Source organism: Paenibacillus rhizoryzae (genome assembly GCF_059686995.1).
Genome location: NZ_JCAALT010000009.1, coordinates 1 through 115,343 on the forward strand (window position 1 = coordinate 1; position 115,343 = coordinate 115,343).

A 115,343-nucleotide genomic window follows, 5' to 3' on the forward strand; every position below is an offset into this window, starting at 1 on the left:
AGCGTTCGTCCTGAGCCAGGATCAAACTCTCCATAAAAGTGGTAAGCCCGAAGGCTTGGCCATTTTTAAGAATTCGCTTGTTAGCTCATTCAAAAAACTAGCTTTGCGAAATGTTCATTTCGCGATTTATGACCATTTGACTGGTCGCTCATTGTTCAGTTTTCAAGGAACAAATAATTCGTGTTTTGTGCGCCCATGTCTCAGCGGCGACTTGATTAATATATCACATTCGGTCGTTTAATTGCAAGCACTTTTTTTAATTTGTTTTTGCAACTCATGTTCCGTCGTGTGACGCGAGATCTAATTTAACATATCCGCGACTCCTTGGTCAAGTGCTCTTTAACATTTCAGGCTTACTAATGTTATCCACCTATAACAAGGTCATTTGCAGACCCAAGATTAATGCAATCCCCGGGATACCGAGCAATACGGTGGTCCCGATCGTCATCGGATTCAACGGCACTTCCATTCCTGAGATCAGTCCCGAATAATTGAGGACATACAGGGTCAAAGCTGCCGCAATCAGATGTAAAGAAAATCGCCTTACCCACTGCAGTGGCAATCGATGCCTCAGCATAACTATAAGTAAGAGCAAGGAAGATACAATTAGACTAACCAGCCAAATGATTTTCATCCACTTACACCTCCCTTTAGACTGGACCATTCTACAGGCAACCGCTTCGCTTTTCTTATTAGCATTTCATAACGTTTCTCCGCAGCGCCTATTGCAAATATGGCGTAGTCAATTTGATCTTTGCCGAGCGCATTGTCGAAATACCGATACGCATTATCCCACTCTTGTTTCGCTGTCTTAATCTCCGCGTAAAGCTCCACCTGTTCATCCTGCTCGCTCTTCTTATGCTTAAGTGCAGCAGCCTGTTTCTTCGTACGCAGCCACTTCGTCCACATTGCATTCACTCCTCGCTCATTTTTGTTTCGCTTACAGCTCGCAATTGGCACGGCATATAGTTGAAATGTATGAGAGAGAAAGAGAATTAGAACAAGCTTTCCTTAGTACACCATTCGGCTCAAACAAGGTGAATCGACTAACGCCTTCCTTTTAGCGTCGCAGCGCGTTTCATTCCGGAACAAATAAGCTTAGTAGAAGATCAAACTTATACCAAGCTTATTTTCAACAAAAAGCCCCGCGAGAGGAATCTCTCACGGGGCTTGTCTTCAATTATGATTATCCTAATTCTCTGCGGCCTTCAAGCGCCTTGGACAAGGTAACCTCATCGGCATATTCCAAATCGCCCCCGACTGGGAGCCCATGCGCAATACGGGTTACTTTGATACCAAACGGTTTGACGAGCCGCGATAAGTACATCGCCGTTGCTTCGCCTTCAATATTGGGATTCGTTGCGAGAATCATCTCTTGTACACGTTCGTCGCTCAGTCGTCTCAATAATTCAGCAATGCGAATCTCGTCAGGGCCAATTCCCTCCATCGGCGATATCGCTCCTTGGAGGACATGGTATTGTCCCTGAAACTCCTTGGTGCGCTCCATCGCAACCAAATCCCGCGACTCCTGAACGACGCAGATAACGGAATTGTCTCTGCTCTTGTCCTGGCAAATCCGGCAAGGATCGGTATCGGTAATGTTGCAGCATACGGAGCAATAATGCAGGTTACGCTTGACGCTAACAAGCGACTTCGCGAAATCTATAACGTCGTCTTCCTTCATTTTCAACACGTGAAAAGCCAGTCTGGCCGCCGTCTTCGGACCGATGCCCGGCAATCGGCTGAAGGCATCAATAAGTTTGGCTATCGGTTCGGGATAATACAAGGCGCAGCTCCTCTACTCGTTTGGAACGTTTCAAGGTGAAACGGCTGTCGCCTTGGTGACGCAGCGCGTTTCAATCCGGAGAATTCTAAGCTCATTTATACATGTGAACCTATAGATTCTTAGAATTTAGAATAGGCCCGGGATCTTCATGCCGCCCGTAAATTTGCCCATATCTTTGTTTGCCAGTTCATCTGCTTTAGTCAGTGCATCGTTAACCGCCGTCAGGACAAGGTCTTGCAGCATTTCGATATCATCCGGATCAACAGCTTCCGGTTTGATAATGATGCTTTGGACATTCTTATGGCCGTTTACTTGTACAGTAACGACACCGCCGCCTGCAGAACCTTCGATTAGCTTTGTTCCAAGCTCCTCTTGTGCCTTAAGCATTTGCTCTTGCATTTTCTTAACTTGCTTCATCATCTGGTTCATGTTGTTCATCGTGAAAGTCACTCCTCAATTATAGTTAGATTCGTAATCGCATTGCATGACATCACTTGTCTTCAATAACGACAAGATCTTCGCCAAACAGCTTAACAGCCTCTTCAACCCACTCCGGTTCCGAAGGCGCCGCACCCGCTTCATCTTGCTGAAGCATGAGCAGCTCTCCTGCGGGTGCAGGTCCGTTCTCGGTTGCCGTTTGCCATTCTTTCAGCATGACGGTAGCCAGACGAATCGGCCGATTGAACGCTTCATGCAGCGCCCGTTCGATAACCTCACGATTGGCAGGCTTCTCTGTCGTTTCCCGGTGAATGGAGTTCTTGAACGCAACAAGGATTGTATTATCAGCAGCCGAGACGGGATCGCCATTCACGAACCACGCATGTGTCGAAATATTATTCCCTTTCACACGCTGCAAAATGTCGCTCCATCTCATGCGTACCTGCCCTGTCGCCTGGCTCTCCGCCGCGGCAAGGAATGGATCCAGCTTAACGCGGGCTATCGAGCTTGTGCCCCCGCCGGCTGCGCCGCTCTTCGCACCGAAGTTCGAAGAACCTCGCGAACCGCGCTGCGCCCCTCCGGCCTGATCGCCGCTTGGCGCTGCGCCGGCATCCGCGCGCACGCCGCTGGCGACAAGCTGTTCAATCTTGCGCTCCAGTGCATCGATACGCTGCTGCAGACGCTGTACCTCTCCGGAAGAAGCGCCGCCCGCCGCGGAGTCTCCTGTGGCAACAGACGCCGAAGAGGCAGCCTGTGCACCGCCGGCCTCTTGCATGGTGCAGATTTTCATAAGTGCGATCTCAAATATCGTTTGGGGCAGTGCAGCATGCTTGATCTCAAGCTGATAGCCGTTAAGTACGTCTATCATACGAAACAGCAGCTCTGCGCTAAACGCTTCGGCTACCTCACGGTATTTGGCCTGATCAACGATCCGCTCTGTCGCGGCTTTCCCTTGCGGAGCGAGCTTCAACACAAGCAGGTCCCTGAAATAGTATATTAAATTCTCCAGACACTTATCTGCACTCTTGCCGGCCTGCATCAGCCCTTCTACCAGAGGCATTACTGCCCCGGCATCACGGGCTCTGATTGCATCCGCCAGTTGTTCGAACTGCTCGGCAGCTAGTCCACCGGTTACATCCACGGCGTCGTTCAGCGTAATGCGTTCGCCGCTGTAGGCCGACACCTGCTCGAGTAAGCTGATCGCGTCCCGCATCCCGCCATCCGACAGTCTCGCAATATAAGCGAGCGCATCATCTTCAGCATGAATGCCTTCTTCCGTGCAAATTTGACGGAGACGTTCTGTCTGCTCCGGCAAAGAGACTTGACGGAAATCAAAGCGCTGACAGCGCGAAATAATCGTAGCCGGCAGCTTATGAGGTTCCGTCGTTGCCAAGATGAAGATCACATGAGCCGGCGGCTCTTCGAGTGTCTTGAGCAGGGCGTTGAATGCTTCGGTCGTCAGCATGTGCACTTCATCGATGATATACACTTTGAAGCGCACTTCAGAAGGCGCATAGCGAACCTTGTCCCGAATATCCCTGATTTCGTCTATACCGCGGTTAGATGCCGCATCGATCTCCACAACATCCATAATCGTTCCGGCTGTAATTCCCCGGCACGCATCGCAGACGTTGCACGGTTCGGTGGTCGGTCCACGTTCACAATTGATGGCTTTGGCCAAGACTTTAGCCGCGGTTGTTTTTCCCGTTCCTCTGGGACCGTTAAATAAATAGGCATGGGATACACGATCTTCGCGTATCGCATTCTGCAAAGTTTGAATGATATGCTGCTGGCCGACCATGTCCTGGAACGTCTGCGGACGCCAGGCACGATATAAGGCGATATGTGACATACGTTCCGTTCCTTTCGGCTGCTTTCGTTCGCGGGGCAATAACGCCCGGTTCTTCTATTATACACGATGCCGCCAGCCAAAAAAACCGTTCCCCTGCACGTTTCTTCCTTCCCCTTAACAGAAAACGTACAAATCGAGGTTTAACAAGGGAGCACGACCTGCAGAAGTGCCCCTGACTGTCTGGCCGCCGCTGTGACGCTTCCGCCGAAGTCATGCAAAATTCGCTGGCAAACCGAGAGGCCAAGACCGGTTCCGTTCTGTTTCGTCGTCACGAACGGATCGAATATTTTATCAATCAGATCAGCGGGTATGCCCGGTCCTGTATCTTCAATTTCAATAAGCAGCTGCGACTTCCTTCCTGCCCTTACAACGGAGCCCTTTACGGTGAGCGTACCGCCGGCAGACATCGCTTCTATGCCGTTCTTGCATAAGTTCAGAAACACCTGCTTCAGCATCTCGGCGTCTGCCAGCACCCGAGGAAGCTCAAGCTCCTCATCCCAAATCACGTTTACATTATAAAGCAGCGCCTCACTTGCTACGACAGGCATAATGTCGCGCAGCACCGATCCCACTTGTATGGAGCTAGTCATGACTTCTTTCGGCTTACTCAGCAAAAGAAACTCCCCCACAAGATGATTGATCCGGTCCAGCTCGTTCAACATAATGTCCGTGTATTCCTTTTCCTTATTCATTTCACGTTCGATCATCGTTTTGCGGAACATTTGCAGGAAGCCCCGAATCGCTGTTAGCGGATTGCGAATCTCGTGCGCAGCCCCCGCTGCGATTTGACCGATCATGGCGAGTCGGTCGCTACGCTGCACTTGCGTCTCGAGCGAACGCAAATTCGTGACATCCTTAAATATGATGTAGGCACCTTCCCGACCTTCCCCACAGCTGCGAAGCAATCCAACATCCATGAGCAGGTCGCTTCGCTTCTCGTCGTGGATCCAGGTGATCGGGTAGTTCCGAACCGGTTCCCCACTCTCCAGCGCCTGACAAATAAGTGCATATTCCTTCTCTGCGCTTGCGAAAAATGACGACAGCTGTTCATTTACTAGAGCTGACTTCGCAACGCCAAGCAATTGGCAAGCAAGGGGACTAATGTCGAAAATTTGCAGCGTCTCCGGATGAAGCAAGATTACGCCGATATGCTCGTCTTGCAGCATGGTTTCCCCGAACCGTTCAATGAGGCTGGCACCCTGCCCCACTTCTTGATTATATAACAAGAGCAAACAATGAATTCCCTGCTCTGTTTGTGCAATAATGGGCACGGTCGTTGCGTGCATCACAACCCCGCCGGCTTTTCGTATATGTATCGAAATGGATTCTCGAGTAGGAAGAAGCAGATGGTTCACAATCGCTTCTATTGATTGTTCAGGTTCAGAACGAAAGAGCTTGCTCTCCGCAACGCTGCGGAAAGCTGTATGGAGCAGATCCGATTCCGTATAGCCCGTTTCTTTCAGGAACTGCGTATTTACGTGGACCATGCGGGCGAACTCGTCCAACACAACAATCATTGTACCAGCGAACTGCGCACAATAATTCTCAAGCGCCTGCAGACTTAAGTGAACAATAGAAGCAGAAGGTATATCGTACATGCGTTATCCCCTTTACGTAGATCCAATCCGTCTCTATTCCTTTCGTCCACAAAAGTTGATAATCCTGCCAGAAAGTAAAAAAACATCCTTATCGACTCTTAACGAGTCAAACAAGGATGTCGTTTGTTGTTGTTAGGACCGTGCACCTAACTTCGATTGATGTGACATGGACGGCACTTTCACTCCCAGCTCTGGTCAAGCACTCCTCCGGCACATGAGCTAACCTGCTTATGGCTGCTTCCTTCCGGACCTGACCCGTTCACAAGCGCCCATTGCGGAGGACCCAACCGTCAACACTGTTCATGAACACCAGCCCCACATCAGCATAACCTCAGAAAAGGGATTCAACCTCGCTACAGCGGATTGCGAGCTACAGGGCACCGCTACCTCCCCGTCTAGCACGGCAAAAATAAGTATAGCTTGTTCTATCTCAAAGTGCAACCGCCTATTGGCTGGAAGTTGTCACTGGGTTGTCATGTGGGCTATTCTACTGCTACCCCGCCATTCGGACATGTACCTTATACCGCGGGAAATTGTCCCGTAATACCGCAAGTGCTTTTACCCGCAGCTTCTCTTTGTCTACGCCAGGTTTAGCCTTGACGTTTACGTACATTTCAGGTCCTTGAAACATAATGTTGGCACTTTCAACGCCATCGACCTTCTTCAGCTGCCGCTGCGCAAAATCCCCGTCGCTATCATAATTCAGGAATTGACCGTTGCGGTTGGGCAAATGCGGGTTGCTGTTGGAAAGCCCCAAGTAACCATCATGGCCATAGGAGTTCGAATTATAATTATTGGTGGCGTCTTTATTTCCTCCGCATGCGGATAACGAAATCGCAGTTATGAGTGTTAATGCGCTAAGCAGGACATGCTTCTTCCACATAAAAAAACCTCCCTTTAACCATTAGGATGGCTGCGGGAGGTTCTTGTATTCTGTTAATTTCCGGAAATCCCGGCCAATAAGGCTTAGATACCGTATTTCTTTTTGAATTTGTCGACGCGACCGCCGGCATCCAGGAACTTCTGCTTACCCGTGAAGAATGGGTGACAGTTGGAGCAAATCTCTACGCGCAGGTTCTGTTTGATCGAACCAGACTCGAAGCTATTGCCGCAAGCGCAAGTTACCGTCGTGACGTGGTATGTCGGATGAATACCTTGTTTCATCTCGTTCACCTCTTTCTGCCCTGAATCAACATGTGGATCCAGAGTGTATTGCATACATAAGAAGAGTATAGCATGGACGATCTAACGAAAGCAATGCTTTTGTGGGCGACCATATGCTTACCAAGGAAGCTCTATAATGGCTGCTTCGCAGGCGCCGGAGGCACGTGGGTGTAGGATCCGACCACAACATCAGGCAGTTCATCCGCGAAGATTTCCAACATTTGCTTCATGCCATAGATCTCTCCTTGCGGCTTCGGAATAAGCTCCAGATAGCTTTCCGGATCAATATTCAAATTCCGCATTTGGATGAGCTTGAGGCCCGTACGTTTGACGAAACCGAGCATCGCTTCGATTTCTTCCTCACGATCCGTAACGCCAGGGAAAATAAGATAGTTAATGGACGTGTAAACACCTTTATCTGTTGCATAGCGAAGCGATTTCTCGACATTCGCCAAATTGTAGCCGCGCGGCTTGTAGTACGCATTATAGTGATCATCGAGCGCACTAATGGTACTGACACGCATCAGATTAAGGCCGGCATCCACGATACCGCGGATGTGATCCGTCAGCCCCGCATTGGTGTTGATATTGATATAGCCCATCGAGGTCCGTTTGCGGACTTCGCGCATCGCATCAATAATAATTCTGGCTTGTGTCGACGGTTCGCCTTCACAGCCTTGTCCGAAGCTGATAATGGACTCCGGTGTAATGAGATGCTCCATCATCACGTCAACGATTTCTTCAACCGTTGGCTTAAAGTTCATGCGAGTTTGCGGAGCCACAAAGCCGCTATCGTCCGGTTGCTCCGAGATGCAGCCATAGCAGCCGGCATTGCAGGAGAAGGAAACTGGCACTGCACCTTCCCAGCGCTGAAGAAACGTATTGGATGCGGTTAAGCATTCATAGCCAAGCGCGCAATTCGACAGATGCTTGTAAAGCCGGTTCTCCGGATATTTGGCAAGCAGTCGCTCGACACCGACATTCAGTTCAGTCGTGTCGCAATTGAGTGGATTCCAGCGTTCCGGATCATCGCTTTTCTGCGCAGTTACATAGAAGCCGTCTTCCTTCCAAACAACAGCAGAATAACCGAAGAGCGGCAGCTTATGGGTCTTGTCACTCTTCATATAACCCGGGATGCAAAGACGAGTATAGCCCTGCGGCAAAAGTGCGCCAACCGCCTGCACGTTGCCCGGCAGCGGACGCATCTCACCAGACGCATTATGAATGCCGATCGGCCGCGTATGCGGCAAACCAACCATCGTTGCGCCCTCAGGAAGAGGAATGAGTTCATCCTCCATCAGCTCGACGATCATGTCGCCGCTGCGGCCAAGACCCGTCCAATCGGGATGATCGAACAAATTACCGTGTTCGTCTGCGTAAACGAGATTCATGGTGTACCTCCTAAAAGTTTTGCTTCAAGCATGTATGATGAAATGCCGCGTGAGCAAAACGACTTCCAATCTATGTTACAGGTGTCGTACGTGTTGACGGTCTTCTCGAAGCACTTGTTGCACTGCTGCTCGAGCCTGAGCTCGGTCTGCTGCTGCCCCCGCTTGTACCGGGTCTGTTTCTTGGCGCCGGTGGAGGCGTTACGGCAGAAGTATCGAGCGAGGCCAAGAACTCCTCGTTATCCTTCGTATCCGCGAGCTTCTTCAGGAAGCCATCCACAAACTCCATGGAATCGTTCATGTTCTTACGGATCGCCCATACTTTATCCAGCTGCTCTTTGGTTAAAAGCATCTCTTCGCGGCGTGTGCCCGAGCGCCGAATATCGAGTGCAGGGAAAATACGGCGTTCCGCAAGCTTGCGGTCCAGATGAAGCTCCATATTACCCGTACCTTTAAATTCTTCATAAATAATATCATCCATACGCGAGCCCGTCTCGATAAGCGCAGTTGCCAGAATCGTCAAGCTGCCGCCTTCCTCCACATTACGCGCCGAACCGAAAAACCTTTTCGGACGATGAAATGCCGCCGGGTCGATACCGCCGCTTAGCGTACGTCCCGATGCAGGAACAACCAAGTTATATGCACGAGCAAGACGCGTAATACTATCGAGCAAAATAACGACATCCTTCTTATGCTCTACAAGCCGCAAAGCACGCTCGAGCACCAATTCCGCTACTTTAATGTGGTTTTCAGGTAATTCATCGAACGTTGAAGCAACGACCTCTCCTTTTACCGAACGAGACATATCCGTTACTTCCTCCGGACGCTCATCGATAAGCAGTACAAATAATTCAATTTCCGGATTATTGGTGGAAATGCTGTTGGCAATTTCTTTAAGCAGCAATGTTTTCCCCGCTTTAGGAGGCGCTACGATAAGTCCGCGTTGGCCAAGGCCGACCGGTGCAAGCAAATCCATAATCCGAGTAGATAATTTAGGCTGGGCGGTTTCGAGAACTAGTTTCTTTTCGGGATAGAGAGGAGTAAGGGCTGGAAAATGAAGGCGTTCAGCAGCGTGTTCGGGGCTTTCTCCATTAACGGCATTTACTTGAAGTAATCCAAAAAAGCGTTCGTTTTCTTTGGGAGCTCGGCATTTGCCTGAAACTAAATCGCCTGTGCGGAGGTCAAACTTGCGGATTTGCGAGGCTGAGATGTAGATGTCCTCTGGACTTGGCAAGTAGTTAATCGGTCGTAGAAATCCGAAACCTTCCGGTAAAATCTCGAGAACACCCTGCATAAACATGAGTCCGCTCTGCTCTGCTTGCGCGCGCAGGATAGCAAAAATCAATTCTCTCTTCTTCAGCTGGCCATAGCCCTGTATTTGATGCTGTTTGGCCAGTTTATAAAGCTCTGTGAGCTTCATTACTTCAAGATCCGCGATCTGAAGTTCAGACATAGTATCACCACTTTTATCAAGGTTCAAGGTGAAACGGCATTCATCGTCCTTATGGCGGTGCAGCGCGCTTCACTCCGCAGAAACATAAGCTTAGTATAAAGTGAAACTTATACTCTCTTATTATCGTTCACAAAATAATTCCAAGCCTCATCCATCATTGCCGGAATCGGCCTACTCTATTCCAGAGGCCGATTCCTATAGCGGATTAGCTTCCAGCTATCCGCCTACTCTACTACTCGCGCCAAACGTCTGCGCCGAGCATCCGTAAATTCTCGACCAAATTGTCATATCCTCGGTCAATATATTCCACACCCGTGATCTCCGTAACGCCTTCACTCACCGTTAATGCCGCCACCACAAGCGCCGCGCCTGCACGCAAATCCGCTGCACGCACTTTCGCCGCATTCAGCGCACCGCCTTCGACAATCGCCGAACGGCCTTCTACCCGAATATTAGCGCCCATACGCGTTAATTCCGGGACATGCTTGAATCGATTGCTATAGACATAGTCACTTAGGATGCTTACTCCTGTCGTCTGTGTCAGCAGGCTGGTCATGGGGGATTGCAAATCCGTGGCAAAGCCGGGGTACACAAGGGCTTTCACATCAATTGCTTCATACTTCGGCTGTCCGACAATACGAATGGACTCGTCCATTTCATACACATGAACGCCCATCTCTTGCAGCTTAGCCGTTACCGCTTCCATATGCTTCGGAATGACATTATCAATTAATACGTCGCCGCGCGTTGCCGCTGCAGCAATCATGTACGTGCCTGCTTGAATTCGGTCAGGTATGATGGAGTGTCTGCAGCCATGAAGCCGCTCCACGCCTTCAATACGAATCGTTTCTGTTCCGGCGCCTTTGATCTTGGCACCCATCGCGCTAAGAAGCGTAGCTACATCTATGATTTCAGGCTCTTTTGCCGCGTTTTCGATAATGGTTGAGCCCTTGGCCCGGGAGGCCGCAAGCATGATATTAATCGTCGCCCCGACACTTACGACATCGAGGTAAATCTTCGCACCGCGCAATTCCTTCGCCACAATCCGTACGGAGCCGTGGTCATTGGTTACTTGCGCACCCAGCGCTTCAAAGCCTTTAATATGTTGATCGATTGGGCGAGGCTCGAAATTACAGCCGCCCGGCAAACCGATTGTCGCTTCGCCAAATCGGCCAAGCAGCGCACCCATCAAGTAATACGATGCACGAAGCAGCTTTACTTTTCCGTTGGGCATCGGAATGGATTGCATAGCAGAAGGATCAATAACGATGGAGTCCCCGCTCCAATGTACATGTCCGCCAAGCTCTTCTAGTATTTCACTGTATACGGCCACATCGCTAAGGTGAGGCAAATTATCAAGCGTGACCGTTGATTCTGCCAATATGGCGGCAGGTAGTAAGGCAACTGCGCTATTCTTCGCCCCGCTGATTTGCACGGTGCCGCGCAGCGGACGTCCGCCGCGGATCATTAATTTATCCATCAGTTCTTATTATCCTCCCATCCGGAAGAGAGCAACGAAACGAGCAGCCGCTATCCGGCGCATAACATAAACTTAAACCCTATATGCCACAAAGCAAGCGCTCCTTCTATCAAGAGATTTCTTGACGGACGGGAGCGCCTGCTTCTGATTCGCGCTAAACGCGGCTGTTCGATTCTATAGCTTTCGGAAGTTAAGCCTGGTTGCTGCTGCCGAACAACCGGATTTTCTCTTGAACGACTGCTTTCATTGCGGAACGAGCTGGTACCAAGTATTTACGCGGATCGTAAACCGATGCACTTGCGCCAAGCACTTCGCGGATCGCGTTCGTGCAAGCTACTTGGTTCTCTGTATTTACGTTGATTTTGCCTACGCCTGCAGCGATGGACAAACGAATTGCTTCGTCCGGTACGCCGGAACCGCCGTGCAATACAACCGGTACCGGAATGGCATCCGATACTTTTTGAATGATATCATAATGAATTTTCGGTTCGCCTTTGTACATACCGTGTGCTGTACCAACAGCAATCGCCAAGCAGTCAACACCAGTTTCTTCGTAGAAACGGATTGCTTCAGCCGGCTTAGCAAGCGATGCATCTTCTTCGTCAACGCTGATATCATCCTCAACGCCGCCGATTGTGCCAAGCTCGCCTTCAACGGATACGCCCATAGCGCGAGCCGCTTTAACAACTTGTTTAGTCAATTCGATATTTTCTTCTAGTCCGTAGTGGGAACCGTCAAACATAACGGAAGAGAATCCTGCACGGATACATTTCATCGCAACTTCAAAGCTGCTGCCGTGATCCAGGTGAAGTGCGATTGGCAAACCGGATTTCTTCGCTGCTGCTTCAGCAATAGCAACTGTGTACTCAATACCCATATATTTAAGGGCACCTTCGGATACACCAAAAATAAATGGCGAGTTCTCTTCCATAGCGGCTTCTGTGATCGCTTGCGCGAACTCCAGGTTGTTCATGTTGAACTGGCCGACCGCGAATTTGTTTGCTTTTGCCTTTGGCAGGAATTCATTCATCGAAACGAGTGGCATGGTTCTCTACTCCTCCTAGTGTTTTATGAAGCTTACCGCTTCATAAATTTGTCTTTGATATGCGACGCTTCGCAAAACCGCCTCAGCACGGATGCTGACAACCGGCATTGAAGACATGCGCTTATATAACGAAAACACGCTTCAAATATCGCACCAAATGATTATAACACAATCATGAATCGTTTGGTACAAGTCTTGGAAATCGAAGCCTTGTTCACCTGTTATTCGACAAAAAAAACAGCAGGATCCTTGTGCTTAGGATCCTACTGCATACCAGCCGCCCGCTTCTTCGCTGCGCAGCTGTAAGTTAACCGCCATTCGCATCTCATCGATATCGAACGGTTTGGTGAAATGCATAAGCGCGCCGTGATCAGTCGCTTCTTTAATCATGTCAAGCTCGCCATAGGCCGTCATCATGATGACTTTAATGTCTTTGTTGATCGCTTTGACATGCTTCAATATTTCCAATCCGTCCATACCCGGAATTTTCATATCAAGCAAAACAAGATCCGGTGCTTCGTTTCTCACGATCTCCAGTGCCAGCTTGCCGTTAGGCGCTTGGAAAGTAGTATAGCCCTCGCTGCTGAACACTTCCATCAGCAAAATGCGAATACCATTCTGATCATCGACAATTAAGACTTTCTTGTTTTCCAACTTGAAACCCTCCTATGAATGTACGACAACCATCGTCACGATTGGATTGGAATTCCATATTCGTTAATGATTTCGAGCCGTGTCATCCATATTCCTGCTTTTGCTGGAAAAAAACTTCAAATGATTATTTCTCCGCTCTCTCAAGCGCCGCTCTTACGAAACCGCGGAACAAAGGCTGCGGTCTGTTCGGACGGGAAGTAAACTCCGGATGGAACTGAACCGCTAGGAACCACGGGTGCCCCGGAAGCTCGACCATCTCAACCAGGCGGCCATCCGGGGATGTACCCGTAATGCGCAAACCTGCGGATTCGATCGTTTCGCGGTACTCATTGTTGAACTCGTAACGGTGACGGTGACGCTCGTAAACAAGCTCATCATCGTACTCGCGTGCGGACAAAGAGCCCGGCGTCAGCTTACAAGGATATAGTCCAAGGCGCATCGTGCCGCCCATGTCTTCAATGTCCTTCTGCTCCGGCAGCAGGTCAATAACCGGATATTGCGTAAGCGGGTTGATTTCGGAGCTGTTCGCATCCTTCAATCCCGAAACATTTCGCGCATATTCAATGACCGCTACTTGCATGCCCAAGCAAATACCGAAGAACGGCACTGCATTCTCGCGCGCATAACGAATCGCAATGATTTTACCTTCAATACCGCGATCGCCGAAGCCGCCCGGTACCAGGACGCCGTGCACACCGTGCAATTTATCAGCAACGTTCTGATCCGTTAATTCTTCTGCATTTACCCAGCGCACCTTCACATCCGCATCCGCGTCGAAGCCTGCGTGGCTAAGCGATTCCACAATACTCAAGTATGCATCATGAAGCGCAACGTACTTGCCGACAATCGCAATTTCGGTTGTACGGCTAAGCTGCTTCACGCGGCGAACCAGTGCTTCCCACTCCGTCATATCCGGAGGAGTAGTGGTCAGCTTCAAATGATTAACAACGATATCGTCGAGGCCTTGCTCGCGCAGATTCAGCGGCACTTCGTAAAGCGTCGATGCATCGCGGCATTCCACGACGGCATTGGCATCAATATCGCAGAACAGCGCGATTTTGCGTTTCAAATCGTCTGCCAGCTCATGCTCCGTACGACAAACGATCACATTCGGCTGAATTCCGATGCTTCTCAGTTCCTTCACGCTATGCTGTGTCGGCTTTGTCTTTACTTCGCCTGCCGCTTTAATGAACGGAATCAGCGTAACGTGGATGTACATCACGTTATCACGGCCGATATCGCTCTTAATTTGACGAATCGCTTCCAGGAACGGAAGGCTCTCGATATCGCCAACTGTACCGCCGATCTCCGTAATAACAACATCCGCGCCTGTTTCTTTGCCTGCACGGAATACGCGATCCTTGATCTCGTTCGTGATGTGGGGAATAACTTGAACCGTTCCGCCCAAATATTCACCGCGACGTTCTTTCGAAATAACGGTGGAGTAGATTTTGCCCGTTGTCACGTTGCTGTTCTTCGACAAATTGATGTCTATGAAACGCTCATAGTGACCCAAATCCAAATCCGTCTCGGCACCATCGTCCGTTACGAATACTTCACCGTGCTGGTATGGACTCATCGTTCCCGGGTCCACGTTGATGTACGGGTCGAACTTCTGGATCGTCACTTTAAGACCGCGATTCTTGAGCAAACGCCCAAGCGATGCGGCTGTGATCCCTTTGCCCAGCGATGATACGACACCGCCTGTTACAAAAATGTACTTAGTCACTGATGATACCCTCCACGCCTGTATGTTAAGTATAGGTTCTCCAATTTCCGAAGAAAAATGGTCATAAAAAAGAAAAAAGTGACACCCGTATAAACGGGGCACTTTCTGTTTTCGCTTATTGCGTGCATGTCCGAACTTGAAGCCCATGCAATAGTTTACTCTGCGCGGATACCCCATGTCAAGAGACTCTGGGGTCCCGCAGAATCGAACCTATTTCTCTTCTTCGTCTTCCTCATCGTCGAAGTCTTCCTCAGCATCTTCTTCGTCAGCCGCGCCGTCTGCGCCCTCAACGTCGTCAATGCCGTCCTCTTCAAGCTCTTCGTCGTCGATGACAACTTCCTCGTCAACTTCCGCTTCTTCTTCGGCTTCGTCGAAGAGTTCTTGATCCTCATCATAAGAATCGAAGTCATCCTCTTCCGCGGCGTAGGTTTCTTCTTCCTCGTCCGGATAGAGATCGTCGTCGTCCTCTTCATCATTGATGATACGCGAACGCTTCGCATTGCCGACCGGATCCTCATTCTTCTCTACCGGATACCAGCGTTTCAATCCCCACATATTGCTGCCAACGCACGCGAAACGTCCGTCGATATTAATTTCTGTATATACTTGCGCAATCACTTGGTTGATTTGATCTTGGGAAAAGCCCCGAACTTTTGCAATCTCCATCATTAGGTCGCGATAGTAAAACGGCGTATTGGCCGCTTTCAGCAATTCAAATGCCAAATCAACCATCGGCATTTCCTTGATGCGCTCAGGATCGATTTTCAAGACAATCTCGCTGCTCATTTCGGACACTTCCTCTCATGTCAAACTGCTTGAACGCTAGAAAACCGACTTCGCTGTCCTAAGCAGGTGAAATCGTTTTGTGCGTTAGCAATCCATTATCAAATTATAGTAAAACCTATTTCTTTGGAAAAAGCAAGCGTACCTGCTTACGAGAGCAAAAAGAAAAAGCGAAGGAGGCGCCTTCGCTTTGACTGTATCCTTCCGGATGAGGCGTTGCCGCTGTTTCCGGTTATAAGAGCCCGTTAATGACTCTTGGTCTATACTATGTGCCCGTACGGCGAATGACACGGTTTGCAGCCTAATTATGTGAAAAAAGGCAAGTTGCTCATACAGCTTGTTGCGCTCGTTCATACAATACTGCAGCATGATTCGCCATGGAGGGGAAGCCAACTTGGACAGATCCGCAGTTCTCCGCCTGCTGCACAGCGCATTAACTCTTACCACATCGGCCGCCAAGCGACGAATCGTCCGCTTCCGGCAAAAGAGCGACTATGAGCGCTTCCTTCAAGAATGGTCGAATGTCGACAAAACGGCGTCGAGCGCAGCCGATGCCATCCGCCATTTGCCATTCATCCAAGGCTTCTCTTTGCGCGTGCCCAATGATGTGCTTCGCTCTCTAACCCATGACGGAATTTGGATCGAGAATGACCCGCTCTTATCCGTGCATTCCTCCTCCATATATAAACCGGTGATCCGTGAGAAAGGCATTCCTTGGGGCGTGCAGGAAATTAAAGCACCGCTGGCTTGGAGCACAACCACCGGCCACCGCGTGAAAGTCGGCGTCATAGATACCGGCGTTGATTTCAGCCATCCGGATTTGAAGCAATCACTTGGCCGGGGCATCAACCTGCTCAATCGCGGGTCGCTTCCCCATGACGACAACGGACATGGCACCCATATTGCCGGCACGATCGCCGCAGCCAATCAGGTACATGGCATGATTGGCGTCGCTCCGCGTGCGACGGTCTACCCCGTGAAAGCGTTCGATCAGAATGGAAGCGCCTTTGTCTCTGATATCGTACTCGGCATTGACTGGTGCGTGCGCAATAATATGGACATCGTGAATATGAGCTTCGGCATGAAAACAAAGAGCAAGTCGCTGCTGACCGCAGTAACCAACGCTTACAACGCAGGCGTCATTATCGTCGCTTCCTCCGGAAACGACGGCAAACGAAAGTCGATCGACTATCCGGCGCGGTATCCGCAAACGATTGCCGTCGGCGCAACAAACCGGATGCGGCGAATCGCCCCGTTCAGCAACCGCGGATTGTATATCGACGTGTACGCGCCGGGCGACAAGATTCTCTCCTCTTGGCTGCGGGGCAAATACAACGAAATGAGCGGCACCTCGATGGCCACTTCACATGTGAGCGGCGCCATCGCCTTGCTTCTCGCGCATCGGCCCGGATTGTCGCCAAGCGACATTAAAGCTGTCGTCAAACGCTCCATGCTGCCTTTAAGGGGCACAAAAGCTCCCCGGATCACCGGAGAGCTCGATGTAATGCGAATGCTTCAGGCCGGGGACCGATAAGGTTCGCGGCCTTGATTGTTTGTAAGGCGGACTACATGCGCTCCGGCGCGGAAACACCGACCAAACGCAGAACGTTCGCGATCGCTGTGCGAGTCGCACCAAGCAGGGCGAAACGCGCTTGGGTTTGAGCAGCGTCTTCGGTAATAACGCGATCTGCGCGGTAGTAGCTGTGGAACAGCGACGCCAGCTCGTAAACGTAGCGAATCAAGCGATGCGGCGCGTATTGCGATGCGGCTTCCGCGATTTCCTGCGGCAGCTCGCCGATTTTGCGAAGAAGATCAAATTCATGTTCCGTTGTCAGCTGGCTCAGATCCACTTCCGCAAGCGGCAAGATCGCGATGCCTTGCTCCTCAGCCTGACGGAAAATGCTGCAGATCCGCGCATGCGCGTATTGCACATAGAATACCGGATTCTCGTTGGAAGTCGAGATCGCGAGATCCATATCAAAATCAAGATGGGAGTCCATAGAACGCATGGTGAAGAAGTAACGGATCGCGTCGATACCCACTTCCTCGCGCAGATCCTCCATCGTAACGGCTTTACCTGTCCGCTTGGACATCTTGACCTTCTCGCCGTTCTGGAACAAGCTCACCATCTGTGCGATGAGGACGACCAGCTTCTGCGGATCGTTGCCCAGCGCTTCCATCGCCGCTTTCACGCGCGGAATGTAGCCGTGGTGGTCAGCGCCCCAGATGTTAATCATTTTGTCGAAGCCGCGGCCGAATTTGTCGCGGTGGTAAGCGATGTCCGGCGTCAAATAGGTGTACGAGCCGTCATTTTTCACAAGCACGCGATTCTTGTCGTCTCCGTACGCCATCGTGTTCAGCCACGTTGCGCCGCCTTCTTCGAACACTTGGCCACGCTCGCGAAGCGCCGCCAGCGCCTGCTCGACTTGACCGGATTGATACAGCGAAGTTTCGCTGAACCATACGTCGAATTCCACGCGGAAGTCGCCGAGGTCGCGTTTGATCTTATTCAGTTCACGCTCCAAGCCGTAGTCACGGAAGAAGGTGAAACGTTCTTCGTCGGATAACGATAGCAGACGGTCGCCTTCGGAAGCTGCCAGTTCCTTCGCGAAACCGATAATATCTTCGCCGTGGTAGCCGTCTTCCGGCATTGCCGCATCTTGGCCAAGCGCTTGCTTGTAGCGTGCCTCAATGGAAAGCGCCAAGTTAGCAACCTGGTTGCCCGCATCATTAATGTAATATTCTCTAGTAACCTTGTACCCTGCAAAATCAAGCACATTACATAGTGCGTCGCCAACTGCCGCACCGCGAGCATGACCCAAATGCAGGCTGCCCGTCGGATTCGCGCTCACGAACTCCACTTGCACGGTTTCACCCGCTCCGGTATCAATCCGTCCGTAGTCGGCACCTTGCGCAAGCACTTGACCCACTACCGGATACAAGTAGCTGCGGTCCATCCGGAAGTTGATAAAGCCGGGACCGGCAATCTCTGCGCCTTGAATGGAAGCTTTCTTCGTGTCGAGGTTCGCGATAATCGCTTCTGCGATTTGGCGCGGGTTCTTCTTCGCAAGCTTCGTCAGCTGCATCGCCGCATTCGTTGCGAGATCGCCATGCGCCTTATCCTTCGGCACTTCCAGTACAAATACCGGAAGCTCTTCGCGGGCTGCCAGCCCTGCCGCTACGACCGCATCCGCGATCGCTTCTTTCACCTGCTCATGCAGCTTTACTATCACATTCGTTTCCATGTAATTCTTCAATCCCCCTGGTTCGCTTATCAATCTGTAAGGTAAAGCATTATCGATATAGGTAGGTCCTAGGTCAACGGCTCCTGCTCCTGCGCCTGCAGCCGAAGCCGGAACTCCCCTGTCGGTTCATCGTTAACAAGCAGCGTATAATGCCATTCGAGCAGCATAGGCAAATTCGGCTTCAACTGGCCATCGCCCGGTCCGGGCTTGGTCAAATCGCCAAACTGAACCCAAAGCAGCTTCGTCTCCGTCTCCAAATGAAAGGCGGCATGCGCCGATTCATAATGGCCGGTTCGCTTGGTGCCTGCGACAAACGTCTGCAGCGACTCCACATCGCCGCGGCGCGTCACACTCAGCTCGCCGTCGCGATAGCGAATGATCGTCCGCACGACGCTGTCGCCTTCACCTTCGCTGGTTTCCTCATAGCGGACAAATACGGATGAGCCTTTCCGAAACCACTCACCGTTAAACGTATTCTGTTCCACTTCCCCATCGATGTCGCTTCGCAGCGATATCGTTACATTCGCTCTGTCTGTCATGATCACGGTCTCCCGTCGCCTGAAATGCTTATGTCCTCACTATATACAGGAGCACCCCTAATTTCAATGCCTGCGCGTATCGACGCGCTTCTAGATCTGTGCCGGTGTCCGCAGTCCGAGCAAGGCCAGCCCCGAACGAAGCACGCCCGCAACCGCCGCAGTTAACAGCAGCTTCGCTTCCGTTTCCGCTAGATTCTCCGTTAGAATGCGCTCCTGATGATAGAATCGATTGAAGCGTTTGGCCGCATCCAGCAGGAAACGCGCCACAACCGCCGGCTCATTCTGGCGCAGTGCGCCGGCAATTGCCTCGGGATAGGCAGCCAGCAGCTTCATGCACTCCCATGCCGCCGCCCCTGAGAGATAGCTCCCCAGCTCACTGCCGGTAACGGCACCGGATAAGCTGCGCGACTCGGTTTCCGCCAGCGTCAGCCCCCCTTTGGCCAGCAGCTTGAACGCTCTTGCCGCCGTATATTGCACGTAAGGGCCGGTCTCTCCCTCGAAGCGAAGCGCCTCATCCAGCGAGAAATCCACCTCCAGCATCCGGTGGTGAAGCAAATCCCCGAATACGATCGCGCCAATCCCCACTGCCTCCGCGGTATCCTTCGCATCCTCCAGATCAGGATTCTTCTCTGCGATAATGGCCGCCGCCTTGGATACGGCTTCGTCCAGCACCTCATCCAGGAAGATGACCTGCCCTCTGCGCGTGGACATTTTGCGGCCTTCGAATTTCATCAGCCCAAATGCCAGATGGCGGCACTGGTCTGCCACTTCTTCCCCCATGCGCTTCAAGACGGAGAACACCTGCTGAAAATGCAGCTTCTGTTCCGCGCCTACCACATACAGCAGCAAATCCCCGCCCATCTCCTTCTTCCGATAGAGCGCCGTAGCCAGATCACGGGTAGGATAAATCGTCGTGCCATCCGACTTGAGGATAAGACACGGCGGCAATCCTTCCTCCTCTAAACGAACAACCTGTGCACCGTTACTTTCCTCAAGCAGCTGCAGCTCTTGCAGGCGTGATACGACGGCAGCCATTTTATCGTTATAGAAGCTCTCGCCGAGCGTATAGTCGAACTGCACGCCAAGACGCGCATACACACGGTCAAATTCCTCCATGCTGAAGGATACAAAATAACGCCACAACCGATGCGCTTCCTCATCGCCGTTCTCCAGCTTCCAGAACCAGTGGCGCGCCTTGTCTTCCAAGGTTGGGTCCTGCTCCGCTTCTTCATGGAACCGGACGTACAAACGCAAGCTCTCGCGAATCGGTTCTTCCTTGAGTTTGGCTTCGTCTCCCCAGCGCATGTACGCTTCCATCAGCTTGCCGAATTGCGTGCCCCAGTCGCCAATGTGGTTGACGGTTACAGCCTCGTAGCCGGAACTGCGGTACATTTGAGCGAGCGAGTTGCCGATCATCGTAGAACGCAGATGGCCGACGCCAAAAGGCTTGGCGATATTCGGAGAGGACATATCGATGATGACGCGCTGTCCCGTCCCGACCTGCGATTGCCCGAAATCCGCAAGCAGCAGAGGTGCGAGCAGCTTCGGTGCCCACGCTTCCCGTACGAGGAAGAGATTAAGGTATGGGCCTTTGGCTTCGCCGCGAATAGTCGGTGACGTGCCGGAATCGGCTCCGGCTCCGATTTGCTCCGCGAGCTCTGCAGCTATTGCCGCAGGCGCACGTTTCAGTTCACGCGACAGGGCAAAGCAAGGAAATGCGACATCGCCAAGCTCCGGGTTTGGCGGGAGCTCCAGCAGCGCCACGATGTCTTCATAGGCCAGCGATGGTATATGCGGCTGCAGCTGTGAGGCTGCCCACTGCAATAACAGGTTCATCATGTTCATCCTCCCCGAAATGTGGTCACAACCCTCTAGAGACAAATAAAACCCCCGTCTCTAATAAAGAGACGGAGGTTGATTTCCGCGGTACCACTCTTCTGGTTTCCAATATGGCTGCACAAACAACGAATAGCGGCGGCCATGCCGAAAACCTCTCAAGCACGATAACGGGGTGACCGGATTCATCTACTTACAGAGGCACACTCGCTTGATCAAGCTGCCCTGCCTGCATGTTCAATGGATCTACTCCCGGGTCCGCTTCCCTTACGCCGCTGCACCGGCTTTCACCAAGGATGATAAGTTGTGAGGCCAATAGGCCGCACCCACCGATTCATCCAACCCGGCTCGCTGCTAGCACCGATCTGCAAGGTACTGTCCCGTTCATCGTATGTAGCTGTTATAACTGACTGTATTTTCCCTATTATATGCAACCTCGCGAAAAAAGCAAGCCTCTTATGAAGGTTTGCCTACGTCTGTTCGAGCGGAATTAAATGCGGCAGCAAAATGCGCCAAGCTTCGATCCGATCTGCGGTCGTGCGCATGGCAGCCGTCGGGATCGGACTGGTCGAGGGCAGCTTGAGCAGCGTGATTGCGCTGAGCTCGGGCAAGCTCTTAAAATACTTCAGGAACGTGTCATACGACTTGCTCCCGTTACAAACAATGCTGTTAATCTCCGGATATTCCGCAAGCAAACCCGGAATATCGTTAGGCAGCTCCTCGCGAATGTTCACGTCGAGACTGCCCTCCCGCTGGCAGGAGGCAATCACATCCCAGAGCGCAATGCCACGAGCCTTGGCAAAAGCGAGCCGTTCCTCGTAATCCTCAGCGGGCGTTAGGCCGAACAAGCCATACACCACCGGCCATAGATGGTTGCGCGGATGTGCGTAATATTGATGCTTCGCCAGAGAAGCCGTTCCCGGCATGCTGCCAAGGACAAGCACCCGCGCACGAGCGCCGATCTCCGGCGGAAATGAATGTACTCTCATCACGCAGTCCCTCCCCTCTTCTCCATAGGAAACCAGAAAGAGACATTTTAATCAAGCCCCATCTAGAGCTGGGGCGATGCAGGCGGTGTTCCGGTCAATCGTTCGATTTTGCGACATATGTCGTGCTGCCACTCCGTATCGCCTGTCATCGAAGCCAGCAGCGAGAGATTGTACAAATTAGCAACTTGCCGGCAAATCATCGCATTCACCGCCAAGCAATGCTCAAAGTCCGCCAGCTCCTCCGCTGAGAGCGGCCTCTTGCTTCGAACCGTCCACAGCTCCGCGAGCCGCTCGTGAATTGGCAATAAGCTCATAACTTGCTCGCCCCCTCAATTGTTAGAATACTACTATTCATTATGACCAAAAAATGAAGCCCTAAGCCGGCGGGCATACGGTAGTACTCTAAACGAAGGTGCTTTCATGTTATTTTATAGCTGATTCCGACACTCGGAAACTTGACCGCCGAAATAGAAGAAGCCTGATTTAGTATGGGGAATAGAGCGGGTTCCGCTGTTTGAAGAACAAGACGGCACGTATTCCGCAACTCGTCCCCCCTACGCTAAGCCGCTCATTTATCTGGTCAACAAAAAAGGACGGGAGCGCTGCTCCCGTCCTTCGTTATTATTTAATAAAGCCAAGCAGCATTTCGCGAATGACTTTCGCCGCGACGATCTGTGTTTGTTCTGTAGGGTCGTAGGCCGGTGCAACCTCAACAAGGTCACAGCCCACAATGTTCACGCCGGAACGCGCAATCGCGTGTACCGCATCGATCAATTCCTTCGACGTGATGCCGCCGGCTTCCGCCGTACCCGTTCCCGGTGCTGCCGATGGATCCAGCACGTCGATGTCGATCGTCAGATAGACAGGACGGCCTTCAAGCTCAGGCAGTACTTTCTTCAAAGGCTCGAGCACTTCAAACGGGAAGAAATTGATGTTCTCGCGCGCAAACTGCCACTCTTCGCGGGAACCAGAACGGATACCGAATTGGTAAACGTTCTTGCCGCCGATTAGGCCGGCTGCTTTGCGAAGCGGCGTGGAGTGCGAAAGCGGTTCGCCTTCGTACGACTCCCGCAGATCCGCATGGGCATCAAAGTGAATGATCGCCATGTCCGGATACTTCTTGTACACCTCTTGGAAAATCGGCCACGATACGAGATGCTCGCCGCCAAGTCCTACGGGCATTTTGCCGTCGTCCAATACGCCGCGAACGAATTCACCGATCACTTCCAGCGAGCGAGCCGCGTTGCCGAAAGGCAGCAGCAAATCGCCTGCGTCGAAATATTCGATATCTTCCAGGCTGCGATCCAAGTACGGGCTGTACTCTTCCAGACCGATCGACACTTCGCGAATACGCTGTGGGCCGAAACGGGAGCCTGGGCGGAACGATACGGTAAAGTCCATCGGCATACCGTAAATAACGGCTTTGGACGTGTTATAGTCATCCGAGCTAAGGATAAACACATTGCCGGAATATTTTTGATCGAGTTTCATAGGTTGTGTTGGTCTCCTCTTACTTCACCAGGTCTTCCACAAATTTCGGCAGAACGAAAGCCGCTTTGTGCAGACGCGGGGAGTAATATTTGGTATCGATTTCCGGGATGCTGGACTCGTCCACTTCAAGCGGATCGTATTTCTTGCTTCCCATTGTGAATGTCCACAGGCCGCTTGGGTACGTTGGCACGTTTGCCCAGAATACGCGAACGATCGGGAACACTTCTTTCACATCGCGGTTTACGTTCGAGATGAGCTCAGGCGTAAACCAAGGGTTGTCCGTTTGCGCTACGAAAATACCGTCTTCCTTCAGTGCATCGTAGATCCCTTGGTAGAAGCCGCGCGTAAACAGGTTTACCGCAGGGCCAACCGGCTCCGTGGAGTCAACCATAACAACGTCGTACTCGTTCTTGTGATCATGGATGTGCATGAAGCCATCGTTCACGATTACTTCAACGCGAGGATCGTCCAGACCGCATGCGATTTGCGGAAGGTACTTCTTGGAGTACTCGATAACCTTGCCATCGATATCAACAAGAACAGCTTTCTCCACGTTCGGGTGTTTCAGGATTTCACGGATTACGCCGCCGTCGCCGCCGCCAACAACAAGCACTTTGCGCGGATTCGGGTGTGTGTATAGAACAGGGTGAGCAACCATTTCATGATAAACCCACTCGTCTTTATCCGTTGTCATAACCATGCCGTCCAGAACAAGCATCGTACCGAATTCTTCCGTCTCGATCATATCGAGCTGTTGGAATTCCGTTTGCTCGCTGACATAGGTTTCTTTGACTTTCATCGTAATCCCATAAGTCGGGGTCTGTTTCTCCGTGTACCACAATTCCATTGCTAAATCCCTACTTTCGTTTATGTAGTGGTGCTATTGATCATATGGTCCAATGTTTCAATCTGTATTATAAGTTAACGGGGGGAAAAAGCAACCTTTTGCCAGCTCCGCACAAAAATTTCATATTACGCAAACCCTCTTTCTGAATAGGGTGTCCCATTGTTTTCCATACTAGTTGGATAAAGCGGACTTTCTTTCGGTTAGGAGACTTGCAGATGAAAAGATGGTTGAAACCTATATTCAGGCAGGGCGGCGTTATGAAGCGCCGACTGCCTGTTTCTATTCAATTGGAAAAATGGATGCCGCTTCTGAAGCATGTCAAAAGGTGGCTGATTTACTCAGGTGCTGCGTTACTGTTGTTGTTCATCTGTGCCTTCGGCTTCCTTTTTTATTTGCGGGAACAGGCACTCCCCGCTTCGGAGATCAGCCAAACGTCGCAAATGCTCGACGCGCAGGGCCATATCATCGACACGTTTCATGCCGGCGAGAATCGCCAATCGGTGCCGTTGAAGCAAATTTCGCCCTATCTTGTAGAGGCGACGCTCGCCATCGAGGATCAGCGTTTCTACGATCATCTCGGCTTCGACATGAAAGGGATGGCCCGTGCGGCGGTCGTTAACGTTGAAAACATGTCTCGCAAGCAAGGAGCAAGCACGCTGACCCAGCAGCTCGCCCGCAACCTGTATTTGACGCATGAGCGTACCTGGTCGCGCAAGCTGAAGGAAGCGATGTATACGATTCAACTGGAGATGCATTACTCCAAGGATGAGATTTTGGCGATGTATTTGAACCAAATCTACTACGGCCACGGCGCCTATGGCGCTGAGGCTGCAGCGGAATTGTATTATGGGAAACACGCATCGGAGCTCACTTTAGCTGAGAGTGCGATGCTGGCGGGCATTCCGAAAGGCCCCAAATACTACTCCCCCTATATGGATATGAAAAATGCAAAGGACCGGCAGCGCACCATCCTGCAAACGATGGTGGACCAAGGGATTTTGCTGCAGCCGGATGCGGAAGCGGCTGGCGCTGAGCTGCTGCGGTTCGTGCCGCTTGGAACGAGCAAGCAGGCCGGGACCGCGCCTTACTTCCGCGACTACGTGCGGTATATGGCGGTCGATAAGCTTGGCATTGATGAGCGGACCATGAGCGAGGGCGGCATTCGCATCTATACGACGCTGGATCCCGATGCGCAGCGCGCGGCGGAAGAGGCGGTCGCGGCCGGTATCCCGGCGGATTCCGAGCAGCAGGCTGCGCTCGTCTCCGTCGATCCGCGTACCGGTTATATTAAGGCGATGGTTGGCGGTCGCGACTATAAGACCAACCAGTATAATCGAGTCTTCGCGAAGACGCGGCAGCCGGGTTCGTCTTTTAAGCCTATCTTGTATCTAACTGCCTTGCAGGAAGGCGTGCTAACGCCTGTTTCGCAGTTCAAAAGCACGCCGACGATTTTCACCTACGATGAAGGCCGCAAGACGTATTCACCTAGCAACTATAACAGCAAGTACGTGGGCGATTTCATTAATATGCGTCAGGCTATCGCGAGCTCCGATAACATCTACGCGGTCAATTCCATCATGACCGTCGGACCGGAGAAGGTCATTGCTATGGCCCGAAAGCTTGGCATAGAGAGCCCGATGAAGCCGGTGCCTTCCTTAGCGCTTGGCACGTTCCCGGTCAGCCCCTTCGAGATGGCATCCGCATTCAGCGCGTTCGCTAATGGGGGTATTCGCATGGAGCCAACGGCGATCTTGCGGATCGAGGACGCGAAAGGCGAAGTGCTATATGAAGCACAGCCTACTTCCTCCACCGTTGTAGATGCCGCGCATGCTTATGTGCTCACCAGCTTGATGGAGAGCGTATTCGAAACCGGCGGAACCGGCAACCGCGTGTCGGCGATGATCAAGCGCCCCGTCGCAGGCAAAACCGGTACTACCGCGACGGACGCTTGGCTGGTCGGCTATACGCCGGAGCTGGCAACGGCGGTATGGGTCGGCTACGACAAAGGCCGTAAGCTGACGCCCGTGGAAGCGCGCCGCGCCGCGCCGATCTTCGCCTCGTATACGGAAGCGGCGCTGTCCGCCATTCCGCCGAAGATCTTCCCGCTGCCGGATGGCGTCGTATCCGTCTACATCGACCCGCAGAGCGGCAAGCTCGCCGGGAAGTCCTGCCCGGACCGGCGGCTCGAATCGTTCGTCAGCGGCACTGAGCCGGTGGAAGTATGCGGCGTGCACGGCGAAGGCGATGCCTCCGCTTCGCCGGACGGCGGCGCGCAAGCCGAGCAAACGCGACACTGGTGGAAGCAGCTCAAGCGCTGGTGGTCGAATTAGCGGCGCAGCTGTCTCGGGCTAGGCGTGATTGAACCAGGTTTAATTGAAAAAGGGTTGCCTCATCATCCACGTTCTTGGATGATGCGAGGCAACCCTTTTCCTGTGTTGGAAGGTGATGTAGCTCTCCACGTGTGCTTCTTTGGATAAAAAATCTCAATTTCCCCCTATGTAGATCTCCTCATGAGCTTCATTGCACGAAAACTCGCATTTCACTCGCATGTAGACCTCTACGCACGCTTCATACCCAACTACCCCAAACGATGAGCGGTAACCTATACCTCTCATGAGCCAAACACGCCCATTTCCACGCAATGTTCGGTAACCCGTTCCTCTCTTCGAGCTAAATGGCCGTGTTTTATCCATTGTACGGTAACTGTTACCGCACAATGGGATGTCACCCGTCAGTAGAACGTGTGGCTCTGGGAGCTACTCTTATGCTACTTTCTGCGCTTCCCACCGATGTGTTGCACCGAGAACTACTCTTGTGCTACTTACGTTACTTTCCAATCAATGTGTGGCTCTGGAAGCTACTCTCATGCTTCTTTCTGCGCTTTCCCACAGGTGTATGGCCCTAGGAGCTACTCTTGAGTACCTTCGTCACTTTCCAACCAATGAGTGGCCCTGGAAGCTACTCTTATGCTACTTTCTTCGCTTTTCCACCGATGTATGACTCTGGGGGCTACTCTTTTACTATTCCTTGGTTTCCTCAATAGACTAAGCAAGACTGTGAGGCATAATGGGAATTGACACTTATTTTCCCGATTGGATAAGATAGCTGTGTAAGTGTTGTGGAAAATTGTGTAAGGGTTTATGTCTAGCTTCCCAACCATGGAGAGGATGTGTTCGCTGTTGTCAGGACTACTCGGCAATAAAGTCATTACGCAAATCGGCATACTCGTCAACGATATCGACAAAGTGAGTCAGGCTTATGCGGATTTTTTTGGGATTGAGAAGCCGCAAGCAATCATTACCGACACGCTGGATAAGGCGCAAACGGAGTTTAACGGTGCACCTACCGTTGCGCGCGCTAAGCTTGCTTTTATTGATATGGGCTCCTTGCAGCTTGAACTGATCGAACCGGACGAACATCCGAGCACGTGGCGAAATTATTTGGACGAGCATGGCGAAGGGCCTCATCATATCGCTTTTGAAATTGAAGGTATGAAGGAGAAAGTCATGCTGCTGGAGGGCAAAGGTTTCCCGCTTCAGCAGAAAGGCGAATATACAGGTGGGCGATATGCTTATATCGATACCATCCCAGCACTGAAGGTACTCGTGGAGCTGCTCGAGAACGATAAATAGGAGTGATCAGGGCACATGAATATACTACTAACCGGCGCAAGCCGCGGACTTGGCTTAGCGATTGCCGCCGAGGCACTTGAGCGTGGACATAACGTAATTGCCGGGGTTCGCGATGTGAGCGGCGATAAGCTGGCGACACTTAGCGCGACGTATGGGGACCGGCTCATTATAGCCGAACTCGATGTTGCCAGCGAAGAGAGCGTTGCTGGGCTCGCCTCTGCCTTGAAGCGCGAAGGCCGAACACTTGGCGCGATCATCAACAACGCAGCCATACTCAATGCACGTAATACGCAAATCGAAGAGCTCGATATGAACGATGTCGCGCAAGCATTCGAGGTTAATTTGTACGGGCCGATGCGGGTCGTGAAGCATTTTCTGCCCCTCCTTACAGAGGAGAATGGCGCACTCCTGAATATCTCGTCCGAAGCAGGCAGCATTACGAACGCCTGTCCCGGCGACTATCCCTACAGCATCTCGAAGACGGCGCTCAATATGTTCTCGGAGCAGCTTCACCGCTATGTGAAAGAACGCCATATTCAGGTGCTTAGCATTCACCCGGGCTGGATGAAGACGGATATGGGCGGCGAGAACGCCCCGACTGACCCGAATGCAAGCGCCCGCGGCATCGTCGCCCTATTGGAGCGCCGCATTGTCCCGGAAGAACTCCGGTTCCAATTCGTGGATTACACCGGCAAGGAAATGCCGATCTAGCCGGATCGGCGTCGTGGCAGTCTAGTTACACGGCCCACCTATATTCACCACACAAAAAAAGCCTCTGCAGCTACGGCAACACGCCGTACCTGCAGAGGCTTTTCTTAGGTTTTGGGCTGAAGCGCTAACCCTTCCGTCGCATCAGCGGGCAAGACGGCGTCCGCCGTCCGTTCATCGCCGCTCCACAGCTCCTGGAAGGTCGCGCTTGTGCGCAGCAGTTCTTCGGCCGTCCCTTCCGCTTCGATGCGGCCGTCCTTCATGACGATAATATGATCGGCATGCGTCAATGCCGCTCTGCGGTGCGAAACGACCAGGCAAGTGGCATCGCCTCTGCTCTGGAACAGCCGCTCCCACAGCTTCTGCTCGGTCTCGACGTCGAGCGCGCTCGATACGTCGTCGAACACATAAAGCTGCGCGTCGCGCACGAGCATGCGCGCGGCTGCCGTCCGCTGCATCTGACCGCCGGAGAGCTTCACGCCGCGCGGGCCGATCAGCGTCTCCAATCCGTTCTGCAAATGGTCGAGGTCATATTCCATCACGGCAGTATGGATCGCCTGCTGCAAGTCATTCCCCTGCTCCTGCTGACCGAGCAATATATTGTTGCGCAGCGTATCGCTGTACATACGGGGAATTTGTGCCGAGTACGCACTGTTTGCCGGTGTGAAGAAGGTACCCGGATCGCGAACCGGCTTTCCATTCCACGCAATCGTCCCTTCATCCATAGGCAGCAACCCAAGCAGCGTGCGGACAAGCGTCGTTTTCCCAGAGCCAATCGCGCCGGTCACAACGGTGAACGAGCCGCCCTTCAGCTGAAGCCGAATATCCTCGATTCCTCTGCCCGTCTCCGGAAACCGATAGGTCAACCCTTCGACTTCCAAGGAACGCAGCGGTTCTACCACCGCCTTATCGGTTGCCGCAGTACCCGCCGATAAATTCTCCTTCAAGGCGCTGCCTTTACGAAGCCGCAGCCCTTCCTTCAGGATCAGCACACCGGCAGGCGCGCCCTGAAGCAGCCCCTTAAGCCGATCCAGCGCCACGCCCATCTGCTTGAAATACGTAATGAACTTGCCCACATTCGTAATGATCGAGGTAACGAACGTCAAGTAATAGACAAACAACGAGAAATCACCGACGGTGAACGTGCCTCCGCGCAGCTTCTGACCAGCCAGCAAGAGAATGAGTCCGATGCCAAGGTTCACGGAATTCGTAAAGATGGAATCCAGCACCTCGCCCATCAGCTTATCCTTCAGCATCGTTTGGCGCCTCGTATCATTAAACTTCCGAAACCGTTCAATGACACGTTCTTCCGCACCGGCAATCTGAATGGCTTGCACATTGCCGAACATCTCGCTAATCGCGCCCGTCACCCTGGAGGTCGCTTCGCGGCTTGCCGCACGGTACTTCTGCAATCTAGAGGTCGCGAGCTGCGCAACCGCAATCACGATAACGAGCGGCACAAAAACAAGCAAAGTCATTTGCGCGTCGATCCCAATCAGAATGTAACTGGAGACGAACGCGAAGCAGGTCATTCCGAACACATCGACCGACCAGCTGGCCGCTTCCTCGGACTGTTCCACGTCATCTCGGAAATAGCTGATCGCTTCCCCCGGCGAGCAGGGAATCGCGCGCGCACCGGGCTGTTTCAGCACATGCTTCAGCATGTTGCGTCGCAGCATCATCCCCATGCGGAATCGAAAATTGACGTCGGTTATAAACCCGACAATGATTAGAACGACACGCGCGAGCGCCGCAGCGAGAAGCAGCGCGATAATGCCCCAAGTACCCATCTTCAGGGATGCGTCACCTGTGAGCGAATCGAAGAACTCTTTCGTAATAAGCCCCGGTATAATCGGCACCATGTAAATGACCGTCCAAGCGGTTGCATTAATGACGTAACGCCATGTCCGGTATGTAATGAGCCCCATCAGAAATCGGAAAGTCGTCATACGAGCACCTCCTCAAGACCGGTTGCCAGCATGGCACTGAAACGCGATGACGGATCGGCCGCAAGTTCCGTTCTGCTGCCTGCTTCGATGACTCTGCCATTCTCGAGAATCAGGATACTGTCAGCCCGCTGTACGGTAGCCAATCGATGCGCAATGATAATACAAGAGCGGTTCGCAAGCAGCGTGCTGATGGCCTGCTCAATGCGCTGCTCCGTCATCGGATCAAGCCGCGATGAGGCTTCATCCATAATCACAAGACCCGGATTCGTCAGAAACACGCGGGCAAAAGCGAGCAGCTGCGCCTCTCCTGCAGAGAGACTTCCGCCGCCGGAAGCAAGCCTGGTGTCCAGCCCCTCCGGCATCGCCTCATACCAGTTCGTTAACCCAAGCTGATGCAAAACGGCAATGATTTGCTCATCCGGTATAGCCTCTTCATAGAAGGTCAGATTATCCCGGATCGTGCCCTCCATAATTTCAATTGTCTGCGTAACCATGGCTACACGGTTGCGAAGCTGACTTAGCTTCAGCTGGCGGATATCCGTCCCGCTTAAGGAGACGCTGCCTTCCTGCGGATCATAAAACCGAAGCAGCAGCCGGGCCAGCGTCGACTTCCCGCTCCCCGTCCGGCCAAGCAGGCCGAGCACCTCGCCGGGCTTCAAATCCAATACCAACCGATCAAGCGTTGGCTCGCCCGTACCATCCTCGTAGCTAAAGGTAACTTCATCAAACTTTACGCCAAGCGCGCCCGCGGGGAGCGTAGCACCCGGTCCGTCCACAAGAGCTGAGCGTGTTTCGAACAAAGCCCGAATACGCGATATGCTGGCGTCCGCTTTCTGCAAATCCTCCATCTGTGTACGAATCTTCTCAATCGGCTTTGCAAGCAGCTCCGTGTAGTAGAAAATCAAATACACCGTACCGATCGAAATCGAGCCCGCCTTCCATAGATACGCGCTTATTGCGAAAGCCATTGCATTGCCTAAAGCAAAAACCACGATGGTCGTGCTCCACATCGCGCCAAAGCCAAGAAAAGCCTTCACGCGAAGCGGCAGCATCCGCTGCAGCATGCCGTAGAAGCGATTCATAACGAAACCGGATGCCCCATTGGCCCGAATATCCTCGGTTCCTTCCAGCTGCTCGCCGATAAAGCCGTACATATCGGCATTCGCTTGCCGCCAGTCCTTCCACAGCGGCGCAGCCATCTTCCGTATACGCTGAATGACCAGAATCGCCAGAATCACAAACACCGTCATGCCTGTGCCGATCAACCAGCTCTCCCGAAACAGCAGAACCAAGATGCCCACCATCAACAGGAAGTTGCCGACCAAATTAATGATCATGCTGGAGAAGAAATTCGCCAGCGCATTCACATCACCGTCTACCCGTTCAATAATAGCGCCGGATGTATGCGTCTTATGGAACGGCATATCAAGCGACAGGCAATGCGCCGCCAAATCGCCGCGCAGCACATTCGTTGTTTTCCAGCCTACGTTCTCACTGAAATAGGTAGCCGCGACCGACACCACCCCTTGAGCGAGAGAAAAGCCAATGAACAGGCAGGCTGCGATGAGAAGCGGCTTCATGCTGCCTTCTGATTGCGCGGTATCAATAAAGAAACGAATGATTTGCGGGTTGATCAGCTGTAAGCCAATCGATAGGAAAAGCAGTGCGGCAAGGCCGATTAATGTCCGCTTCTGCGGGAGCAGATAGCGCCGGAGCAGCTCCGAATAATGATTGCGCGATTCGCGCGGTAAATTCATTCCAGTTCCCCCTAATTTTAGAACAAATGTTCTGTCATTCGACTATACCATAATTAGGATGCTCTTCGAAACAACAGAATAATAAAAAGCCGCTTCACCTTTCTCCACATAAGAGAGACGGCAAAACGGCCTATTCGGCAGCAAAAGTGCTTGTATACGTTACGCAATTTACCTTAAACGTTCAACGCTTCCTTCAACTTATCCGGCGAGCGGTCCCACCACTCCTGATTGTTGGTGACGAGCAGCTTCTTAAGCGCCGCTTTCTCTTCCGTTCCAAGCTCATCAAGCACGAAACGGCGTTTGATCGCGTAATCCAAGTTGTTTACGTGCTGCGCAAGGATTTTCCAACCTCTGCGCGCTTCCGTGTCCACCAGCATTGGGCAAGCAGTAGCCCCTGCATAGAACGAACCTTCTTCATTGCGGTCAACGGCAACCCAGACGATCCAGCACAGACGGCCGTTAGGCACATCCTCTTTGTTCGTGCTGAATTTGATCCCCTTCTCGATCTTGCTCTTCGCATGCATCGCACCTACGTCAATGTAAGCCTCGCCGTTATCGATCATAACGCAGGATACGCTGCTCAGGTCGATCGTCCCTGCACCAAAGCCCTTATGTTCCTTATTGCTCACCACGTTCAAAGAGAGAGACTTCTTCTCTTTCTTCTCCACAGGCTGTTGATCTTTCTCTTGTTCACTCATCTTACGCTTCAACTCCCATCTCCAAGGTGAACCGGCTGTCGCCGTCCGTCTGGTGGCGCGGCTCGTTTCATTCCGAAGAAATCTCAGAGAAGGATATCGATATACTATCCTTCCTGAGATTTCAAAAACGCTGCGATTCCACGTCCGGCGCGGTTTTAGCGCCTGTCCGCACATTAATTCCATTTTAGCTAATAATCTCGGAAAAGCAAACATATACATGCTTTAGATGCTTGTCAACGGGAGGGAATCTTTCAATGAATCCACGTCACGCCAAACGTTTTCTACTCTTTGCCCTCGTCGCCGTGATTCTCGGCTTAACGGCAAGGCAAGGGTTCGGAGATGCCTGGATTTCGCAATATACATACGCCTCCGCTCCTGCCAAGAAAGACACGGCGCCGAAGCCTGCTGCTCCGTCCACCGCGCCGGAGCCCGATATTGTGATGCAGCCAAAGCCGGTTGCGCTCAGCAAACGGGTGACGGAGTACCACATCGATGTGAAACTCCAGGAGGATACGCATATGTTGATCGGGGAGCAGTCCGTCACATGGACAAACCCCGGTAGGCAGCAGGTGTCCGAGATGTATTTTCATCTCTATCCGAACGCGTTTCGCTCCAAAGACACCACCTTCATGAAAGAGTCCGGCGGTCAGCTCCGAAATGATAAAGCGACTGCGGACAGCATCGGTTATATGAACCTGCTCTCATTGGAGACGACCGAAGGCTACAGCCTTCTCCCGCGCCTGCATTATGTGCAGCCAGACGACAACAATCCCAATGACTTAACGCTGGCCAAGCTGCGGCTGCCCAACGCTGTCGCACCGGGCAAGAGCGTTACGCTTCGCATGAAATTTGAGGTCAAGCTCCCTGAGGTGTTCGCGCGGATGGGCTATTCCGGCAACTTCATCATGGCCGGCCAATGGTTTCCGAAGCTGTGCGTTTACGAAACAGCAGGCACACGCGGCCGAGCAGCCGAGGGCTGGAACATTCATCAGTATCATGGAAACTCGGAGTTCTACAGCGACTTTGGTATCTACAGCGTGAAGATTAACGTCCCTGACAGCTATAAAGTAGCGGCAACGGGCTTCCAAACCAAACCTTCCGTCGTAGCGAATGGGCGCAAAACCTACCAATACTACGCCGATGATGTGCATGATTTCGGCTGGTCGGCCTCCCCGGATTTCGTCTATGCGGAGGAACCATTCTCCACGGACGGCGTTCCGGGCGTTCGGATCAAGCTCTACTTGGATCCCCTGCACGCGAAATTCAAGGACCGTTATATGCATGCAGCCAAATCCGCGCTCGCCAAATATGCCCAGTGGTACGGCGCTTACCCATATACCACGCTCTCTGTCGTAGTTCCGCCTAAAGGCGGCAACGGTGCGGGCGGAATGGAATATCCGACACTGATTACCGCATTCGCCGCAGACAATGATAACCCGGGCTACGATCTGGAGCGAACGGTCGTCCACGAGATCGGCCATCAATATTGGTACGGCATGGTCGCCTCCAATGAATTCGAAGAGGCATGGCTCGACGAAGGCTTCACCTCCTATGCCGAGGACAAAGTGATGGAAAGCGAATATGGCGTGGAGCCGAATTTGCCGGTGGAAGCAAGCTACATGACGAACCCGGCCCCGCTGAAGCAGCTGTCCTGGTCGTATCACAGCAACAATCACTACGCGGAAAATGTGTACATGCGCGCGAAGCTTGTGCTCTTCGGCATTGAGAAACAAGTCGGCGCGCAAACAATGCGTAAGATCATGCGGACTTATTTCCAAAAATATAAATTCAAGCATCCTTCCACCGCCGACTTCCAGCGCGTCGTAGAATCCGTAACGAAGACGAAGTGGAACGACTACTTCAGTCATTTCGTGTACGGCGATGAAATGTCCGACTACTCGGTCGCTTCCATTCATGTACGTCCGGTGAAACAAGGCAATGAGACACAGTATGAATCGGTTGTGCTCATTAAGAAGACAGGCGGCAGCTCCGGACCGGTGTCGGTGGTGTTCCATTTTGCCGACGGAACGCTGATGCCTAAAGTGTGGGATGGCCGAGAATCCCACATTCAATATAAAATCGTCCATTCCTCCAAGCTGCTATGGGCCGCCGTCGATCCGCACAACGACAACGTGCTCGACAACAAACATATCAACAACTTTATGAAAGCCGAGCTAGCTGAGAAATCACGCACGCGCTGGAGTGTCGGCGTCTCCAAGCTAATTGAAAGTATATTTGCATCCATTGCATGGTGACGAGCCTCGTACAAATTTTCTGGGAGGTGATGATAAATGAGAACGCACATGAAGCAAGGCTGGCGACTGACCGTTAAGCACTTCTACATTATCATTATGTTGTTTCTATATGAGCTGATATGGGGCTTCTTCCTCTATCGAACCATCGAAGGCATTACCGTGCCGCTTCTAAAAAGATTCCCGGACAGCATCGGCAGCAGCGGAACGGCCGTTCAGCTCTTCATGACGGAAGCGCAGTTCCAGCTCATCAAGACCGATCTGATCCGCCCATACATCTGGCTCTTCTGCGGGCTGCTGGCTGGGCGCATTGTGATCACCCCTTTCCTGAATGCAGGGCTGTTCCACTCTCTCCATCATGTGACGGACGCGAACGGAACAAAATTTCTAAAAGGCATTCGAGCGGCTTGGAAACCGGTAGCGCTGCTCTACTTGGTGGAGACGACGCTCACGCTCCTCCCGGCCATCTGGCTGCTGCCTCGGGCTTTAACAAAACTACTGGCAAGCAATTCACTGCTGGAGTTTGCGCAGCATGCAGGTCCGTGGGCGGGTGCCTGGCTCGCATGGGCGGTTCTGATCCACCTGCTCTTCCTCTCCATGCAGTTCGGAGCGGTCGCCGGAACCGGCACCCTCCGGTCCTTATGGACATGTATCGCGAACTTCCTGCCTTTCGCCGGCATTTCCCTTCTCATGTGGGCTATCGGAGCCGTACTTAGCATGACCATTGCCTCCGTCTCGCTGCTTTGGGCAGGTTTGCTGGCACTTATCCTGCATCAAGGCTACCAGTTAATCCGAACCATCATGAAGGTGTGGACGGTAGCCGCCCAGTACGACGCCTGGCAGTCGAAACAAGTCTAATCCGTGCGCAGAGGCCGCCCACCATGTCATGTTAATGGCAGTGGGACGGTCTCTTTTTCAACTAATAACTGGCATATAAAAGACAAACCCCTCGACAGAGCGGGTTTTTTTGACATGCGTCTTTATTCAAGATGAGACATGCTTTGCAGGGATGGGCTGCGCGTGAGCGCGGTGGTGAGCGAGACCCAAAACGGCTCAAACCAGCGCCCGCTATACGAAAGTGAGAGGTAAAAGGTTGCATTCTAATAATTTTAATTTGTGAACAAGTTGTGAACTAGGAAGGAGAAGGAAGAAAATGATCGAATAATTATGCCTAGAAATGAAAATTTTGCCGAATTCCCATCACGGGAAACGGGGGAACCATCTTGGGTGAATTGATCCCGACATCCGCAAAGCAAGCCGCGGAATGCCAGAGGTGATCATAGGGAGCCTTCAACCGAACCCCACAGCTAACCTCGTAGGCACTGGAAGGAGTTTCCCGTTTTGAAAAAGATTTCTGCACTTTTGATCGGACTGGCGATGCTTCTACTTTTTCAAACAGGAAGCGTTTTCGCGCAATCCAAAATGGATGGGGTCATCTCAGATCTGATCGGTACACCTTATGTGTACACCGGCACGACAACGAAAGGGTTTGACTGCTCCGGATTCACCATGTACGTGTTTAATAAACTCGGCGTGGATATCCCGCATGCATCCCGTTCGCAAGCACAGCTGGGCAAGAAAATCGCGAAAGCGGATTTGATTGCCGGCGACCTCGTATTTTTTAATACGACAGGCAAAGGAATCTCGCATGTTGGCGTCTATGTTGGAGAAGGCAAGTTTGCACATTCCTCCAGCAGCAAAGGTGTGACCATCAGCGCACTAAGTGATTCCTACTATTCCAAACGGTACGTTACAGCACGTCGCGTGATGAGCCCGGAAACGTATGAGAAATACGCGAACGAGCCTTCTGACGAAGCAGATGGCGGCGACGACGAGTAAGTTTGATTGCACCTGCCTAGGTGCCTGTGTGAGCACAAAAGAAGCCGCAGCTGTTCGTCCTTCGGGACAAGCATCTGCGGCTTCTTTTGTTTCGCTATGGGGCATATTCGGGATTACCGCCTTAAGTAGCGCACCCACCAGAACGTTCGGCCAACCTGAACATCGAGCTTGCTGCCAAGCGGCGCAAACAGATCATGCAGCTCGATTGGCGTCGCGCAGCCTTCGCTCCGGCGGTCGGCCATGACGACGATCGCGCCTGAGGCAAGCCGCTCATGCCAGGCTTCGAGGAAATTTTGACGCTCACCTGCCGGCAGCTCACCGAGGCAGAAGCAAGCAAGCCCCGCATCGAACGTATCGGCCACTGCCTTGAGCTCCTCTTGACGAACCGCCTTCGTCACCGGCGTTGTCAGACGCGGCGTTCTCGGACCGGTCACCCGCAGCACACGCCGTCCCGCCAACGTATCGGTTAACCCCACCTCTAGCTTCTTCCACTCTGCTCGCCGATTCTCTAAGCTGTCCCGCCATCCTGCCATGCCGGATTCCTCCTGTATGGGTTCTTTTTTTTAAGTTTATGTAACGAAGCTGAACAAATGACCGATTTTTGCAGCCGAAACCGACGAGGACTGTCTAAAGAGGAATCGATTGACTCATGATGAATAGTAGGATGATAGAGAAGGAGTAGTGCGAGGGTGAGACGGCTAGTGCCCAGAAGGCGTTGGTGCGACGACTAGTGCCGAGTAGGGCGTTTTCATTGCGGTGGAGCGGCTGTGCGCTGAGATGGCGTTCCGGGACGTGGGAAGCGGCTGGCGCTGTCCGTTTTGCTGTGACTGCACGCTAACGAACCATGGAGGCCTTATTTTAAGGAAAATCGCCACTTTTCGATTCTAACGAATCCTAGTGGCCTTATTTAGGTGAATTCGGATGGAAAAGGGATATTTCTGGCCAAATAAGGCCCGTAGGATTCGTTAGAATTTCAAATGGAGCTAATTTGCTGAAATAAGACCTGTGGGGTTCGTTAGAATTTCGGCTCGAGTTATATTGATCAAGGGCTCTGAGGTGCGTTGAAATTTCAAATCGAGTTACTTTAATGAAATAAGATAAGAACTACGGACTGCGTTACAGCGAATATTACGGCTGTCGAAGTCCTCTGGAGATGGAATTATACGTTCTGAGTTCTCATAGAAAAGGAGGTTTCGCTATGTCACTCTTTTCTCCCGCACTCGCGGGATTTCATAAGACGCTGGCCGGTTGGTTTGGGCATACGTTCGGCGAGCCTACGCCTGTCCAGCTGGAAGCATGGGCCGCCATTGCGGAAGGCCGTCATACGCTGATTGCCGCGCCAACCGGCTCAGGCAAAACACTGGCGGCGCTGCTGCCCTGTTTGAATCGGCTTGCTCAGCGCAAGCTGGCTGCTGCCGCACGGGGCAAAGCCCTCTCGCCAGGCGTGCGCGTGCTGTATATCACGCCGCTAAAAGCGCTCAACAATGACATTCAGCACCATTTGGTCGGGTTTATGGAGGACATTGAGCGGTTTGAAAGTGGCGAAAGCGGTGACGCGGCTGAGGCATGGCCGGGTATCCGCTCAGCGGTGCGGACCGGCGATACGCCTTCAAGCGAGCGGGCTCGCATGGCTCGGCGCCCTCCCGACGTGCTCGTGACGACGCCGGAGTCCCTCTACTTGCTGCTCACGTCGGACAAAGGTCGCAGCATGCTCGATACGGTCGAGACCGTTATCGTCGACGAGATCCATAGTCTTGCCGGTGACAAGCGCGGCGCGCATTTGTCGCTCTCGCTGGAGCGGCTGTCCGCGCTCGCGGCGCGGCCCGTGCAGCGGATCGGCGTGTCTGCGACGCAGAAGCCGCTGTCGCGGGTCGCGCGGTTTCTTGGCGGCTGGGAGCCGGCGGCCGGCGCGGAGTTTGGCGCAGGTGCACGCGCTGGAGAAAATGTAGGACGAGACAGCGCGAGGCGCAGTGGCGGGCTCGGTGCGGGCGATGGCTATCCAGAGAGCGGTGTCGGGCCCGGTGCGGGCGATGAGCACGGAGGTTTTGGTGCGGACGCTGCCGATATCGGAGATGCATCGCGAGATGGCGGCGAGGCTATTGGCGCCTTCGCCTCCGGGCAGCAAGCCGAGCCAGAGCAGGTGCATCCGCTCGGCTACGCGCAGCGCCCCGTGGTCATCGTCGAGAGTACGATGACCAAATCCATAGAGGTCCGGGTTACGATGCCGGACCTCAGCCGCCCTGCCCGCACGCGCGATGGCGTGTGGCAGCCCATCATCGAGCGGATGATGGCGCTGATGGAAGGCGCACGCTCCGTGCTGCTGTTCGTGAATAGCCGCCGCATGTGCGAGCGGCTCGTGCTGCGGCTCAACGAGCACGCCGGTTACGAGCTGGCGCGCGCGCATCACGGCAGCCTCTCGCGCGAGCGGCGGCTTGAGGTCGAACGCATGCTCAAGGCCGGCGAGCTGCGCTGCCTCGTCACCACTTCCTCGCTCGAGCTCGGCATTGACGTGGGCCATGTCGACCTCGTGATTCAGGTCGACTCGCCTAAAGCGGCAGCCGCGGGCATCCAGCGAATCGGCCGCGCCGGCCACGCCGTTGGCGACGTGAGCCGCGGCTTTATCATAGCGCGTTCACGCAGCGAGCTGCCGGAGGCGGCTGTGCTCTGCCGCAACATCGGGCGGCGCGACATCGAAGCGATCACCCTGCCGCGAGAGCCGCTCGATGTCTTGTCGCAGCATATGACATCCATCGTGGCGGCGGAAGATCTCTCGGTTACTGCGTTGTACAGACTCGTCATACAAAGTGAATGTTTCCGCAACTTCCCACGAGAGCGGCTGGAAGCAGCGCTCAAGGTGCTGTCGGGATTTTACCCATTTGCACGGCCTTTAATGGAATGGGATCGCAGCACTGATATGCTACGCAAGCGGGCCAATACATCTATGGCAGCTATCACCGGCGCGGGCACTATTCCACAGAGCTCCGCCTATCCTGTTCATCATGCTGACAGCCGCACTCACTTAGGCGAGCTTGATGAAACCTATATCGCTGAGAGCCGTGTAGGGGATGTGTTTCAGCTGGGCACGAGCTCTTGGATGATTAGCAGCATTGAGAACGACCGCGTATATGTCCAAGAAGCTCCGAACCGCTTCAGCGAGATCCCGTTCTGGCAGGCGGAGAATGCCAGCAGAAGTGTCGAGGTCGGCATTCAGCTCGGCCATTTTCTGGAGCAGCTATCCACTAGGCTGGCACTGGATGACCCCACTCATAAAAGCGGCTCCGAACTGGAAAAAACACGGGAAGGCGTCACCATTGCTTGGCTCGACGCGGAATATGGACTCGATCATTATGCTGCTTCTGAGCTGATCGGGCTCATCCAATCCCAGCATCATGCACTCGGGCTGCCGACCGAGCGGCGGATCATTATCGAGCATTATCGCGATCTGATGAACCAGACGCGCATCATTATCCATAATCCGTTCGGCAGACGCATTAACCGAACGTGGCTGCTCGCAATCGAGCGGCAATTTCAGCGGCTGCTGCCCTACTCGATGTACGGCAACGCCAAAGACAACGGCATCGAGCTTGTAGTGCCCGATTGGGATGCCTCCTGGCTGCAGACGCTGTGGCAAATTACAGCCGACAGCGCGGAGTCCCTCCTCACAGAGGCGATTACAGGCTCACCGTTTCTCGGCCTGTCTTTCCGTCGTATTGCAGAGACGTCGCTTCTTCTCTCCCGCAGCTTCACGCGTACACCAATGTGGCAGAAGCGTCTGCGCTGCGAAGAGCTGCTGAAGCAATCGCTCCCTTATGCCGAGCAGTTCCCTTATCTTGAGGAGGCCTTGCGGGAATGTCTGCATGACTACCTCGATACGAACGGGCTGAAGCAGCTGCTCGAAGCCATTACCGCAGGTCAGATCGAGGTGCTTGTTAAGGAATCGCATGCGCCATCGCCTTTTGCCGTTCAATTCCTCTCCGACTACGCCAATATGATGCTCTACGAAGGCGATGGCTTGAGTGAAGCGACCCAGCTCCAATTGCTCAGTATAAGCAAATCGCTGGCTGGCCAGCTCTTCGGTGAGGAAGCCATTCGGCGAGCGGTCGATCCCGGCATCGCACAGAAGGAGCAGGAGCGTCTCGAGACGGGCGGCCGACAAGTCCCTTCAAACGCCGAAGAGCTATATATGTTGCTCAAAAAGCGCGGCGATCTATCCACCGATGAGCTTACCGCCATTGCCGGCGTAGGTGTGCTTGGATGGCTGCAAGCCCTTCACCAAGCCGGTCGAATCGCAGAACAAACGATCAGCCGCGGGCAGAGTCGCTGGATATGCGCGGAGGAGCAGGACATGTACGCTGCTTTTCCGAAGAGCGACAGCGCCATTGCCTTTATTGCCGGTCGCTTTGCAGACCACCGGCTGTCTTTTACCGAGGAGGAGCTGCGCGAGCGCTATCCTCAGCTTTCGTCAGCCGATACGGCACATATTCCTGAGGTGCTGCTGCAGCTGGATCGGATCGAACCCGCTCCTTTCGCCGAAGGCGATGAAGAGCGGATATGGACGAGCCGGCAAGTAGCCAAGCGCCTGATCCGCCTGACAATGGAGCAAGCACGAAAACAAGCCGAGCCAATCGATCCCATTCGCTGGTGCACGCATATGTCCATGCTTCAGCATGCTCTTGCGGGCTCGCAGCTAAGCGGCATTGACGGTCTGCGCATGGTTATCGAGCGGCTGCAGGGTTTCTTCTTGCCCGCTTCGCACTGGGAGTCCGTTGTGTTCCCTTCACGGGTAATCGGCTATCGCAAGGACGATCTGGATTTGCTCTGCGCCTCCGGCGAAATCATCTGGATCGGCCGCAAGGAAGAGAGCGAAAAGGAAGGTAAAATTGCCTTCTTCCTCTCGGAATCCAAGCCGCTCTATGCGCCTGTCATCGCACGAGCCGTCCAAGCTGCCGACAACACCAAACATCCTCGCCTGCTTGCACTGCTGCAGGAAGGCGGGGCCAGCTTCCTGACGAAGCTAAGCCGTGACTATGGCAAAGTACCGTCCGAGCTGCTGATCGATCTGCTCGATCTGATCTGGGAGGGCACGGTCTCGAACGATCAGTTCGCGCCGCTGCGTCTGCAGCTGCAAACCAAGGGCAAGCAGCTCGCCCGCACCGGCTCCGGCCTCGGGCGCTGGTACTGGACGGGCCCGCTCAGCGAGCAGCCCGCCCGACCAGCCTTGCCCGTTCCGCCTGCAGTGCCCGCTCAGCCCGTTCAGCTCGGCCAGCACGCCCAACCGCACGCTGATCCCGGGCGGCCCGACCTTGCGGCCAGCGCCTTAGCCGCTCCGATCGACGCCGCCCAACTGCGATCCGTATCCTCCGAACTGTCGGAATCGGCGTTACACTGGACGCAGCATTTGCTGGACAGCTACGGCATCGTATCCAAGGATCTTGTCGCCCAGCTCTCGCCATTCAGCTGGGAGGAGCTGCTGCCCATGCTCAAGCAGCTGGAGCAATGGGGCGTTGTGACCCGCGGCCTGCTGGTGCAGGGCGTGCAAACCTTGCAGTTCGCGCGCCGCGAGCAGATCGCTTCGGTCCGCCAGCCGCTGCCCGGCCAAGACAATGCCGCCGTCACCGTCCTCGCCGCGACGGACCCGGCCAATCCATTCGGCCTGGCTGCCGACTGGCCAAGCGTACGCGGCACCGGATTCGCTCGCAAGAGCGGCAATTACCTCGTGCTGCAGCACGGGCAATGGCGCTTCTGGCTCGAAAATAACGGACGCCACATCGTCGACCTATCTACTTTATCGTCTTCGCCCGATGCCGCCCTACCAAGCAGCAGCGATACCCTTGGCACGGCGGTGCTCAAAGAAATTTTCCGGATGCTGCTCCGCCAGCACGGACTCAGCAAGATCAAGATCGAGCGCTGGAACGGGGAGCCGATAACCGAATCGGCGGCTGCCCAAGAAATACTGCGAGCCATGGGCGCCGAGCGCGACAACCGCTCACTAGTGCTATGGCCAAGCAACCTTCGCTAGCACTAGCAGCTCTCTTTCTGCAGTCAAGCAACCTGCGCTAGCACTAGCAGCTCTCTATCCCAACCAAGCAACCTTCGCTAAACGCAAACAACCTCTCTTACCGCAGACCTATGCTGCGGGCAGGGAGGTTATTTTGTTATGGAAAACCGTTATATTTTCATATCGTTCCTCTCTCCCAGATATGTTATGGTGGAATTAATCTATCACGTGAGGAGCACGAGAATGTCTCGGTTAGTCTATCTGGGTTGTTTCGCTTATCTGGTTGTCGGGCTCGGTCAATTGGTCATCGGCGCTATAATGGAACCGATGGTTCACGCTTATGGCGTACAGTACGGTGACGGCGGTCAGCTCGTCATGCATCAGTTTCTCGGGGGTATGGTGGGTATTCTGTGCGCACCTTGGCTCATCGGGAAGATTGGCAAAAAAGCGGTGCTGCTGTCCGCCATCGGCTTCATGACAGTAGCTGAATTCCTATACACACTGCTGCCGCCATGGTGGGTGATGCTCACGATTGCGCCTTTTGCCGGGGTTGGCCTTGGCATGACGGAAGCGGTTGTAGGATCCTTTATTATCGGGGCATCCGGGGAAAAAGCCAACACGGCGATGAGCCGCGTGGAAACCTTTTTCGGCGTCGGCGCTTTGCTAATCCCGTTCGCGGGCGCAGCATTGATTGAGGCTGGATATTGGAAGCTATCGTTTGGCATTGTCGGTGTTCTCGGTGCTGTCACCTTCTTATTGTGGTCGATCTGGTGGCCATCCGTTCTGAATCAGCCTGCTTCATCGGTAGGCGTTGCCGGCCATAGCGGGCATGAAGCCCATGCGGGAGCAGTACCGAAGCTCACAACCCGCTCCCTCATAATTCTGGTAGCATGCGCGGTATTCTTCATCGTTTATGTAGGTCTTGAGATGAGCTATATTCACTACCTGCCTTCCCTGCTTGTTCAAACGAACGGTCTCGTGGAGTCATCAGCTACGTTGGCGCTTAGCCTCTTCTGGGGTGCGATGGTCATCGGCCGTTTGGTTGCCGGGCAAATCGCCGACCGGGTGGGCGGTTCGGTCTACCTGATCGGTACTTGTATCATCACTGCTGTTCTATTCATCCTCATGACCTTGTTCACCGCCGCATTACCGGCATTCGTGCTCGCTTTTGCCGTCGGATTGACGATGTCGGGCATGTTCGCGATCGCGCTCGTGTTTGCCAACCGGGCAACGCCCGGCAGGACCGAACGGACGACCAGTCTGCTCATGGCTTGCGGGGGCATTGGCGGCGCGCTGCTGCCTAAAGGAACCGGCTGGTTCCTCGACCAGCATGGCCCGGATGCGGTCCGCTGGCTTTTCGCAGGTACGGCGGCATTGATGCTGCTTGTTATTCTCTGGGCTTCTCTGTCATCCCGTCGATCTGCTGCAACGACCGCTTCTGTACTCATGACGATGCACAAATAATACTCAATTCCGACTTGGAGGCGTATCCCTATGAACGACGCGATTTCTCGCCGCAAGCGCGAGCTTATGAATTGTTCTGCTGAGCTGACGATTGATCCGGATCAGCTTGCTTCCTTTTGGGACCGCGTTTTGCAAAAATATGACGATATTCCGCTGGAGCTCCGGCGCGTGCACGCAGACTCCCCTTTCCCGGGCGTTACCGTCGATAAAATTACCTATAAAGGCTACGACGATACGCCGATTCACGGCTGGTTTATCGTCCCTCCTCAAACAAAGGCAGACGAGCAGCTCCCTTGTATCGTAACCTTCCCGGGCTATACCGATGATCGCGGATATCCGGAACGCTACGCAAGCTGGCTGCTTCTCGGCTATGCCGTATTCGCCGTTGATGTGAGAGGCCAAGGCGGCGAAACCGGCAATTACATGCCGGAGCAAGCCGGCTCGGTGAAAGGCTGGGTTTCCAGCAATCTGCTTGAGCCGGAAGGCTCGTACTACCACGCCCTTACGCTCGATGTCGTGCGTGCCATTGATGCCGCTGCTGCTCAGCCGGAGGTTGATCCGACCAGACTCGCTTCGGTCGGCGGCAGCCAAGGCGGCGGACTCGCACTAATCTCGGCAGCGCTGAACAGCAAAGTAACGGCCGTCATCGCCGACATTCCGAACATGTGCAATATGGATCACGGCGTGCTTAACTCCGGCAGCTCCTTATCTGAAATTGCTCAGCATCTCAAACGTTATCCGGAGCAATTGGAGCCTGTTCTGCACACGCTGGCTCACTATGACATGCTCAATCTCGCTTCACGCATCAAGGTCCCTGTCTTGATGTCTGTTGGTTGGAAGGATGGCGTTTGTCTGCCGGAGACGATCTATGCGGTTTACAACCGGATTCCATCGGAGAAAGTCATCTTCGATTACCCGTTTAGCGGCCATGAAATCGGGGAGTACCACAATCGGGAACGGATTCTTTTTCTGCAGAAGCAGTTTCGCTAAATTCCGTCAAAAATAGCGATGGACGCCTTGCTTCAATCCGCTATAATTTAGGTAAGTCTGACTACGGTTACCTAAAGGAGTGAGCAGAATGAAGCGATCCATCTTGCCCCTGTTTCGTACGGTTAACATGATGGCGCGTCATGCTGCTACGCCTCTTTTTACCGGTGGTCTGGCTGTGCCGCCGCCATGCTCGAATTTGCCATAACACCCGGGTTCAACCGGGTTACCCGGAAGAACCTCTGCCACCCGCTGCGCCTTTTACAGCGAGCTGCCCGAGGTTCTTTTGTTCATTGGCAGCCCTTCTCCGCCAAAATACCGCTTCAATCGCTCGGCAATCTCCTTCTGGTTGAACAAGTCCGGCGCATTATGACCAAGTCCCTCCATCACGGAGTACGATGCGTTTGGAATGACGGCCGCGGCCGCGCTTGCGCCTTTGAGCAGAAATGCAGGACTGGTGCTGCCGGCCAGAATGAGGGTGTCGATCCGAATGGCGCTGTAGTTTTGGAAAGTGGAGTCGAGGCGAAACACCTCATCCATCTCTTTAATGAGCGTCGGCAATTTATCGCGAAGCTTACGCCCTTCCTGGAATAGTAAAGAAGGAAGCAGCATCAGCTTGATGAGCCAGCGCGGCAGTTTAACCATCTGCTCCGTCGTTCCGATTCCTTTGAGGAAGGTAATGAAGGCATCCAAGTCTTTGCCCTTCTCCATTTGCCGCTTATAGTCGGTCATCCAATCGGAAGGAAACTCGTCGTCAACCGAAACAGCCGGTTCATACACGGCTAGTTTCGCCATCATGGGCTGGGCTGATCGAGCAAGCTCCAGTGCGATCAATCCGCCAAAGCTGTGGCCAAACACATAGGGAGCCCCCGTTGCTTGAAGAACGGCCAAGGCATCCTCGCATTCCTTCTCAATGCTGTACTGCATCCCCTGCGGCCCGCTGTATAGGCGACCGCGCCGATCAACGACAAAGACGGTAAACGTGTCGGAGAGCTCCTGCGCCAGCTTCTCGTACTCATGACCGGATACGAAAGCGCCATGAATGACGACAAGCCCAGGGCCATGACCCGACTGTCTGTAGCCGATGACAGTTCCATCCTTGGAAACGGTGCTGTGAAGGGTGTAGCCTTTCTTGTTCTTCTTCATACCGTGCTCTCCTCTCTATGCGCATCGTGGTGTGTTGTCCGTCGTATGGCCGATTATGTAGATGAATGGGATTCATTTTGCCGAAGCTTGATTATGCAGCGGACGCAGTTTATCGATTAGAGGAGGCGGAATGTCCATGAAACAATCCATCGTCAAATGCCCCGGGTGCGGTCTGATGCTGCCCAATCAGTATTTTGCAGAGCCCTCGCGCTTTCACGCTACCGGTGAATGTATGGAGCTGTTCAATCAATTATCTTATTACACGACGTCACATGGACAGCCCGAATTCATTCATCAATTAGCACTGGACTCCTATGGCGCGCAGCATTCCGGCGGAATCACTCGTCCCATTACGACAGCCTTCTCGCTGATTGGTCTCTATCTGGTCGTAGAGCATGGGTTTACAGGTAAACAGGTGCAGCAAGCACATATGGAGTTAGGCCGTAAAAAGATCGCATGGCCCGAGCTCGCCCCGCCGCAAACGAGTGCAGCCATTACAATTCAAGAAGTGCTCCAAGCGGAAGCCGGTGAACCTCGAGATGCGATGATTCACCAATGGGTTCACGCCGTTTGGAACAGCTGGGCGCACGCCCATGATTGGGTCAAGGAAGCCGCTCAGCCCGTCCTTCATGCCGAATAGCCAAAAGGGTCTCTTCCAAGTAGCTGCTGCTTAGAAGGGACCCTTTCTAATTTTGCGCCTGCGCCCGGGTGATTCATAGATACGCTGCCCAGGATGAACTCGCGTTCTTGTTCATAGTTGTACTATTTTCTCTGTAGCGAAGCTCAAATATACGACTGTTTATGAGCGACCTGCTCAAAATCAAACACAATTTAAACATTTACTGTCAAACTTCCTAAACACCTCGACTCTATAATGGGCTCTAAAGCTGCCAAAGCTGGCTTGGACCAAGAACAAAAGGGGTTGTCCGGATGCTGAATAATATTTCGTTAAAGAAAAAATTGAGTGGCCTGCTTGCCATTCCGTTAGTGCTCTTTGTTGTTGTTTGCTTGTACTTGATTCAGAGAAATAATGCCGATTTGAGTCACATGAAAACAATGATGTACGACGTCAGTGCGCAAACCACTTCGCTGATTCTTAACGCTGACCGCGACATGTACCAAGCACTGGTGGCTTATCAAACCATTGAAAACGGTCATTTGGCCGATGATGAACTGCAGAAGCAGCAGCAAGATTTGAGCGAAAATATCGGGCAAATCGCGGAACGGGTCGGCAATGCCGGTACCATCCTGGCCGAGAACGGGCTTTTGGCGGAAACGCATGAGCAATCCAAATTAACCGTTCAGCAAAATCTCGATCGGTTCAATACTCATTTCGCCGCATGGTCCGATAAGACCGCTGCAGGTACGAGCGACATCGCTGATTTCGACACGGCCAGAGAGAGCCTGAACGAGCTGGGCGAGTTTCTCGATACGACCGCCATTACGCAAGCAAAGCTGATTCAGAAGACCAACGAGAGCATGCATGTGTTTATCTATATCATCATCGCCCTTTGTGTGTTAATTATTGCGGTGACCGGTTTTGGCATCATTCGGCGAATTACGAAGTCTGTCGATCATATTTTGCATCGCGTGAAGCAGGTTTCCGAAGGTAATCTTCATAGCGATGGTCTAGACCAGCATTATAAGGACGAGCTTGGCACCATCACGCAATCCATTGATAGCATGGCAAACGGACTTCGGGATCTAATCAGCCAGGTGCTGACATCCGCCGAAGCCGTGACGGTAGCCGCTTCGGAAATTTCCGCGACAACCGATGAAGTAGCCAGAGGGAACATGTATCAAGCCGAGTCGGCACAGACGGCTTCGGAGGTCGTTACGAAGCTTTCGGAAGGCGTGCGCACCGTTTCGCAGCGTGCCAAGGAAGCGACCCAGCTCACCATCAACACCAACAAAGATGCCATTGCTTGCGGCAAAACCGTGCAAGAATCACTGAGCAGCATGAATCTATTGTCGCAGCGAATGAATGAGTTGGAGAAGGATTCGAATCAAATCGGCAACATCATTGGTGTCATCGACGACATCGCCGAGCAAACCAATTTGCTCGCGCTGAATGCCGCAATCGAAGCGGCGCGGGCCGGCGATCAAGGACGCGGCTTCGCAGTCGTGGCAGACGAAGTGCGCAAGCTGGCTGAACGCAGCGGCGAAGCCACGAAGCAGATCGCCGATATTATCAAGGGGATGCAGCATAGTACGCATGAGAGCGTGAAGGCAATGTCGACTACCGAGACGCTCTATAGGCAAGCCGGTGACGCGCTCGGCAGCATTGTGCTTCGAGTGGGCGAGGTAACTGAGCAGACCAAGGAGATCGCATCCTCGAGTGTCAGTCAAGCGTCGCAATCCCAAGAAGTCATGAAGCAGATCGAATCCATCGCTTCCATCAGCAAAGAAGCCGCCGCAGCCGCCCAGCAAACGGCAAGCTCCTCCCAATCCCTCGGCTCGCTCGCGTATCAGCTCAACACAATGGTCAAGCGATTCCGCATTTAACAGAGCCGATTGCGACAAGGCCGGGTTCCATAATGGAACCCGGCCTTTATTGTTGCCTATAGAGGATTGTCGAAATGCTCTCCTGGTGCGCTACATGAGCTCGTTTCGCCGAATTCGATCTGATGTAGATCTCCTGGTGCGCTACATGTGCTCGTTTCGCCGAATTCGCTCCAATGTAGATCCCCTGGTGCGCTACATGAGCTCGTTTCGCCGAATTCGCTCCGATGTAGATCCCCTGGTGCGCTACATTAGCTCGTTTCGCCAAATTGGGGCTGATGTAGATCCCCTGGTGCGCTACATGTGCTCGTTTCGCCGAATTCGATCTGATGTAGATCTCCTGGTGCGCTACATGTGCTCGTTTCGCCGAATTCGATCTGATGTAGATCCCCTGATGCGCTACATGTGCTCGTTTCGCCGATTCTCTCCGATGTGCTACTTGAGCTCGAACAAGCTAGAAGAAGCTGAGAGTACGGAATCGAACACTCAGCACCAATACCAATCGAAGAAGAAGCCGAGAGTATGAATATCGAACTCTCAGCTTCTAAACTAACCATTTACTTACCGCTTCGGCAGCTGAGAGTCGCCAAACCGAACTCTCAGCATCAAAACCAACCGAAATAGAAACTGAGAGTACAGAAATTGGACTCTCGGCTTTCAAACTAACCATTTATTTCCCGCTTCGGAAGCATTTCGCCGAGTTAGCTCCAGTGTAGATCTCCTGACGGGCTATTCCTCACCACATCCGCTAGTTCCCACCAATGTGTTGTCCTACGAGCTACTTATCCGCCATTTCCACTCAGTTCCCACCAATGTGTCGCCCTACGAGCTACTCTTCCGCCATTTCCACTCTTTTTCCACCAATGTGTCGCCCTACGAGCTACTCTTCCACCATGTCCGCTCGGTTCCCGCCAATGTGTTGCTCTACGAGCCACTCTTCCCTTCACCCTCGTGCCGGCGCCTCAGCAGCTACTCGCGACTAGCGAACTTCTCCGCCTGGTAACACTACGAGCCTAGCGGACTCCCGCTCGCCAGCACTAGCGTCGCCCACCGGCGACCGGCTACTTGCGCAGCAGCTCCGCGCCGAGCGCCCAGACGGAGCGAAGTCGCGATGCGCGGCCGTGCCGATGGATGAAAGTGTAGTCCGTCAGCGTGACGCCCGCGTCCTTCAATGCAGCGTGCATATCGTCATCGAGCATGAGCCGGTATTCCCACACCCGCTTCTCCCAGTGGGGGATCGTCGCCTGCATGGCGGCATCCTCTACAGCGGGATGGATATACGTTTCGCTGATGCCCTCGGGTAGGCGGTACATTTTGGCGATGATGGATTGTTTGAAGGACTCGTAAGTTTCTCCTTCTTCAACCTCGAAAGGATGCGACAAGAGATAGTCCGGTATCGCTACGCCGAGCGTACCCGCGAGCGCTGAAGCCTTACCCACGGCACGCTCCACGCCGGGAACAGCGGCCATCATATCCTCCGGATGAACGTGGCGGAACAGTCGAAACGGCACTTTCCACTTGGCGCATTTCATCAGAACTTGCGGAATGTGGCTGCGGCCGGTCGCTATGCCGTACAGACTGCCCATGTGGTTGTCTGCATGCGTAATGGCAATGCCCGCTTGGCGCACCCGCTCATACTGAGCATCCATCTCCTGCACGACCGCCGCTGTATTCGCACCTCGCTCGAACGCCTCAACAGTCTGATACATATGCCCGTTCGCATCATGCAGCGATGGATGGCCCGTCAAACTTCCCCATCGAAGCGCATCGAATTCGCTGGTCAGCGTCAGGTGCAGTCCGATATTGGACTGCCCGCGTTTCTTGCACCAAGCCGCCGCTTCCTCGAAGCCGGGCGCCGGCGCCATGATCGTTGCCGACGATACCCTCCGCTCCTCCAGCAAATGCATAATGGCTTCGTTCATCGGCGCGCTTTGGCCAAAATCATCGCAATTGATGACGAGATACTTCCCTTTCATCACGCTCTCCCCCTCCAAGGACACTATCCCCGCCACCAAGCGGCAGTTGGATAATGCGCACTGCCTACGGTAACGGTTTCTCCGATCTGCGGTGTTGCCACTTCAATGCCCTGTGCATGAGCCGCTTTCACGGCACGCTCAACCGGGTCCGTCCAATCGTGGTACGCCAGCGTAAAAGCACCCCAATGAACGGGAATCAACAGCTTCCCCCGTACGTCGCTATGCGCCTTTACCGTTTCCTCCGGCATCATATGTATCGCCGCCCAGCGCTCATCGTATTGACCGCACTCCATGAGCGTCAGATCGAATGGGCCGTACGTCGTGCCGATCTCTTTGAAATGCGGCCCGTAGCCGCTGTCCCCGCTATAAAAGACCCGGTTGCGCTTCCCTGCGATCACCCACGAGCACCACAGCGTACGGTTCCGATCGAACAGCCCTCTGCCTGAAAAGTGCCGCGCCGGCATACACGCGAGCATAAGCCCTGCCAGCTGCAGCTCATCGCCCCAATCATGCTCCGAGATCTTCGCAGGATTTACGCCCCACTTGCGAAGCCGTTTCGCTACTCCGAGCGGGACGATAAAACGGCCCACCTTGTCCTTCAGCTTCCGAATCGTGCCCTCATGCAAATGATCATAATGATCATGCGACTGAATGACCGCATCGATAGCCGGAAAGTCCTCCGCCTGCAGCGGAAGGCCGCCGCTATAGCGCTTGCCTCCGAACAGCGCTACCGGAGAAGGCGAATCCGCAAACATCGGATCAAAAAGCAGCCGTTTTCCTTCGATCTCGAGCAGAAACGCAGAATGCCCAAACCACGTCACCTGAATGCCCTCTGCCTGAGGCTGAGCCGGCAGCGACAGCTTTTTATACGGAATCGCCTGCGCCGGCTGACGGTTCGGGTTGCCTTTGAACTGATCCCGAAGCATGCTGACGATCGCCTTGAAGCTCATGTCCATCTTCGTTTCTATGGCGTTGACGAATTTATTGTTTTGCCGGATGGAAGCCATCTGCGATCATGCCCCTTCTGTTGTCCAATTCATCCTTATGATTCCCATTATAGTGCAAAGCGGTACCCAGCCACCATGAGCGCAGCCATCTGTGCTAAACTGGTAGTAATTCATTCGATAAGCAGCAAGGAGAAGAACGAACCGATGAAATTGGTCTCATGGAATGTAAACGGGCTGCGCGCCTGTGTGAACAAAGGGTTTATGGATTATTTTACGGAGATGAATGCGGATATTTTCTGCTTGCAGGAGACGAAGCTGCAGGCGGGCCAAATCGAGCTTGAGCTTGGTGACGAGTACGAGAGCTACTGGAACTATGCGGAGAAGAAGGGCTATTCCGGTACGGCTGTTTTTACGAAAATCAAACCGCTATCCGTGCGCTATGGTATGGAAGAGGATTATGAGCCCGAAGGCCGCCTTATTACGCTGGAATTGGATGATTTCTATCTTGTCACGGTGTACACGCCGAATGCCAAACGCGATCTGGCACGGCTCGATTACAGAATGGAGTGGGAGGATCGGTTCCGGAACTATCTGCTGGAGCTCGATGCGAAGAAGCCGGTCATCGTCTGCGGCGACCTGAATGTCGCCCATGAAGAGATCGACTTGAAGCATCCGAAGCCCAATATGGGCAACTCAGGCTTCACACTCGAAGAACGCGGCAAAATGACCGACCTGCTCGCGTCCGGCTTTACCGACTCCTTCCGCTATTTCTATCCGGACCTCGCTGATGTGTACTCATGGTGGTCCTACATGCCGAAGGTCAGAGAGCGGAACGTGGGGTGGCGGATTGACTATTTCCTAGTTTCCTCCAGACTTGCGCCAGCACTGACCAATGCGCAAATCGACTGCCACATCATGGGCAGCGACCATTGCCCGGTTGTGCTGACAACAGGCGAACTAAGCAGCGTTACAGCAGAAGCAGAGGCAGCAGCAACAGCGGAATAATCGAAAAAGCCGAGCATTCTCCAACATGGAGTATGCTCGGCTTTCTTTGTAGTAACACGTTTTGCAGCGGCACACTACTTCCCATTCCACTCCTGCATGAACCGTTCCACATATTCCGCCATGTACTGATGACGTTCCTCGGCAATTTCTTTGGCCGAGACCGTGTTGATTCTGTCCTTCAGCTTCAGGAGCTTCTCGTGAAAATGATTGATCGCCGTGCTTTTCCCACTGCGATATTCACCGGGACTCATCTCATCGCGCGGCTGCAGCTTCGGGTCATAGATGGGATCTCCCTTCCAGCCCGCATAGAGAAAACATCGTGCAATCGCAATGGCGCCGATCGCATCGAGCCGATCCGCATCCTGCACCACTTGTCCCTCCAGCGTCCGCATCGGCGGGTTCGCACCGCCATTAAACGACATCGTGGCGATGATCTCCATGATGTGCGCCTGCTCCGCCTCTGTCAGCGTCTGGCTCGCCAGCCAGCTGCTCACCTTACGCAGTCCGCTTTCCTTAGACTCGTTGAGCTTCTCGTCTGCCACATCGTGCAGCAGCGCGGCAATAATGCAGATCTCCGCATCCGCACCTTCCCGAAGGGCGAGCCGCTCTGCCATCTGCACGACGCGGTGCACATGCCACCAATCATGGCCGGTGGCATCATGCTCCAGCTCAGCTCGTGCGAACCGTTCCGCTTCTTCAATTACGTGCTGCTTCTCGCCAAGTTGGCGCTGCATGTTCACAACCACCTTTTTTCACGACTTCGTTATTAGTTGCTGCGTTCTTGCAGCTCGCGCCAAACCTTCTTATTGCTGTACTGCTTCTCTGTGCTGATATCCTTGCCGAACCACGCCGGAGGTTCAAACGCGACAGCTGCCTCTTCGGAATCAAACTCTACCTCGAGCACCATCAGCTGGATTTGATCATAGATATCAATCTCCACCACTCTATCGCCCCAATGTGCGGTGATGCGGTTCTTCGTCAGGGGAACAGCCCCGAAGGCTTGGATAACCTGTTCGTAAATCCCTTGCGAGATGCTGTATTCGACCTCTTCACGCGCCAAACCATGGCCGGATTTGAAGGTATGCGTGTAGCTCACCTCATCCGTAGCGAGATCAACAATTCTGCGGACTCTCAGCTCCTGCGGGCCATCAAGTGCCAGATAAGTCTGCTCGATCCGATGCTCCGACACCCTCAGCAACTCGCCGGTGCCAATAAGCCTCTCCGGGAATTCGGTCAACAAAAACTTGCGTTCAATTTCTAAAGGCATAACGACATCTCCTTACGGGGTAGACTGCTTGGAATCCAATACGACTAGTATAGCTGTCCGCGTGTAACTATGTTATACGTTCTGCAAAAATAAGCAAATGCTTATGCGCTCACTCCTCCGTATAACAGGCGGCAATATGGCAACGATGAAGGAAGGAGGGATTACGATGCCAACTGTTCAAGTTCAAGGAAGAGGTACATTCGAAGCAGAGGAAGGCAAAAAGCTTGTCCTCGTGCTCGAAGACAATGGGATTGATATTCTGCACCGCTGCGGCGGCAATGCGAAGTGCACCACCTGCAGCGTGGAGGTATTAGCCGGGGATGCCGGGGAAATGGGCGAAGCCGAAGCGGCCGTTCGTCAGGCAAAAGGGATCACAGAACCGAATGTCCGCCTCTCCTGCCAAATTCGGGTGCATGGCGATCTCACCGTGAATCCGCTCAAAACCGCTGCTTCGACAGGTTTAGAGCCGGGTACGCGTCCGCAGGATTAATCCGACATGCAGAAATGGCGGTGCCTCGAGTCCGGCGCCGCCATTTCTATTCCCCAAGCTATACCTTGCTGAGCCAAAACCCTTCCGACGCGTCCTCCCAATCCTCGAACGGATCTTTCTCAACGGCCGAACGCGCAGCACTCACCCCTGTCCGGAACGCTTCCTCGGACTCCCAAATCGCCAAACCGATTAGCTTGCCGGTACGGCTGTCCTGCAGCGTGTGCACCTCTCTTAAACCGACTGCTCCTTCAAGCGCGCTTCCGAAACGGTGCATGGAAGCAATTAGATCCTCACTTTTACCCGGCTTTGGATGGTGGATCGACATATGAACGAACATGAACGTTGCGCCTCCTTATAGGCTTATTTTGTCTATATTGTAGTGGAGTTGTCTGTTGTTGTCACTTCGACCGGAGTGTTTATGTTAGATTCGTGTTACTTATGTCAGTAAATTTAATAATTCGTGAATTATATGTAATCTTTATTGACACATAAATCGTCCGTAGGCTACAATTCAAACTAACAACTACATAGCAACAGCTTTCTAGGGTTCCGCCATGCTAAATGTTCAGGTATAACGTCATATAACCTAACAATTGGATTGGGCCAGGTCCGAGAGAAAGCGGCTGATGCTGCATCAGCTACACGGAGGGATAAAAACCCGGGAGAGTAGATACCATCTATTCTCCCGGGTTTTATTTAGTTTAGAGGAGGGTTTGAGATGAGAACGAAATTACCGCTTCTGCTGCTCATGATCATGCTGACGTCTGCCCTAACGCTTTCCGCTTGCAGCACATCCACATCCGGTTCGGAGAAAGATGATATTACGCTGCGGGTCGCTTACAACCTCTGGGTCGGAAGTGCGGGACTGTTTGTCGCCGAAAGCAAAGGTTTCTTCGGGGAAGCCGGCTTGAAGGTTGAACTTATTCAATTCCCAAGCCCTACCGAAGCAACGCAAGCCTTAATCAGCGGCAACGTGGATGTGGCTCTCACAACGCTAGATACGGCCGTGATGGTGAAGACCAATGAGCTGAAGGACCAGAATTTGAAGGTATTCAGCTTTACGGATCTATCCATGGGGGCAGACGGCATCGTCGCTTCGAAGGATATTAAAACGATCGCGGACCTCAAAGGGAAGACCGTGGCGGCAACGATCGGAACGGTGAACCATTTTCTGCTCAATCATGCGCTGCAGCTTGCCGGGTTAAGTGAGAAGGATGTGAAATTATCCAACGTCTCTCCTGAACAAACCGGACCGCTGTTTATCGCCGGGCAAGTCGACGCAGCCGTAACCTGGGAGCCCTATCTCTCCGAAGCCTTAACAGGAGGCGGTAACCTGCTCTACTCCACTAAGGATGCACCTGATCTTATTGTCGATGGTGTCATGACTCCTCAAGCGATGATCGACAATCATGAACAGGCACTTCGCAACCTGGTTGCCGCGATCGATAAAGGCACGGCTTTCTATTATTCCAACACCGACGAGGCTGCCGACATTGCGGCCAAGAAGCTGGAAACGACCAAAGATGAAGTCATTGCCATGATGGGCGGCGTCAAACTGCTGAAGCAAGATGAAGTCAAAGCGATGTTGACGGGCAAAGACAGCACGCTTAAAGCCCGGACCGAAGAGTACTCCTCCTTCTTCTTCGAACGCAAGCTGATCGACAAGGAAGTCAAAGCGGACGACATTCTGGATTCCTTTTTATTCAAATAATCAGTAGGAGTGATTGCCCATGAAGAAGAAAATCGATACCATCGTCGGAAAAGCCGCGCTATTAATTATTGATGTGACCAAGGGTTCCTTGCTTCCGCCTGAGAAAACGCCTATTCCGATCTTCGATGCGCAGACGGCCGTCGACAATATCGGAAAGGTACTGGAAACAGCGCGGCAGGCTGGCATTCCGGTTATTTTCTTCCAAGAGCTGCATCGCGTCGATCTGATTGATTTCGGCAGAGAGCTGGAGGGCGTTGAGGATATCCACTGTTTGGAAGGGTCTGAGGATGTTGAATTTCTTGATTATTTGAAGCCTGCCAAGGGCGAGTATTCCATCGGCAAGCGCCGCTACAGTTGTTTCTTCTCCACCGATCTCAATATTCTGCTGAAGGGACTGAAGGTGGAGACGCTGCTTGTTACCGGCTTCCTAACGGATGTTTGCGTGCATTACACCTGCGCCGACGCGCATCAGCATGATTATTATGTTCGCGTGCTCCATGACTGCGTCAGAGGGTCCAGTCCCGAAGCGCATCAAGCCTCGCTAAATGCAATCGAGTACCTGCAAACCGCATCGAAAACCAACTCTGCCGAGATTATCTCATTGCTGGAGCAGCGAGTGACGGTTTAACCAAATCAGATGCCCTGCCTCCATTGAGGCAGGGCTTTTATTATTGCGGCTGAGCCGCTCTCTGTATTTATTAGCTTCTTGTAAAAGCGGCCGCACTCCCCTGCCTTCAAATTGCTTCCAGCTCCATAATCTGGCACTATGGAAGATGTACCAATTATTGAATCGAAGGAGCGATCTATTAGATGAAAATCCATTTCCATGGCCATGCTTGCCTCCAAATCAGCACCGGCGATAAATCCCTTGTTATTGATCCATTCCTTAGCGGCAACCCTGTTGCTGTCATGAAACCGGAAGCGCTGAAAACCGACGCTGTGCTGCTGACTCATGCCCATCAAGATCACATTCTGGATGCCGCTCCGGTCGCGATTGCCAACGATGCACCGATTGTATCCATTGTCGAGCTTGCTACCTATATGTCCTGGCAAGGCGCAAAAACAATCGGAATGAATATGGGCGGAACGGTCGATCTCGGATTCGCGCAAGCGAAAATGATTCAGGCATTTCACAGCTCCGGCATCGTCGATATGGAAACGAAACAAATCATGTACGCGGGTATGCCTGCCGGATTCCTCGTATTCGCGGAAGGCCTCACCATTCTGCATGCGGGAGACACATCGCTATTCGGCGATATGAAGCTGATCGGAGACCGCTATGACATCGACGTCGCTTTCGTGCCGATCGGTGACCACTATACAATGGGCCCGGAAGATGCGCTTCAAGCCGCAAAATGGTATAACGCGAAGCTGACCGTGCCGATCCACCACAGCACATTCCCGCCTATCAAGCAGGACGCGGAGAAGTTCGTGCAGCAGCTTGAGGAAAACGGACTCAAAGGCCGCGTTATGGCACCGGGTGACGAGCTTGAGGTAGAAGGCCGGTAGTTCCGGGTTTTAGCTTGGCGCGCGGCGCATATGTGCGGTAGCAGGTACCTTTTATCATTACAATTATAGGGGAGTGAGCGTATGCCGGATTGGTCGTATCAAACGTTATTTCGTCCTCTGCTGCGGCGGCTTCCGAATCGGCTTGCTCGCTCCGTCACTCTTGGCGCTATCGGCACCTTGAGCCGCCTGCCGCTGGGTTCCTTCGTCATTCGCACGCTGGGGCATATGGAACCCGCTCCTCTACTCCGCAGCCATACAAGCGGCGTCGATTTCACCACGCCTGTCGGACTGTCAGGCACGGTTGATCCTTCGGGCACCGCCCATCGGGCTGTGGCGCAGTTCGGGCTGGGATTTATGGAGATCGGACCGATTACGACCGTACCCCTTCATGCTGCAACCGCAGCGCCCATTCAGCTCAATCAAGAGGAGCGAAGCATTACCTATCCGTCCTATGCAGACAATGACGGCGCAGCCCAAGCAGCATCGCGGATTGCGAAACCCGGCCACAAGCTGCCGCAGTTTGCAAGACTGCTGCCGCTGCCGGGGAGTACGCCGGAGCAGTCGCTCGATCAGCTGCTGACCATGATCGGGCAGCTGCGAAAGGCCGGCGCGGCAGGCTTTTATCTTGATATTCTGCAGCAGCCGGCATCAATTGAACGCATGATCTCTCTGCTCCAACTGATCGCGGCATCCGAAGCGGCTGCGGACAACCGCTTGTTCCTTTATATCCCGCATGACGCAGCAGATGACACGATTCAACTCGTGCTCGATTCCATTGATTTCGCAGCGTGGAGCGGCGCCGTTGTGGGCGAAGCCCTTGCAAGTGACGGCGGGTTCACGGTCAAGCCTGCAGATAAGCAGTCTTGCACCGCGAAGCTTACCCTGCTTCGCCGGTTGGGCCCGCAGCACTTCGTGCTCAAAGCATCCTGCGGCGTCTATGACCCGAAGGATGCCTTGGACTTCATGGCCGCTGGCGCCGACTACATCCTGCTGCATGGCGGGCTCATCGATACCGGACCCGGATTGCCCAAACGGGTCAACGAAGCGATCCTGTATGAGCGCGTCCGGCAGCTTCCTGAGCCTAAGCCCGAATCTTTCTGGCGCCACTGGGGCTGGATGTGCTTGCTCGGCATCGGGATGATCATCGGCGGCCTGCTTGCCTGGATAATAGCAACCACAACGGTGCTGCTTCCTTATGACAAAGCGTACCTCGGTATCAATCGTGACATGCTGCATCATTTGAATCACCGCCTGCTTCACTTCATGTCGCATGACCGCATTACGCTTGCCGGTACGATGATTTCCATCGGCGTACTCTATTATCAGCTTGGCAGACACGGACTGCGGCACGGGATGCACTGGGCAAGAACCGCATTGCTCGTATCCGGTATTACCGGTTTCGCCAGCTTCTTTCTCTATCTGGGCTACGGCTACTTCGATCCGCTGCATGCGGTCGTCGCACTCATTCTTCTCCCTATGTTTCTGCTGAGTATGCGCGCTAACCCCGTCCAACCGTTTCGCAATCCCGTCAACTTACGCAGCGACCGGGTGTGGAAGCGAGCCATGTGGGGGCAATTCTGCATGGTGGTGCTTGGTTTCGCGCTCGTAATCGGCAGTATCACCATCTCCGGATTCGGAGTAACTCGCGTGTTCGTGCCGCAGGATCTAGCCTACATGGGGCTCACATCCGAGCAAATTGCGGCCATGAATCCGCGGCTCATTCCGCTCATCGCCCATGACCGTGCCGGGTTCGGCGGAGCACTCTTCTCTGATGCACTGGCGCTGCTCACGATGGCATTATGGGGAATACAGCAAGGAGAACGCTGGCTGTGGTGGACATTTCTAATTGGCGGAACTCCGGCATTCTTCGCTGCCTTCTCCGTTCATTGGCATATTGGCTACACGGACTTCGTTCACTTGTCGCCTGCTTTCTTCGCCTTATTGCTCTATATAGTCGGCCTAATATTACTTTATCCTTATCTGACGCAATCACCGCTCAGCGCACGACATAACCAACGATAGAATCAAACCGCTTCATATAAGCAGCTCCGGACATCGCGGCCGTAATCGTATTCCGACAGCGGATAAGCAGCGGATTCTCCAGCTGCACCATTCTCCCCATGGAGTGTGACATGCGAACGATTCTATAGGCTCGCGCCATGCGCTCCTTCTCGTAAGCCCGCAGTGCAGCAGGCACATCCACACGCACTGACGCCGTCCCAGCCGCCTGCTCCAAGCACCGCGCCAGCACTATGGCATCTTCGATAGCCTGCGCGCCGCCCTGCCCCAGATTAGGCAGCATCGGATGCGCTGCATCGCCGAGCAGCGTCACGCGGCCGGAGCTCCACCGAGCCAGCGGAGCTCGATCTACGATGTCATGGGCCAGAATCGTCGCGGGATCTGTCGCCTCAATGGCATCGACAACCGGCTTGTACCAGCCGCGAAACAAGTCCAGCAGCGCGGATTGTCGCTCCGTCGTCGGCAGCACGGTTCCTTCCGGCGCATTAATCGCCGCAAACCAGAACACGCGGCCGTTGCCCAGACTGGAGAATCCGAACCTTCGGCCCTGGCCCAATGCCTCAAATCCGCCGCCATCCGCCGCGCCGATCGGTACATCTGCCAATGTACATACACCTCTAAGCGCAGTATAGCCGGAATACCGGAGGGGACTTGCGCCGAATAATTGCTCTCGAATCGCAGAATGAATGCCGTCAGCTCCGATAACAAGCTCAGCCTTCTCGCAAGTCCCATCGTCAAACACAGCCGTAACGCCATCGTCCGTCTGTTCGCCGCGAATCCACTGCTTCCCGGTGTACACCTTGGATTTCGCCATAACTGCTTGCAGGAGAATGGATTGCAGCTCCGCTCTATGAATGACATAGCTGTGCGTGCCATATTTCGCCGCTTGCTTCGCAGCAGGTAGGCTCGTAATCAGCTTGCCGTCCCATGTCCGAATGTCCGCTTGAATGACCGGGGCGCCTGCTTCTCTAACACGCACGCCAACACCTAACAGATCCAGCGCCTTCATCGCATTGGCTGCAAGCACGATGCCCGCTCCCGCTTCCCGGAGGGCGACAGCTTTGTCATACACCGTCACCTGCCACCCGCGCTGCTGCAGCGCCAGAGCTGAACATAATCCGCCAATACCGGCTCCAATTACAATGGCTTGACGCTTGTACACGTTGTTCATCCCTGCATCCCCCGCTCTTCTCCTATCACTGGTTCCATCATACCCAAGGAGGAATGACGATGACTACCCTTAAAGTTTGGCTCGACACCGACATTGGCGGCGACATCGACGATGCGCTTTGTTTAGCGTATCTGCTGGGCCAACCGAATTGTGAGCTTGTTGGCATTTCAACGGTAGGCGGCGAGGTCGAGAAACGAGCCATGGTTGCGGATGCCATCTGCAAAGCAGCCGATCGAAGCATCCCCGTGTACGCCGGTGCGGACAATCCAATCATGCCGAGCAGCGTCTATCCCACACCGGACGGTGCATCGAAGCTGCCCAATTGGCCGCATGAAACACATTTCAAAGCAAGCCAAGCCGTTGACGCCATGCGCGCCGCCATCCACGAGCATCCCCATGAAATCATGCTGTTAGCCGTAGGCCACCTGACCAATATCGCGCTGCTTTTTCTGCTCGACCCCGAGATCCCGAAGCTGCTGAAGGGGCTTTACATCATGAGCGGCGTATTCTCCGAGGAGCTCGAGGCCGGGCCGGATATGCCAATGGCCAATTGGAATTCCTGGATGGACCCGCATGCCTGCGCCATCGTGTATAATACGCGGGTGGCGATACATCGCACGTTCGGATTGAATGTGACATCGCAGCTTGTCCTTGGGCGGAACGAGAAAGCGGACTTATTCGCGGCGCCGGTCATGCGGGCCGTAGAGGACTTCGGCTCCCCCTGGCTGGAGCAGCATGCGATGACCTTTCATGATCCGCTAGCCGCAGCCTGTTTATTCGAACCCCAACTATGCACATACCAACGCGGCTCCGTTGAAGTAGACTATACCCACACGGACACGTTCGGCCAAATGGCCTTCCAAGCAGGCAGCACCGAAGGAATCCATGAAATGGCGGCAACCGTCGAGCGCGAGCGATTTTTCGAGCATTATTTCTCCATGACCGGCCTCCAGAGCCGCCCTCTCTAACCCAGCACGCAATAGAAGCCTCTTAACCGCAGCAACGCGATTAGGAGGCTTCTTTCATGCTAGTAACAGGTCCCAAATCCGTAGGCATTTGCCTAAGAAGATCCCCATGGGAGCTACATCGAGCCTACTTTCTTCTCCCCTGCCCCAAGCACGCTCCCCAGCTTCTGCACCGGAACACTGGACAGAATAAGCAGCGCAGCCAGACCGTCCATCAACGTCAGCCGCTCGTCGAGCAGCAGCACGATAAACAGCAGCGTCACGAACGGAGTGAAGAAGGTAAAGCTAGCAATGAGCGAGGCCGGCGAATAGCGCAGCGCCCGAAAATAGAGGAAGAAGCCGAGCACGATGTTGCACATGCTTAACCAGAACACACCGCCGAAATCTACAAGCCGCGGCAGCGTTAGGCTCGAATACACCAGCAAACCGCCTGCAGACAGCACGAATGCTACAACCGTGATCAAGAAGGTGCTGATCAGCATATCCTTCTTGTTTCTCTTCACCAGATTGGTGAACAGTCCCCAGCTGACCGCTGCCAGAATCGCCAGCGCATCGCCGGTCAAATTAGTCAGCTTTAGCGATGCCATATCCCCTTTTGTCATGAGCAGCAGCGTCCCCGCAAAGCCCATTACGACGGAGAGCAGCTTGTAACGATTCATTTTCTCCTTATGGATGGGGATTGCGAAGATGACAATAAAGATGGGGAACAGATAATTCAGCATGGAAGCTTCGACCGCCGGAATGCGATCAAGCGCCTGCAGGTAAAGCGCATCATACAAGAACGCGAACAACCCGCAGGATACAATAAGCGCCGTTTGACGCCATGACCATATATGCAGCGTTCTCCATCGCACTTTATACAAGACGATGCCCGCGAACACGACAACTCCGATTCCATTCATATAAAATAACACCTGGTAGCTGTCCAATTGGCCCAGCACCAGCTTGCTCACTGCCGCAACCGAACCCCAGAGCAGCAGCAAAATCGGCATGAGCACATAAGGGCTCTGCGATAATTCCGACTTCGTCTGACTAGCTTGCATCCTGTCTACTCCTCACTCCACGCGTTCCTTAACGGCGATCGAATCGGCAGATCATCAGCGCATTGCCTTCGCAATCCTTGAAGGTAAAACAAACATGGTCGCTGTATTCCCGAATAGGCTCCGGACTCACGCCAAGCTCGGCTAACCGTTGATGCGCCAGTTTAATATCATCCGTATCAAACGTGAATGGCGCCTGTGATACCGGCCCGGCTTCACCTTCTGATTGTAGCAAATGCATGACGTAACGACCATCAATTGCAAGCTCAACGAACGAACGGTAGTCATGGGCCGTTATTGTAAATCCGAGCGTGTCGCAGTACCATTTTGCCGCACACTCCAAGTCCCGTACATAGTGCATGACCCCGATAATATCATGCTTAATCAATGGCTTCATCTGCTTCATCCACCTCGCCTGATTATTTGACAACCCCGTATTTATTGCCGTCCGGATCGTACAGCGGGAAGCCGGTAATGCCGTCATCATAATGGATGATCTCGCCGATGTTAGCTCCCTTGTCCTTCAAGTTTCGGTAGGCCTCTTCCACATCGTCCGTGTGAAAATTAAAATATTGCTCCACCTCATAATCGTTCTGCGGAAACGCATGCTGCACGATGTTATGCGACTTCACGAGACAGAACATGATGCGATAGTCATTCATCATCATAACGGTTGCCTTGGGTTCGTCTCTGCCTGTAATCTCGAAGCCCAGCACCTCCGAATACCACTTGGTAGAACGCTCCAAATCGCTTACCGGGACAAAAATACCTACGCCAAATAAAGACGGTTTACTCATCTCTTGATTCCTCCTGCTCGGATGGATTGGGTTGATTGGATCTGAAAGGCGTCGACACCATCAGGACATTCCCATCGGGATCTTTAAAATAAAACCAAGCCTGCCCGCGGACCACCGAGACCCGGTCGATCGTGATACCAGACCCGGACAGCTCTCGGTAGCTGCGGAACATCGCTGCCATATCCGCTTCGCGAAACGCGTTCACGAAGGATTCGAACAGCTCCTTGCCGGACTGCCGACGCATCGTCTTCTCCTTCGGAGAATCAGCTTCCTCCAGCCAGTGAAGCTGCCGCTCGGCCGCTTTCTTCAGCCTCGCACGCGCTCGGTGAAGCACAGCCTTGATCGCGGTTACCGGCTGCGCCAGCGCCTGGCTGGTTTCTGTCGGGGAGAAGCCGAACACATCCGTCAGCAGAATCAGAACGACCTGCCTCGGCTCCAGCGCGTCCATTAAATATTCAAGCGACTCTCGTACGTCATGTCGGTTCCATTCGGTATAAGCCAAGTTGTTATAGTCGGTTAGCAGCTCCGGCATGAAGGCGATTTTGCGGCGGCGGCAGCTATCAAACCACGCATTCGCGGCGATGCGGTACAGATATGGCTTGCTCAGCTCGCGCTCCGGCCAGCGGCTGAATCTGCGATAGGCTTTGAGCATCACCTCTTGGTACAAATCCTCGCCATCCCAGGCCGACCCGGCTAATTTGCAGCAATAGCCGAGCAGCTCCGATTGATAGGGCGTCGTCTGCTTCTCGAACGTTTCGTCGTTGTAGGCTTTCATGGTCCGGTCATCCGTTGTTGTACTTCTGTTTGTGCGAATAGTAAGCCGAAATCGGCAAATCTTCTACAATGCCGATAAGGTTGCCGTCCGGATCCAGACAATCGAAGAAGCGCGTCCCGCTCGCATCATGCTCAATCGGCAGCACTTCGGCCCCTTTCTCGCGAAGGGAAGCGTGGGTGTACTCAATATCAAAGGACTCCAAATTGTAATACGGAATCCGCACGCCTCCTCCCGCATCGAACTGCGTAGGCACAGGCTGTTCTACTTTCCAGAGATTAATAAACGTAGCCTCACCCGGAAAAGCGAGCCCTGTGCAGCAGTCCGATAGATCAATCGTCTCCAGATCAAACATCCTTATGTACCAGTCCGTGGAGCGCTGCATATCCGTTACAGGAATAAAGATACCGCTAATCCTACTTACACTTCGTCGCATGAGGCTCCCTCCCAATTGGAAATTCACTACACCTATCATAACGTGGTCGGAAGGCGCGCAGATACGGGGTCAAAATAATATTTTTCTAGATGATAATCGCTATCATTTTCAGCGAATCTATTGAATATTGACATAAGCTGTTATAATATAAACTCTATTGATAATGATTATCACTACCAATTAATACAGTGGACGCATTGTTCCCATGTACGCAGATGAACAGCAATTTAAACTGCTTCATAGCCATCGACTACTATCCATTACAGGGAGGCACTTCTATGAAACAGCCCAACATCGAAGAATCACGCGCGAAGTACATCGACTTTATTGAAAGCCGCAAATCGCTTATTCTCAGCACGCTAGATGCCGAAGGCACGCCTTTCATCAGCTATGCGCCATTCGTTAAAGTAGACGGCAAGCTGTACATCTACATCAGCCGTATCTCCGATCACTACCGTTTTGTAGAGAATAACGAGCGAATTCACGTGATGTTGATCCATGATGAGTCGGCTACGCCGAATGCCTTTGCGCGTGAGCGCGCTCGCTGGGTATGCGAATCGCAAAACCTCGGCAACGAAGGGTATGAAGCGATCTTCGCCGCATTCGACGAAAAGTTTGGCGACAAAATGATGACTATGCTGCGCGGCCTCGACTTCTCCCTGTTCGAGCTGACACCATCGGCAGGCCGTTATGTCGTTGGCTTCGGACAAGCGTTCGATGTCGATCTGGCCGGAGACCGTTTCGAGCATGTTCTCGTGGATCGCAAAGATAAATAAAAATGAGGACGGTGCAAACATGAGTTATGAAGCGGTTGGTCCAATTTGGCGCGTTGTCCGTGATCGGTTTCAGAAAATGGCGCAAGGATTGAAAGAAGAAGAGCTTCGTCTGGCAATGACTTCAGAATCCTCTTCTATTGGTCATATGATTCGGCATAACGCCGAGGTGGAATATATGTTCGCGGAGTGGTTCTTCGGCGCAACTGTGCCAGAAGGAACGGAATACATAGCGAGCGGTCAAGGCGGCGCTCAGAATGAGCATGCCCTAACGCTGCAAGAGCTTGTTGCATTCTCTGCTGCAGCAGACGCTTTTCTAACGGAAGCGATGAAACAGCTTAGCGATGATGCTTGGGATTCGATCGTCGAATCGAAGATCGGACCGTCCTCGCCGCGCGAAGCGCTCGGCCGTGCCATCTATCATACGGGTCTGCACGCGGGACAAATCGGGCTTATCCGTAAACATGCACCGCAACCATCGTCAGCGCAGTAATACATTAAAGAAGGCAGGACCTCGTAAATGAGGCCCTGCCTTTATCTTGTTCAGCCGAGCTTAGTGATCCTTGCTCTTGTTATCTGTATTGTCTTGATTATCTTTGCTGTCTTGATTATCTTTGCTGCCTTGATTGTTTTGGTTGTCTTGATTGCTTTGGTTGCCGCCTTGGCTTCCACCTTGCGAACCACCGTTATCCTTGCCTTGTTTCTCAGGACCTTCTTGCTGCGACTTCTCTTCTACTTGGCCTTTTTCTTGTCCTTGCTCGGTGCCTTGCTCTTGTTTTTGCTCTACACCGCCGCCTTGGTCACCGCCCATGCCGCCGCCTTGGCCTTCGCCCATGCCGCCGCCTTGACCGCCGCCTGTGCCGCCGCCTGCACCGCCGCCTGCGCCACCGCCTGCGCCACCACCTACACCGCCGCCTGCGCCACCACCTACACCGCCGCCTGCGCCACCACCTACACCGCCGCCTGCGCCACCGCCTACACCGCCGCCTGCGCCACCGCCTGCACCGCCGCCGCCACGAATACGTTTAGCGCCTTTACCGATACCTTTGCCCATGCCTCTGCTCTTCGCCTTCATCTTCACGCCTGACTTCTTAGCGTCGTAAGCGTAAACCATCGACTTCAGCGTACGTTTATCTACGTTGCCGGTCATCGGCAAGCCGTGCGACTTCTGATAATATTTGACACCGCGAACCGTCAGCGCATTGTAACGTCCATCGATCGGCCCGGAGTAGCTGCCTAACGATTTCAGCATCCCTTGAATAACGTAAACATCCGGCCCCCGTGCCCCTTTACCAATCGCCGAGCCGACATTTGGCGCACCAATAAGAAGGGTTAACACCAACAAAAATGATCCAAGATACTTAGCAGCCGATCTCAAGGATTTACCTTTAGATCCATGAGAACGTTTATTTGCCTCCATGTAACAAGACACCTTCCTTTTGGATGTAGTGAGCATGATTTGCCACAGCCCTTACTATACCCAATACCTATTTTCCATTATGCTTCTTCGCAGTAAAGGTTTGCCGGCTCCGTAGCGATGTTTAGAGCGGAAATTTCTTAAACATACCACTGATTTAGGAGCCGTATATGCAAAACCGAATTTCTGGTATAATCTGTCTGCCGGTACATCGGCGAGCAAGCTCACATAAATCGAATTTTTCAGCGCAATACTTGCTGCTGCTCGTCCTTCGGACTCAACCCGGCAGCCAATCGCAAAGCGATATATTCGCCCGCATCAGGCGCTACATAATGGACAATAACATCCGAATCCAATCACCTTGCCCCTCTCGCTTACGATTTTCTCGCACATTATTTCCATCGCTTCCTTGAATCATGCAGTTATTTTTGCGCCCGCAAATCAACACCTTTAAGGAGGAAAACCGTTTATGATCCGTAATCGTTCCGTTCCCGTTAATCACGTATTGCCTCACCTTTACTACGAGAATGTTGCAGAAGCGCTGACATGGTTAAGCCAAACCTTTGGTTTCCATGAGCACTACCGCTTCGAGCTCCCGGATGGGCAGCTCCATGGCGCGATGATCTACCTCGGCGAAGTGTGGGTAATGCTGAAGAGCCTTGGCCAGCTAACGGCTAGTCCTGCCAAGCTCAGTGCAACGACACAGTCGTTAATGATCTTCGTGAGTGACGTCGAGGCCCACTATAACCACTCCAAATCGGCTGGGGCACAGATCGTTGAGGAGCTCTTCGAAACGGAGTATGGGGAGCGGCATTATTCGGTGGTGGATAACGAAAATCACTTATGGCAATTCTCGCAGCATGTCCAAGACGTGGATCCTACTGCGTGGGGAGCCACGCTGGCAGATCGTTCATAAACAAGAAAGCCGGGCGCTTCTCGTGAAGAGAGGCAGCCCGGCTTTTTCTATTTCCATGGATCTAATTGACATTTAAACGGGTTTCTTTTAAAATTTGATTAATTAATCAATTTTTCGACTAAATGATCAAATTATTATAAAACCGTATAATTAAAGGAGAATGTCCATGAACGATCCTGTCAACGAAACCTCATCCGTTACCGGCTGGAGATCACTCCCCTTAACCACGCTTGGTTGGCTCGGCGTGTTGGCCGGAATTGCTTTTCCGCTGGCCACTTGGCTGCTTTTCCGCAATTCTTGGGGTTCCCCGGACTTCGATTGGTATCAGTGGATCACCCCGATAGCATTTCTGCTGGGAGGCGCATTGAGCTGGCTTGCAGCAGTGATGCTGTTCAGACGCAAAGCCGCCGGCCGCGATGTGCTGGAGCTTGCGATTGCGGTCCTTCCTATTACACTCGCGCTGCGCTTGTTGATTGTCATCGTTGTGTTCATCGGCACGGTCGCTCGCAGATTGCTGGATGGATCGATTGTTGATTTTTTCACGGACCTGGAAATTTCATCCGGTAAATTACTCCTTAATCTTGCGCTTATCTTGGTCATCATCACACTTATCATCATTCGTACCCATGCTAAAACCAAACCTCAACCCCCGAAGGAGAACAAAGATGACTGATCGTAAAGAGGGCGAGAAGCAATCGTTTATAACCGAAGCCAGACGGTCGCAGATCATGAATGCGGCCATCACAACACTCGATGAGATCGGTTATGTGAACGCAAGCCTCGCCCAAATCGCTAAGAGAGCCGGCATCAGCACGGCGCTCATTTCGTACCATTTTAAAGATAAGAATGATCTGATGGACCATACGCTGCTCATGCTTGTTCAGGAATCCTCCTCCTATGTGCTGGAGAGAACCGCTACCGCAGCTACGGCCACCGAGAAGCTTCGTGCCCATATTAACGCCAGCATCGCCTATCAAGGCACTCGGCCCAAACATAATACGGCGCTGATTGAAATCGTCTTCCACGCTCGGACACCCGATAATGTGCCGTACTACAAGCTTGGCGACGATGAGGATGATCCCATCCTTGCTCAGCTCAAGCAGATTTTGCACGATGGCCAAGCAGCAGGTGAATTCTGCGCGTTCAACATCCTCATCATGGCGAGCACCATTCAAGGCGCTATCAGCGAGTATCTGGCCAATGGAAGTCTTATTGCGCAAGTGGACATGGAAACGTTCAGTGCCGAGCTTGTGAGTACCTTCGAACGCGCAATTCTCGCTTCTACGTAAATAAAATGGCTGAACCCCTGCGGGGTTCAGCCATTTTTCATGTCCTCAGCATCAATCGGATACATTTTTTAACGCTGGCCTTTTAAAGTTACTTCAACTAAGATAAGAGAGGTTCAAAATTCGTTCAATTTTTTTTGAACAAACTTTTATTTGGGGAGTGGAGCAGCATGAGAAACAGAGAAAATAAACGAGCTCGCAAATGGGTTGCAACTACATTAGCAGTAGGATTGCTTGCAGTGCCAATGAGCGGAATTGTTTCCGCAGAGGCTGATGGCAGCTCGACATTGAAGCTTAGCATTATGGAGACAACGGACATTCATACGAATCTGATGTCCTATGATTACTACAAGGATGCTGCAGCTCCAACCGTAGGTTTAGCCAGAACGGCGAACCTCGTCAAACAAGTTCGTGAACAATCCCCGAATACGTTTTTGGTCGATAACGGAGACCTGATTCAAGGCACGCCGCTCGGCACGTACAAAGCGAAAGTGGCTCCACTGAAAGCAGGCGAGATTCACCCCGTTTACAAAGCGATGAATCTCATGGGCTACGATGTAGCCACGCTTGGCAACCATGAGTTCAACTACGGCCTTGATTATCTGAACCAAGCGATCAAAGGCGCTAACTTCCCTTACATCTCCGCTAACGTCTATGTAGATGATAAGGATAATAACCCTGACAATGATGTAAACAAATTCGAGCCGTACAAGATCATTGAGAAAAAGTACAAAGACGAATCCGGACAAGAGCAAACGCTCAAGATCGGCGTCATCGGTTTTGTACCGCCGCAAATTATGGACTGGGACAAAGCTTCGCTTGAAGGCAATGTCATCACGAAAGATATTGTGGAAACCGCTGAGAAATTCATTCCCGTTATGAAAGCCGAAGGCGCGGATATCATTATCGCCATGGCGCATACAGGCTTTAACGGCAGCGCTCAAGCCCATGTGAAAGCTGAAGATGCCGTATTGCCGCTAAGCAAAGTGCCTGGCATTGATGCGATCACGTTCTCGCACACGCATAAAGTATTCCCGGCAGTTGACGAGAAGTCCCTTGATGCGCTGTTCAAAGATGCTTCGGGCAAAGTATTGCCTGGCATAGACAACGCGAAAGGCACAATCAACGGCGTACCTGCGGTTCAAGCCGGTTACGGCGGCAGCGACCTGGGCGTAATCGACCTTACGCTCGAGAAGCAAGACGGCAAGTGGAAAGTGGCGGCATCCCAGTCCTCCACGAAATTCATCTATGACAAAGTAGCGAAGAAATCGCTTGTCGAAGAAGATCCTGCCATTGTAGCAGCTGTTAAAGCTGATCATGATGCGACTATTCAATATGCGAACAACCCAATCGGGACAACGACTTCGCCGATTCACAGCTATTTTGCCCTCGTTCAAGATGATCCATCTGTTCAAATTGTAACGAACGCGCAAAAATGGTATGTCGAGAAATACGTAAAAGACAATTTGCCGCAATACAAAGATACGCCGATTCTGTCGGTTGGCGCTCCGTTTAAAGCAGGCCGCAATGGCGTAGAGGAATATACCGAAATCAAAACCGGTCCTCTTGCGATTAAGAGCGCGGGTGACCTCTATCTTTATGACAACACGATGAAGGCGATTCTGGTTAAAGGCTCTGTTGTGAAAGAATGGCTTGAAATGTCGGCAGGCAAGTTCAATCAGATCGATCCGACTGTCAAAGAAGAGCAAGCTTTGCTCAACGCGGGATTCCCGGTGTACAACTTTGACGTCATTGACGGTGTAACGTATCAAGTCGATGTTACGAAACCGGCTAAGTATAAAGTAGACGGAACGATCAGCAATGAGGATTCCAGCCGTATCATCAACCTGAAATACAAAGGTAAGGCAATTGATCCGAACCAAGACTTTATCGTAGTAACGAACAACTACCGCGCAAGCGGCGGCGGTAACTTCCCAGGCGTTAAAGGAAGCAAGTACATCATTGATTCCACCGAAGAGAACCGTCAAATTCTGATGGATTACATCACGGAAAATAAAGAGATTAACCCATCGATCGACAATAACTGGTCCATCGCGCCAATCTTCGGCGATGTGAATGTAACGTTCGCTTCGTCTCCGAAGGCTGAAGGTTATGCGAAAGCAACGAGCAACATCCGTTACTTGGACAAAACAGATGACAAAGGCTTCGGTATCTTCTCGATCAACTTGAACAAGTCGTTCCGTGACGTGCCTGCTTCGCACTGGGCTTACCCATCGATTCAGCGTCTGGCGGCTAAACAAATCGTACAAGGCAAGAACGAGACTGACTTTGATCCGAACGCACAAGTGACGCGCGCTGAGTTTGCGAGCATGCTTGTAAAAGCACTGGGTCTTAAACCGACTGCTACTACAGCAACGTTCAAAGACGTTCCGGCTGGCAGCTGGTACGCTGACGCAGTAGCAGCAGCTTACGGCAACGGCTTGGTTAAAGGCATCAGCAGCGATCTGTTTGCTCCAACGGCAAGCATCACACGTGAGCAAATGGCTGTGATGGCTAAGAACGCGCTGGATCTTCAAGCAGCGGAAGCTGCAACTGCGGCTGCCGTTGAGTTCACAGACAGCGGCATGATCAGCCCTTGGGCGAAAGCCAGCATCGATGCAGTAACCGGCAAAGGCATTATGAATGGCCGCGGCAACAATACCTTTGTTCCAAAGGCTACATCGACGCGCGCGGAAGCAGCTAAAGTTATTGATCTGCTTATGACAAGCGCAGCAAAATAAGCATTGTTAGAACATAAGGCCCGCAGGACGGACACTTGTTTTCAAGTGACCTCTTGCGGGTCTTTTTTTTGAGCCCTATTTCTTAAAACAGGGTACCCTAATCAGGTACCTTTTTCTATTTCATATATCAAAATTGACATATACGAAAAATCGGAGCATAATACTTCGTATGCGAAATTTCGTATACGAAGTAATTTGCGGAATGCTGCAATCCGCTTAGGAGGTAGCCCACTTGAACGAACAACAGCGAATACTTGAAATTTTCCATAGCTATCGCGAAGTGAATCAGGCCTTCTTCCAGGTGATGAAGAAAGTGGCGCAGCAGCATCAGCTTACACCGCTGCAGCTCATCGTCATCCGCATCTTGAGGGAGTACCCGGAGATCAAACTGTCGGAGCTGGCCGAGAAGTTAAGCCTTGGCAGCAGCACGACCAGCGGTATTATCGATCGGATGGTGCGAGATGAACTCGTGTGCCGCGAACGGACGGAGTCGGATCGCCGGGCCATGACGCTGACGCTTACCGATAAAGGAAATGCGTTATGGGAAGAATCGAACGATACGCGCACAATGATGTTCCAGCCTCTTCTTGGTTTGTCCGATGATGACCAGCGGCAGCTCCTTCGTATTCAAACCGAAATTTTAGGCATCTTAAGAAAAGTGAAAGAGGATGGTGCTATATGACCAGCATGATAAGTTCAACTCTACGCAAAGGCCCGATTATGGCCTCCCTGCTCCTTGCGGCATTCGTAGCGTTGCTTAGCCAAACCGTATTGAATGTCGCCTTGCCCAAAATGATGGCGGATCTCGACGTCAACGAGAGCACCATTCAGTGGCTGTCCAACGGCTATATGCTCGTAAACGGCGTTCTCGTACCGATCAGCGCCTTCTTGTTCAACCGTTTCTCCACGCGAAAGCTGTTCCTGGTGGCTTCATCCCTGTTCGCCATCGGGACGATCATTTGCGCCTTCTCCGGCGACTTTGGCATTCTGCTCTCCGGGCGCCTTGTGCAAGCTGTCGGTGCCGGTATCCTAATGCCGCTCATGTCTGTTGTCATTCTTACGATCTTCCCTGTAGAAGAACGCGGCAAAGCGATGGGTATGATGGGGATCGCCATGATTTTCGCGCCGGCTATTGGTCCAACGATGTCCGGTTGGGTCGTCGAGCATTACGACTGGCATGTCCTGTTCTACATCATCATGCCTCTTGCCATCTTGGCCGTTATTATCGGCGCTATCTTCATGAAGGATGTTATCAAAACCAGTCTTCCAAAGCTCGATATCCTTGGGGTTATCCTTTCCACCATCGGTTTCGGCGGACTCTTGTACGGCTTTAGTGACGCCGGCTCTGCCGGCTGGAGCAGCACAACCGTAATCGTCTGCCTTGCACTCGGCGGGTTATCCTTATTGCTCTTCATTATCCGGTCGCTCACGGCCGAGAAGCCATTGCTTGATCTGAACGTATTCAAATATCCGATGTTCTCTTTGACGACACTGATCAACGCCATTATCACGATGGCGATGTTCTCCGGTATGATTCTGCTTCCGATCTTCCTGCAGAACATCCGCGGCTTCTCACCGCTGGACTCCGGGCTGCTGCTGCTGCCGGGAGCCATTCTAATGGGGATTATGTCCCCGATTACGGGGATGATCTTCGATAAAGTCGGCGCTCGCTGGCTGGCTGTAGTCGGTCTCATCATTACGACGATCACCACGTATGAATTCAGCCATTTGACGGCAGACTCCACTTATAATCATATGATGCTGATCTATACGCTGCGGATGTTCGGGATGTCGATGCTCATGATGCCGATCCAGACCGCCGGTATGAATCAGCTGCCGCGCCGTCTGAACGCACATGGTTCAGCCATGTCGCAGACGCTTCGTAACGTCTCCGGTGCACTCGGCACCGCGATTCTGGTCACGCTTATGACGAACAAGACAGCTTCTCACGCCAAGGAACTGATCATAGCGGGTAAAGTCGATACGACCGACCAGACCAAAATGGCGGAAATCACGCAAACCGCCATGATCTACGGTATTAACCACTCCTTCGTCGTTGCTACTTGGCTAACGGTGGCCGCGCTCGTACTGGCGTTCTTCATCCGCAAGGTGAAGCCGCATGAAGAGCCTGCACCCGCACGCACGGACTTCACTGATTTTGCTGATGTGGAATAATACAAAAGGCCGGGAATTCTCCGCTTACGGAGATCCCGGCCTTCTTTATTGCCCTATTAGGCGACGATATGGTCTTCTTGCCTGCCGAAACGCAGATCCTCATAGAAATGAGCCATCGATGTGCTGAAATACGGTCCTAACCAGAGGAAGCCAACACCAAGCGTTGGAATGCACAACAGAAACCAACCGAAGAAGGATAAGTAGAGCACAAACAATCTCCATTTGTTCCCCGCCATCATGGCCTTACTGCGGTTAATCGCTTCCGTAGGCGCCATGCCCGGATTATCGCGCAAAATATAATAGGACTGCGAGTAGCGGATCGCCGCGATGATACCCGGTACGATGAACAGCAGCGTCCAAAGCAAGGTAAAGATCGACATGACGACATAAAGCACAAGCGAATCTCTATACCGCTCAAATCCTCTAAGAACACCGGCAGCTTCAGGCACATTCCCCCGAGCATAATCCAAGTAGTGGTTATAGATTCCATACGTTAACGGAGCTTCCATTAGGATACTGATTATCCATCCAATATAATTAATTTTATTGGTGACCGTACTAACGATAATCGAAATAATCACGAACATTAAGAAATGCAGAACAGCCGGTTTCCAGTTCCCTGATAAGCTTTGTCTTGCTCTGGCACGAATTTGAGGACGAGTGAGCATGCGCGGAATTTCCCCCTGATATCCAATAGTGGCTTGCAATCCTATCTTACCTTGCCGAGCCGGGACTTCACAACCACTTTATTTCCATTGTTTGGCTACCATTACCCATTCAACAATAATCAGATCGATGATGATTGCCGTCCAAATATTCACACTCAATACCGCCTCAATCATCCCTTCCCTGCCCGCCGGTAGAGAAAACCCGTTCAGCACACCATAGGTTAGGAGCAAAATCGGAACCACCAAGCGCGCGCACACGGCCACCAATGTGACCCCGTAACTGCGAATCATCCATTTGCGATGCTCGTCAAACCTCCGAAGTACTGCCGTACGGTACCCTTTCCAGCTCGTAAACAGCCAGAGGAAGATCAGCATGAGGAAGGAAACCGCTACTGTAAAATTCTCTACATACAGAGTAACCACCAGCGATAAACTCCCGCTTAGAAAGACACAGCCGACGTACACACGTCCCAATAGACGGTGCACGCGAGGATACCGATTGCGTATACGTCCTACGAATTGAATCCATCCCGTCAGCAGGGCGATAAACGCAAAGGAGATATGCGCAACAAGCGCCGGATACTGAATGTTCACGGAGGAGACGGTTATACGGCTGCTATCCGGATCAAAGGTCAAATAAGGGAGCATGAACGGAATCATCACCCCAAGCGAAACAACAAGCACAATCCACCATAGCCTCTTCGTCCTCACAACTACCACGCCACCCACGTTTTCTTTTCATTGTACCTGTTCATTCTATGGAAACCGTAAAGGATTTCTAAAAAAAGACTAAAAACAAAAACCGGACGTCCTCCACTTGGAGTCCATCCGGCTCTGCCCTCACGTTGTTATTATTCGAGAACATCCCGCTTCGTAAAGATATAATGGCCGATGGCATACAATGCAACGGTCCATGCAAGAAGGGAAAGCAAGTTGCTATTGAGCGTGACCGGGAATCCATATTGCATCGACAGCGATCCCGACCATGCGTAAGGCAGTCCAAAGCATGAGGTGATAAAATACTGCATCCACTTGACCCCGCTAACAGCATGAACACCGATGGGGCCAATAATGGTGGCGGCCAATGCAATGCCCGTACTCACCGTTGCCGAGCGAACGAGCACGGAACAGAAGAATCCAAGCGTACACATCGCCACACTCGCCAGGATCGTCAATAACATCGCATAAATGCTGAACGCCATGGCGGAAACAATGGTTTGCGTCGACGGATCGGCGGCTACCGTATTTCTCATTTCGCCGCCCATCATCTGCGTGACTTCCATATAACGAACGCCTACCGAGACCGGTTGATCCATGCCTCCGGTTCCGAACATCGCGATCAGCAGCCCCGTCAAGACGGCAAACATAATCGTGATAACGACGATGGAGGCACTTACTGCAACCAAGTACTTTGCAAAAAGAATCTTCCCCCGTGAAGCCGGTCTAGTCAGCAGGAGCTTGATCGTGCCGCCGGTCTGTTCACCTGACACCATATCAGCAACAAGCAGCACGCACAGCAGCGGAAAGAACAGCTGACTTCCTACGTCGAGCTGGTCGCCGATTGCACTCCATGTCGTCATCCCAACCGGACCATTCATCGGAAGCTGATGCTCCAGCGTATATTCCAGCTCCCCTATCCTCAACTGAAGCTCACCCAGTTCGACCTTCTTGTCAGGCGTCAACAAAGTAATCTGTTTCTTCAGCGCGTCAATTGACTGCCCCGTTTCTTCAGCGTTAAATACCGTTCGGTCCGGCTGCGGCTTCTTCAGTTCCTCCAAGCCTGCCTTCAATGAGTCAATGCCTTCAGTAAGCCTAATCTTCTCCGCCTTCGATAAGTCCGAACCGGTGTCTAGCGCGATCTGCATCTGGTCCATCTGCTCTTGCATCAGATGTGCTTGTACCGCTGGATCGGCGTCATGCTTTATTTGCTCGGAGTTATCATAGGCTCCGGATACAAACAGTCCAACAAGTGCGATTGCGAAAATCAGGACGACAAGAAACCGTCTGCGCCGGATCAGCTTGATCCACTCATTCTGATAAATACGCCATAGCTCGGTCATACCTGCGTCCCTCCTGTCATGCTTAAGAAGATTTCTTCGAGTGTTTGTTGCGTTCGCTCGATGTTCAAGATCTGCACATCATGCTGAATCAGCGTACTTAGCAGCGAATTGAGTATCTCCACCCTGCCGTGAATGTCGATCGTATTCGTATGACTCCCCGCAAGCTCGAATTGCAGCTCCGCATGCGTGGCTTGAAGAAGCTCCAGCGCCTCATGCGGCTTATCGACTTCAATGGATAAGCGATGCTGCTCCGACATCTCCCGGAGCTCCGACAGCATCGCTGTTCGAATCCATTTGCCGTGATCAATAACGCCGACGCGGCTGCAGATCATCTCAAGCTCAGCTAGCAAATGGCTGGAGATGAGAATACTTGTGCCCTGCTTCACCAATTCAAGGAGGAGCTCCCTGAACTCGCGGATCCCGCTCGGGTCCAGACCGTTCGTCGGCTCATCGAGAATGAGCAGCGCGGGGCTATGGAGCAGTGCCTGAGCAAGACCGAGACGCTGTCTCATGCCAAGCGAGTAACGGCGGACTTTATCATGGATGCGATCCTCCAGGCCGACCAGACGGATGGTCTCGGACAGTTTCTTCTCATCGATCTCCCCTGACAGCCTGGCGAATTGACGCAAATTCTCGTAGCCGGTTAGATAGGGATAGAGCTCGGGATTCTCCACGATCGTACCGATCCGTTCCATCGCTTGTCTGCGATCCCTCGCAATATCATAGCCGCTTAATGTGACTGTGCCGCTGGTCGGCTTGGCTAGACCGACGAGCATCCGAATCGTTGTCGTTTTACCTGCCCCGTTCGGGCCGAGCAGGCCGAATATTTCGCCTTTACGCACATCGAAGGAAATACCGTCTACCAGGGTCTTTCCGCCGATCTGCTTCGTTAATCCTTGTACCGATAGCACCACATCGGACATCGTTCCAACCTCCAATGAAAAATGGGTTCATTATCGCCGCGCAGGTGATGCAGCCCTCTTAGCGTAACGGAAAATCCCCCCATATTCTATAGCCTGTAGGCCAGAGTCTTCCTAGACCGCAGACTAGGATGAAGGAAGCAACCTTCAACCTACACAAAAAGGCCGAGAACCTCCACTTACGCGGAGTTCCCGGCCTTCCTTCACCTATTATGTTCACTTCATGCCGTACGCCCTTGCGAACCTGCAAGATCCTCATAGAAATGGCCCGCCGCCGTGCTGACGTATGGTCCTAGCCAAAGGTATCCGATACCGAGCGTCGGGATGCACAGTATCGCCCATCCGATGAAGGACAGGTAGAGCGTGAACAAGCGCCACTTGTGCCCCGCCATCATCGCCTTGCTGCGGTCGATTGCTTCAAGAGGCGCTATGCCCGGATTATCCCGCAATATGTAATAGGATTGCGAGTACCGGAGTGCCGCGATAATACCCGGAACAATCAGCAGGAGCGCCCACAGCATCGTAAAGATGGCCATGACAACGTAAACCACGAGCGACTCCTTGTACCGCTGGAATCCGCGAAAAACTTCCGTCGCCTCCGGCACTTTCCCCCGGGCGAAATCCAAATAATGATTGTAAATCCCATAAGCCAGAGGAGCGCTAAGCAGAATATTGATGATCCACCCGATGAAACTTATTTTGTTCGTGACAGCACTTATGAGGCCTGAAACCACCATGTACAACAAGAAGTGCAGAACAGCTGCCTTCCAGTTGCCCGATAAGCTTTGCCTTGCTTGAGCGCGAATCTCAGAACGACTAAGCATGTATCAGTTTCCCCCCAGACTAGTATCGTTTGGCTTCAAACTATACTACGTAGGAGAACCCGGATTTAGTCCGGCACATTGAAATTCACCACAGTCTTGCCTTTTACGACTACATGTACGTCCCTGCCGCTAATTGGCCTTGCGAGCCAATGTGCGGGTATGGAGGTTCAGTTTATGAAGAACAATCTGGATAAAAAAACCGCAATCCCCTTATGCAGAAAGGGATTGCGGCTTTTCATTTTATTGGTACAAGATACCCTTAGCCATATCGGCTATACGATAAAGCTTGTCTTTGTTCGTTAGTGATCGCGTTAGCACTCGCAAGCCCAGTAAATTGTTGTGCAGGCTTTCGGCGAGCTCCTCCGCGCTGCGCTTCGAGGTAAAATCGCCGTTCTTCTGTCCCCTGCTGATAACATCTGCAAGCAATTGCTCCCAATAAGCGAAGCTCTCGCTCACTTTGGCTCTTGCTTCGGGATCGCTCGAGGCGAGCTCCACCGCCATGTTCACCATCATGCAGCCCGCAGGATTATCCTCGCTTGTGCCTTGGATCGTGTAATCGAATATGAAATCGATCGCCTGTCCGGGCGTAGAGTTCGGAATGAGCGAACCAAGCCGATTGTTGGTCAGCGTTTTATACCGATCAAAGGCCCTAAGATATAGCATATGTTTATCGCCGAACGTATCATACAGACTCCTGCGGTGAATGCCCATACGCTCGACAAGATCATTAATTGACGTTTTCTCGTAGCCCTGCTCCCAGAACAGCTTCATTGCCTTCAGCAGCACGACATCTTCTTCGAATTCTTTAGCTCTAGCCATAAGCATGCCCCTTTCCAGTCGATTTTACCATATTGAGAACAATCGGTAAAGAATCCCCTGACAAGGCGTCCAATACTCCGCCACTCTTAGGCTTAACGATATACCGGTGCACCGAACGGGGATGAACCGCCGCCTCCGTCAACACTGATTTCGGCACCTTGCACGTACGAAGCATCATCCGAAGCCAGGAACAACGCAACGTTGGCGATTTCTTCCGGTTCACCCAAACGGTTTAGCGGAACCGATCGTGTCAGTTGGGATTCCATTTGCGCCAGCCCTTCCGGCTGCCCCCAGATCGGTGTGCGAGTAGGGCCGGGAACGACTGTATTTACGCGAATGCCGCGCGGCGACAATTCGGAAACAAACACTTTCGCCATGCTCGTAACGGCCGCTTTGCTCGCTGCATAGGCCGCCCATCCCGGGCTTCCGGCATTAGCAAGTACCGAGCCGTTCAGGATTACCGAAGCGCCTTCCTTCAAATAAGGCAATGCAGCTTGCACGGTGAAGAAGACGCCTGTCACGTTCACGTTCAAGACTTCCTGGAATGCGGCCAGCTCCGTACCGCCGAGCGGAGTATGACCGCCAATGCCGGCATTGGCGAATACGACGTCCAGTCGGCCAAATATCGCAACTGCCGCAGCCGTTGCCTTCTCCAAACTTTGCGGATCGGTTGTTTCTGCTTGAATACCGTAGCTAACCGCCGTGCCAAGCTCCTCCACTGCTTTGTCCAGAGTAGCTTGATTGCGACCCGTGATGACAACTTTAGCACCTTCCGCTACAAACAATTTCGCAGTTGCAAAGCCGATCCCGCTGTTACCGCCTGTGATGAATGCTACTTTACCGTCTAATTTACCCATTTCATATCGCTCCCTTGTCATCTGTTTATTATGCTGCATTTATTGAGAATGTTCATTCTCAAAAGAGTAAAAAAATAAAATTGCTGCAAACTATGCTTGGCCGCCGACTTGACTGCAGAACTAAATGAGAACGATCGTTCTACTATTACGAATAAAAAAGGAATGCATCCTCACTACACAATTGCTTCCCGCTTGCTTACGAGCTGATCATACCATATTGGGAACGATCAGTAAAGAATAAATTTAGAGCTGGCTCAATGCTGTGGACCAGCTCCGTTTATTCATGAACGAAACCTCATGATGTCGGTCATTATACCCTTACCCAGTCATATTCCATCAATTTGGCCGCCCGGAGTGCCCGCTCCTCGCCAAGCAGCTTACCGATCACATATAATGACGCATCGATTCCGGCCGAAACCCCAGCGGATAAAATAATCTTTCCATTGTCTACATAACGCGTTTCTTCATGAACCTCAGCAGATTCCGGAGCAATTGCCCGCAGCTCATGCATCGCAAGGCGGTTCGTAGCCAGCTTCAGGCCCTCTGCCAGCTGTGCTTTCACTACCAGAAGAGCGCCTGTGCACACGGACAGCAGCAGTTCAGCCTCACTGGCAGTCTTGTTGATCCAATCCGTCATGACCGCATTGTGCATTTCGGTTCTGGTGCCCGGTCCTCCGGGAATGACGAGAATGTCCGGCTTCGGACAATTCTGAAAGCTGTAAGCCGGGTTAATGCTCAGATTGCCCAGCGCATGAACCGGACCGTCGTGTTCTGCAACAGTGAACACATTGAGATCCTGACCATAGTTACTGCCAGATAAGAATGCCTCGAACGGCCCTGCGAAATCCAACACTTCCACCCGATCAAAGATCAGAATCGCTACATTTCTTGCCTGCCGCACCTGCTCCATCTCATCATCTCCCATGAAATAATAAAAAGTACTCAGTCCACTGACCAAGCACTTCGCCCAGGCGTACGGCATATGAAATATGTGCTCCCCCGTGGTAATCCACGTTTACGCCAGTCACACACATCGAATACTAGCTTTATTTTAGTTGGAATATTCCGATAATACAATCGTTAAGTAACGCCTTCTCCGCTAGAGAGTCAGTAGTTCCTCCCACTTTATTGCAGTGTCGGCCTTCCCTTGCCCCGTGGTCCATAAACCACTCGAATGACAAACTCGGCTGCAAGCAGCAGGAAGAGGATCGCCCCATAAACGCCAATGGTGTAGCTGTGCGTATACGATAAGCCGAATCCTTGGTGAACCACATAGGTAATCGCGTGAATACACAGATTCGTGTAACAGAATGCGTAGCTCCTCACCATCCAATTACGATGGGCGATGCGCTGTTTCCTTCTTATTTTCGCAATCGCAATTACCGTCATGGCCGTCCACAGAATGCTCAGGAGGTTTAGCGGAACGCTGTTCAGCTTGCCGCCGGTTGCATAAGGAGCCATGTAGCCGGAAGTGAGCACAACGACAAGGAGCGCGCCAAAATATACATAGCCAATCGCTCTGTGCGCCCGCCTATAATGGTTCTGTACCACCGTTATGAAATTAACCGCTCCCGCCACCATCGCGATGCACGCACACGCCACATGAACATACATGACATTTAGCCAAACCGGCTTGTTTAGCGGATGCTTCAGGTTGATTTTATGGCTGAGAAAATGCGCTGCCTGCGGATCGACAAAGAAATTCATGCTGATCACATAAACAATAAAGCTTATCGCGATTGCCACCATGCACCGATAAAGGATTTTTGATTTCTGCATAACTAGGTTGTACCTCGCTTCAACATTAAAACTCTACGCCCCGGACCTTCGCATAGATCACCGTATCCTGCAAACGTCCTTCCGCATCGAGCTTATCGTTGCGCAGTATCCCCTCCTTCATGAAGGCCAGCCGTTCGGCAACGCGGGCACTTCGCAGGTTCCTTGCATCAACGCGAATCTCGATTCGGTTCGCCTGCAGGACATCAATGGCGAATTGCGTAATTCCCTCGACAGCCTCTGTCACATATCCTTGCCCACTGAACGCCGTATGGACCCAATAGCCGATCTCGAACTTCCGCGACTCCCAATTAATGCGATGAAGACCGCTGCTGCCAATGAACCGTCCCGTCTCCTTGCAGATCAGATACAGCCTAAGGTCGGAGCGCTCCAAATAATGAATCCTGCCTTGCTTCGATATAATCTCCGATTCTTCGACTGTAGGACGCTGTTGCGCCCACGGCATCCAAGGCCGCAGCTCCTCGAAGCTTTCAAGGATGGATTCATTTACCATTTCCCCATCGTCCCAAAGCGGTGCGCGTATAAGCAGCCGCTTCGTCTCAAAGCTCTCCGGGATCGACAGCAGAATCGGATTAACGGAACTTGAACTTAGACTCATAGGTTTCCCCCCTATAAAAAATGGTGAGGCTGCAGCATACACACATTCTGCCTACAGCCCCACCACTGTTGTATTAACCTTCGCTAACTTCTACTTTCTTCACCCAACCGAAAGGATCTGCAACGGCCCCGGTTTGGATACCCGTTAGCGTGTCATAGATCGACTTCGATAGCTGCCCTGTCACGCCTTCGCTGATTAGGAGCTTCTCTCCGTTCCAGTTCATTTCCCCGATAGGCGAGATGACAGCAGCTGTTCCGGTTCCGAAAGCTTCTTCCAGTGTACCGTTACGGCCTGCTTCATAAAGCTCCTCAATAGAAAGCACTCTCTCTTCAACAGGAATGCCCCAATGCTTAAGGAGTAGAATAACCGAGTTGCGTGTAATACCTGCAAGGATACTGCCGTTCAGCGCAGGCGTAACAACCGTGCCGTTAATCTTGAAGAACACATTCATGCTGCCGACTTCTTCAATATATTTATGCTGCGTGCCATCGAGCCATAGAACCTGCGTGTAGCCTTCTTCCTTAGCAGCTTGCTGCGACTTCAAGGCCGCCGCATAGTTGCCGGCTGTCTTGGCTTCACCTACGCCGCCTACAACTGCACGAACATAATGAGATTCCACGTGGATTTTGACCGGATTGATCCCTTCCGGATAGTAGGCACCGACAGGCGACATGATAATGATGAATTGGTAATTCTCGGATGGAGATACACCAAGCGTCGCTTGCGTAGCAATGACGAATGGACGAATATACAGCGATGTACCCGGAACATCCGGAATCCAGTCTTGATCGACTGCGATTAGTTGCTCAAGCGCTGCAATCGCCACATCAATATCGAGCTCAGGTACACTCATGCGATCGTTGGAACGGTTCATACGGGCAAAATTATCACGAGGACGGAATAATTGAATACCGCCGTCTTCGGTCTTGTAGGCTTTCAAGCCTTCGAAGATCGTTTGTCCATAATGGAACACCTTCGCGGCCGGATCAAGTACGATCGGCTGGTACGGTGTGATACGCGGGTTATGCCACTCTTGCTCGACGCTATAATCCATCACAAACATGTGATCGGTAAAATAAATGCCGAAACCAAGCTGATCCTGCGCTGGCTTCGTCTTCTTGCTCTGACTGCGTTCAATCGAAATGGCGTTATTGGCTGTTGTCATGGGTTATTCACTACTCCCTTGCATTCATAATTGGTGATTGCATACTACCACTCGTTGAGGTATATATAAAATATCTATTCTGTTCACTATCCATACCTTTAAGGTATGGAAGGGGAATTAATGTTGGGGATGCTTACATGGACTTTCGACAGTTAAAATACTTCTTGGCCATTGCGCATGAGAAGCAGATTACACGAGCAGCAAAGCTGCTTCATATGGAACAGCCGCCCCTTAGCCGGCAGCTGATGCTCATGGAAGAAGAGCTTGGCGCCCAGCTGTTCGAGCGGAGCCGAACCCAGCTGACATTGACCGCTGCAGGGCGATTGCTCAAGGACCGGGCGGAGTCGTTGCTGCTGCAATTAGATGAAACGATGAAAGAAGTGAAAGAGCTTGAGCTTGGCGTACGCGGCACGCTCTCGCTAGGTGCTGTTGTTTCCTGCGTCTCCATTCTCCCCGGGCCGATTCAGCAATTACGAGAGAAGTATCCGCAGGTCACGTTCAAGATTGCCGAGGGCGATCATTATCTGCTCGGTGAAATGCTGGAGAGACGGTCGATTGAACTCGTCATATCCCGATTGCCGTTTGAGGCCCATCTGCTTCCCAACAAGCTGGATATGCTCCCGCTTCCTTCGGACCCCTATGTTGCCCTGATGCCTGCCGCTTGGGCTTCCTCTGGCGGAAGGAACGATATCAGCATCGAGGAGCTCGCCCAATATCCGCTGCTAACGTTAAAGACCGATAAAACGATCAAAATGCATGAACAGGTCGTGAGCGAATTCCGTCGTCATGGCTTCGAACCGAACATCATCTGCGAATGCTCCAGCGTCGCCATTATTATGTCCCTAATTGCCGCAGGAATCGGCGCTACTGTATTTCCGAAATCGGTTATTTCCTCGTTTCCCTCCGGGGACGTGATTACGCTCCCTATTCGCGATGCCGATTTCCAATCCGAGGTGGGTATCCTGTGGCTGAAGGATCAGCTGCTGTCCAAACGGGCTCAGCATTTTATAGAATGTTTTCAATAACCTGACCGTTATAAATAAGACCGAGCGCTCTCTGCCAGGCAGATGCTCTCGGTCTTATTTATTGCCTTCTACGGGTTAATAAAAGCTAGCTGCTGCAGCATGCGCTTCAATGCTACAACGGCATTGGCTCTTGTAACGGGTAGTGCCGGTTCGAATTTGCCTTTAAGTTCGACTTCCAGAATGCCGGATTTCAGCAGTTCATTGATATCCTCGGCAGCCCATGCAACAATCGAAGCAGCATCCGGCAGCTTATCAACGCTGATTGCAGTATTGGCCGAACCTGTCCCAGGCTTGACTGCCACGTACTTCATGGCTCTGCCGATCATGACCGCCATTTCTTGTTTCGTAATAATGCCATTCGGGGAGAATCTGCCATTTGTATCCCCTTTAATCAAACCCGTTTGATCTGCAACACTCGCTACACGTGCATACCAAGCGTTCGGCTGAACATCGGTGAACCGCAAGGAGCTTGTTTGCGGCGTAGCCAGACCGAGCGCTCGTACAAGCAGCGCAGCAAATTCCGCACGCGTTACCTGCTGATCCGGGTTGAACGTTGTAGCTGTCGCACCAAGAACCACACGTTTCGAGGCCATGATCTCGATATCTTTTTGGGCCCAGTGTCCCTCAATATCCGTGAAAGTCTTCGAGGCGCTGGCCACGGTATACGTACTGTTATGAGGCACCTTTACATCCAGAACTGTATGATCCCCCAGCTTGCGTGCGAAAGCAGGCACAAACCCGGAAGTTCCTGTTTCCGGATTATAAACAAGAGCTGTAATGTGATTCATATCCACGTTGCCTTTGATCGTAAACGAGCGGGTAATATAAGTACCATTGAAATCATTCCACTCCGTGCTCTTACCGTCCTTTTCCAGCATTACGGTAAATCCCATGGAATCCGACTGTGGCTCAAATCCTTCTTGAGCCAATTGCTTCGTAATCTTGTTGCGTATCAAGTTGCTTGATTTGACGATGCTAATCTCTACTTTCATATCATCCGTAATCACAGTACTGCCTGTATTCAAAAATGCTTTGACAGGTAGCTCATAAGTGACATTATGTGTTTGAACGACAAGCAACATATCCGAATATTTCTTACTTGCCTCCACTAGTTCACTTGATGGCAAAGCCACCGATAGATTCACTTCAAGCTGTTGAAGGTTAATGACAACCTTCGGAACAACAGGCTTGCCCTCTTGATTCTCCTGTTTATCAGCCTGCTCATTCGCCTTAACCAGTGCTGCACGGAGATCAGCTGCCTCCAATTCAAAGTGCATGCCTGAACCATCAGTAGTCGTCCTCATATCATCCGGACCTAGTTTCACAGAGGGATCTACCGGCTCTGCAGGGAAGAATCCGCCGAAGAACCCACCTCCAAAGCCGCCTCCACTGTTACCGCTTCCGTTATTCTCCGAAGGGTCCGGTGAATTTGGCGGAATTGGACAACCGTTTACCAGCGAGCTTGCAGCTTGTGCGACAGATTGCCCTGTGATCGACGGCTTGCTCAAGCCAGGAAGCGCGGTTGGTACGAGTGAGTACGGCGATAGCGTCGTCTGGCCTCCCTCACTGTACGCGATAAGCAGCTCGTCCTGTTTATCGCCCGGCAAAATATCTACGATCGTGGTCGGCATTGCAAGTTGCTGCTTAAGCTGGAAAGTCGCATAGTCGTACACATTAATAGTATGTCCGTTTAACGCATAGAACGTTGTCAGGTCTTTAGAGAAGACTACTCTGCTAAACGGCTCAATCGTTCTGACATACCGCATATCATTTGCCTTTGTAGTTGAGCTCGTAAATATCGTACCGGCTCCATTGAACAGGTATTTATAATCCGGTGAAATCTGAAAGTACGTCGACATCCCATAATCCCCATGATAAGGGGAGTCATAGCCACCCGGGTACAACGGCTCCATAAAATGCCCGGTATCATTAATGTTGAATGCACGGATGTCCCTAGGTGAACTATCGGTATCAATGGAATACAAATGATTCGGACTATACTGAAGATAGGATGCCTGCCGAATATTAGCTTCTTCAATGAGCTCGTTAGTAGGCGAATAGGACCTAAAATACGTCCACTGCCCCGAACCCGACGAAACATAGATATAACCGTTATCATCTACAACGAGATCATAGGGATCTATCGTAATACTATACTGGTCTAACTTCTCGAGCGTGTCAGCCTTCAATATCGCAATACCGCCCGTTTGATTCTCCTCCCACCAATAGGAGCTATGAGGCTGATCCACTAAAGCTACATAAAGCTTCCCTCCCGATACATACAACCGCTCAGGTTGACGATCAAGTGTCATAGTGTGGATGTCGCCTGTTTCAAGATTAATCGAAGATACGGTATTACTTGCGTTAAAGATGCTATAGATAACCGGCTCGGTCGGATGCTTTATCATTTGTTTCAAGCTTCCATTCAAATGAGCCCAGCCTGCTCCGGCACTCACCCCTGTTATCCCGGTACGGTTTGTAACCTCCAGCATATTGAAAGCAGGGATATTATTCCCGCTGAAGTCGGTTACCCGTGCCACGGTTGAGAGTGGCGTGTACGAAATCTTCACCTGATCTGTTGCGTTTACTTTATCATCCAAGGTCAATATGATCTTTCGTCCAACAGAGGCTATATCGTAAAGCACAACTGACTTTTTATTGACTTCTACATGAAACGTGTCCCTAACAGCGCCATATGCGTTCTTCAAAGGTTCATTATAGGTCAACGTTAATTGATTCCCATTAATTCGGGCCGTGCTTAATACGGGCTGCGCCGTATCATCCGCCAGGAAATACCCGTTCGTCGAATCGGGGCGCACGCTGCGGCCATTGGTTCCTTTCAAGCCTGATACCGTAATCTTATAGCCGTTCTTGGACACAAGCGCCGAAGTCGTCAAATAGACGACATTGACATAATCGCAATCCACTTCCGCTTTTGTAATTTGGGGATTGGAATAACCGGAAATCAACGATTCCAGCTTGTAATTGGCTATATTGCCAAGTCCGGAAAGGCTCATCGCTTTATCAAATACAACCGCTACCGTTGTGTTGTTCTCAGCATACCCGCCAACAACCTTCGGGCTATCGGAATCTTTGATTGCCGTGACCGTCCATGTTTGAACGGCTTTATTCTCGGCTGTAACGGTATACGTGACCGGCCGATTTAGGTTCACTGCACTGCCGCTCACAGGTGAAACCTTTGCACCGGCTGAGACCTCAACCGTTGGCTTAAGGCTTGATACGTCATCGCTTGATTCCACATATAACGTAACCGTGTGCTGAATAGGATCGATAATGGCCGGTCCTGTCAATACATCGGAGTTGAATCCGACAATATTGCGTTCAGCCTGCGGATCAGCGACAGATCCTTGAATCATCCAAGTCTGTGACTGCCCATTCTGGGAAGTTACGGTGTAAGCGACCGGATTCGTGAAGTTCTGCGCGACATGAATATCAGGCGTAATGCTGGCACCCGGTGAAATACCAATCTGTGGAGCAAGTGCAGTCAAGTTAGTCCCATATGCGGTCGAGAAGGTAACGGTATGCGCTAACGCGTTGATCTCCGGATTTCCGACCATGCCGGAAGCACTGAAGGAGACAATACCGTTCTCATTATTCGTATAAGGAAGGCCCACTGTAGCCCATGCCGCCTTCACAACCTCGATAACAGCATTCTTCTGCTCTTCCGGAAGTGTAAGATCATTAGCTGCAAGGACAAAGGAGTCCCGCGCTTCAATAAAACCTGAAGTAGGCGTCAAATAGGAAGTCAGTGCCTTATAGGTGATATCACCTAAGAGTGCTCGTCCTTGACCTTTCAAGGCAGGCAAAGCATCAATGCCGGTCGCGATTAAATACGCAGCATGATTGGGAATACCGCTATTCGTATGAACGCCGCCGTTATCGTGATCGTTATCCTCAGGCAGATTCTCGTATCCCGTCATAGTCGAAGGCTGCGGCGGCACACCGCGCTCCGGATGCTCCAAATCGCGCAGCACGCCGCTTCCGCCTGCAACGCCGGCATTCTCGGCAATGGACCAATCTTGATCGTCATATAAGACAGCCATAATGTCGGAGATGGATTCATTAAGCGCCCCGGACTGTCCCGTATATTCCAAGTTCGCAGTATGTTCAGTTACTGCATGTGTCAGCTCATGGGCAATGATGTCATTCGCGCAAGTTAAGCATTCGAATAATTCGTCCCCATCGCCATAGACGATCTCATACCCATCCCAATAGGCATTATCGATCGCTCCCGCATTCACGACAGAGATAATGGACATTCCATTGCCGTCCAAACTGTTCCGATTGAACCGGCTCGCATAGAAGTCATACACTTGACCTGCAAAATAGTGCGCATCTACCGCTTCGGGGTCATCAAACGACGGTGATGGTGAGTTAACAGGAAAAAACGGATTCTCGGCATCGTAGGTTTCAATTACACCTGTTTCGATCCCATTTTCCAAGTGATACATCGGTTTGGTTTTGTCAGAGAGGTAGTAGTCGCTGCCTTGCAGTGCCAAATTAAGTGCCCTTGTATCCCCATAGTAGCCTCTGCCCCAGCCGCTCGTGCTGTCGTTCGGAGCTGACTGCTCTAATCGACTGAACTTCTTAAGTACAGTGCCTGTATGCGCATCGATGAAACCAATCCAGCGTCCCAATTTGGGCTGCATGTACTCCATATCTACTTTATAAGCCAAACTGTAAGTTCCGTCCGACGGATATACCATCAATTGGGCTTTAGGTTTGCCCAGCTCCCGAGAAGCCAGTTGTCCGCCCAGCGTAATGGTGTAACCGACTGCTTCTTCCACGTCCGATTGGAACGTGGCAGCTGCTTGGTTCTCATCCATAGTGGGCTGTATATCTAAATTGATTCCTTCAAGTTCCGTAGAAGCATCGTTCGTAATGGCGTACATCCGCTTATCCGTGCCGACGTGTGCCGTTATGTATTTACCGTAAACCGGAAGTCCATGGTATTGCTGTTGCAGCAAATAGTGCTGCCTGCCTTGCTCGTCGCCTGTTTTCTTCACAATCGCCAAGCCAGTCTGAGCCTGGGACTGTCTAAGTGTTTGTTGATTCGTTGTGAAGTATTGAATAACGTCCGCATCGGTACGTAATTCACCGGAAAGTTTACCTTGCAGCATACGTGGAGCTTGTTCCTGCGAGCCCTCCAGCACGTTGCCGATACCCGGCGTCAAAGGGACGTTTAATCCTGACGCCATCGCCGGTTGAATGGCGACGGATAGAACGAGTATGCCCGTAAGCATGCTTAAACAGATGGACTTGAAACGACGAGACAGCACTGATTATCCCCCTAGGAAATTAAATTCAAAAAATTACCACCACTATAGAATATAGTAAAATTAAGAACGCTGACAATGCTATTTACTAGATTTATAGATAGTAGATTTTACCTAAACCTTAGTGGACCAGCACTTGATCTACCACTATGTCGTGTACTGCAAGAAGAAAGGCCGATTCGCTCCGTCGAAGGAGAATATCGGCCTTGAGCTGGCTGCTTTGAAGATGACTCCTTACACAGATGCATGGCTGGCATAGACACTCCATCTCACGAATATGTTGTCTTGTACCTCCGATGTAAGGAACCCATTTAAAGGGGCGAGCCGGAATGATGAGACGATACCTTGGTATGCTTGCGAATGTAGTGCTGTATGCGGCCATGATTATTGCCGCGATTGTGATCTATAACGAGGCCGTAAACCCGCTGGTCGGGTGGGGAACCTTCGGGGAAGGCGAACAATTGCCTGCGCAAGCTTTTATCGTGCTGGTGCTCTCCTCCTTGTTGTGTTATCTGGCCTATACGGTCAAATACAAGCTGATGGATTCGCAGACGCCGCCCGGCTTTATACGGATGCAGCAGTACCTGCCGATCTCAACCTTGCGGGCCGTACATATGGCCACCGTCGGCATCGGGTTTGCCTTCTTCTTCACCGCTGCGCTTAAACTCCTTCTCCATCAAGGGGTAAGCGAGCTCGCAACCTTCACGGATCAATACGCAGATGTTCCGGCCAGCTACCTGATCATCTCCGCCGTCATGAACACCGCGCTGGAGATTATCTTGTTCATGGGCATCCTCTTCAATGAAGCGCGCCGCAATGTGGCGGTCTTCTGGGCGGTACTCGTCGTATCCCTTATAATCGCCGCTCTTCAGCCGGGGGGAATCGCTATGCAGCTGCTTGGCATCCCGCTTGGTTTCCTGTATGGCTATATGTATATCCGACTCCGATCCATATGGGCGGTCATCCTCATCGGATGCATGTTTAATGTGTTGTTCTTTGCTTTTGTCAAAACGTCTGCTTTCGACTGGTTCGATAAGCTTCCTAACGGCTGGCTTATCGTCATCATTGCTGTGACAGCCATATATATGGCTGCGAGCGTCATGAAATACAAACCGAAGAAGAATTCGAGTCTCTTGTAAGCAAAAAAAGGCGTCTCTCGCATGAGAGACGCTGCCACACCCTAGTAAGGCTCTACATCATCTCCGCGACAGCGAATTATGATATACTGTCTACTACGTATACACTTATGGAAGCAGTTAGCTGACGGAGGAATAATGGCATGTCCGATACCAAAAATCACTATGATGATGAAGCGATACAGGGCTTACCGGAGAGCGTAAAACTGAGCTGGGGAATTATTAAACCGTCACGAAGAGGGCCTAAGGGCGAGCTTAGCATTCCCAAAATCGTGGACACCGCCATTGCGATCGCCGATCAAGATGGTCTGTCCGCCGTATCGATGAGCCGCGTTGCCGGAGCACTCGGTTTCACGACGATGTCCCTTTACCGCTACATAACAAGCAAAGAGGATTTGCTGCTGCTTATGCAGGATCGCGTCTGCCCGCTTCCACCGGAAGAGGAGCTGAAGTCGGGGGAGTCAAAGAAGCATTGGCGCGAGGAAATGCAGGACTATGTGCAATTCTGCATCCGTGTTTTTGTGGAGCATCCCTGGTTCGCCGATATTCCCATCCGAAGCGTCCCTATGATGCCCGGCAATCTTCGTATTATTGATTGGATGCTTCGCATTATGCGCGAGTTCCCTGTCAATGATTTCGAGAAAATGTCATTCGTTCTCCTGATTAGCAGCTACGCGAGGGCTTGCGGCATGATCGCCCGGGATATGGATTTAGTCATCAAAGCAGGCGAAAGCGTCTCGACCTTCACCGGATTGAGCTACACAGCCGCATTGAAGCAGCTCATTACAGAGAGCAGTTTCCCGGATCTGCATGCGATTGTCATGTCGGGCGCCTATACAGGCGAGGTAGAGAGTCCGATCGGAGACGATTTGGCTTTCGGACTTGAACGTATCCTTGATGGCATCGAGCAGTATCTGGAAGTAAGGCGCCAAATTAACATTTAAAAAAAGCAGCGATTCAGAGCTAATGGGCTCGAATCGCTGCTTTTTTTATTTTATCGTTGGCCGGCTTTCTTACGGAACGCTAGCGTGCACCATACTAAAGCCAGAATCAGGATGGCTGTGCACCAGCCGATCGCCCACCAGCCGTTGTCTCCGATTGGCGTGCCGGAAAGCAGCCCGCGAATGGTCTCGATGATCGGCGTGATCGGCTGATGATTGGCTAATCCTTGAAGCCACGAAGGCATCGTGCTGGTCGGCACGAAGGCGCTCGACAGATACGGAAGGAAGAGCAGCGCGAAGCCGTAGCCGCTCGCGGCCGACGGGCTGCCGGTCACCAGGCCGATCGCGGCGAATAACCACGTGAACGTCAGGATGAACAAGATGATCACGCCGAGCGCTCCCGCCCACTCTAATACGCCGGCGTCCGAGCGGAAGCCCACGGCGAGCGCGACGCCGATGACGATACAGGTCGCAAGCAAATTACGGACCAGACTCGCGACCACATGCCCAACGACGACGCTTAATGAACGAATCGGCATCGTACGGAACCGATCAATGATGCCGTTTGTCATATCTGTCGCGACATCGACCGCGGTGCTTGAGGAACCGAAGCCCGCGCACAGCAGGATAATCCCCGGTACAACGTAATCGACATAATCGCCAGAGGGATCGATAGCCCCACCGAACACATACGTGAATAAAAGCATGAGCATCACGGGGAGCATAATCGCCATCACGAGCGACTCGACATTGCGCATACTATGACGGAGACTGCGTACGATGAAGACTAGGTTTGTTACGTCGAAGGATGCGGGCTTCGGTGCCCGTTGCTGTAACGTTCTCATGCCAGTGACGCCTCCTTCTTGGTGGTCGTTAACGCTAAGAACACATCGTCCATACTCGGCTTGCGAATACTGAAATGCGTACCTTCCGGGAAGGAATGAACGACGCTCCCAAGCGTTTGCCACACATCAACTATAGTTCCGCTCGTTGGAATCGTTCGAAGCAGCTCATTGTCTTTGCTTCGCAGCTCGATTACTTCGCCGCCCACACGCGTCTTCAGCTCGGCGGCCGTCCCCGATGCGACCACTCGCCCATGGTTTATGACCGCGATCATGTCGGCTAATTGATCCGCTTCCTCCAAATACTGCGTCGTCAGGAAGATCGTAATCCCCTGCTCCTTCAATTGCTGAATATTCGCCCATAATGCGCGGCGGCTCGCCGTGTCGAGCCCCGTTGTCGGCTCATCCAAGAACAGCACCGGCCGGTGCACGACGAGACTGACGGCAAGATCCAGCTTCCGGCGCATCCCGCCGGAATAGGTCTTCACGCGTTTGCCGGCGGCTGCCTCCAGATCGAAGCTTCTCAGCAGCTCCGCCGTGCGGGAACGGCTTTCTGCAGCAGTCAGACCAGACAGCCTGCACATCATGTTCACATTCTCAGCCCCGGTCAACACTTCATCGACTGCGGCGAATTGACCGGTTAAGCCGATCGACTGTCGCACCTCTTTCTTACTCGCCACAATGTCATAGCCTTCAATCCTCGCGCTGCCGTCATCGGGTTCAATTAAGGTAGATAAAATATGAATAAGTGTCGTTTTGCCGGCGCCGTTTGGGCCAAGCAATGCGAAGATCGTCCCTTTCTCGACCGCCAAGTCTATGCCTTCCAGCACCGTTTGACTGCCGAAGCTCTTTCGCAGCCCAGCAGCTTCTATAGCCAGCTTTGCCATATAATCGTCCTCCTCATTAATTGTGTATTGTGTAATCAGTATATTATGTACACAGTTAATTTACAACAAGAAAAAAGGGTCCCTTGTATCTAATTTAGATACAGCTTGGACCCTTTGCTCTTCGAACCAACCACTTAAAACCGCCGCGATTACCAGCACTCCAGCTGCAATGGCGAAGGTTGTACATTATCGCATTTCATAGAGGTGTCGCCGCGCCCCCCGGCTGCTGCTGTGTATTGAGAGTTTCATTTTGGAACTCTCAGCGTCATTTCGGCTTGTTTTTGTTGCTGAGAGTTCAATTTTGCGACTCTCAGCTCCAGTCGTGGGGTTAGATTGGTTAGTTTGAATGTTGAGAGTCGTGTTTTGGAACTCTCGGCGAGATTGCAGTGTGTTTTTGGAGCTGAGAGTTCGGTTTTGCGACTCTCAGCTCCAGTCGTGCGGCCCGATTGGTTAGATTGAATGCTGAGAGTCGTGTTTTGGAACTCTCGGCTAGATTGCAGTGTGTTTTTGGAGCTGAGAGTTCGGTTTTGCGACTCTCAGCTCCAGTCGTGGGGCTCGATTGGTTGGTTTGAATGCTGAGAGTCGTGTTTTGGAACTCTCAGCGTCATTTCGGCTTGTTTTTGGTGGTGAGAGTTCGGTTTTACGACTCTCAGCTCCAGTCGGGGGATTAGATTGATTCGTTTGAATGCTGAGAGTAGGATTTCGGAACTCTCAACGTGAACGCAGTGTATTTTTGGTCAGGTGATTCCCTTCTCACTTTTGAACCGGCAAGATGCCCGGCAGCTCCGCCTGCCCGAGCAGCGCGTTCATACCCGCTCGGATGTTTGGCTCTTGCTTCCCATAGAGCGCCACAGCTGATTTCACGTCGCGCAAGTAAAGCAGCTCATAGGGGTTGCCCAGCGATACAAGGGAGTATCGCTCGCCTAATTTATTCAACTCATCAATAACCATCTGGTAATCCGACCACCCAAACTGGCTGGCTACGTTGCGGAACTGGTAGGAGGCTACCATCACGTAATCAGCGCCTTTCAGCTTAGGCAGCGCAGCCCCCGTCTTCCCCGGCCCGATGATTACAACCTCTGTACTAAGACGCTCCGAGGCTCCAGCTTGGCGTAACTGTTTCTCCAGCTGCTTCCCGATCTCTTCGTCGGCAGCGGCAATGACAACACGGTCGCCTTGGCCGATGCGATCGGGATATTTTCCATCTCGCCCGGCCAGCAGCGTGACCGCGCGTTCGGCTATTTCCTGCTCGACCTCGCGGTGCGGCGCAGTGCCGATAACCGCCGGCAATGCAGCAAGTTTGGAAGCGAGGCTTTCTCCTCTGCCGCTAAACAAGCCATATTTTGCTTTCAGCTGCAATATCCGTTTCACCGAAGCATGAATCGCATCTGAAGAGAGCGTTCCGTTATTGACGGCCTTCACCAGCGCCTGATGCGCAATGGCCGAATCCTGCGGCATCAGAATAATGTCAATGCCTGCGGATACCGCGCGCACGACAGCCTGTTCCTCGCCAAAATGCTCCGCGATCCCGTTCATCGTAAACGCGTCGGATATAATAACCCCTCTGAAGCCCAGCTCTTGCCGCAGCAATCCGGACAGCACCTTCTTCGACAGGGTCGCCGGTACGGGTACGCTGGTGCCATCTTTGCGAGAGATGACCCGCTCATTATCTACGGCCGGGAACGCGATATGCGCGCTCATGATCATTTCCACGCCGCTCTCAATGGCAGCGCGGAAAGGCTTCAGCTCGACCGCGTCCAATCGCGCGCGATCATGCGTCAGCACGGGGAGCCCCAGATGGGAATCCACCGTCGTGTCGCCATGCCCCGGAAAATGCTTCACCGCCGGGATGACGCCCGAAGATTGCAGTCCCTTGATCTCTGCCAGCCCAAGTCGCGTGACCAAATCCGGGTCCGAGGAGAAGGAGCGCATCCCGATAATCGGATTGTCCGGATTACTGTTAATATCGAGCACCGGAGCAAAATCCAGCTGCATACCGAGCGCCTTCAGCTCCTCGCCGGTCAGCTTCCCCGCAGCTTCAGCAAGCGCTGCATCACGCGTAGCTCCAAGCGCCATCTGCCCAGGTAGATTCGTGCCGCCGGGAATCCGCTTAATTACGCCGCCCTCTTGGTCGATTCCAAGAAACAGCGGAATATCGCCTGCTTCCGCTTGCAGCCCCTGCGTGAGTGTCGTGACCTGCTTGGCATCCACGATATTTTTCTCAAATAGAATAAGGCCGCCCAAATCCTCGCTATGAATCGTCTCTTTGATGCCTTCATTTACCGTCGTCGTGGGCTGCCCATTCCACTGCCGAATATCCGGCATAAGCATTTGCCCTATCTGCTCGCTCACGGTCATGTACGACATGAGCTTATCCCAGTCCTGCGCCTGAATGGCGTTCTCCCTTTCGAACCGAATGACTCTTGTCATAAACACCGCAAACTCTGCGCGCGTCACGGATTTATCCGGTCGGTAGGTGCCGTCCGCATACCCGCCGATCAGTCCATTCGAGCTCATAACCCCAATAGGCGCAGCAGCCCAGTGCGTTGACGTATCAGACAGACTCACTGAGCGCTTCCCGGATTCAAGGGCATAAGCACGAGTAAGAAAAGCGGCTGTTTCCGCACGGCTGATTGGGGCATCGGGATGAAAGGTACCATCAGGGAAACCGCCGGCTAGGCCCATCCTTGCTGCTACCGCAATCTCTTTGTAGAATGGGAGGTTTTGCGGTACGTCCTTATAGGTCTGTTCACCGTCAGCCAACTGCTGCGGGTACAGCTCTCGCACCATAAAGGTGACCGCCTGTGCACGAGTGACCCCTCTATCAGGCTTGAACAAGCCATTGCCGTAGCCGGCTACCGTTCCCCGCTTCGCCATATATGTAATACTATCTGCCGCCCACCGGGCTCCCTTTAAATCTGTAAATCGCTCTACTGTTGGAGCTGCCGCTGCATCTGCATTAGCCGCTCCCGCTGTCCCTGCCCAAACCATAAACACAATTCCGGCAGCCGCACCAATCGCGGTTGATTTCCATTTCGTCATCTGTTCCACACCTCTGTATCTCTATTCTAGTTGTATAGACGCAGAGGAACCTGATTTGTTACTTGGAAGACATTTCCAAATTATCGGCTCGGCTGCTGCATCTTATAATACAAAATCGTTGCATCGAGCCCACCATCCGCTGACTTGGCATAGCCCGGAATTCTTCCTGCTTGGATATAGCCCATCGATATATAGAGAAGATTAGACGGATCGCCTTCGCGTGTATCCAGCACGATTAAGGAGCGGTCCTCCCGCTTCGCACTCTCTTCTGCTGTCTTCATAAGCGTTCGTCCAATTCCCATTCGGCGATATTCGGGATGCGTCATCAGTTTGGCAATCTCAGCTCTGTGACTGCCGTTTGGCTTCGTACACAAATGCACCTGGATGCTCCCGACAATCCGGTTGTTCCTCGTTGCGATAAACAGCTGCACCTCTGGTGCCGGCACATTCGCCCAATAATCTGCAGCTTCTGCATGGCTTAGCGGCGGAAGAAATCCAAGCGAAGCGCCATCACGAACAACCGCGGACAGCAGCTCCGACAGCTCATCCAATCGATCGTGAATCGAAGCAATTCTCTCTATTTCTACTTCATGGCTCATCTTTCTCCACACACCCTTGCCCCGAAATTACGATGTCTGTCAGCACACCTCACACCGCATAGGGAAATGATACGCTCGGCAGATTGATTTGTATAACGAATGTTATCTATTACATCAATCAATATTTCGAATGATTAGGATGCAAAAACATAGACCATCAATCCAACAATACCGGCTACCCAGATCAGTGGCACGGCATTTAACGCCTTCGCTAAACCATTACGACGCTTATAAAATACCCAAGCAAGGATCGAGCAAACAATTGCAGCCACCGGATACGCCGCAAGGCTGGAGACAAACGCCACATTCCAGGTGCTGAAGCCACTGTCAAAGGACATGAAGGACATGAGAAATATCCCGAACCACGGCAATAAAAAGAGCAAATAGATAATCTGAGTAATAATAAAGTACTTTTTCACTTCTTAAATCCCCCTATATTCCACTGCTATACCTCTATTGAATTATGATATAGGGCCTGAGAATTTGGAACAAGATGTAGGTCCTATCAAAAAAGCCGTGAAGCTGAAACGTCAGCCTACGGCTTTTTGCTATCCTCCGGCAGCTTCAGCGGCGCCGACTGATGAGGGGCACAATCCTGGATGCTACAAATACTAACAGGATCAACGCTAAGCTGAGCCCCAGTCCGATACGCTCATTCCGATGCAGCAGCGCGCCGGAGATGGCCACGAGGATAAGCACCATTCCGATATAGACACCATAGGGGTGTGCGAAAGCCCGAAACTTGCCATTGCCCGCTTCATAGCGGCGGCGTAATTTGAGTGATGAGGCAAGAATGAGAATCCAGTTCAGGATCAGCATCGACCCGGCTGCCGTACTCACATATTCGTACATCGTATGAGGCAGCAGATACGAGCAAACAATGGAACCGGTCAGTGCAGCCGCTGTAATCCACAGTGATTTGGAAGCGACGCCGCGGCTGTTCAACTGCTTCAGCGAACGCGGGGCATCGCCATCCTCCGCGAGCGAGACCATAATTCGACTCACGCCGAACAACGCCCCAACCATGGTTGAGAATGCGGCGCTGATGATAATGAGATTAAACAAGGTGCCGAGATATGGGATGTGAAATCCGGAAAGCGCCGTTACAAAGGGACTGGTGGCGTCGCTGATTGCAGAAGCCTCCGTCATTTTGAGCACGCCGAACAAAGCCAGCACATAGACAAGAACCAGCACCAGAAGGAGCGTCAGCCCCGCTTTTGCAATCTCTTCCCCGCGCTTCAATTCCGAAGCCGTGACCCCGACGACCTCAATGCCTCCGAACGAGAAGAAGACGAAAATCATAGCAGACCACAGCCCGCTAAAGCCGTGCGGGAACCAGTCATGCATACCAATAGGTTGAATCGGCACTTTAGGCGAAGTAGATAGTAAGCCGCACAAGAATAACGCGCCAAACACGATGAACAAGATGAGGATGGTTAGCTTTATGACTGCGAAAACGGACTCAATGGTGCCGAAGTTGCGCATGCCCATGAAGTTGATGCCGAACCCAAGCACAGCATAGAGCACGGAGAAGATGCCAAGCGGAATGTTGGGGAACCAATATTGCGTGAAGGTAGACAGCGCGACGATTTCACTGGACATAATGAGTACGCCCGATAACCAGTAGATCCATCCGGACATAAAGCCTGCCGAGCGGCCGAAGGCCATTCTGGCATAAGTGCGAAACGAGCCTGGCTGGGGGTCGTTTACGGTCATTTCAGCGAGCGAGGCGAATACGATAAATGTCGCGAGACCTGCAATGACGTACCCGATGAGCACGGATGGACCTGCCATGCCAATCGAGAGACCGCTCCCAAGAAAAAAACCCGCTCCAATAATCGAACCTATACCGATTAGCGACAGCTGCCACCATGCCAATCTTTTATGCATACCTAGTAACCTCCACGTCTCATTTCATCGCATTAGTATGCCCTGGTATAGTGGAGAAGTTACGGCGCGTAGAGAGTTGAATGGCACAAGCAGCAGTATCCCGCCTGAGCTGACAGTCAGCTCAGGCAGGCGCGCGGGACGATAGGTTACAGCACAAAGACGAGAAGCATCCATACGAGATGATACATAGCCAGCAAAGCGTAGATGAGGGTCACGATGAGAATCCACTTCTTTAGAAACGAAGTTTCTGATACATTTTGTATCAAATAGAGCAGAAGAAGCGGCAAAATAATTTTGTACGCGTAGAAGACGGTTGGATCCGTTTCGTACAAGTAAGCGGCAAACGGGTTTGCCTCACTGATCGCACGCATTCGAATGCCCATATCTGTAGCAAATGCATCGAAAAAAGATAAACCAACGAGCCATTTCAACGTGCTTTTACCCGGACGCAAGCTCCTGATGGCCACTTTCGCTCGAGCCGGCATCGCATCACCTCCATATTTTAGATACATATTGTATCATATTCTGCCGCATAAATACATCCCCCTGCTATAGCAAGAAGAGCAGCGGCGACAGCCTCGCCCTGCTCTCCTATACTGCTCAATCTCTCGAAGCCTCATACAGCTTCTGCGCCAGAAGTCCGGGCTGCGTTCTGAAGTAGGTCATATGGTCGCCATGCGAGCGAATCAGCCTGAACACGCCAAGTCGGCTCGACATATGCGGATGCCAGCCGAAGCCCTCGCCTTGAGGCAGTAAATTATCTTCCGTCAAATAGAGATAGCTTCGCGGGATCGTCAGGCTGTAGAACTTCTTAAGGTCCAGCTTCTCAAAAGCAGGCTTGGCGGGCTCCGGCCTGGCTTCGCTGTAAAGCTGCTGCGCAAGCCGCGAATCCGCCAAATTGACGAACAATTCACGGAAGAGCGGATACGGCAGCACGAGCGAATCATTCTGCGATGACTGTCTGAGCTGCTCAAACGCCTGCTGGGTTGGAAGCGGAAACTGGTCCACTACGGATTGACCATCGCCCAGCACGAATCCGTCCATAAAGACGAGCCGCTTGATCCGGTCCGGAACAAGCTCCGCTGTTTTCTGAATGACCGATCCGCCGAAGCTGTGCCCGACCAGTATGATATCACGCAAGTTATGATTGGTGATGAAATCCGCTACCGCCTTCGTAATCATGGCGTGCGTCACATTGGTATTCGGATCGCCTCCGTGCCCTGGATATTCAGGGGTATATACGCGATGGCCCATCTTACGCAGCATCACCGCAACCCCATTCCAGAAGCTGGCATCCGCCCATGAACCATGGACGAGGACGAAGGTGAGCGGCTGCTCCCGCTCTTTCGCTCTCTGCTCCATTACATATTGCCAACCGGGAATCCACTCGCTTACGCTATTCCTTATATCGAGATACATAACGGTTATTCCTTTCGCACCTAGCATTGGTTTATAGCCTAGTCTATGTCCGAAGCGGCTTCGGGGTGCCTTACACGGCACCCCGCTCCATTTGATATATGTACATTCAAACGACTAGAAAATTCATATATAGTGAAAACAATGATCAATTCGAAGGATATGGGGGAACGTTCTGATGAAAACAAGCAGCTCGATTATCGTTCAGGCCGAAGAAGGCCGTTTTCAAGGTGTCGCGGTCGCGCAGGAGACACCGGGTTTTAGCGGAACAGGTTATGTAAATGGCACGGAGAACGAAGGAGATTGGCTTGAAGTGGATGTACAGATTCAAGAGGAAGGCTTCTATGAGCTTAGCGTCCGTTATGCAGTACCGGACGGCTATCGGTCCAACGCGCTCCTCATCGATGGCAATTGCTACGGCTATGTGAGATCACGTCCCACAGACGGATTTGTAACCGAGCGTCAGTGCAGCGTGTTTCTAAAGGCCGGCACACATACCCTTGCCATGCTCAAAGCCTGGGACAGCGGCGTGGAAGTCGACAGCTTCCTGTTATCCGCCGTGGACGCGCCTGAGCTTAATCGTTCGCCGCGCCCTCTGCTCAATCCGAAGGCAACGGCGGAGACCGTGTCGCTGTGGAACTACTTGAACAGTCAGTTTGGTCGCAGCCTCCTTACGGGCCAGCATACCGCTTCCGGGTTTACGCCTGTAAAGGAATTCACCTATATCGAGAACGTAACCGGCAAACAGCCCGCTATTCGCGGGTTTGACCTGCTCAGCTATACGCATGCTACCGAAACAGCAGATCCAACACCGCACAAGCTGCTCGAAATCGCCGAAAACAAAGGCTCCATCGAATCCGCTATCGAGTGGACAACCGTCCATAATGGGATCGTAACCCTGACCTGGCACTGGTTTGCGCCAACCGGGGGCACGGACAAAACATTCTACACGAAGAACACCGACTTTAATCTTCCGCTCGCTTTAAAGCCGGATTCGCATGAACATCAGCTGCTGCTGGCCGATATCGATGCCATTGCGGAGCAATTGAAGAAGCTGCAGGATGCAAACGTACCGGTGTTATGGCGGCCTTTGCATGAAGCAGACGGCGCTTGGTTCTGGTGGGGCGCATTCGGTGCCGAACCGTGCAAACAGCTATGGCGGTTATTGTATGACCGTTTAACGAATCTGCACCAGCTTCATAACTTGATCTGGGTATGGAATTCTCATGTGGAAGAGTGGTATCCGGGCGAGGGCGAAACCGACATTGACAGCTGCGACATTTATGCGCCTTCCGCCAATTATGGCCCGCTTCGCAAACCGTTCGAGCAAGTAGATGCGCTGGCCGGCGGCAAGAAGCTCATTGCGCTTGGCGAGAACGGATCGATTCCGGATCCGGATCAGCTCCTCGCAAGCCGCACGCCTTGGCTGTGGTACATGACATGGGGCGAAGGTTTCGTGCTTCAAGGTAAATCAACAACGGACGAGCAATTGAAGAAGGTCTATCATCACCCGAACTGCATTACCCTTGATCGTCTTCCGAACTGGAGAAATGTCGGCCAAGCTTAAAGACGCCGAGGCCGTCTCAAAAAGGGGCTTCAGATAGGTATTGAAGCCCTCAGAGGCAATTTTCAGATAACAAAATGGCGTCACAGGTTTCATACCTGTGGCGCTATTTCTCGTCTTCGGTCAATCGCCGCTTTCTTCTGCAATTTTCATTTTGCGCTTCACAACAGCCTTGCCCCATTAGCAGCGGAGGTCCCAGTTGAACCGAAATGTTGCAATTTTCGCAGCATTTCTGACTTTCTAACTACAAGCCCAGCGAATGTTGCCTAATAAGCAACAATCACTGAGGGGCGAGTACCTTCCGACCCGGCGTAACCTAAATTTTAGCTAATCAACAGCCCTGGGGTGGTATCAGCATTTAACAAGGAATGGCTTCTTTTTGTTGTTTAAATGAAAAAAGGTTGCAACCAAAACGAAGCGGTCGAATGATTCTGAAGAAGCGCCAGCGGTCGCCTTTGTGAGTGGATGTCACAGAATAAGAGCTTGAATTGTCTAGGTAGGTGGAACGACAAATTAGACTACAATCCATTGGAGGAATCGATATGAACTTACGAATGAACGCATCCCAAGCCAACACTGCAGCCTACCAGGCCATGCTTAAATTCGACGGGACGGCAAAAGAATTAAATGCGGATAAAGTGATCTATGAGCTCGTCAAAATCCGCGCTTCCCAAATCAACGGCTGCGCATTCTGCGTGGATATGCACACCACCGATTTGCGGGCCATGGGTGAAAGCGAGCGCCGGCTGAACCTGATCGTCGTTTGGCGTGAATCTCCTCAATTTACGGAGAAGGAACGCGCTGCGCTCGCACTGACCGAAGCGGTCACGCTTATCTCCGAAGGCGGCGTGCCGCAGAGCGTTTACGACGAAGCCCGCAAGTATTTTGATGAAAGCGAGTTTGTCGCCCTGCTGCTAGCCATCAATGCCATCAACAGCTGGAACCGAATCGCGATCGCGACGGGCATGTTTCCCGACTGTTATGCGAAATAAGGGAACGAACTGACAAGCCACCCCGCCCGGGTGGCTTTCTTTCATACTCTTATCTTGATAAAATGCATCTAGAATCGGAGGTTGATACGCCTTGACGACGATCGATCATCACTCGTTAGAAGTGGAACAGTTATACCGCGAACATAAGTCGCTGCTTACGTCCATAGCTTATCGGATGCTCGGCTCGATGGGCGAGGCCGAGGATGCCGTCCAGGATGTGTTCGTCACGATAAGTAAGCTGGGCAAGACCGATATGACGCACCCGAGAGCCTACCTTGTCAAAATGGTGACCAACCGCGTGCTGAATGTCATGAAAGCAGCCCCGCGCAAGCGCGAGAGCTACACCGGCCATTGGCTGCCGGAGCCTATTATCGAACTCGGCCCTGCTGTGGATACGCCGCTGGAGCGAGTCATTCAGCATGAGCAGCTCGGCTATGCCCTGCTCGTTCTCTTGCAGACCTGCACGCCGCAGGAGCGTGCCGTCTTCGTGCTCCGCGAATCATTCGGCTACGATTACGCTGACATCGCGTCCATGCTGGAGAAGTCCGAAGCGGCCTGCCGCAAAATCTTTAGCCGCGCCTCCGCGAAGATCGGCCACCTGTCGCGCACGGACAACGAATCGACCATGGACTCGTCGATCGAACGATTCGTCCAGTCGTTCACGCAAGCGATTCATACCGGCCGCTTGGAGGGCTTCATCCATCTGCTCACCGAAGACGCGGTCATGCTCAGCGACGGCGGCGGTATCGTCCGCGCCGCCGTCAATCCCATTCTGGGCCGCGATCGGATCGCTGCTTTCTTTGCCGGTATTGCAGGCAAGGGCTCCCTTACCGGCCAGCTCTTCCATGTATCAATCAGCGGCCAGCAAGGACTGCTTCTTCAGCGCGAGGGTCGCCCCCCGCTTGCGCTCGTATTCGAGCCGAACGCAGATTTCAGCGCCATCCGGGCTGTTTACATGGTTTCCAATCCCGAGAAGCTTACCCGAATTAGCGATTATAATCCAAACAAGAAGAGCTGCTGAGGTCACGCCTCGGCAGCTCTTCTTATGTTTTAGTTATGGAATGCGGCTCTCGCTTAATGCCTGCACGGCTTTCTCGATGCGCCGCTGCCTGGTCTCGGCCGTCTTCGCGCCGTCAATGGAAAGCACAATTCTGCGCTTATTGCTGTAAGACAAGCTGTCGAAGAACGAGCGGGATGCCGCTGCACCGCTAAGTGCAGCCGAGAAATCTTCAGGCACCTCTAGCTCCCGAGGCTCCGAATCCAGCTCAAGCTCTACTTCGATCGCTTCACCTGCAGCTACACCGGCACCTTGGCGATTCTCCGCGCTGAGGGGGAGCATGAAGCGTCCGCCCATTGTCGCAACTGTACTGCGGTACAGATAAGAGCCAATCTTCACTTTAACGGCAGGTTTCTTGCTTGTCCCAAGTGACGCTACAACTTCGCTCGGCACCTCGAAGCCGGTTGCGGTCTTGCCGCCAAGCTCGACAATCGTTCGAAATTTCATCGCCTTTGCCTCCTCTGCGGTCTCAACTGTCCTTCTCCCGTCCCATCCTTGCTGCTTGCAATATCGCGATTGCAGCCCGCTCCCGCCGCTCGACATCCTCGCTTCGCAGCGCGGCTTTCAGTATGTCGAGCGCCTCCTGCACGGTCGCTTCGTCGACCAGCCTCATTCCAGCTGGCGCTGGCTTGGTGAGCAGCCGCTCCAGCTCCTCCCGGCTAACCGATCGCCCGAACGCGCCAAGCTTCCCTTCCCGCTCCAGAAAAACGAGCAGCTCCGGATGCAGCTCTTCCCTCTGCAAGCTTCGCAGCCAAGTCACGCCTCGTCTATGCCCGCTCCGATCGTCCGCGTTGTCGAAGTCCTCGAGGTAATAATAGTCGCCGAGATCGCCAAGATACATGCGCTCACCATCACTCAGGATTATGTAATCGCCGTCCTGCATGACCTGAGCGAAGCAGTAATGCGTCTCCGCTTCGCGTTTCAGCTCCGGCCCATCAAGCTCATAGCCTTCAGCTAATGTCGCTTCCAGCTCTGCTTTGGTGAAGCGGCTCATGTCTCCGATGCCCGGTCTACCGCAGCTTATATAATGATTTTCGACATATTCAGCTAATCCGTTCTTGCCTTCCGCCCCTGCTTGCATCCGAAACAACTGCATGTTGGCAACGCCCCTTTACACCATTATCCGGTTGCTTTACCATTCATACTATAACGCCCTTTAGCCCGGTTTGCCATTCATTCCGCATCATATCGATTAGGAGGCAATGAGCATGACAGCAGCCATCAAGGAAGAGTTCGATCGGCAAGGCTATTTCATTCTGAAGCAGCTCTATTCGCATGAAGAGGTGCAAGCGTTGAAGGCAGAAGCAGCCGAGATTCTAGCCAGACATGATGTCGACTCAAGCGGGGTTTTTCTCGGATTAGCGTCTGAAAGCGAATTGTTCAAGGACGCTGCGCGAACACCGGAGCTGGCCCGCGTATTGAAAGCAATCATCGGCGATTCCGTCCTCTTCATGAACGACAAGGTCGTCTTCAAGAATGCAAGCACAGGCTTCGGTTCACCTTGGCACCAAGACTACTCCTACTGGCATGGCAGTCACAAGTTCTCGGTTTGGATCGCGCTGGATGATGCGACTCCGGCTAACGGCTGTCTGAGAGTTCTTCCCGGTTCCCACCGATCGACAGTCAGCCATGATGGGGAAGCAGCCGATAATAACGGATTCATTCATCGCTTGAATGAGGATCAGATCGACGCTTCGCAGGTTGTCGATTTCGCCGCCTCCAAGGGAGACGCCATCGTCTTCCACGATTTATTGCTGCATGCCTCTTATTCCAATACATCCGGCGCAGACCGCTGGGCGCTGATCTCCACCTACAAGGACGGTACCCAGCCAGATCCCGAGTATCCATGGGCTAAAGCCGCTTTTGCGCTTAATTGATGCAACGCGAGGAGGCCCATCCCACTATCGCCGTACTAATACCGCTTCTTATAATCGACCAAATTACGCAGACCAGCAGCATTCCCGGACAAATACAGCTCCAAATTCGATAGGAACAACTTGACGAGCCGCTCCCCGTTGCGAACGGTCAGTCCACCGGCATTATGCGGCGTGAGAATCACGTTCGGCATTGCCCACAGTGGATGATCCGCGGGCAGCGGCTCTTGTTCGAATACATCAAGTCCCGCACCGGCGATAATGCCCCTATCCAGCGCCTCAACAAGATCTTCCGTCCGCACGGTCGCCCCGCGCCCCACGTTGATAAAATAAGCCGTACGCTTCATCACGGCGAATCGCTCGGCATGAAACAGATGCTGCGTCTCACTCGTAAGCGGCAAAATGTTAATGACATAGTCCGCTTCCCGCAGCGCTTCGTCAAGGCGCGACGTCTCATATACGACATCCGCTTCCGGCATCGTGCCGCCCGATCGGCGAACGGCAACGACGCGCATATCGAACGCGCGCGCAATTCGCGCCACTTCGCGGCCGATCTCGCCTGCGCCAACAATCGCTACAGTGCCTCCGTTCATCTCGGCAAGCGTATCCGGGCTTTCCCATAAGCCGCTCCGCTGGTTGCGAACGGCCGCGGCAATGCCGCGCGACAAGCCCAGCATCATGGCAACCGCCGTCTCGGACACCGATCTGGCGTGTACACCGCTGGCGTCCGTCAGCAAGATGCCGCGCTCCTCCAGGCGATCCAGAGGCAAGCTGTCGATCCCTGACGACCAGCTCTGCACCCAGCGCAGCTTAGTCCCCTCCTGCAGCGCAATGCTCTTCACCCTCGCATCCCACCCGAGGATGATCTCCGCCTCGCGAAAGGCTTGATCCTCCGTTTCCGACTTTCGGCCGAAAGTGATCGACGCATCAGGTGCCGCCTGTCGCACCGCCGCTTGCTGCTCCGAAGTAAGCTCTTGTAAACAAAGTATCGTGGTCATAAGGTAGAACGCCTCCTTGTTTGTAGTCCATTAGGTAGTCCACTTCGCCTGCTTTAGCTGACAAACTCATGAATATGCTGGTTTCTCCAGAAATCCGAGAACCGCCCTTTCGCTTGCAGCAGCTCCTTGGGCGAACCCATTTCCTGTACGCGTCCATGCTCCAGAAAAATCACGTAATCGACATCGCGAATCGTCGATAAACGGTGTGCAATGATGATTTTGGTACTAGCTCCGGCCCACTTCGGCAAATCGCTCTGGAACATCGCTTCTGTCTCCACATCAAGCGCAGATGTAGGCTCGTCCAAAATCGTGACCGATGCCTGGCGAAGAACAGCTCTGGCTATGCCAATGCGCTGTCTCTGCCCATGGGATAGCTTAATGCCTCGCTCCCCAACCTTTGTATCGAGCCCTTCCGGAAGCGCCCGAATAAATGCCGATTGTGACAGCTCCGCGGCTCTAAGAATGTCCTCATCCGTCGCATCCGCGAACCCGATCGCAATATTTTCCCGAATCGTGCCATCGAACAAATACACATCTTGGGTAACCGCGGCCAGCTGCCCCCGCAGCGAAGAGATGGTAAACGATTCAATGGGGCGCCCATCCAGCCGAATCGAACCGCCAACCGGTTCATAAAACCGGTAGAGCAGTTTAATCAGCGTACTCTTCCCGCTGCCGCTTGGGCCGACCAAAGCTACGGATTTGCCGGCCGGAATCTCGAAGCTGACGTTATGCAGGACAGGCCGGTCCTCTTGATAAGAGAAGGAGACATTATCGAATCGAATGGAGCAAGGCTTAGCCGGAAGTGCTTTTCCTTGGTCCTTCACCTCTGTTTCCATCTCCATGACCGTAAGCAGATTCTCCGCTCCGGCTGACACTCTCTGCAGCGAGCTTATGATTGCCGTTATGCTGACGAAAGGCTCGCTTACCTTATCGAGCAGCGTGAGAAAGGCGATGATCGCACCGGGGCCAATATCCCCGTTCACCATCAGAATGGCGCCAACGGTAATACCGAGCAGATAGCCGATCTTCTCCGGAATGAGGCGGACAAACTCGCGAAACGCCTCCATTTTCTCAACGGAGACCCAGAGCCGGATGCCCTCCCTGCACACCTTCTCGAACCTCGCAAAAACCGATTGCTCCAATTGATTCATTTTCACTTCCCGAATGCCGGAGAGCGTCTCATCCATATGAAAGAACACGTCTCCCCCGTTAGCCTGCTGATCGGCAATGAGATCCTTGAATCTCCCTCGCATTACCAGGCTGCTGAGCAGTTGGAATGGACCTACAAGAATGGCGATGGCTCCGAGCAAGGGATTCACGGTAAACAAATAGATGCCGACAGCGACGAAGGATACGGGCAGCGAGATCAGACGAAGCATATCGAATACGATAAAATGCTTGAACACTTCCAGCTCATTGAAGAGAATATTCTGCGTGTGGGCGCTGTGCGTGCGTTCATGATACTTGAGCGATAGATTCGTAAGCTGCCGAAGTATGATCTGCCTCATTCTGAACACAATATTGGTGTTTACGACTTGGTTGCAAATCCTTGCGCCCAGCGAGCAGAACAAGCCTAGCAGGACCATCGCGGCTATGCCGATGATTAATCGGACAAGCTCCGCATGCGTCAGCTCCGTGCCGCCGTCGAAGATTCTTCTGCTCAGCTCCGCGAGGAGGAGTGCGGCACCCGTGCCGCCAAGCTGCAGCACCAGAACGGCCAGATATAAATATTTGTAGCGCTTACAAAGCTCTAAAAATTGCCGGAATCCCTGTCTGCGAATCAGGCCGGTAACGCTCCTGGTCGATGTGCTCAATCCATTACCTCCATCTCTGGCTACGCTACTATTTTCGAAGCTCTCAAACCCTTGTGTTATACCGAAATGCAATAGCTTTAGCCTGCCATTTCCCCTGCCTATAGTCAAGAAAATTGCGGACTTTCAAAAGAAATAGTTTACATTCCATGTAATATCTTTATACTTAATGAAGATCATACTTATATGCAGAATACCCCATAATAGGAGGAATTTGAAGTGAGTGCAGCAATCAAGATTGGTATTGTAGGTTACGGAAACCTCGGCAAAGGCGTTCAGAAAGCGATCGCTCAAAATCCCGATATGGAGCTTACTGCGATCTTTACGCGCAGACAGCCTGAGCAAATGACCGGCGGCGAAGGCGTCCGCTTCGAACATATGTCGGCAGCAGAGCAATACAAAGGCATTATCGATGTGATGATTCTCTGCGGCGGCTCGGCTACCGATCTTCCTGAGCAAACGCCTGTTATTGCAAGCATGTTCAACACGGTAGACAGCTTCGATACGCATGCCAAAATTCCGGAGTTCTACGAAACGGTCAACGCTGCCGCGCAGCAAGCCGGTACCCTCAGCATTATTTCGACAGGCTGGGATCCGGGTTTGTTCTCCCTGAACCGCCTGCTTGCAGAAGCGATTCTGCCTGAAGGCAAAGACTTCACATTCTGGGGCAAAGGCGTAAGCCAGGGCCATTCCGATGCGATCCGCCGCGTACCCGGCGTTAAAGCAGGCGTGCAATATACCGTGCCGGTTCAAGAAGTAATCGATCAGATCCGCTCGGGTGAAACACCGGAGCTGGCTACCCGCGACAAACACCTTCGCGAATGCTTCGTTGTCGCTGAAGAAGGCGCCGATAAAGAAGAAATTACACAAACGATCGTGAATATGCCGAACTATTTCTCGGACTACAACACGACGGTGACGTTCATTAGCGAAGAACAGCTGCAAGCGGAGCACCAAGGAATGCCGCATGGCGGATTCGTCATTCGCAGCGGGATTACCGGCGCCGGCACGAAACAAATTATCGAGTTCGGCCTTACGCTCGAGAGCAATCCTGAGTTTACAGCAAGCGTGCTGGTGGCTTGCGCGAGAGCGGGCTACCGTTTAAGCAAAGAAGGCGGCAAAGGCGCGAAGACGGTCTTCGACCTTCCAATCGGCTACCTATCGCCTAAATCGGCTGAACAGCTTCGCCGCGAGCTGCTCTAATCGTCCCTTCGAACTTGCCATGGTCCCCATGGCAAGTTTTTTTATTTTCGCCGCCTGTTCAACCCTTCTCCAGCTTCACTCCCCGTAACGCCAAACTGGGCCTCTGCATAGGATAATCCATGTTCAAAATGGAGGTTATCAATCATGAGCTCGCAAAATCAGTCCGTGCAACAGGATCTAAAGCCGATCTATCAGTGCGACTCCAAAGTTCATCATACGCTCCGATCCGTCAGAGACCATCTTCATCAGCTATGCGCTAATCATGTCAATCGGATGGTCAAGATCGAAACGATGGACGGCGATGTCTTCGAAGGCCATATCGTCCATTGCGACAAGAGCATTCTCTACATTTGCCTCTTGAACGAAGGCGCCCATCGCGGGTTCTTCCCTGGACCGGGTTTCCCGCCACAGCAGACTTACAATAACGTTATCCTGCCGCTTGTACTGTTTAATCTTCTTGCCATCTCGCTGCTTTAAGCCTGTAGTGAACCGTTAACTTCACCGCAAAGGAGTGATTAACATGGCTTTTATGCCACCTGTTGGCCCTCAAGGGATGCAGCAGCCCCCAAGTTCACCGCCGCCGCAAATGGTTCCTCCAAAACCGCTGACCTCATCGACGCTTGCCATTGATCCGGGAGCCATCTCCCGCTGCATGTTCCGCATGACCTATATTTGGCCGCGCAGCGGACCCGGCTTCTGGTTCTATCCCGTCTTCCTAGGCCGGACGTCGGTCTCCGGATTCCGCTGGAACGGATTCTTCTGGATGTTCTCCGGCTTTGACCTGCAGCGAATCGATGCGTTTACCTGTGTTTAAATAGAAACGGCTGTTAAGCTAGAGAAGCTCCAACTTTTCCAAGAGGTAATAAAGTGAGATGTCCCTCTGTCATGCTGGCCATGGCTGAGGGACATCTCTTTGCGCTAACGAATCCTGAAGGTCTTATTCCTGTCCAAATAGCCATTTATCAGATCTAACAAATCGTAGAGGCCTTATTGTGAGGAAATCGAGCGAGAAACGCCCTTTTGACATCGAATAAGTCCTGTAGGATTCGTTAGAATTTCAAACCCCTTTCCTTTGTTGAAATAAGACCACTAGGATTCGTTAGCACTCGAGCGCATCGGGTTTTTCATTCGCGTGGAATCTGACAAGCTGCCTGCAAATACAATTTCAAGTGGAGATTGTTACGATGAAAGCAGGGGTACATGTAATGGGGAGCAAGCAAGAGTTTATAGTCGTGGTCGTGCCGATGTCGGAAATCAAGAAGTTTGTCGTGATTGATATTATTGGGGGTACAGTATTGTTTTATTTAATTAAGCTGCCGCTCCATTCCTTCTATGCCGCAATGGTAGGCAGCGCGGTTGGTCCGCTCCTCATCCGCCGTTCCTTGCGAAGTCCGAAGCCGCGCAAAAGGTAACATGTCATCCTGGAATTACGATCGCCTGCCATAGATTATATGGCAGGTTTTCTCACATTTAGTCTATAAATGTAATTTATCAGACCGCAAAGATTAATTAATTGGTATTATGATAAATACACGTTTACAATGTATAAAAATACAAACTTTCAGTAAAAAAATGCAAATTCGAGCCCTCATCATCCAAAGGAGCGTTGGTCAAATTGATAACCGTTATACCCGATCAGCAATTGGAAGCTGCACAAAAATACGTCCAATCCGTATACGAAACAATCGTTCAACGCAACCACCACGAACCTGAATTCCACCAAGCCGTGAAGGAAATTCTGGATTCCCTCGTTCCCGTTCTGGCCCAGCATCCGGAGTATGAGCAGAACAGTATATTAGAGCGAATTTCCGAGCCGGAGCGTGTCGTATCCTTCCGCGTGCCATGGGTGGATGACAAAGGAAAGGTGCATGTGAACCGCGGATTCCGGGTTCAGTTCAATAGCGCACTGGGACCTTATAAAGGCGGACTGCGGTTCCATCCGTCGGTAAATGCAAGCATCATCAAATTCTTGGGCTTCGAGCAGATCTTTAAGAACAGCCTAACCGGCCAGCCGATCGGCGGCGGCAAAGGCGGATCGGATTTCGATCCGAAAGGCAAATCCGATCATGAAATTATGCGCTTCACGCAAAGCTTCATGACAGAGCTCTACAAATATATCGGACCTGAGGTCGATGTACCTGCAGGCGATATCGGCGTAGGAGCACGGGAAATCGGCTACATGTTCGGACAATACAAACGTATTCGCGGCGGCAACGAAGCAGGCGTTCTCACGGGTAAAGGCATTGTCTATGGCGGCAGCTTGGCGCGCAAAGAAGCGACCGGCTACGGCTGCGTTTATTTCGTGAACGAGATGCTTGCCAGCAAAGGCTTAAGCTTCCAAGTCAGCACGGTTGTCGTATCGGGCTCGGGCAACGTCTCCATTTATGCGATTGAGAAGGCACAACAGCTTGGCGCTAAAGTCGTTGCGTGCAGTGACTCTGGCGGGTACATCTACGACCCGGAGGGCATTAACTTGGATACGGTCAAGCAATTGAAGGAACTGGATCGCAAACGTATCAGTGAATACGTGAAGATCCATCCGCATGCTACCTATACACCGGGCTGCGACGGCATTTGGTCCATTCCATGTGACATTGCGCTTCCTTGCGCGACACAGAATGAGATCGACGCGACGGCCGCGCAGCTGTTAGTAAATGGCGGTGTGAAGGCGATTGGCGAAGGGGCTAATATGCCATCCACCTTGGAAGCTATTGATGTGTTTCTGAATAACGACGTTCTGTTTGGGCCTGCTAAGGCTGCGAACGCAGGCGGAGTTGCTGTATCTGCACTCGAAATGGCGCAAAACAGCATGCGACTGTCGTGGACCTTCGAAGAAGTAGACACCAAGCTCCATAGCATTATGAAAAACATCTATGATAACAGCGTCAAAGCAGCCGCAGATTACGGACATGCCGGCAATCTGGTCTATGGCGCGAATATCGCCGGGTTTATTAAAGTAGCCGACTCCATGATTGCGCAAGGTGTCGTTTAATAGCGAAGCATAACAAAACCCACCGTGCTCGGTTAATGGTTGTTAACCTAGCGCGGTGGGTTTTTATAATTTCCGGCATGTTATCCTTCGCCCAGTACGGCTCCGAATTGATTCTTAAACATATTGGCATAGACGCCCTGTTTCTCCAGCAGCTCTTCATGGGAGCCCCTCTCCATGATCGCCCCGCGGTCGATGACCATGATAGTGTCGGCATCGCGAATCGTGTTCAGCCGGTGGGCGATCAAGAAGCTGGTGCGCCCATGCAGCACGCCCCGCAGCGCATCTTGGATATGCAGCTCTGTCCGGGTGTCGATGCTGCTGGTTGCCTCATCGAGGATAAGAATCGGCGGATCGGCCAGAATGACCCTTGCGATGGCTAGCAGCTGACGCTGACCTTGGCTTAGGTTGCCGCCATTCTCGGCAAGCACCGTATCATAGCGCTGAGGGAGCCTGCGAATGAAGGAGGCGGCATTGGCCAGCGCGGCTGCCCGCTCCATTTCCTCGTCCGTTGCGCTTGGCTTGCCGTACTTAATATTTTCCCGAATCGTGCCGGAGAACAAATAGGTGTCCTGCAGCACAATGCCGAAGGCCTGCCGGAGACTGTCCTTCGTATAATCACGGATATCGCGTCCGTCGATTCGGATAGAGCCGCCTGTCACATCATAAAACCGATTAAGCAGATTCACGATTGTTGTTTTGCCTGCGCCGGTAGGACCGATCAGCGCCGTGCTTGTACCCTCGGCAGAATCAAAGCTGATTCCCTTCAGAATCGGCACATCGGCGCGGTACCCGAAGGACACATTGTCGAAGACGACATGTCCGCGCGGATTGACGAACGCCTTCGCCCCCGGACGATCGGCCGGCTCCTCTTCTTCGTCGAGCACCTCGAACACCCGCTCCGCCCCCGCTACGCCGGACTGCAGAACGTTGAACAGATTCGCAAGCTCGATAAGCGGCCGCACAAACTGGCGCGAGTAGCTGAGGAAGCTGGCGATGACGCCGACCGTAATATGCCCGTTAACCGCCAGAATGCCTCCGACGATAGCTACAGCCGCAAAACCGATGTTGTTGATGACGTTCATAATCGGCATAAGGAAGCCCGAGCGGATCTGCGCCTTAATGCCAATCTCCCGCAGTTCTTCATTAACGACCTCGAAGTCATCAATAACCTTGTCTTCGCGGTTGAACGCCTTCACGATCTGGATGCCCGAGATCGTCTCTTCAATATGGCCGTTCAGCTTGCCGAGCTTGTTCTGCTGCTGCTTAAACAAAGGCCCGGTTGCACGGGCAATCGTCCGCGTCAGCAGGAATACGGCCGGTACCGTAATCAAGCTCGCCAGCGTCAGCACGGGGCTGAGCACCAGCATCATAACGAGCGCGCCGGTAATCGCTACCGATCCCGTCATC

Annotated in this window: 105 protein-coding genes, 1 other RNA gene and 3 riboswitches (1 of these 109 running past the window's edge); of the genes, 40 read left to right on the top strand and 66 right to left on the bottom strand. The window is 52.5% G+C overall.

What is annotated here, in order from left to right:
• Positions 1–370 precede the first annotated feature (370 nt).
• The 16 genes from AC6ESO_RS23970 to rpoE all read right to left on the bottom strand — a co-directional run bounded on the left by AC6ESO_RS23970 (position 371) and on the right by rpoE (position 15,373).
• Complete coding sequence (locus AC6ESO_RS23970; RefSeq protein WP_497093602.1) at positions 371–634, bottom strand: pro-sigmaK processing inhibitor BofA family protein; 264 nt, start codon at positions 632–634, stop codon at positions 371–373.
• Positions 631–909 (bottom strand): YaaL family protein, encoded by a 279-nt coding sequence (locus AC6ESO_RS23975; RefSeq protein WP_497093603.1) that lies wholly within the window; start codon positions 907–909, stop codon positions 631–633. The genes AC6ESO_RS23970 and AC6ESO_RS23975 overlap by 4 nt, the downstream gene beginning before the upstream one ends.
• Positions 910–1,186: 277 nt before the next feature.
• Positions 1,187–1,786, bottom strand: coding sequence for a recombination mediator RecR (recR, locus tag AC6ESO_RS23980; protein ID WP_494821677.1), 600 nt, complete (start codon positions 1,784–1,786; stop codon positions 1,187–1,189).
• A gap of 126 nt (positions 1,787–1,912) precedes the next feature.
• On the bottom strand, positions 1,913–2,224 hold the full coding sequence (locus tag AC6ESO_RS23985) for a YbaB/EbfC family nucleoid-associated protein (RefSeq protein WP_091225096.1): 312 nt from the start codon (positions 2,222–2,224) through the stop codon (positions 1,913–1,915).
• A 52-nt stretch (positions 2,225–2,276) separates the two neighbouring features.
• Entirely contained in the window at positions 2,277–4,076 is a 1,800-nt protein-coding gene (gene dnaX / locus AC6ESO_RS23990; protein ID WP_497093604.1) for a DNA polymerase III subunit gamma/tau, read from the bottom strand.
• 140 nt (positions 4,077–4,216) lie between these two features.
• Positions 4,217–5,674 carry an ATP-binding protein gene (locus AC6ESO_RS23995; protein WP_497093605.1) on the bottom strand — a complete coding sequence of 486 codons (1,458 nt, stop codon included), beginning with the start codon at positions 5,672–5,674 and terminating at the stop codon, positions 4,217–4,219.
• 138 nt (positions 5,675–5,812) lie between these two features.
• Positions 5,813–6,078, bottom strand: an RNA gene (ffs, locus tag AC6ESO_RS24000) — signal recognition particle sRNA large type.
• 89 nt (positions 6,079–6,167) lie between these two features.
• Positions 6,168–6,557 (bottom strand): hypothetical protein, encoded by a 390-nt coding sequence (locus AC6ESO_RS24005; RefSeq protein WP_497093606.1) that lies wholly within the window; start codon positions 6,555–6,557, stop codon positions 6,168–6,170.
• 83 nt (positions 6,558–6,640) lie between these two features.
• Positions 6,641–6,838 carry a 50S ribosomal protein L31 gene (rpmE, locus tag AC6ESO_RS24010; protein WP_161746059.1) on the bottom strand — a complete coding sequence of 66 codons (198 nt, stop codon included), beginning with the start codon at positions 6,836–6,838 and terminating at the stop codon, positions 6,641–6,643.
• 131 nt (positions 6,839–6,969) lie between these two features.
• The gene (locus AC6ESO_RS24015) at positions 6,970–8,229 is read right to left on the bottom strand and encodes a radical SAM family protein (RefSeq protein ID WP_497093607.1); all 1,260 of its coding nucleotides are present in this window, start codon (positions 8,227–8,229) and stop codon (positions 6,970–6,972) included.
• Positions 8,230–8,299: 70 nt separating this feature from the next.
• Complete coding sequence (gene rho / locus AC6ESO_RS24020) at positions 8,300–9,679, bottom strand: transcription termination factor Rho (RefSeq protein WP_497093608.1); 1,380 nt, start codon at positions 9,677–9,679, stop codon at positions 8,300–8,302.
• Between the two features lie 232 nt (positions 9,680–9,911).
• Positions 9,912–11,159 carry a UDP-N-acetylglucosamine 1-carboxyvinyltransferase gene (gene murA / locus AC6ESO_RS24025; RefSeq protein WP_494821683.1) on the bottom strand — a complete coding sequence of 416 codons (1,248 nt, stop codon included), beginning with the start codon at positions 11,157–11,159 and terminating at the stop codon, positions 9,912–9,914.
• 190 nt (positions 11,160–11,349) lie between these two features.
• Positions 11,350–12,204 carry a class II fructose-1,6-bisphosphate aldolase gene (gene fba / locus AC6ESO_RS24030; protein ID WP_494821684.1) on the bottom strand — a complete coding sequence of 285 codons (855 nt, stop codon included), beginning with the start codon at positions 12,202–12,204 and terminating at the stop codon, positions 11,350–11,352.
• Between the two features lie 255 nt (positions 12,205–12,459).
• A complete protein-coding gene (locus tag AC6ESO_RS24035) occupies positions 12,460–12,858 on the bottom strand; it encodes a response regulator (protein WP_091225104.1) in 399 nt (132 codons plus the stop codon).
• A gap of 124 nt (positions 12,859–12,982) precedes the next feature.
• Positions 12,983–14,587: a CTP synthase gene (gene pyrG, locus AC6ESO_RS24040; RefSeq protein WP_494821685.1), complete on the bottom strand. Its 1,605-nt coding sequence runs from the start codon at positions 14,585–14,587 to the stop codon at positions 12,983–12,985.
• A gap of 210 nt (positions 14,588–14,797) precedes the next feature.
• Positions 14,798–15,373 (bottom strand): DNA-directed RNA polymerase subunit delta, encoded by a 576-nt coding sequence (gene rpoE / locus AC6ESO_RS24045; protein WP_494821686.1) that lies wholly within the window; start codon positions 15,371–15,373, stop codon positions 14,798–14,800.
• A gap of 391 nt (positions 15,374–15,764) precedes the next feature.
• Between rpoE and AC6ESO_RS24050 the strand changes: the two genes are divergently transcribed.
• Entirely contained in the window at positions 15,765–16,904 is a 1,140-nt protein-coding gene (locus tag AC6ESO_RS24050; RefSeq protein ID WP_497093609.1) for a S8 family peptidase, read from the top strand.
• Between the two features lie 31 nt (positions 16,905–16,935).
• Here the strand turns inward: AC6ESO_RS24050 and argS (AC6ESO_RS24055) are convergent, their stop codons facing one another.
• The 8 genes from argS (AC6ESO_RS24055) to speE form a co-directional block, all read right to left on the bottom strand.
• Complete coding sequence (gene argS / locus AC6ESO_RS24055) at positions 16,936–18,615, bottom strand: arginine--tRNA ligase (protein WP_497093610.1); 1,680 nt, start codon at positions 18,613–18,615, stop codon at positions 16,936–16,938.
• Positions 18,616–18,683: 68 nt separating this feature from the next.
• Positions 18,684–19,154: a YwiB family protein gene (locus tag AC6ESO_RS24060; protein WP_497093611.1), complete on the bottom strand. Its 471-nt coding sequence runs from the start codon at positions 19,152–19,154 to the stop codon at positions 18,684–18,686.
• Between the two features lie 90 nt (positions 19,155–19,244).
• Positions 19,245–20,984: an arginine--tRNA ligase gene (gene argS, locus AC6ESO_RS24065; RefSeq protein ID WP_497093755.1), complete on the bottom strand. Its 1,740-nt coding sequence runs from the start codon at positions 20,982–20,984 to the stop codon at positions 19,245–19,247.
• Between the two features lie 199 nt (positions 20,985–21,183).
• Positions 21,184–21,306 carry a hypothetical protein gene (locus AC6ESO_RS24070; RefSeq protein WP_497093612.1) on the bottom strand — a complete coding sequence of 41 codons (123 nt, stop codon included), beginning with the start codon at positions 21,304–21,306 and terminating at the stop codon, positions 21,184–21,186.
• 154 nt (positions 21,307–21,460) lie between these two features.
• The gene (locus AC6ESO_RS24075; protein WP_497093613.1) at positions 21,461–21,979 is read right to left on the bottom strand and encodes a DNA-deoxyinosine glycosylase; all 519 of its coding nucleotides are present in this window, start codon (positions 21,977–21,979) and stop codon (positions 21,461–21,463) included.
• A 62-nt stretch (positions 21,980–22,041) separates the two neighbouring features.
• Complete coding sequence (locus AC6ESO_RS24080; protein WP_494821691.1) at positions 22,042–22,293, bottom strand: DUF7667 family protein; 252 nt, start codon at positions 22,291–22,293, stop codon at positions 22,042–22,044.
• Positions 22,294–22,600: 307 nt separating this feature from the next.
• Positions 22,601–23,470, bottom strand: a complete 870-nt coding sequence (gene speB, locus AC6ESO_RS24085) for an agmatinase (protein ID WP_497093614.1) — start codon at positions 23,468–23,470, stop codon at positions 22,601–22,603.
• A 19-nt stretch (positions 23,471–23,489) separates the two neighbouring features.
• A complete protein-coding gene (gene speE, locus AC6ESO_RS24090; RefSeq protein ID WP_091225112.1) occupies positions 23,490–24,317 on the bottom strand; it encodes a polyamine aminopropyltransferase in 828 nt (275 codons plus the stop codon).
• A gap of 299 nt (positions 24,318–24,616) precedes the next feature.
• Here speE and AC6ESO_RS24095 point away from each other — a divergent pair, with 299 nt between their 5' ends.
• The 3 genes from AC6ESO_RS24095 to AC6ESO_RS24105 all read left to right on the top strand — a co-directional run bounded on the left by AC6ESO_RS24095 (position 24,617) and on the right by AC6ESO_RS24105 (position 28,660).
• Positions 24,617–26,647, top strand: a complete 2,031-nt coding sequence (locus AC6ESO_RS24095; RefSeq protein WP_497093756.1) for a transglycosylase domain-containing protein — start codon at positions 24,617–24,619, stop codon at positions 26,645–26,647.
• Between the two features lie 846 nt (positions 26,648–27,493).
• On the top strand, positions 27,494–27,949 hold the full coding sequence (locus tag AC6ESO_RS24100; protein WP_494821852.1) for a VOC family protein: 456 nt from the start codon (positions 27,494–27,496) through the stop codon (positions 27,947–27,949).
• Positions 27,950–27,964: 15 nt separating this feature from the next.
• On the top strand, positions 27,965–28,660 hold the full coding sequence (locus AC6ESO_RS24105) for an SDR family oxidoreductase (RefSeq protein WP_497093615.1): 696 nt from the start codon (positions 27,965–27,967) through the stop codon (positions 28,658–28,660).
• 104 nt (positions 28,661–28,764) lie between these two features.
• Here the strand turns inward: AC6ESO_RS24105 and AC6ESO_RS24110 are convergent, their stop codons facing one another.
• The 3 genes from AC6ESO_RS24110 to AC6ESO_RS24120 form a co-directional block, all read right to left on the bottom strand.
• Positions 28,765–30,606 carry an ABC transporter ATP-binding protein gene (locus AC6ESO_RS24110; RefSeq protein ID WP_497093616.1) on the bottom strand — a complete coding sequence of 614 codons (1,842 nt, stop codon included), beginning with the start codon at positions 30,604–30,606 and terminating at the stop codon, positions 28,765–28,767.
• Complete coding sequence (locus tag AC6ESO_RS24115; protein ID WP_497093617.1) at positions 30,603–32,363, bottom strand: ABC transporter ATP-binding protein; 1,761 nt, start codon at positions 32,361–32,363, stop codon at positions 30,603–30,605. The genes AC6ESO_RS24110 and AC6ESO_RS24115 overlap by 4 nt, the downstream gene beginning before the upstream one ends.
• A gap of 173 nt (positions 32,364–32,536) precedes the next feature.
• Positions 32,537–33,061, bottom strand: a complete 525-nt coding sequence (locus AC6ESO_RS24120) for a YwhD family protein (RefSeq protein ID WP_495463576.1) — start codon at positions 33,059–33,061, stop codon at positions 32,537–32,539.
• A gap of 254 nt (positions 33,062–33,315) precedes the next feature.
• Between AC6ESO_RS24120 and AC6ESO_RS24125 the strand changes: the two genes are divergently transcribed.
• The 3 genes from AC6ESO_RS24125 (at position 33,316) to AC6ESO_RS24135 (ending at position 37,152) form a co-directional block, all read left to right on the top strand.
• Positions 33,316–35,316, top strand: a complete 2,001-nt coding sequence (locus AC6ESO_RS24125) for a M1 family aminopeptidase (protein WP_497093618.1) — start codon at positions 33,316–33,318, stop codon at positions 35,314–35,316.
• A 36-nt stretch (positions 35,317–35,352) separates the two neighbouring features.
• Entirely contained in the window at positions 35,353–36,171 is an 819-nt protein-coding gene (locus AC6ESO_RS24130) for a hypothetical protein (protein ID WP_497093619.1), read from the top strand.
• 319 nt (positions 36,172–36,490) lie between these two features.
• Positions 36,491–36,650: riboswitch (cyclic di-AMP (ydaO/yuaA leader) on the top strand.
• Between the two features lie 4 nt (positions 36,651–36,654).
• On the top strand, positions 36,655–37,152 hold the full coding sequence (locus AC6ESO_RS24135) for an NlpC/P60 family protein (RefSeq protein ID WP_494821699.1): 498 nt from the start codon (positions 36,655–36,657) through the stop codon (positions 37,150–37,152).
• 113 nt (positions 37,153–37,265) lie between these two features.
• Here AC6ESO_RS24135 and AC6ESO_RS24140 read toward each other — a convergent pair whose 3' ends face one another.
• Entirely contained in the window at positions 37,266–37,685 is a 420-nt protein-coding gene (locus tag AC6ESO_RS24140) for a hypothetical protein (protein WP_497093620.1), read from the bottom strand.
• Between the two features lie 665 nt (positions 37,686–38,350).
• On the opposite strand from AC6ESO_RS24140, the gene AC6ESO_RS24145 reads away from it, so the two are divergent.
• The 3 genes from AC6ESO_RS24145 (at position 38,351) to AC6ESO_RS24155 (ending at position 45,604) form a co-directional block, all read left to right on the top strand.
• Positions 38,351–43,171 (top strand): DEAD/DEAH box helicase, encoded by a 4,821-nt coding sequence (locus AC6ESO_RS24145; RefSeq protein ID WP_497093621.1) that lies wholly within the window; start codon positions 38,351–38,353, stop codon positions 43,169–43,171.
• 222 nt (positions 43,172–43,393) lie between these two features.
• On the top strand, positions 43,394–44,614 hold the full coding sequence (locus tag AC6ESO_RS24150; RefSeq protein WP_497093622.1) for an MFS transporter: 1,221 nt from the start codon (positions 43,394–43,396) through the stop codon (positions 44,612–44,614).
• A gap of 30 nt (positions 44,615–44,644) precedes the next feature.
• The gene (locus AC6ESO_RS24155) at positions 44,645–45,604 is read left to right on the top strand and encodes an acetylxylan esterase (RefSeq protein ID WP_497093623.1); all 960 of its coding nucleotides are present in this window, start codon (positions 44,645–44,647) and stop codon (positions 45,602–45,604) included.
• A 258-nt stretch (positions 45,605–45,862) separates the two neighbouring features.
• Here AC6ESO_RS24155 and AC6ESO_RS24160 read toward each other — a convergent pair whose 3' ends face one another.
• A complete protein-coding gene (locus AC6ESO_RS24160; RefSeq protein WP_497093624.1) occupies positions 45,863–46,747 on the bottom strand; it encodes an alpha/beta fold hydrolase in 885 nt (294 codons plus the stop codon).
• Between the two features lie 136 nt (positions 46,748–46,883).
• Here AC6ESO_RS24160 and AC6ESO_RS24165 point away from each other — a divergent pair, with 136 nt between their 5' ends.
• A complete protein-coding gene (locus tag AC6ESO_RS24165; protein WP_497093625.1) occupies positions 46,884–47,387 on the top strand; it encodes a DUF5946 family protein in 504 nt (167 codons plus the stop codon).
• A gap of 290 nt (positions 47,388–47,677) precedes the next feature.
• A complete protein-coding gene (locus tag AC6ESO_RS24170) occupies positions 47,678–49,252 on the top strand; it encodes a methyl-accepting chemotaxis protein (protein WP_497093626.1) in 1,575 nt (524 codons plus the stop codon).
• Between the two features lie 1,058 nt (positions 49,253–50,310).
• Here the strand turns inward: AC6ESO_RS24170 and AC6ESO_RS24175 are convergent.
• Positions 50,311–51,225: a polysaccharide deacetylase family protein gene (locus AC6ESO_RS24175; RefSeq protein WP_497093757.1), complete on the bottom strand. Its 915-nt coding sequence runs from the start codon at positions 51,223–51,225 to the stop codon at positions 50,311–50,313.
• A gap of 23 nt (positions 51,226–51,248) precedes the next feature.
• Positions 51,249–52,232: an MBL fold metallo-hydrolase gene (locus AC6ESO_RS24180; protein WP_497093627.1), complete on the bottom strand. Its 984-nt coding sequence runs from the start codon at positions 52,230–52,232 to the stop codon at positions 51,249–51,251.
• A gap of 144 nt (positions 52,233–52,376) precedes the next feature.
• Here AC6ESO_RS24180 and AC6ESO_RS24185 point away from each other — a divergent pair, with 144 nt between their 5' ends.
• Positions 52,377–53,177, top strand: a complete 801-nt coding sequence (locus AC6ESO_RS24185; protein WP_497093628.1) for an exodeoxyribonuclease III — start codon at positions 52,377–52,379, stop codon at positions 53,175–53,177.
• A gap of 74 nt (positions 53,178–53,251) precedes the next feature.
• On the opposite strand, the gene AC6ESO_RS24190 is transcribed toward AC6ESO_RS24185, so the two are convergent.
• Together AC6ESO_RS24190 and AC6ESO_RS24195 are read right to left on the bottom strand one after the other, a co-directional pair.
• Positions 53,252–53,911 carry an HD domain-containing protein gene (locus tag AC6ESO_RS24190; protein WP_497093629.1) on the bottom strand — a complete coding sequence of 220 codons (660 nt, stop codon included), beginning with the start codon at positions 53,909–53,911 and terminating at the stop codon, positions 53,252–53,254.
• Positions 53,912–53,943: 32 nt separating this feature from the next.
• Entirely contained in the window at positions 53,944–54,444 is a 501-nt protein-coding gene (locus AC6ESO_RS24195; RefSeq protein WP_497093630.1) for a CYTH domain-containing protein, read from the bottom strand.
• Between the two features lie 166 nt (positions 54,445–54,610).
• On the opposite strand from AC6ESO_RS24195, the gene AC6ESO_RS24200 reads away from it, so the two are divergent.
• Positions 54,611–54,934, top strand: a complete 324-nt coding sequence (locus AC6ESO_RS24200) for a 2Fe-2S iron-sulfur cluster-binding protein (RefSeq protein ID WP_210662789.1) — start codon at positions 54,611–54,613, stop codon at positions 54,932–54,934.
• Positions 54,935–54,992: 58 nt separating this feature from the next.
• Here the strand turns inward: AC6ESO_RS24200 and AC6ESO_RS24205 are convergent, their stop codons facing one another.
• On the bottom strand, positions 54,993–55,271 hold the full coding sequence (locus AC6ESO_RS24205; RefSeq protein ID WP_497093631.1) for an antibiotic biosynthesis monooxygenase family protein: 279 nt from the start codon (positions 55,269–55,271) through the stop codon (positions 54,993–54,995).
• A 193-nt stretch (positions 55,272–55,464) separates the two neighbouring features.
• Positions 55,465–55,601: riboswitch (guanidine-I (ykkC/yxkD leader) on the top strand.
• Positions 55,602–55,652: 51 nt separating this feature from the next.
• On the opposite strand from AC6ESO_RS24205, the gene AC6ESO_RS24210 reads away from it, so the two are divergent.
• The 4 genes from AC6ESO_RS24210 (at position 55,653) to AC6ESO_RS24225 (ending at position 60,176) form a co-directional block, all read left to right on the top strand.
• The gene (locus AC6ESO_RS24210) at positions 55,653–56,645 is read left to right on the top strand and encodes an ABC transporter substrate-binding protein (RefSeq protein ID WP_497093632.1); all 993 of its coding nucleotides are present in this window, start codon (positions 55,653–55,655) and stop codon (positions 56,643–56,645) included.
• A gap of 19 nt (positions 56,646–56,664) precedes the next feature.
• Complete coding sequence (locus tag AC6ESO_RS24215) at positions 56,665–57,273, top strand: isochorismatase family protein (RefSeq protein WP_494821717.1); 609 nt, start codon at positions 56,665–56,667, stop codon at positions 57,271–57,273.
• Between the two features lie 182 nt (positions 57,274–57,455).
• Complete coding sequence (locus AC6ESO_RS24220; RefSeq protein WP_497093633.1) at positions 57,456–58,154, top strand: metal-dependent hydrolase; 699 nt, start codon at positions 57,456–57,458, stop codon at positions 58,152–58,154.
• Positions 58,155–58,235: 81 nt separating this feature from the next.
• On the top strand, positions 58,236–60,176 hold the full coding sequence (locus tag AC6ESO_RS24225; protein WP_497093634.1) for a dihydroorotate dehydrogenase: 1,941 nt from the start codon (positions 58,236–58,238) through the stop codon (positions 60,174–60,176).
• On the opposite strand, the gene AC6ESO_RS24230 is transcribed toward AC6ESO_RS24225, so the two are convergent.
• Positions 60,151–61,344 (bottom strand): FAD-dependent monooxygenase, encoded by a 1,194-nt coding sequence (locus tag AC6ESO_RS24230; protein ID WP_497093635.1) that lies wholly within the window; start codon positions 61,342–61,344, stop codon positions 60,151–60,153. The genes AC6ESO_RS24225 and AC6ESO_RS24230 overlap by 26 nt on opposite strands.
• A 59-nt stretch (positions 61,345–61,403) precedes the next feature.
• On the opposite strand from AC6ESO_RS24230, the gene AC6ESO_RS24235 reads away from it, so the two are divergent.
• Positions 61,404–62,312 (top strand): nucleoside hydrolase, encoded by a 909-nt coding sequence (locus AC6ESO_RS24235; protein WP_497093636.1) that lies wholly within the window; start codon positions 61,404–61,406, stop codon positions 62,310–62,312.
• Between the two features lie 113 nt (positions 62,313–62,425).
• On the opposite strand, the gene AC6ESO_RS24240 is transcribed toward AC6ESO_RS24235, so the two are convergent.
• Genes AC6ESO_RS24240 through AC6ESO_RS24260 form a run of 5 tightly spaced genes read right to left on the bottom strand, consistent with a single transcriptional unit; the run spans position 62,426 to position 65,354 of the window.
• Positions 62,426–63,352, bottom strand: coding sequence for a DMT family transporter (locus AC6ESO_RS24240; RefSeq protein ID WP_497093637.1), 927 nt, complete (start codon positions 63,350–63,352; stop codon positions 62,426–62,428).
• A gap of 28 nt (positions 63,353–63,380) precedes the next feature.
• Positions 63,381–63,746 (bottom strand): VOC family protein, encoded by a 366-nt coding sequence (locus AC6ESO_RS24245; protein WP_497093638.1) that lies wholly within the window; start codon positions 63,744–63,746, stop codon positions 63,381–63,383.
• 22 nt (positions 63,747–63,768) lie between these two features.
• On the bottom strand, positions 63,769–64,146 hold the full coding sequence (locus AC6ESO_RS24250; RefSeq protein WP_497093639.1) for a VOC family protein: 378 nt from the start codon (positions 64,144–64,146) through the stop codon (positions 63,769–63,771).
• Positions 64,139–64,921 (bottom strand): sigma-70 family RNA polymerase sigma factor, encoded by a 783-nt coding sequence (locus tag AC6ESO_RS24255; protein ID WP_497093640.1) that lies wholly within the window; start codon positions 64,919–64,921, stop codon positions 64,139–64,141. The genes AC6ESO_RS24250 and AC6ESO_RS24255 overlap by 8 nt, the downstream gene beginning before the upstream one ends.
• Positions 64,922–64,928: 7 nt before the next feature.
• On the bottom strand, positions 64,929–65,354 hold the full coding sequence (locus tag AC6ESO_RS24260; protein WP_497093641.1) for a VOC family protein: 426 nt from the start codon (positions 65,352–65,354) through the stop codon (positions 64,929–64,931).
• A 278-nt stretch (positions 65,355–65,632) separates the two neighbouring features.
• On the opposite strand from AC6ESO_RS24260, the gene AC6ESO_RS24265 reads away from it, so the two are divergent.
• Together AC6ESO_RS24265 and AC6ESO_RS24270 are read left to right on the top strand one after the other, a co-directional pair.
• Complete coding sequence (locus tag AC6ESO_RS24265; RefSeq protein ID WP_497093642.1) at positions 65,633–66,130, top strand: HugZ family pyridoxamine 5'-phosphate oxidase; 498 nt, start codon at positions 65,633–65,635, stop codon at positions 66,128–66,130.
• Between the two features lie 19 nt (positions 66,131–66,149).
• Positions 66,150–66,620, top strand: a complete 471-nt coding sequence (locus AC6ESO_RS24270) for a DinB family protein (protein WP_497093643.1) — start codon at positions 66,150–66,152, stop codon at positions 66,618–66,620.
• 60 nt (positions 66,621–66,680) lie between these two features.
• Here the strand turns inward: AC6ESO_RS24270 and AC6ESO_RS24275 are convergent, their stop codons facing one another.
• Positions 66,681–67,547: a peptidoglycan-binding domain-containing protein gene (locus AC6ESO_RS24275; protein ID WP_497093644.1), complete on the bottom strand. Its 867-nt coding sequence runs from the start codon at positions 67,545–67,547 to the stop codon at positions 66,681–66,683.
• Between the two features lie 466 nt (positions 67,548–68,013).
• On the opposite strand from AC6ESO_RS24275, the gene AC6ESO_RS24280 reads away from it, so the two are divergent.
• From AC6ESO_RS24280 to AC6ESO_RS24305, 6 genes are all read left to right on the top strand, one after another.
• Positions 68,014–68,460 carry a VOC family protein gene (locus AC6ESO_RS24280; RefSeq protein ID WP_497093645.1) on the top strand — a complete coding sequence of 149 codons (447 nt, stop codon included), beginning with the start codon at positions 68,014–68,016 and terminating at the stop codon, positions 68,458–68,460.
• Between the two features lie 166 nt (positions 68,461–68,626).
• Positions 68,627–69,133, top strand: coding sequence for a hypothetical protein (locus tag AC6ESO_RS24285; RefSeq protein ID WP_497093646.1), 507 nt, complete (start codon positions 68,627–68,629; stop codon positions 69,131–69,133).
• Positions 69,126–69,749, top strand: coding sequence for a TetR family transcriptional regulator (locus tag AC6ESO_RS24290; RefSeq protein ID WP_497093647.1), 624 nt, complete (start codon positions 69,126–69,128; stop codon positions 69,747–69,749). The genes AC6ESO_RS24285 and AC6ESO_RS24290 overlap by 8 nt, the downstream gene beginning before the upstream one ends.
• Positions 69,750–69,916: 167 nt before the next feature.
• Positions 69,917–72,487: a bifunctional 2',3'-cyclic-nucleotide 2'-phosphodiesterase/3'-nucleotidase gene (locus AC6ESO_RS24295; protein WP_497093648.1), complete on the top strand. Its 2,571-nt coding sequence runs from the start codon at positions 69,917–69,919 to the stop codon at positions 72,485–72,487.
• A gap of 232 nt (positions 72,488–72,719) precedes the next feature.
• Positions 72,720–73,169 carry a MarR family winged helix-turn-helix transcriptional regulator gene (locus AC6ESO_RS24300; RefSeq protein ID WP_497093649.1) on the top strand — a complete coding sequence of 150 codons (450 nt, stop codon included), beginning with the start codon at positions 72,720–72,722 and terminating at the stop codon, positions 73,167–73,169.
• Positions 73,166–74,662 (top strand): DHA2 family efflux MFS transporter permease subunit, encoded by a 1,497-nt coding sequence (locus AC6ESO_RS24305; protein ID WP_497093650.1) that lies wholly within the window; start codon positions 73,166–73,168, stop codon positions 74,660–74,662. The genes AC6ESO_RS24300 and AC6ESO_RS24305 overlap by 4 nt, the downstream gene beginning before the upstream one ends.
• A 56-nt stretch (positions 74,663–74,718) precedes the next feature.
• Here the strand turns inward: AC6ESO_RS24305 and AC6ESO_RS24310 are convergent, their stop codons facing one another.
• The 11 genes from AC6ESO_RS24310 to AC6ESO_RS24360 all read right to left on the bottom strand — a co-directional run bounded on the left by AC6ESO_RS24310 (position 74,719) and on the right by AC6ESO_RS24360 (position 84,370).
• Complete coding sequence (locus AC6ESO_RS24310; RefSeq protein WP_497093651.1) at positions 74,719–75,330, bottom strand: DUF975 family protein; 612 nt, start codon at positions 75,328–75,330, stop codon at positions 74,719–74,721.
• A gap of 78 nt (positions 75,331–75,408) precedes the next feature.
• Positions 75,409–76,041, bottom strand: a complete 633-nt coding sequence (locus AC6ESO_RS24315) for a DUF2306 domain-containing protein (protein ID WP_497093652.1) — start codon at positions 76,039–76,041, stop codon at positions 75,409–75,411.
• A gap of 140 nt (positions 76,042–76,181) precedes the next feature.
• On the bottom strand, positions 76,182–77,390 hold the full coding sequence (locus AC6ESO_RS24320) for a DUF2705 family protein (protein WP_497093653.1): 1,209 nt from the start codon (positions 77,388–77,390) through the stop codon (positions 76,182–76,184).
• Complete coding sequence (locus AC6ESO_RS24325) at positions 77,387–78,313, bottom strand: ABC transporter ATP-binding protein (protein WP_497093654.1); 927 nt, start codon at positions 78,311–78,313, stop codon at positions 77,387–77,389. The genes AC6ESO_RS24320 and AC6ESO_RS24325 overlap by 4 nt, the downstream gene beginning before the upstream one ends.
• Positions 78,314–78,531: 218 nt before the next feature.
• Positions 78,532–79,134: a DUF975 family protein gene (locus AC6ESO_RS24330; protein ID WP_497093655.1), complete on the bottom strand. Its 603-nt coding sequence runs from the start codon at positions 79,132–79,134 to the stop codon at positions 78,532–78,534.
• 240 nt (positions 79,135–79,374) lie between these two features.
• Positions 79,375–79,953 (bottom strand): TetR/AcrR family transcriptional regulator, encoded by a 579-nt coding sequence (locus AC6ESO_RS24335; RefSeq protein WP_497093656.1) that lies wholly within the window; start codon positions 79,951–79,953, stop codon positions 79,375–79,377.
• A 92-nt stretch (positions 79,954–80,045) separates the two neighbouring features.
• Positions 80,046–80,810 (bottom strand): SDR family NAD(P)-dependent oxidoreductase, encoded by a 765-nt coding sequence (locus tag AC6ESO_RS24340; protein ID WP_497093657.1) that lies wholly within the window; start codon positions 80,808–80,810, stop codon positions 80,046–80,048.
• Positions 80,811–81,120: 310 nt separating this feature from the next.
• Entirely contained in the window at positions 81,121–81,720 is a 600-nt protein-coding gene (locus AC6ESO_RS24345) for a DJ-1/PfpI family protein (protein ID WP_497093658.1), read from the bottom strand.
• A gap of 48 nt (positions 81,721–81,768) precedes the next feature.
• A riboswitch (ZMP/ZTP riboswitch) is annotated at positions 81,769–81,848 on the bottom strand.
• Between the two features lie 87 nt (positions 81,849–81,935).
• Positions 81,936–82,589 carry a DUF2306 domain-containing protein gene (locus tag AC6ESO_RS24350; protein ID WP_497093659.1) on the bottom strand — a complete coding sequence of 218 codons (654 nt, stop codon included), beginning with the start codon at positions 82,587–82,589 and terminating at the stop codon, positions 81,936–81,938.
• 25 nt (positions 82,590–82,614) lie between these two features.
• Positions 82,615–83,205 (bottom strand): GNAT family N-acetyltransferase, encoded by a 591-nt coding sequence (locus AC6ESO_RS24355; RefSeq protein ID WP_497093660.1) that lies wholly within the window; start codon positions 83,203–83,205, stop codon positions 82,615–82,617.
• A 73-nt stretch (positions 83,206–83,278) separates the two neighbouring features.
• Complete coding sequence (locus AC6ESO_RS24360; RefSeq protein WP_497093661.1) at positions 83,279–84,370, bottom strand: branched-chain amino acid aminotransferase; 1,092 nt, start codon at positions 84,368–84,370, stop codon at positions 83,279–83,281.
• A 137-nt stretch (positions 84,371–84,507) separates the two neighbouring features.
• On the opposite strand from AC6ESO_RS24360, the gene AC6ESO_RS24365 reads away from it, so the two are divergent.
• Positions 84,508–85,395 (top strand): LysR substrate-binding domain-containing protein, encoded by an 888-nt coding sequence (locus tag AC6ESO_RS24365; protein WP_494821758.1) that lies wholly within the window; start codon positions 84,508–84,510, stop codon positions 85,393–85,395.
• A gap of 68 nt (positions 85,396–85,463) precedes the next feature.
• Here AC6ESO_RS24365 and AC6ESO_RS24370 read toward each other — a convergent pair whose 3' ends face one another.
• The gene (locus AC6ESO_RS24370; protein WP_497093662.1) at positions 85,464–90,695 is read right to left on the bottom strand and encodes an SGBP N-terminal domain-containing protein; all 5,232 of its coding nucleotides are present in this window, start codon (positions 90,693–90,695) and stop codon (positions 85,464–85,466) included.
• 133 nt (positions 90,696–90,828) lie between these two features.
• On the opposite strand from AC6ESO_RS24370, the gene AC6ESO_RS24375 reads away from it, so the two are divergent.
• From AC6ESO_RS24375 to AC6ESO_RS24385, 3 genes are all read left to right on the top strand, one after another.
• The gene (locus AC6ESO_RS24375; protein WP_497093663.1) at positions 90,829–90,951 is read left to right on the top strand and encodes a hypothetical protein; all 123 of its coding nucleotides are present in this window, start codon (positions 90,829–90,831) and stop codon (positions 90,949–90,951) included.
• A 70-nt stretch (positions 90,952–91,021) separates the two neighbouring features.
• Positions 91,022–91,831: a CPBP family intramembrane glutamic endopeptidase gene (locus AC6ESO_RS24380; RefSeq protein ID WP_497093664.1), complete on the top strand. Its 810-nt coding sequence runs from the start codon at positions 91,022–91,024 to the stop codon at positions 91,829–91,831.
• A gap of 140 nt (positions 91,832–91,971) precedes the next feature.
• Positions 91,972–92,772 carry a TetR/AcrR family transcriptional regulator gene (locus AC6ESO_RS24385; RefSeq protein WP_497093665.1) on the top strand — a complete coding sequence of 267 codons (801 nt, stop codon included), beginning with the start codon at positions 91,972–91,974 and terminating at the stop codon, positions 92,770–92,772.
• 50 nt (positions 92,773–92,822) lie between these two features.
• Here AC6ESO_RS24385 and AC6ESO_RS24390 read toward each other — a convergent pair whose 3' ends face one another.
• From AC6ESO_RS24390 to AC6ESO_RS24425, 8 genes are all read right to left on the bottom strand, one after another.
• Positions 92,823–93,614, bottom strand: a complete 792-nt coding sequence (locus AC6ESO_RS24390; RefSeq protein ID WP_497093666.1) for an ABC transporter permease — start codon at positions 93,612–93,614, stop codon at positions 92,823–92,825.
• Positions 93,611–94,498: an ATP-binding cassette domain-containing protein gene (locus AC6ESO_RS24395; RefSeq protein ID WP_497093667.1), complete on the bottom strand. Its 888-nt coding sequence runs from the start codon at positions 94,496–94,498 to the stop codon at positions 93,611–93,613. Before AC6ESO_RS24395 ends, AC6ESO_RS24390 begins: the two co-directional genes overlap by 4 nt.
• A 753-nt stretch (positions 94,499–95,251) precedes the next feature.
• Entirely contained in the window at positions 95,252–97,540 is a 2,289-nt protein-coding gene (locus tag AC6ESO_RS24400) for a glycoside hydrolase family 3 N-terminal domain-containing protein (protein ID WP_497093668.1), read from the bottom strand.
• An 80-nt stretch (positions 97,541–97,620) separates the two neighbouring features.
• Positions 97,621–98,139 (bottom strand): GNAT family N-acetyltransferase, encoded by a 519-nt coding sequence (locus AC6ESO_RS24405; RefSeq protein ID WP_497093669.1) that lies wholly within the window; start codon positions 98,137–98,139, stop codon positions 97,621–97,623.
• Between the two features lie 134 nt (positions 98,140–98,273).
• Positions 98,274–98,558 carry a hypothetical protein gene (locus AC6ESO_RS24410; protein WP_497093670.1) on the bottom strand — a complete coding sequence of 95 codons (285 nt, stop codon included), beginning with the start codon at positions 98,556–98,558 and terminating at the stop codon, positions 98,274–98,276.
• A gap of 145 nt (positions 98,559–98,703) precedes the next feature.
• Positions 98,704–100,029: an amino acid permease gene (locus AC6ESO_RS24415; RefSeq protein WP_497093671.1), complete on the bottom strand. Its 1,326-nt coding sequence runs from the start codon at positions 100,027–100,029 to the stop codon at positions 98,704–98,706.
• A gap of 146 nt (positions 100,030–100,175) precedes the next feature.
• Positions 100,176–100,514: a DUF5658 family protein gene (locus tag AC6ESO_RS24420; protein WP_497093672.1), complete on the bottom strand. Its 339-nt coding sequence runs from the start codon at positions 100,512–100,514 to the stop codon at positions 100,176–100,178.
• Between the two features lie 115 nt (positions 100,515–100,629).
• A complete protein-coding gene (locus AC6ESO_RS24425; protein ID WP_497093673.1) occupies positions 100,630–101,448 on the bottom strand; it encodes an alpha/beta hydrolase in 819 nt (272 codons plus the stop codon).
• A gap of 175 nt (positions 101,449–101,623) precedes the next feature.
• On the opposite strand from AC6ESO_RS24425, the gene AC6ESO_RS24430 reads away from it, so the two are divergent.
• The 3 genes from AC6ESO_RS24430 to AC6ESO_RS24440 all read left to right on the top strand — a co-directional run bounded on the left by AC6ESO_RS24430 (position 101,624) and on the right by AC6ESO_RS24440 (position 105,022).
• Entirely contained in the window at positions 101,624–103,012 is a 1,389-nt protein-coding gene (locus AC6ESO_RS24430; RefSeq protein ID WP_497093674.1) for a glycosyl hydrolase, read from the top strand.
• Between the two features lie 539 nt (positions 103,013–103,551).
• Positions 103,552–104,001: a carboxymuconolactone decarboxylase family protein gene (locus AC6ESO_RS24435; protein ID WP_497093675.1), complete on the top strand. Its 450-nt coding sequence runs from the start codon at positions 103,552–103,554 to the stop codon at positions 103,999–104,001.
• Positions 104,002–104,092: 91 nt separating this feature from the next.
• Positions 104,093–105,022, top strand: coding sequence for a sigma-70 family RNA polymerase sigma factor (locus AC6ESO_RS24440; RefSeq protein WP_497093676.1), 930 nt, complete (start codon positions 104,093–104,095; stop codon positions 105,020–105,022).
• Positions 105,023–105,055: 33 nt separating this feature from the next.
• On the opposite strand, the gene AC6ESO_RS24445 is transcribed toward AC6ESO_RS24440, so the two are convergent.
• Both AC6ESO_RS24445 and AC6ESO_RS24450 read right to left on the bottom strand, forming a co-directional pair.
• Positions 105,056–105,505, bottom strand: coding sequence for a YdeI/OmpD-associated family protein (locus AC6ESO_RS24445; protein ID WP_497093677.1), 450 nt, complete (start codon positions 105,503–105,505; stop codon positions 105,056–105,058).
• Positions 105,506–105,527: 22 nt separating this feature from the next.
• On the bottom strand, positions 105,528–106,154 hold the full coding sequence (locus AC6ESO_RS24450; protein WP_497093678.1) for a DUF8426 domain-containing protein: 627 nt from the start codon (positions 106,152–106,154) through the stop codon (positions 105,528–105,530).
• A 112-nt stretch (positions 106,155–106,266) separates the two neighbouring features.
• Between AC6ESO_RS24450 and AC6ESO_RS24455 the strand changes: the two genes are divergently transcribed.
• Complete coding sequence (locus tag AC6ESO_RS24455; protein WP_497093679.1) at positions 106,267–106,935, top strand: phytanoyl-CoA dioxygenase family protein; 669 nt, start codon at positions 106,267–106,269, stop codon at positions 106,933–106,935.
• A gap of 35 nt (positions 106,936–106,970) precedes the next feature.
• Here the strand turns inward: AC6ESO_RS24455 and AC6ESO_RS24460 are convergent, their stop codons facing one another.
• Complete coding sequence (locus AC6ESO_RS24460; RefSeq protein WP_497093680.1) at positions 106,971–107,930, bottom strand: D-2-hydroxyacid dehydrogenase; 960 nt, start codon at positions 107,928–107,930, stop codon at positions 106,971–106,973.
• 53 nt (positions 107,931–107,983) lie between these two features.
• The gene (locus AC6ESO_RS24465; protein ID WP_497093681.1) at positions 107,984–109,744 is read right to left on the bottom strand and encodes an ABC transporter ATP-binding protein; all 1,761 of its coding nucleotides are present in this window, start codon (positions 109,742–109,744) and stop codon (positions 107,984–107,986) included.
• A gap of 216 nt (positions 109,745–109,960) precedes the next feature.
• Between AC6ESO_RS24465 and AC6ESO_RS24470 the strand changes: the two genes are divergently transcribed.
• The 5 genes from AC6ESO_RS24470 to gdhA all read left to right on the top strand — a co-directional run bounded on the left by AC6ESO_RS24470 (position 109,961) and on the right by gdhA (position 113,936).
• The gene (locus tag AC6ESO_RS24470; protein WP_497093682.1) at positions 109,961–110,944 is read left to right on the top strand and encodes a diaminopimelate dehydrogenase; all 984 of its coding nucleotides are present in this window, start codon (positions 109,961–109,963) and stop codon (positions 110,942–110,944) included.
• Positions 110,945–111,088: 144 nt separating this feature from the next.
• Positions 111,089–111,421 (top strand): hypothetical protein, encoded by a 333-nt coding sequence (locus AC6ESO_RS24475; protein ID WP_497093683.1) that lies wholly within the window; start codon positions 111,089–111,091, stop codon positions 111,419–111,421.
• A gap of 43 nt (positions 111,422–111,464) precedes the next feature.
• Entirely contained in the window at positions 111,465–111,758 is a 294-nt protein-coding gene (locus tag AC6ESO_RS24480; RefSeq protein WP_494821780.1) for a transporter, read from the top strand.
• Between the two features lie 370 nt (positions 111,759–112,128).
• A complete protein-coding gene (locus AC6ESO_RS24485) occupies positions 112,129–112,356 on the top strand; it encodes a hypothetical protein (RefSeq protein ID WP_497093684.1) in 228 nt (75 codons plus the stop codon).
• Positions 112,357–112,559: 203 nt separating this feature from the next.
• Positions 112,560–113,936, top strand: a complete 1,377-nt coding sequence (gene gdhA / locus AC6ESO_RS24490; protein ID WP_497093685.1) for an NADP-specific glutamate dehydrogenase — start codon at positions 112,560–112,562, stop codon at positions 113,934–113,936.
• 80 nt (positions 113,937–114,016) lie between these two features.
• Here the strand turns inward: gdhA and AC6ESO_RS24495 are convergent, their stop codons facing one another.
• Positions 114,017–115,343 carry the 3' portion of an ABC transporter ATP-binding protein gene (locus tag AC6ESO_RS24495; RefSeq protein WP_497093686.1) on the bottom strand. Its footprint extends 566 nt past the window's final position, so 1,327 of the gene's 1,893 nt are visible here — the last part of the coding sequence; its start codon lies off the right edge, out of view; the stop codon is at positions 114,017–114,019.

Bases quoted from the DNA above. Each gene is read 5' to 3' on its own strand.
- AC6ESO_RS24120 (WP_495463576.1), bottom strand. From the start codon at position 33,061: ATGAGTGAACAAGAGAAAGATCAACAGCCTGTGGAGAAGAAAGAGAAG.
- AC6ESO_RS24110 (WP_497093616.1), bottom strand. From the start codon at position 30,606: ATGACGACTTTCCGATTTCTGATGGGGCTCATTACATACCGGACATGG.
- AC6ESO_RS24485 (WP_497093684.1), top strand. From the start codon at position 112,129: ATGAAAGCAGGGGTACATGTAATGGGGAGCAAGCAAGAGTTTATAGTC.
- rpoE (WP_494821686.1), bottom strand. From the start codon at position 15,373: ATGAGCAGCGAGATTGTCTTGAAAATCGATCCTGAGCGCATCAAGGAA.
- AC6ESO_RS24190 (WP_497093629.1), bottom strand. From the start codon at position 53,911: ATGCAGCGCCAACTTGGCGAGAAGCAGCACGTAATTGAAGAAGCGGAA.
- AC6ESO_RS24405 (WP_497093669.1), bottom strand. From the start codon at position 98,139: ATGAGCCATGAAGTAGAAATAGAGAGAATTGCTTCGATTCACGATCGA.
- AC6ESO_RS24170 (WP_497093626.1), top strand. From the start codon at position 47,678: ATGCTGAATAATATTTCGTTAAAGAAAAAATTGAGTGGCCTGCTTGCC.
- AC6ESO_RS24335 (WP_497093656.1), bottom strand. From the start codon at position 79,953: ATGGCTAGAGCTAAAGAATTCGAAGAAGATGTCGTGCTGCTGAAGGCA.
- AC6ESO_RS24420 (WP_497093672.1), bottom strand. From the start codon at position 100,514: ATGCCGGCTCGAGCGAAAGTGGCCATCAGGAGCTTGCGTCCGGGTAAA.
- AC6ESO_RS24310 (WP_497093651.1), bottom strand. From the start codon at position 75,330: ATGCTCACTCGTCCTCAAATTCGTGCCAGAGCAAGACAAAGCTTATCA.
- AC6ESO_RS24285 (WP_497093646.1), top strand. From the start codon at position 68,627: ATGAACGATCCTGTCAACGAAACCTCATCCGTTACCGGCTGGAGATCA.
- AC6ESO_RS24400 (WP_497093668.1), bottom strand. From the start codon at position 97,540: ATGACGAAATGGAAATCAACCGCGATTGGTGCGGCTGCCGGAATTGTG.
- AC6ESO_RS24475 (WP_497093683.1), top strand. From the start codon at position 111,089: ATGAGCTCGCAAAATCAGTCCGTGCAACAGGATCTAAAGCCGATCTAT.
- AC6ESO_RS24425 (WP_497093673.1), bottom strand. From the start codon at position 101,448: ATGTATCTCGATATAAGGAATAGCGTAAGCGAGTGGATTCCCGGTTGG.
- AC6ESO_RS24350 (WP_497093659.1), bottom strand. From the start codon at position 82,589: ATGCAGAAATCAAAAATCCTTTATCGGTGCATGGTGGCAATCGCGATA.
- speB (WP_497093614.1), bottom strand. From the start codon at position 23,470: ATGAAACTCGATCAAAAATATTCCGGCAATGTGTTTATCCTTAGCTCG.
- AC6ESO_RS24210 (WP_497093632.1), top strand. From the start codon at position 55,653: ATGAGAACGAAATTACCGCTTCTGCTGCTCATGATCATGCTGACGTCT.
- AC6ESO_RS24365 (WP_494821758.1), top strand. From the start codon at position 84,508: ATGGACTTTCGACAGTTAAAATACTTCTTGGCCATTGCGCATGAGAAG.
- AC6ESO_RS24360 (WP_497093661.1), bottom strand. From the start codon at position 84,370: ATGACAACAGCCAATAACGCCATTTCGATTGAACGCAGTCAGAGCAAG.
- AC6ESO_RS24230 (WP_497093635.1), bottom strand. From the start codon at position 61,344: ATGAACAACGTGTACAAGCGTCAAGCCATTGTAATTGGAGCCGGTATT.
- AC6ESO_RS24295 (WP_497093648.1), top strand. From the start codon at position 69,917: ATGAGAAACAGAGAAAATAAACGAGCTCGCAAATGGGTTGCAACTACA.
- AC6ESO_RS24195 (WP_497093630.1), bottom strand. From the start codon at position 54,444: ATGCCTTTAGAAATTGAACGCAAGTTTTTGTTGACCGAATTCCCGGAG.
- AC6ESO_RS24140 (WP_497093620.1), bottom strand. From the start codon at position 37,685: ATGGCAGGATGGCGGGACAGCTTAGAGAATCGGCGAGCAGAGTGGAAG.
- AC6ESO_RS24075 (WP_497093613.1), bottom strand. From the start codon at position 21,979: ATGAGAGTACATTCATTTCCGCCGGAGATCGGCGCTCGTGCGCGGGTG.
- AC6ESO_RS24275 (WP_497093644.1), bottom strand. From the start codon at position 67,547: ATGGAGGCAAATAAACGTTCTCATGGATCTAAAGGTAAATCCTTGAGA.
- AC6ESO_RS23975 (WP_497093603.1), bottom strand. From the start codon at position 909: ATGTGGACGAAGTGGCTGCGTACGAAGAAACAGGCTGCTGCACTTAAG.
- AC6ESO_RS24165 (WP_497093625.1), top strand. From the start codon at position 46,884: ATGAAACAATCCATCGTCAAATGCCCCGGGTGCGGTCTGATGCTGCCC.
- AC6ESO_RS24155 (WP_497093623.1), top strand. From the start codon at position 44,645: ATGAACGACGCGATTTCTCGCCGCAAGCGCGAGCTTATGAATTGTTCT.
- AC6ESO_RS24250 (WP_497093639.1), bottom strand. From the start codon at position 64,146: ATGAGTAAACCGTCTTTATTTGGCGTAGGTATTTTTGTCCCGGTAAGC.
- AC6ESO_RS24460 (WP_497093680.1), bottom strand. From the start codon at position 107,930: ATGACCACGATACTTTGTTTACAAGAGCTTACTTCGGAGCAGCAAGCG.
- AC6ESO_RS24435 (WP_497093675.1), top strand. From the start codon at position 103,552: ATGAACTTACGAATGAACGCATCCCAAGCCAACACTGCAGCCTACCAG.
- fba (WP_494821684.1), bottom strand. From the start codon at position 12,204: ATGCCACTCGTTTCGATGAATGAATTCCTGCCAAAGGCAAAAGCAAAC.
- AC6ESO_RS24015 (WP_497093607.1), bottom strand. From the start codon at position 8,229: ATGAATCTCGTTTACGCAGACGAACACGGTAATTTGTTCGATCATCCC.
- AC6ESO_RS24330 (WP_497093655.1), bottom strand. From the start codon at position 79,134: ATGCTTAGTCGTTCTGAGATTCGCGCTCAAGCAAGGCAAAGCTTATCG.
- AC6ESO_RS24125 (WP_497093618.1), top strand. From the start codon at position 33,316: ATGAATCCACGTCACGCCAAACGTTTTCTACTCTTTGCCCTCGTCGCC.
- AC6ESO_RS24270 (WP_497093643.1), top strand. From the start codon at position 66,150: ATGAGTTATGAAGCGGTTGGTCCAATTTGGCGCGTTGTCCGTGATCGG.
- AC6ESO_RS24395 (WP_497093667.1), bottom strand. From the start codon at position 94,498: ATGGCAAAGCTGGCTATAGAAGCTGCTGGGCTGCGAAAGAGCTTCGGC.
- AC6ESO_RS24385 (WP_497093665.1), top strand. From the start codon at position 91,972: ATGTCCGATACCAAAAATCACTATGATGATGAAGCGATACAGGGCTTA.
- AC6ESO_RS24480 (WP_494821780.1), top strand. From the start codon at position 111,465: ATGGCTTTTATGCCACCTGTTGGCCCTCAAGGGATGCAGCAGCCCCCA.
- AC6ESO_RS24255 (WP_497093640.1), bottom strand. From the start codon at position 64,921: ATGAAAGCCTACAACGACGAAACGTTCGAGAAGCAGACGACGCCCTAT.
- AC6ESO_RS24060 (WP_497093611.1), bottom strand. From the start codon at position 19,154: ATGACAGACAGAGCGAATGTAACGATATCGCTGCGAAGCGACATCGAT.
- AC6ESO_RS24355 (WP_497093660.1), bottom strand. From the start codon at position 83,205: ATGAGTCTAAGTTCAAGTTCCGTTAATCCGATTCTGCTGTCGATCCCG.
- AC6ESO_RS23995 (WP_497093605.1), bottom strand. From the start codon at position 5,674: ATGTACGATATACCTTCTGCTTCTATTGTTCACTTAAGTCTGCAGGCG.
- AC6ESO_RS24080 (WP_494821691.1), bottom strand. From the start codon at position 22,293: ATGAGCTTATTGCCAATTCACGAGCGGCTCGCGGAGCTGTGGACGGTT.
- AC6ESO_RS24265 (WP_497093642.1), top strand. From the start codon at position 65,633: ATGAAACAGCCCAACATCGAAGAATCACGCGCGAAGTACATCGACTTT.
- AC6ESO_RS24415 (WP_497093671.1), bottom strand. From the start codon at position 100,029: ATGCATAAAAGATTGGCATGGTGGCAGCTGTCGCTAATCGGTATAGGT.
- AC6ESO_RS24380 (WP_497093664.1), top strand. From the start codon at position 91,022: ATGATGAGACGATACCTTGGTATGCTTGCGAATGTAGTGCTGTATGCG.
- AC6ESO_RS24130 (WP_497093619.1), top strand. From the start codon at position 35,353: ATGAGAACGCACATGAAGCAAGGCTGGCGACTGACCGTTAAGCACTTC.
- AC6ESO_RS24280 (WP_497093645.1), top strand. From the start codon at position 68,014: ATGATCCGTAATCGTTCCGTTCCCGTTAATCACGTATTGCCTCACCTT.
- AC6ESO_RS24175 (WP_497093757.1), bottom strand. From the start codon at position 51,225: ATGAAAGGGAAGTATCTCGTCATCAATTGCGATGATTTTGGCCAAAGC.
- AC6ESO_RS24305 (WP_497093650.1), top strand. From the start codon at position 73,166: ATGACCAGCATGATAAGTTCAACTCTACGCAAAGGCCCGATTATGGCC.
- AC6ESO_RS24450 (WP_497093678.1), bottom strand. From the start codon at position 106,154: ATGCAGTTGTTTCGGATGCAAGCAGGGGCGGAAGGCAAGAACGGATTA.
- speE (WP_091225112.1), bottom strand. From the start codon at position 24,317: ATGGAATTGTGGTACACGGAGAAACAGACCCCGACTTATGGGATTACG.
- AC6ESO_RS24225 (WP_497093634.1), top strand. From the start codon at position 58,236: ATGCCGGATTGGTCGTATCAAACGTTATTTCGTCCTCTGCTGCGGCGG.
- AC6ESO_RS24180 (WP_497093627.1), bottom strand. From the start codon at position 52,232: ATGGCTTCCATCCGGCAAAACAATAAATTCGTCAACGCCATAGAAACG.
- AC6ESO_RS24240 (WP_497093637.1), bottom strand. From the start codon at position 63,352: ATGCAAGCTAGTCAGACGAAGTCGGAATTATCGCAGAGCCCTTATGTG.
- AC6ESO_RS24205 (WP_497093631.1), bottom strand. From the start codon at position 55,271: ATGTTCGTTCATATGTCGATCCACCATCCAAAGCCGGGTAAAAGTGAG.
- AC6ESO_RS24145 (WP_497093621.1), top strand. From the start codon at position 38,351: ATGTCACTCTTTTCTCCCGCACTCGCGGGATTTCATAAGACGCTGGCC.
- AC6ESO_RS24185 (WP_497093628.1), top strand. From the start codon at position 52,377: ATGAAATTGGTCTCATGGAATGTAAACGGGCTGCGCGCCTGTGTGAAC.
- AC6ESO_RS24320 (WP_497093653.1), bottom strand. From the start codon at position 77,390: ATGACCGAGCTATGGCGTATTTATCAGAATGAGTGGATCAAGCTGATC.
- rpmE (WP_161746059.1), bottom strand. From the start codon at position 6,838: ATGAAACAAGGTATTCATCCGACATACCACGTCACGACGGTAACTTGC.
- argS (WP_497093610.1), bottom strand. From the start codon at position 18,615: ATGGAAACGAATGTGATAGTAAAGCTGCATGAGCAGGTGAAAGAAGCG.
- murA (WP_494821683.1), bottom strand. From the start codon at position 11,159: ATGGATAAATTAATGATCCGCGGCGGACGTCCGCTGCGCGGCACCGTG.
- AC6ESO_RS24455 (WP_497093679.1), top strand. From the start codon at position 106,267: ATGACAGCAGCCATCAAGGAAGAGTTCGATCGGCAAGGCTATTTCATT.
- AC6ESO_RS24150 (WP_497093622.1), top strand. From the start codon at position 43,394: ATGTCTCGGTTAGTCTATCTGGGTTGTTTCGCTTATCTGGTTGTCGGG.
- AC6ESO_RS24390 (WP_497093666.1), bottom strand. From the start codon at position 93,614: ATGAGAACGTTACAGCAACGGGCACCGAAGCCCGCATCCTTCGACGTA.
- AC6ESO_RS24260 (WP_497093641.1), bottom strand. From the start codon at position 65,354: ATGCGACGAAGTGTAAGTAGGATTAGCGGTATCTTTATTCCTGTAACG.
- AC6ESO_RS24445 (WP_497093677.1), bottom strand. From the start codon at position 105,505: ATGAAATTTCGAACGATTGTCGAGCTTGGCGGCAAGACCGCAACCGGC.
- AC6ESO_RS24200 (WP_210662789.1), top strand. From the start codon at position 54,611: ATGCCAACTGTTCAAGTTCAAGGAAGAGGTACATTCGAAGCAGAGGAA.
- AC6ESO_RS23970 (WP_497093602.1), bottom strand. From the start codon at position 634: ATGAAAATCATTTGGCTGGTTAGTCTAATTGTATCTTCCTTGCTCTTA.
- AC6ESO_RS24430 (WP_497093674.1), top strand. From the start codon at position 101,624: ATGAAAACAAGCAGCTCGATTATCGTTCAGGCCGAAGAAGGCCGTTTT.
- AC6ESO_RS24245 (WP_497093638.1), bottom strand. From the start codon at position 63,746: ATGAAGCCATTGATTAAGCATGATATTATCGGGGTCATGCACTATGTA.
- AC6ESO_RS24220 (WP_497093633.1), top strand. From the start codon at position 57,456: ATGAAAATCCATTTCCATGGCCATGCTTGCCTCCAAATCAGCACCGGC.
- AC6ESO_RS24235 (WP_497093636.1), top strand. From the start codon at position 61,404: ATGACTACCCTTAAAGTTTGGCTCGACACCGACATTGGCGGCGACATC.
- AC6ESO_RS24345 (WP_497093658.1), bottom strand. From the start codon at position 81,720: ATGGAGCAGGTGCGGCAGGCAAGAAATGTAGCGATTCTGATCTTTGAT.
- AC6ESO_RS24215 (WP_494821717.1), top strand. From the start codon at position 56,665: ATGAAGAAGAAAATCGATACCATCGTCGGAAAAGCCGCGCTATTAATT.
- AC6ESO_RS24160 (WP_497093624.1), bottom strand. From the start codon at position 46,747: ATGAAGAAGAACAAGAAAGGCTACACCCTTCACAGCACCGTTTCCAAG.
- AC6ESO_RS24325 (WP_497093654.1), bottom strand. From the start codon at position 78,313: ATGTCCGATGTGGTGCTATCGGTACAAGGATTAACGAAGCAGATCGGC.
- AC6ESO_RS24005 (WP_497093606.1), bottom strand. From the start codon at position 6,557: ATGTGGAAGAAGCATGTCCTGCTTAGCGCATTAACACTCATAACTGCG.
- dnaX (WP_497093604.1), bottom strand. From the start codon at position 4,076: ATGTCACATATCGCCTTATATCGTGCCTGGCGTCCGCAGACGTTCCAG.
- AC6ESO_RS23985 (WP_091225096.1), bottom strand. From the start codon at position 2,224: ATGAACAACATGAACCAGATGATGAAGCAAGTTAAGAAAATGCAAGAG.
- AC6ESO_RS24340 (WP_497093657.1), bottom strand. From the start codon at position 80,810: ATGGGTAAATTAGACGGTAAAGTAGCATTCATCACAGGCGGTAACAGC.
- AC6ESO_RS24115 (WP_497093617.1), bottom strand. From the start codon at position 32,363: ATGAATTTACCGCGCGAATCGCGCAATCATTATTCGGAGCTGCTCCGG.
- rho (WP_497093608.1), bottom strand. From the start codon at position 9,679: ATGTCTGAACTTCAGATCGCGGATCTTGAAGTAATGAAGCTCACAGAG.
- AC6ESO_RS24105 (WP_497093615.1), top strand. From the start codon at position 27,965: ATGAATATACTACTAACCGGCGCAAGCCGCGGACTTGGCTTAGCGATT.
- AC6ESO_RS24290 (WP_497093647.1), top strand. From the start codon at position 69,126: ATGACTGATCGTAAAGAGGGCGAGAAGCAATCGTTTATAACCGAAGCC.
- AC6ESO_RS24095 (WP_497093756.1), top strand. From the start codon at position 24,617: ATGCCGCTTCTGAAGCATGTCAAAAGGTGGCTGATTTACTCAGGTGCT.